Raw genomic sequence first — 115,343 nt, forward strand, 5'->3', positions numbered from 1 at the left:
GCTTCATCCATTTGCTTACGAGTGCCGTGGATCATTTGGTCAGCTTGGTTACGAGTAGTCACTAGCTCTTCGAACTTTTTGTCCGCGTCTTTGTTAGCTTCTGCTTCTTGAACCATTTTTTCGATATCTTCGTCGCTTAGGCCGCCAGAAGCTTGGATAGTGATCTTCTGCTCTTTACCTGTTGACTTGTCTTTCGCTGATACGTGAAGGATACCATCCGCATCTAGGTCGAAAGTTACTTCGATTTGTGGCATACCACGTGGTGCAGCTTGAATGCCTTCTAGGTTAAATTGGCCTAGAGACTTGTTGTAGCTAGCTTGCTTACGCTCACCTTGAAGAACGTGGATAGTTACCGCGTTTTGGTTGTCTTCAGCTGTAGAGAACACTTGGTTCGCTTTAGTAGGAACCGTTGTGTTTTTCTCAACTAGAGCCGTCATTACGCCGCCCATAGTTTCGATACCTAGAGAAAGTGGCGTAACGTCTAGTAGAAGAACGTCTTTCACTTCACCCGCAAGAACACCACCTTGAACGGCCGCGCCCATTGCTACAGCTTCATCAGGGTTAACGTCTTTACGCGCTTCTTTACCGAAGAATTCAGCTACTTTAGCTTGAACCATAGGCATACGTGTTTGACCACCAACTAGGATAACGTCAGTGATTTCGCCAACAGACAGTTCAGAATCCGCTAGAGCAACTTTTAGAGGCTCAAGAGAACGTTGAACTAGGTCTTCAACTAGAGATTCTAGTTTCGCACGTGTCACTTTAACGTTCATGTGCTTAGGACCCGTTGCATCAGCAGTAACGTAAGGTAGGTTTACGTCAGTCTGTTGTGTAGAAGAAAGCTCAATTTTCGCTTTTTCTGCTGCTTCTTTAACACGCTGCATAGCAAGAGGATCATTCTTAAGATTGATGCCTTGCTCTTTTTTAAATTCATCTACTAGGTAGTTGATCATGCGGTTATCAAAGTCTTCACCACCAAGGTGAGTATCACCGTTAGTTGCTAGTACTTCGAACGTTTGCTCGCCATCAACGTTGTCGATTTCGATGATTGAGATATCAAACGTACCACCACCAAGGTCGTATACCGCGATAGTACGGTCGCCTTCTTGCTTGTCTAGGCCGTAAGCCAGAGCAGCAGCAGTTGGTTCGTTGATGATACGCTTAACATCAAGACCTGCGATGCGACCTGCATCTTTAGTCGCTTGACGTTGTGCATCGTTAAAGTAAGCAGGAACAGTAACAACTGCGCCAGTTACTTCTTCGCCTAGGAAATCTTCAGCTGTTTTCTTCATTTTCTTCAGAATTTCAGCTGAAACCTGAGGAGCAGCCATTTTTTGGCCTTTCGCTTCAACCCAAGCATCACCGTTGTCTGCTTTTACAATTTTGTAAGGCATGATTTCGATGTCGCGCTGAACTTCTTCGTCTTCAAAACGACGACCGATAAGACGCTTAATTGCATATAACGTGTTTTCAGGGTTTGTAACCGCTTGACGTTTTGCAGGTTGACCTACTAGCGTTTCGCCATCTGTGTATGCGACTACCGATGCGGTTGTACGCTCGCCTTCAGCATTTTCAATTACACGTGGTGCGTCACCGTCTAGAACAGAAACACAAGAGTTAGTAGTACCTAAATCAATACCAATGATTTTACCCATCAGGCCATCTCCAAAAAATCTAATATTATTTTGCTATACCCCCTAAAGTGGGGGAGGACAAATAGGGATTCAACCCCCTACTCGCAAATATGTTTGCTTCGTGTATGCACCATAAATAAGGGCGACAAGCACCTTTTCAAGGGCAAGGTGAAAAAAAATCGCCTTTTTTTACTACAAAATCGAAAATAATGGCTTGGTAACAATAAAAAGAGGCCACTTAGGCCTCTTTATTGTAAAAATCTTTCCATGTTTGCATCGAAAAACGACGACCTATTCGGCTATTTTGCCTCAACAGGTTCCATTGCTTCTTCTTTGCCAATTTCATTTTCTGATTTTGCAACTATCGTGTTCACTGCAGTATCACCAACAACGTTAGATGAAGTACAGAACATGTCATTGATACGGTCAACTGCGGCAACAATGGCCAAACCTTCTGGTGGTAAGCCTAATTGGTGAAGCAATACGCCTACCATTACAACACCACCGCCAGGTACACCACCAGCGCCAATCGATAGCAACAAGATAGTTAAACCCAGTGTTACGATGTCGGCTGAGTTAATCGGCTGACCAAAGGCGTTAGCTACGAAAATCGTCGCCAATGCAATGTAGATAGAGACACCCGACATATTCATGGTTGCACCAAGTGGTACACCAAAGCCTGCAACAGACTTAGAAACATTCAGTTTGTCAGTCAACGTTCTCATGGTAACGGGAATCGTTGCATTCGAGCTTGCTGTAGAAAGTGAGAACAATACTTGCTCACGAGTAGCACGCATGAACTGCTTTGGTGAAATACCAGTAGTTAAGCCCACAACGGTTGGATAGAAAACGAAAATCCAGAACACCAACATAGCAACAACAAGCGCCACATAACCCGCTACGGAAGCCAAGGTATTCGCATCCAGCGTTGCGCCTAATTGAATCATCAGCGCAAATACACCGTAAGGCGCAAGACTCATCACCAAGCCAACCAGCTTCATCATGATCTCATTGGCCATTTTGAAGGTTTTAATTGCTGGTCCACCACGAGAATCCAAAGCTTGAATCGCAAGGCCTGTCAGTATCGCCATGAAAATGATTTGCAGCATATCGCCGCTAGCAAACGCTTGAATTGGATTGCTAGGAACGATGTTCACAACCAAAGAGAAGATATCCGGCGTTTCTGTTGTCGTTAACGCAACGGTTTCTGAAATGGTTCCAGCCAGGTTTGCCCCCGCTCCTGGTTGAAAGATCATGCCGACCGTTAACGCCGCTGTAATCGCAATGATGGTGTTAAAAATGTACAAAGCAAAAGTTTTGCCACCAAGACGGCCAAAGGCTGAAATGTCTTTTAAATCTACGATGCCACATACGATAGAAACGTAAACCAATGGCACAACCAGTAGTTTGATTAATGAGACAAACATACCGCCCGCCCCTTCCGCAGCACCTAACAAATAGGTGTCCATCACGGTAATACCACTAAACAGATATTGAATTGCAGTACCGATCATCAAGCCGGCAAATAAGCCGATAAAGATTTTTGTTGAGAGCGATTTATCCATCGTCCCACTCCAGGTTATTGTGCTTGTTTATAGTAATTAATTAGTTATTTCTTGCATCAATATGTGCAAGTGGCACGCATAATACACGCCATAACAACAAATGAAAGAATTTATTAACAGAATTATCACAACCAGTTTCACAGTTTTTACACTTAATTTCCCGCGGGTTTAGGAAACAAAAATAGTGTATTTATAAAAATCAAAAACTTGAATGGAATAGTGGTTAGGAAACAGACAATGGAAAAAATAAGATTACGGGGACGGGCCTTGCCCTAAGAATATCGAATGCAAAAAAAACACCCACCGCATACACGGGGGTGTTTTTATCAATCACTAACCTAGAGAGACTGTCTCAATTTCTGTGTAATTGCCTAAACTAAGCCTTAAAGGCTAAGGATAGGCAATATGAACAAGAAAGAGCTTGAAGCTTTCGCCAAGGAAGCAGCAAAAGGAATTAAAACCCCTGAGGACTTAACTGAGTTCAGCCAAATGCTGAAAAAAATTACGGTTGAGGCCGCACTCAATGCGGAAATGGATGAGCATCTTGGCTATGAAAAACACCAACCCTCTAGATCGAATAATAGCCGCAATGGAAAGAGTAGCAAACGCGTAAAAACCGAAGATGGCGAGTTTGAACTCGATACACCTCGGGATCGCCTTGGCTCGTTTGACCCCAAGCTAGTCAAAAAACACCAATCACGATTTACCTCTATGGATGACAAAATCTTGTGGCTCTACGCCCAAGGAATGAGTACGCGCGACATCGTAAACGCTTTCGATGAGTGGTACGGTGCGGAGATATCACCCAGCCTCGTATCGCGCGTCACAAATGCGGTGATAGAAGAAATAGTGGAGTGGCAATCAAGGCCACTCGATGCCATTTATCCTATCGTTTATCTCGATTGTATTGTGGTCAAGATCCGTCAAGACAAGCGTATCATCAATAAGTCGATTTTCCTTGCTTTAGGTATTAACACCGATGGTCAGAAAGAGCTAATGGGCATGTGGATAGCCGAAAACGAGGGGGCTAAGTTTTGGCAGAGTGTTCTAACTGAACTCAATCAACGTGGTGTTGAAGATATCCTTATTGCGTGTGTAGATGGATTGAAGGGCTTTCCTGACGCTATCAATACTGTCTTCCCCCAAACGCATATTCAGCTTTGTATCGTCCATATGGTGCGGAACTCATTGAAGTATGTGTCTTGGAAAGACTATAAGGCGGTGACTGCCGACCTGAAACGAGTGTATCGCTCTACTACAGAAGATGAGGCTCTACTCGAACTGGAGCGCTTTGGCGAAGTCTGGGATGGGCAATATCCGCAAATATCTAAGTCCTGGCGCAATCACTGGCAGAACCTCAACACGCTCTTCAACTACCCAGAAGATATCCGTAGAGCCATCTACACAACCAATGCTATTGAGTCTCTCAATAGCGTGATCCGTAAAGCACTAAAAAAGCGGAAGATCTTCCCTAACGATGAGGCCGCAACCAAAATGGTGTACTTAGCAATCAAAGACGCCAGCAAGAAATGGACGATGCCCATTCAAAACTGGCGTCAGGCTATGAGTCGGTTTATTATCGAGTTCGAGGAACGTCTCGATAAACACGTTAACTAAATGGCAGTTACACAGAATCTGTTACAGCCTCAACCTAGAAGCAGGCTCTGGGCTCTGGGCTCTGGGCTCTGGGCTCTAAACCTTATGCCTTCCGCCTGTAGCCTTCAATCTACTTTATTTAGCAACCATAACCATTGCAGGGCGAACAACGCGGCCGTTAAGCTCGTAGCCTTTCTGCATTACCATCATAACGGTATTTGATTCATGATCAGGGCTCTCTTGAATCGACATCGCTTGATGGAATTCAGGGTTAAACGCCTCACCTTCTGGGTTTAGTTCTTTCAAGCCAAACTTAGCAACCGTGTTAACAAAAGAGCTGTGAGTCATCTCAACACCTTCAAGCAAAGGTTTTACCGCTTCACTTTCTTTGTCAGCCGCTAGAATTGCACGCTCTAGGTTGTCTAGAACTGGCAGTAGCTCTTCAGCAAATTTGTTTAAGGCGTACTTACGCGCTTTATCGACTTCTTGCTCAGAACGACGACGCATGTTGTCTACTTCTGCTTTTGCACGCAATACAGAGTCTTGTTGATCTTTGATTTTCGCTTCACTAGAAAGCAGTGCAGCTTCTAATTGAGCAACTTTAGATTCAACTTCATCTTGTTCTAATTCTTCATTCCAATCGATATCAGCTTCGCCGCCAACAGCTTCTACTTCTTCAGCCATTTCTTGCTGCTTAAGTTCTTCTTCATTAATCTTGTTTTCTTGATCGCTCATGATATCTCCAGAATTCTGAATTCAATTACCTACGCCAGTGTAGTCATACAATAATTTACGACAAAATACTCGCATAGTTCTTCAACTTGCCTTTATTATGGGGACGAAGATTTTTGATTCAAGCACTATAACCCTAACAGAACGGATTTAATCTATGCCAAAGCCTTTTGAAGTGATCGCCATCATAGGTAAACCTCGCGACAAAAAAGCCGTGCAAACCCATAAAGAGCTGTTTCATTGGCTACTCTCTGAAGGGTATCAAGTCGTCATAGATGACCGATTAGAAGACATTCTAACTGATATTGAATCAAAATATTTCAACAGCCTAGTGCATATTGGCGACGAGGCCGATTTAGCCATTGTGGTGGGTGGCGATGGCAATATGTTAGGTGCCGCTCGCGTGTTATCTCGTTTTGATATTTCGGTTATTGGCGTTAACCGTGGCAACCTTGGCTTTCTAACCGACTTAGATCCTGAAGGGTTTGAACAAGCGCTTAGTAAAGTACTTAAAGGCCAATACATTGAAGAAGAACGTTTCTTGCTCGAAACGGAAATTCATCGCCACGATCAAATAAAAAGCCACAACGCAGCATTAAATGAGGCCGTACTGCACCCAGGTCAAGTCGCACGCATGATCGAATTTGAGGTTTACATCGACAATACCTTTGCTTTTTCGCAACGTTCCGATGGATTGATCATTTCGACACCAACCGGATCTACCGCTTACTCTCTTTCTGGTGGCGGCCCTATATTGTCACCAAGCCTAAATGCTATTTCGATTGTGCCTATGTTCCCTCACACCTTGTCTAGCCGCCCATTGGTGGTAGACGGTAACCGCCACATTAAACTGCTCGTGTCTCCAGATAACCGAGGCACACAAGAAATCAGTTGCGATGGCCAAATATCCTTGCCAGTTTCACCGGGCGATGAAATACATATCTATCGCAGTCCAAACTGCTTAAAGCTGATCCACCCAGAAGATTACAGCTACTACCATGTTTTGCGTAATAAACTTGGCTGGTCTAGCAAACTCTTCTAGTGAGTGCTTTCATCATCAGATGAGCAAAGCGTCACGCTAAGTTATGCATTCACTTTCTGAGTAAGTTCACAAAAAAACACCTGTGGAACTTTACTGTATAAAGAAACAGTATATACTGTTTTCTTATACAGTATTGTTCAGTTATACAGGTAAATAAAATGCTGGCTCACTTGAGTGTTAATAATTTTGCTATTGTTAAGTCTTTACAGCTAGAACTCGCTAAAGGCATGACAACCATTACGGGCGAAACTGGCGCAGGTAAATCCATCGCCCTTGATGCTCTCGGCTTATGCTTAGGCGATCGCGCTGAAGCTAACATGGTTCGCCAAGGCGAAGATAAAACCGACATCAGCGCCTCCTTTTTGCTCGATAACAACATCGGCGCAACTCGATGGTTAGAAGACAACGACCTACTTGAAGGCGGTGAATGCATTCTTAGGCGAGTGATCACCAAAGAAGGCCGCTCTCGTGCATTCATTAACGGCAGCCCTGTACCTGCATCTCAACTAAAATCCCTTGGTCAATTACTCATTAATATTCATGGCCAACATGCCCATCATCAATTGATGAAGAGTGATTACCAACTGGCAATGCTCGATCAATACGCCGGACACCTTAGCCTTATCAGTAAAACCAAAGCCAAATATCAAGGTTGGCGTCAGGCAGATAACCATTTAAAGCAACTGATTCAAAATAGCCAAGAAAACCTGGCACAAAAGCAGTTGTTGGAATACCAAATCAAAGAATTAAATGAATTAGCCATTACCGAAGGTGAATTTGCCCAACTCGAACAAGAACATAAACGCCTTGCCAATAGCGGTGAACTGGCGAGTACGTGCCAACAAGCCATTGAATTAATTTACGAAGGTGAAGAAGTTAATGCTCTTGGTATTTTGCAAGCAGCCAATAACTCTCTTATTCAACTTGCCGAAATGGACGAAAGGCTGGCAGAGCTTCCCAACCTGTTAGCAGAAGCCATCATTCAAATTGAAGAAACCAATAACGAGCTCCGTAATTACCTTGATTGCATCGACGTTGATCCTGCTCGCATGGCCTATGTAGAAGAACGTTTTTCTAAAATTATGTCGATGGCACGTAAGCACCATGTTATGCCTGAGGAACTCTACAGCCACCACCAAGATTTACTCAAACAAGTTGAAGCTCTCGATTGTTCAGACGAAAAACTGGGCGCATTAGGCGAAGAAGTCGAACAAAAACGCACAGTCTTCTTAACATCAGCAGACAAGCTTAATAAATCTCGCCTACGTTATGCCAAAGAATTAAATAAGCTCATTACCAATAGCATGCATGAACTGAGCATGGAAAAAGCCAAATTCTGCATCGATGTGATACGCGATGAAAACAACGCATCCCCCCTTGGCATCGATAGCGTCACCTTCTTAGTTTCAACCAACCCAGGGCAGCCCTTACAGGCCATTGCTAAAGTTGCCTCAGGTGGTGAACTGTCTCGTATCTCACTAGCGATTCAAGTGATCACCGCTCAGAAAGTCGATACCCCTAGCTTGATCTTTGATGAGGTCGATGTCGGTATCAGTGGCCCAACCGCTGCCGTAGTCGGTAAAATGTTACGCACGCTTGGCCAGTCAACTCAGGTCATGTGTGTGACTCACTTACCGCAAGTTGCTGGTTGTGGGCACCAACAATTATTCGTTGCTAAGCAAACGAAAGCCGGCAAAACAGAAACTCAAATGCGAAACCTTGACGATTCACAACGCATAGAAGAACTCGCAAGGCTACTTGGCGGCAGCCAGATAACCGACAGCACAATCGCCAACGCCAAAGAATTGCTTATTGCTGCATAGAAAATAGCCGCATAAAACAATCTGCAAAAGTGTTAGCCGACTCACAGCGTAAGCATTGCTTGCGCTGTTTGTCTTTTTAGCATTGCAACTAATCGGTATAACTGTGGTCTCAAAAAGCGGACATCCTAGTAGTAGGGTGAAAACTATTTTTACTTCTTAGCGTGAAGTGATTATTATCATCGTTGAGATTTTTAAATGAACAGTAGAAAGACGTATTTGATATGCAATTAAAGAAGTGGATGGTTGCAATCCCTCTGGCACTGACCATGCTAACCGGCTGTTCAGTCGCAGAGAAATTAGTTTACCGAATTGACATTAACCAAGGTAATTACATCGAGCAAGACTCTGTAAACCAGTTAAAATTCGGCATGAGCAAAGAACAAGTGCGCTACGTACTTGGCTCGCCAATGTTGGTGGAAAACGGCTACCCAAATACGTGGTACTACATTTACCATCACACTAAAGGCCATGATAGCTCGATTCAAAAGAACCTATTTGTTCGATTTGATGACGGAGAAAGACTTGTGAAAGTCGATGGCGATTACACCGCTGGTGACACCTTTTTCGAAAGTATTAACTAGTTTTATCGATTTTTGCTAAATGAAACTTCATTAGCATGACATTAAAAAGCTCGCATACTTCTGCGAGCTTTTTTGTCTTTCATCCAAAACAATTATTCTTTGATCTTTGGTTTACTGGCTTCTCTTGCGGCTTCTTTCTTGGCTTGTTCAGCTCGCTTGCGACGGATCTCTTTTGGATCGGCCAGCAGTGGGCGATAAATTTCGATGCGGTCTTTGTCTTGTATCGTGGTATCTAATTTCACGTTTCGGCTAAAGACGCCCACTTTATTAATGGCTAAGTCTATCTCTGGATACAGGCTCAAAACCCCTGACTGCTCAATGATCTGCTGTACCGTCAGTTCGGCTTCTACTGCCAACTTAAACACACGTTGCTCTGTTGGCAATGCATACACAACTTCAACGTGGATCATATTCGGTTCACTACTCATTACACATACACCTGTCTTGCTCGTTTGGTAAACGCACCAACCATGTTACCAGTCAGCTCATTGAACACCTTACCAAACGCCATTTCAACCAACTTACTGGTAAACTCGAATTCAAGTTTCAATTCCACTTTACAGGCGGAGTCATCCAAAGGCGTGAACTCCCAACCACCCTGTAGGTGCTTAAACGGGCCATCGACCAATTGCATGAAAATTTTACGCCCGACTTCCAGCTGATTCGACGTCGTGAAGGTTTTACTGATACCCGCTTTAGATACGTCAACCGACGCCACCATTGCAGACTCTGACGTTTCTAAAACTCGTGAACCTGAACAACCAGGCAAAAAACTCGGGTAGCTGTCCACGTCATTGACGAGATGAAACATCTGCTCGGCACTAAATGGCACTAATGCGCTTCGTGTTACTTGAGGCATATCACTCACTCTTACATCGTAAAGTCATCACAAACCACGTAATATCGAAGTTTGGTTAGCATAAAAGGATTTCCCTATCTCGGTGCAATCCGTATAATGGCGCTATTATGGCAAAGAAAAAATCAAATTCCAAAGCGGGTAGCAATACCATCGCTCAAAACAAAAAAGCTCGCCACGAATATTTTATTGACGACGAGATCGAAGCTGGCCTAGAACTGCAAGGATGGGAAGTTAAGTCCCTGCGTGAAGGCAAAGCCAACATCGCCGAAAGTTATGTTTATATCCGTGACGGAGAGGCGTTCATTAGTGGTATGTCTATCATTCCACTACAACAGGCTTGCACTCACACAGTAGCGAACCCGACACGTGTTCGTAAACTGCTCATGAGCCGCAAAGAACTCGACAACCTATTCGGTCGTATTAACCGTGAAGGCATGACTTTAGTTGCCACTGCTATGTATTGGTCCCGTTCTTGGGTCAAAATCAAAGTAGGCGTAGCCAAAGGTAAAAAACTGCACGACAAACGTACTGATATGAAAGAAAAAGATTGGGCAAGAGACAAAGCTCGCGTTATGAAGAGCAATCTGCGTTAATCTTAACCACTTAGACTGCATGGCTCTAGACAGGCTAGCCTTTTCTGGTACTATGCAATCAACACTAGGGGCTGATCTAGGATTCGACGGGAATTCTGAAGTCTGAGGTGCATGCCGTGGGGCGGTTGGCCACGTAAAAAGCCGCAAAAAAATAGTCGCAAACGACGAAAACTACGCACTAGCAGCTTAATAACCTGCTCAGAGCCTCTTTGCCCTAGCTTCCGCTTGTAAGACGGGGAATAACAAAGAGTCAAACCCAAACTAGCTAGCGTGGCTTCTCCCGCCTGAGAGGAAAAGCGCGAATTATAATTCAGGATAGCCATTTACTAGCGTGTCGGTTCGCAGGTGGATGGTGAAATTAAAGATCGACTAAGCATGTAGTACCAATGATGAATGATTTTCGGACGCGGGTTCAAATCCCGCCAGCTCCACCAAATTCGTATACGAAGACGTCCTAGGACGTACGAAAGCCCGCTAGACCACTGGTCTAGCGGGCTTTTTTGTGTCTATAATTGTTCGATGTTGTATTACAGCATTCGGAAGTTTTGGTACTAAGTTAAGTACCAAGATCGTTAGTACTCAATTCTCTTGGTACTAACGAGTTATATTGGCTCAAATTGTAAGGTAATTAGATGGCTCGTTCGGTAAAGCCTTTGACTCATACTGAAATCAGTAAAGCTAAATCCAAAGACAAAGAATACTCACTGTCTGATGGTGGTGGACTAATGTTAAGCATTCGCCCTAGCGGAAATAAAACTTGGCTATTAAAGTACTACCGCCCATTCACAAAAAAACGCACAAACCTTACCTTTGGCTCGTACCCTGAAATAAGCCTTGCTCAAGCAAGAGCAATGAGACTTGAGGCACAAACTCTACTAGCTCAAAACATCGACCCTAAAGAACAAAGAGATCAAGAGCTAGTCCGTGGAAAAAAAGAAACCGAAAACACACTCCAAGTAGTCGCATTGCAATGGTTTGACGTAAAGAAAACCCAAGTGACCGAAAACTACGCCACCGATATATGGCGTTCTTTCGAATTGCACCTGTTCCCCTCTCTAGGTAGTTACCCTGTTAGCCAACTCAAAGCCACACAAGCAATCCAAACCCTACGACCGATAGCAGCAAAAGGCTCACTGGAAACAGTTAAACGCCTATGCCAGCGTATTAACGAAGTCATGACCTTCTCCGTTAACATCGGTTTGATCGACAATAATCCACTAGCGAAAATTCACTCGGCTTTTCAGGCTCCCACCAAAAAGCACATGCCAACATTGCCACCAAATGAAATTCCAGAGTTAATGCAAAAACTAAGTCGGGCAAGCATCAAACTAACCACACGCTGCTTAATTGAATGGCAATTGCACACTATGGTTCGCCCTGCGGAAGCTGCTGGGGCTAAATGGGATGAGTTAGATTTTGAACGTGGGCTCTGGATAATTCCGGAGTACCGAATGAAGAAACGCAAAGAACACTCGGTTCCTTTAACTGATCAGACACTCGCATTGCTTGAAATAATGAAACCAATAAGCGCTCATCGAGAGTTTATCTTTCCTGCTGATCGTGACCCGAAAAAACATACCAATGAGCAAACGGCTAACGCAGCTTTAAAGCGAATGGGCTTTTCTGGACGACTTGTTTCTCACGGTCTACGGGCTCTCGCCAGTACTACACTGAATGAGCAAGGCTTCGACTCTGACGTGATTGAAGCGGCACTGTCCCACGTGAACAGCGATGAAGTAAGAAGAGCGTATAACCGAGCTGATTACCTTGAACGTCGTCGTTCACTCATGAGCTGGTGGAGCGAACATATTGAAGCCGCTAGTACAGGTAGCGTGAGCCTTGGGCAAAAGCACTTGAAAATAATAGGTAGTTAACCGTGGCAAACCCAACAGAAATAGATTTACTACAAGCTGAATTTAAAAAAATGAGCCTCTGTGAGATAAATAAACCTCTGATGCATCACTTTGGACAACAGGTAGACTGGAAAGAACCTTGTGATTATGAATTAGCTCTTGCAAGTCAATTCCCAGCATTTAAAACTCTAGAGTTAATTGAAAAGAGAGTTGAAAACAAGCTTCTTTCTGACGCATTAAACAGCATAGAGCTCTTAAGCTTAAAAAACATCCAGCATAACGCCAGCATAGTGAATCAGTCTATTAAACGACTATCAGCTACAGATCGTGACCTTATGCGTTTATTCAGTAATAAAGATATTCAAAATATAATGGTGGCATTAACAAATGTTCACTACCAAACAGCCGCTCATGACATACAGGTTACTTGCTCACGACACGCTTTAAAAAATGCAGCTCGTGCAAAAACAAACAGTAATAACGGTAAAAAAGCAGCCAGCAAGCAGAAGCCAATACATGCATTAATCCAGCATATGTATCAATATCTCATATCAAGCCCTCTGACAGATAACTGCAAGAAAGAATTTATTTACACTTCAATCAATCGACATCTTAATCATTTACTTACTTTAGAGTTATCAAGTGAACATAAAGCATTATTCTCAGCGTACTCAGCCAAAAACGACACCAGCAAAATAGAAGCCCCATCAACAAAGACTATTCAGAAGTGCGTAGCTAACATCAAAATAGATAAGACTATTGGCCGCCCCATCAAGGGAAAAAAAAGTACAGGAATAATTCAAATGGAAAACCACTTAAAAAAAGATTTTCAAAAAAGATAACAAGTGAAATACTATCTAAAAATCAGTAAGTTAACTAAAACAAACCTCCTATAACAAGAGAGAATAGGCAATGCCCTTTCTCTCTAATCACACTACCTTCCACAATAATAACTCCATCAGCTTATCGGACACATTCGAAAACTATGGAGCAACAATGACAGCACAAACTACCCCAATCGACCGCATCGTTCGCGAAGCCGAACGAAAAGAACTCACAGGCCTATCACGTGTACGGGTTTGGGAGCTTGAAAAAGAAGGTCACTTCCCAAAACGAAGAAAGCTAACTCCAAACGGCAATTCCGTTGGCTGGCTGCTATCTGAAATCAATGAATGGATTCAGTCTAGAAGAACAGCTTAACCAACTTATAGCCCCCTATTTGAGTAGCCACATATGAAAACGAACAATTTTGATTACGCCCGAGCTATAACCAAACCTGATGGCATAAAAATCATCAATAAACAAAGTTTGGCTAAGAAGTTAGGTGTGAGTGAATCAACTATCTACCGTATGAACAAGCAGAAAGAATTACCAAAGCCACTGCTATCACCGAAAGGGCGTATTAGAGGTTGGTTGCGCAGTTCCATTGAAGCTTGGATTACGAATAGCCAACGTAACTAAATTGAAATTAGGCTGAACGGAAATGACCTAAATTGAAGTGAAAATTCATCTTTGTTCACTTCCAACAGCCTACTTAACCATCTGATTTACAGAATATAAAGTATGGTTCGAGCCATATGGCTTTGCAGGTTATATATATTGTATGTATCAGATTGCTCTTCACGAATCAAAAAAGCATCTCGCTTATCTGAACTATTGCGGAGAAGAGCAGCTGATTTTCTACCCTCAAGCAGGAGTGATTAAAAAGATATTAGTTAAAAGCTATAAGCAGTTAGACACCATGATGAGCTGCTACTCAAAAGTCAGTGTGGTCTTTCTCCAAATACATCAAAAAGAGTTCACTGAAGACAATAAGCAAATGGCCTTATTTATTAAGAGATTTCAGCAAAGACTTTCAAAGATTTACCCATGCAGATTTGCTTATATTTGGGTAAGAGAACAGGCAAGCGCTCAATCTCAACACTATCACCTTGCCATTATGCTGAGTGGACATCTTTGTCAAAGCACCCGTGGCATTGACCTACTTTGTAAGGATGTATGGGAGCAAATAAACCCATTGAATTTCAGTTTTAAAGTAAGGAACAGAATTTACCGCATTCATCGAACTGATAAACAACACGAATTACGAGCAGCAAGATTAAGGTTGAGCTATCTAGCCAAAATACATTCAAAAACAGATTTTAGCAGCTACACCAAATCATTTGGTACAAGCAGACTAACTTACAACAATGGATATCGTTAAGAGAAAAATATGAAGAATTACACGGAGAATACTCATGCGTAACAAATACAACTGGCCGCTCCTACACAAAGAATTTGGCTGCTATAAAGCGAAAGACCCTGCTCTCTCTATGTCGAGCTTCGCAAGGGCAAAAGGTATACCTGAAAGTACTTTTCGTAAGGGTCTTCTTACCTACTCTCGCAAACTTAAGGCAAGTAACGTAAAAGCACCACGAGTGGCATCGAAGAAAAAAGTAACATTAACGATTACTACGCACTTCGAACTGATCAGCCACTAACATTGCAGAGGTGATCACCGACCAGTGATCACCCGTTTACACCCCATGAACCGAACATTAAACCGAACACAAGGATAACAATGAGCGACTCAACCCACCGCTTTAACCTTTCAACATTGCCCTTATGCGGCGCTAAAACTCGTGCTGGTGGTCGCTGCAAGCGAAGAGGCTCACTCAAGAATGGCAGGTGCAAATTGCATGGTGGTCAGTCTACAGGAGCGAAAACCAAAGAAGGAAAGCTAGCACTTCGTGCGAATGCCATAAAAAGAGATATACCTGAGTGGATGTGGAACGATCACTTTAAGCCAGATGACTTTGTGTTGATAACGCATTCATATAATGCGCTTAGGGATAAACTCACCTCTTCACCAAAAGACTGGAGAGGCGCACTATCACTAATTCAGGAGCATCGAATCCTCTTTGAGTCATTCAAGTACGTCATTACAGAACTCTACGACCATCATGCTCTCTTCTATATTCAAACGGCGCTAGATAGACATTATAAGGCTTCAGAAAGCCAGCACTTGAAATGCCTGCTATATACGAATGCTCCTGAGCTAGGCAGATTCAATGTCCCTATCTCAGACGAAAAAATGGCCTTATTTTTTGAATGTAAACAAACTAAAACAAAGCCTTTCTGGGAATAAATAGCGTGGCTTCCAGTAACTCAAACCACCAGCCCATGCCCGTTAACCTTAAGCCACTCTTTGTGCTCTTGGTAATCGGGCATCACACGTTCGACTTCTTTCCAAAATTGCGGGGAATGATCATGGTGAACCAAATGGCACAGTTCATGGATAACCACGTAGTCCACCACTCGGTTTGGTGCCATCACAATCACCCAGTTGAACTCTAAGTCACCATATGGCGTGCAACTGCCCCAGCGGCTTTTAAACTCTTTAATGCGCACGACGCCCGTTTCTACCCCTACAAGGTTTTCATAGCGGCGAACCTTATCGCGGATTTTCTTTTCAGCGTTGCGCTTATACCAGTTCATCAACGAACGGCGAATGTAGTGGCTTTGGTTACTTGGGTCTGGCACACAGACGGTAATACGTCCGTTCACAAGCTTAGTTGGGCTCAGGTCGCCTTGTAGCACTTTTAGTCGGTAGTTACGGCCAAGATAAGGAAAGGCCTCACCAGAAACGTACTCTTTGTCGCTGCGGGGAGTCGCTTCCAGCTGAATGGCTAACTTTTCAATGATCCACTGGTGTTTGTCTGCCACCAGCTTTTCTATTTTCTCTAACTCTAGCGCTTTAGGCACCACCACTATCACCAGCCCATCTTCAACCTTGATGGTGGCGGATTTACGGCGAGAGGTTCGTGCTACCTCAACATCATAGCCATTGGCTTTGATTCGCTCTGGTGCTTTGCTGGTGGCTTTCATTACTGGTTTACTCATACTGAATAATTCACCGCAGATTACTTATTGCTGAACTTGGTTTTCGCCAAGTCCATAAAGCGTTCTTGGAGAATCGAAACTAAAGCTTTATCACCAAAAGGTTGATCAAGCACCGCTCGCTTAATTTCCTTTTTCATTCGTTTCACTTCATCGGTTTTGTTAAAAAAGTCGATGATTTGGGTTGCTTCATTCAGCATAGCCACCAAGGCTTGAGTAGTGGTTTTGATTGCCTCATGAACCGCTTCCTCTATCACATCACCATCAGTCACATTGGTGACTTCTGCAATCAGGATATTGTAGAAAGCAAACTCGGTTTCCGTTAAGCCGACATCTTGTGCGGCTTGCTGATGGGCATCACCCACATCACCAGTCATCTCCAATAGCAGCTCTAACTGTAGCGCCCATTGGCCTGCTGTTTTCTCGATAATATCGCGTAAGCTCAGTGAACGGTAGTATTCAGGGTCTTCATCTAGGTTGATGTTGATGTGGTGCTTAATGGCGCTTTCAATTTCAGACGCTTTAGACTCGTCGCTTTTATTGGCTTGAAGGCTCTCTTTAAAGTTTGCCGCTAATAAATTTACGGGTTTATTTTTAGGGTCAACACCTGTACTCAATATGTGGTCATCCACCAACTGACGCACCTTTTCACCAATTTCAGACATATCTAAGCCTTCATCACGAAACTTGGTTTTCGCCGCATTGTGAATTTTGCCAAGCTTTCTCATATCAGCAGTAAAAGGTGCAGCCGATTTATCAGGCAAGATGACATTAAGCTGTTTGCCGAACACTTTAAACGCCATGTTGAACTGCGCACGCACGGTTTCATCTTTGAGTGCCAGCACATAATCATCCACATCATCGCTATTAATGCCTTTGAAGAAAGACATCGCACGGGTGTGCATCGCTTTTAGCTTCGGAATTTCATCTTTGAGGTTTTGATATGTACCATCCACATCGTCACTACTGAACATATCTAATGCGTCCGTAAGGTGCGTTGCTAACCCGTGATAATCGACAATGTAACCACACGACTTATTTTTGTAATTACGGTTCACACGTGCAATCGCCTGCATCAATGTATGGTCTTGCAGCTTACGGTCGATATACATCACCTGTGCAATTGGCGCATCGAAACCAGTTAACAGCATGTCTTTGACGATTAAGAAGGCCGTATTATTAAACTTGGCATCTTTAGGGCTAGTACCCGCTTTATCCTGACCAAACGGCTTCTTGAATTGCTCTATGACTGTTTTTTGGTGTTTAGCATCGGTGTATTTAGCAATGTAAGGTTTGTCATTGTGATCACCTGAAATAATCACCTCGGACGGCGGTGCGCCAAGCTCATCCAATGTTTGTTTGAAAATAGTCGCGGCGTGTCGGCTACCCACAACAATCATGGCTTTAAAACCGTCTGGCTGAACCGTTTCTCGGTAGTGCTTGAGTAAATCGATACATACCCAACGAATACGGGCAGGTGCTTCACGTACTGCTCGCTCTACGCCGTATTTCTTTTTGATTTCTCGCTGCTCTTCTTCGCTATAGTCACCGAAGTACTCTTCAAACAACTTGTCGAGAGATTCACCCGCCACTTCCGACTTTACCTCTCGGCCTTGATACAGCAACTTCACCGTTGCGTTATCATCAACCGCTTCATTGATTTTGTATTGGTCGATATAGCCACCAAACGCCTGCCCCATCTTCTGCGTCTTCAATAAAGGCGTACCTGTAAAGCCTACTTTGGGCGCATTCGGTAGTGCAGCTTCAATGGTCATAGCAAGGCCACCAAACTGTGTTCGGTGCGCTTCATCCGCTAATACTATGATTTTTTCACTTGGGTTTAAGTTGGCAAAACCGGCACTGTTGGAATCAACGACAGTCGTTCCATCACTTTTTTCAGCTAGATGTTGAGTTGAGTGACGAGTAGATAACGTTTCTTGTTTGATTTGCTCTTTTTCTAAGTCAGCAAACTTTTGCACCATAGCTGTAACAATATCGGAGCTGTCTTTTTTGAGTAACTCTTTTAATTTGGCGACCGAACCTGCGTTATAAATGGTTTCACTTTGCGCGGCATTGAAGGTATCGGTTAACTGTTTATCTAGCTGAGTTCGGTCGGTAATGAATACTAACTTGTATTGCATTAGCTCAGGATCACGGCGCATCTTCACCGCCAGCATCACCATGGTTAAGGTTTTACCGCTTCCTTGGGTATGCCACACGACACCTGACTTATCTTTCCTGTCTTTACCTGTCTTTAAGCGCTCAATAACCTTATTAACCGCTCGAAACTGCTGGTAACGGGCGACCTTTTTAATGGTGCGGCCATCATCAAGCTCAAATAAGGTGAAGTTCTGCAGAATGTCTAAGAAACTTTGTTTATTGAACATGCCTTGCAGTAAACGCTGCTGCGCTGTCACTTCTGCCAAGCTTTCGTAACTCGGTGCTTGTTCTGCAACTTTGTCTAACTGTTCTTCTAGTGCGTCTTCTGGTTGTTCAATATCCACTTTAGTGCGAAATGCCACCACGTTATTGTGCAGTGATTGCACCGCTAACTGCGCATCGGTAAACGGGTATGCATCTTTCCATTCGCCATAGTATTGGCTAGTGGAGCTAATGGTGCCGACTTTGGCCTGATCGCGACAAGTCGATACCATGAGTTGGTTATACCAAAACAGCTTCTCTGCCCCTTCATCTTCATCTTGATTACGCAAGTTCGCGTAGCGGCGAAGTTGATCAATGCCGTTCTCCATTGGGCTAGAGATATAAGGGGACTTACACTCAATCACAGCCAATGGGATGCCATTAACAAAGCAGACAATATCAGGGATGATATTTTGCGCACCCTCAATTTTGAACTGGTTGGTACACACGAATTCGTTGTTTTCGAGCTGTTCAACGTCAATAAGGGTAACGGTTTGGCCTTTACGGCCAGAGCCAAAGTCTTGCTCTACGGAAATACCATCACCAAACAGTAACCGCCAGAAATACTTATTATATTCCATTAAGCCCGTGCAACTTTGATGCGTGATCGTACGGCAAACACCGCGCAAGTTCTCGTCACTGATCCAAGGGTTGAGTTTTTTCAGCGACTTCTCTAGCCGTTTAATCAGTACCACTTCTCGCAAAGAGGAACGTTCTTGTATAGCAGGATTGCTAGGGTTGGGAGCTAAAGCTTTACCTTGCACATATGTCCACCCTAGTTGTACCAATTGGGCAATCGCTGGCGCTTCTACTTTATCGAATTCGTTGTTTTTCACTTTAGCTACCACCTAATTATGCCTCTGCACCTTCATTCGTCACTGCCTGTGATTGTGCAAAAGCCAAGGCTGCATCAATGTACTCTCTCGTCTTAGAGGCAATGTTCTCGACGGCTTCTTTTTCAAGCAATGCCGACAGTGGCAATTCAAAACCACACGCGACCACAGGGTAGCCCGACTCATCTTTTTTGGGTTTAGGTTCAGCAGAATAAAAAGGATGATCACAGACATTCCATACTTTGTAATACCAATTACAGTCTTGATTCTCAAAAGGCGTGTAGACACTGACTTTTAATACACTTTGTGCATCTTCGACACTGGTAGGTAGAGCGATACCATCAGGCTGATTACCATTTGCCACCTCACTTTGTACGCCTGTATCGGAATCAATCATGATTTCGACTAAATACTCTCCCACTCGGACCTGATTCACATCTTTCACGTTCTTAAATACATAGAAGGTAGACAGGGCTGGCAGCATATCCCATTGCCAACCATCAAATGGGCTCGTTGTGAAACGAGTTGGACGAGCGAACTCTTTAGGCTGCCAAACGTAAAAGTCTAACTCTAAGGCTTTACCCAGTTGCTCTATTGTTGGTAAAAGCCTTTGATAATAAGCTGCAAGCAGTCGGTGGGCAGTTCTTACCTGTGAGAATAGGTCTTCTGTTTTTTGATTATTCATGGGTATTCCTAGGCCAAACCGACAGCGCATCTAAACTGACGGGATTAAAATTATGATGAATGAGCTTTTGATTTGATTGGCTCAGGTTGGCAGGGATAAGTTCTTGATCTAGCTTACTGTCCACTAACCTAGAGTGGTCTAAAGTTAAGCATTCAAAACCGTGATTCACTAAGTCACACCACTTAAAGTTATTGGTTTTGAGCCCATACAAGGCCAAGCCTTCGAGCATGTCGGTTAGCACTCGCCTGTCTGTTTTATTAGCACCTTCACTTGCGAGCTGCTGGATTAACTTATCTGTAACGGCTTGCCACTTGATAGCACCTACAAGCTCAAGTACTGAATTTGGTTTCTTTAGTTGATAAGCCCATTGCTGTGCGTTATGACGATCAATGCGACCAATCGCAAGAAAGTGCAGCGGTAACGCTTTATGCTCATCCGACTGCAAGAATGAATCGACCTCTCTTTGCCATTGGTCGTAATACTGGTCGCCGCCTGCTGGTGGTTTTATTACTTCAACGATCAAATTGCACTTATCGAAACGAATCACTAAATCAGGCTCAACTTGGCGAGATTCACGGCCTTCACCTAGCTCGTACCTCGGCCAATAGTCGATCGATTGAAATGCACCAAACTTCACCTGAAAATCATCAGGCGATAGAGAAAAGCAACTCGCTAGGATTTGAGTTTGAACATCATCAGATAGGTAAGCAAACCGCTCAAAAAAAGTAGACGTGAGCAAATCTTCACGGGCTTTAAACACGCTTGCCCAGCGTACCGAGTCTTGCCCACCGTGCTCAATACGCCCTGCTTTACCGTGAAGAATGGCTTTTAGCATTAGCTGTCTACCTTGACTCGTTTTTTGCCTGTAAGGAGATCTTGCATAAGGGCTTTCTTCAAAGACTTCTTACTGTCTAATACTTTTAACTTCAACGTAATGTTCTCATCTAGCATCTCTAGTATTCTTACTACTTGATTTTGCTCATCGAAAGGCGGTAAAGCTAAAATTATCGACATTACATCTGAACCAGGAAGGTTTGCCACCGTTCCTTTTCGAACAAAAGAATCGACTTGTGATAGCGCTTCATCTGTTTGCATAAAATAGTTGATGTACTTGGAGTTCAGTCCTTTCTTTGGGGTCAATTTAATCGCATATGCACTGGCTATATAAGGAATAGACTGAGACTCAAAAACAGCAGTGGCTCCACAATCAGCTGTTGTGATCATTACCAAGTCACCATGATTTAAAGCGTTTTGAGTAACAAGCTTACTATCTAGCTTTGCAACAGGAACCTGCGAATATTTAATAACCCCATTACTAGATAGGTCTGTTCCCCTAATAGTTTTTACATTCCCAAGTTCATCGTAGTCTTTGGAACTAAAGCGAGGACCATACTTATAGGTATGAAAAATATCTTTAAATTTCACAACCTCCCACTCCTTCGGAATCCTACCCACTGGCGAGTCTTTAAACTCGGCATGCGGCTTACCATCCACACCGACACCACGAGTAAGTAACTCTTGCATCATGCCTGTTTTCAGGTCTTTGAGCTTGTCGATTTGCGCCTGTGTTTTTTCAAGCACCTCATCGACTGAGGTGAGAATTTTGGCGATTTTCTTTTGTTCTGGGAGTGGTGGGAGTAACAGTCGAATTTGGTTTAACGCCCCTTGCGTTATCTTAGGTTGAGCTGAACCACTAGCAATAATGCTATAGTCAATTGACTCTAATGCTTCACACAAATACCCAATATCAACACCCTCTTTTGGCTGTAATACATGTGCGTGATTATTAACCCAAAACTTCCCATTAACTCTGAATGCAAGAGGGAGATTACGTGACAGTACATTTTCACCATCTTCTCCAAGTAGAATATATTCACCATCAAAAATATAATCATCTACATAATCAATAACGCTAGATGCACCGTAATAACGATAGGCACCCTGTCGATTCGCTCTATCTGTAGATTTCAAAGGTATACGTTTTCCATCTAAGTTATTTGCGGCCTCAGATACTAATTTTATACACCATCCTTCAGGAACCAAGTTACTCATAACCCAGCTCCTTCAAGTACCCTTGCATCACCTGCTCGGCATCCGTTACTTGTTCATCAAGTTCATGCAACGACACTTGGTACTTGTCCCACCAGCGTTCTAGTTGAGTGATTACCTTAGCTTCTGCATCCACAGCTACTTCACGAATCTGCTCTTTGCTCTCAATGCTTGGCTTGAATACGTAGTAGTCGTTGTCTTTTTTATCGAATACAAGTGATACATCAAAGTCTTGAATGATCTCTTCTTGAATGTATTCGTCTTCCACTTCACGCACTGGCACACCACCATGCAGAATCGCACGTACATCAAAGATTTCTGCTGGTGGCGAGGTATCGGCATAACGGCGAATATTAAGGTTAAAATCGTTCTCGGCAATTTCTGAAAAGTTCACCACTTTTGCGTAGCGTTTAATATCGCATTTGCTTTCAAATGAATGGCTTTCGAAGGTTTCGACAATCTTGGTGATGTCTTGCTCGCGCAGTTTGTTCTGATTTTTGCCCTCTTCAAACTCAAGCTCTGAGTTGATGAACAGCACTTTGCCTTTACGAGCTGCAACTTTGTTCTTGTTGATGATAAGCAGGAATGCCTGTGCCATAGAACAAACCCGATGGCAGGCCAACCACTGCTTCAAGCAAATCATCTTCTAAGATGCCTTGGCGAATCGCTTTTTCACTAGAACCACGGAATAGCACACCATGTGGCATAACTACACCCACCATACCTTCAGCGTTAGTGCTGGCGATCATGTGTTGGACAAAGGCCAAATCACCTGCATCTTTTGGTGGTGTACCGTAAGGGAAACGACCAAAACCATCGCTGTCACACTCATCTTTACCCCACTTCTTCAGGGAGAAAGGCGGGTTAGCGATGACTCGATCAAAGGTCATTAGCTCACCGCTTTGCGTGTGCTGAGGGTCACGTAGGGTGTCACCCTTGCGAATATCGGCACTTTGCACGCCATGTAAGAACATGTTCATCTTACAAATTGCCCACGTATTCAGGTTCATTTCCTGCCCGTACAGCGATAAGTTAGCGGCGTTTTCTTTGTTTGCTGTAAGGTGATTACGGGTTTGTACCAACATACCGCCCGAACCTGTTGTCGGATCGTAAATACGCATTCCCGCATGTGGTTTTAGTAATGCCACCAGCAATTGCACCACTTCACTTGGGGTATAGAATTCACCGCCCTTTTTGCCTGCACTGTCGGCAAACATTTTGATCAGGTATTCGTAAGCCGTACCCAGCATATCTGGGCGCTCGAAGTCTTCATTACGTAAGCGGTGCTGGCTAAAGTGAGACAATAAATCACGCAGCTTGGCATCTGAGAGTTTGTTTTTGATGTTGAAGTCTATCGTCACCAATACGCCTTCTAGCGCAGGGTTAAACTCTTCAATCGCTTCTGTTGCTTTGTTTAGGCTTTCGCCAATGTTGTGCTTCAAATCTTTAAGTGCAGACCAACGAGCAATTTCTGGCATGAAGAAGGTATCGTCGTACTCATCTTCATCGTCTGCCAGCTCAGTCGCTTGCTCTTCGGTTTTCCCTTTGTCTCGGTAGTACTGAATGACCTTTTCTTGCTCTTCTTCAAAGGCATCAGACATGCGCTTTAAGAACATCATGCCAAAGATATAGTCTTTAAATTCAGAGGCATCCATATTGCCACGAAGGATGTCAGCCGTTTCCCACAGGAAAGACTCAAGCGTTTGCAGAGAGAGTTTGTTGGTCATTGATGTTACCTACAGAATATTAGCTAATCTCGTACATGAGCGTACGTTGTCGTATTGATACGAACAAATATTGGAGCGAATTTTACGTTGAAGTTGCAAGTGGAGCAATCAGAGACCGCAAATAGTGAGTGTACAAATCAACTAAAGTAGAAATTTCATCGTCAAGAGTGATAACATCATTCCGTAACATACTGATTAGCATTTTTATCTTCAATATTTTCATCACCTTGCCAAGGATGTTATCGATGACTGTGAAAGTCTCCCATATCACTCACATCAACAACCTAAACGGGATACTAGCCGCAGATTGTTTATGGTCGGACTCCAAACGTATTGAACTTAACTTAACAAATAAGAATATTGGTTATAACCACATTAAACAGCGACGATTACAGCACCGTGTTGATGCTGCCGCTGGTGGTATGATTGGTGAGTATGTTCCATTTAACTTCTGCCCCCGATCTGTGATGCTTTATGTCATTCATCAAGGTCATGATGATTTCCACGATGGGCAAGAACAGATTGTGCATTTAATCAGTGATACACAAACAATAATGGTCGCTAACCCAAACTGCTTTTTTACTGACATACATGCCGACTTGGCGTTTGCTGAGCAAATCGATGATTTTTCACGATTAAATGAACTCGATTTCAAGAAAATCCATGCTAAATACTGGCAGCAATTTAAAGAAGAAAAGCAAGCTGAATTTCTAGCATACAACTCAGTACCTTGGAATTGTATTCGACAAGTCGGAGTAAAAACGCCAGAATTAGCAGAGAAGGTAAAACTGATTATCGCCAATTCAAAACATCAACCTGAAATTCTGGTTAAGCCAGAATGGTATTATTAGTTGAGTAGCTAACAATGATTTCATACGTTGAAGGAAACATCCTGCACGATCAAGCCGATGCCATTATTAACACCGTTAATACGGTTGGAGTTATGGGAAAAGGCCTTGCTTTGCAGTTTAAAAAAGCCTTTCCTGATAATTTCAAAGCGTACAAATCAGCTTGTGATAGTAAAAAACTCACAACCGGAAAAATGCTGTCTGTTGCTACTCAATCAATCAATGCACCTTTCTACATCATCAACTTTCCAACTAAAGCTCATTGGAAAGGAAAATCTAAAATTGAATACATCCAAGATGGTTTAGGTGCTCTCAAAAAAGAAGTTCGAAGATTAGAGCTAACCTCTGTAGCGATACCAGCTCTAGGTAGTGGGCTCGGTGGTTTGCCTTGGTCTGAAGTAGAGCGTGAAATTCAGGCGGCATTATCCGATATGCCAGATGTTGAGTGGCGTATTTATCCGCCTCAAAATGCACCTAAAGCCGAACAAATGATTAACCGAACACCTAAACCTAGGATGACAATTGGTCGAGCTGCGGTTATCGGGTTAATTAATGAATACCTCACAACTGGATTACACTACAAACTGTCTTTGCTTGAAGTCCAAAAGCTCGTCTATTTCTTGACGGCGGCAGGAGAAAAATTAAATAAAGTCCACTTCCAAAAACATCACTATGGCCCTTATGCTGATGTGCTACGCCATGTATTAGAAAAAATGGAAGGGCATTTTATTTCAGGCTACGCTGATGGTATAAACAAGCCTGACACGTCTATTCAACTAAAAGGTGGCGCAATCAATGATGCTCAATCATTCTTAGCCTCTCACCCTGACACTAAGGAAAACTTTGACCAAGTGACCAAGCTGGTCGATGGTTTTGAGTCACCTTACGGTATGGAGTTACTCTCTACAGTTCATTGGGTTGTGACACAAGAATGCCCTCACAAGGAAGTGGAACTAGAAGATGTAATCAAAAAAGTTCATGGGTGGAGTGAACGTAAAGCGCAAATGAAGCCAGCCCATATCAAAGCTGCTCTAGCACGGTTACAAGAACAGCAATGGTTGGATAGAACGCCTACGACTTACTAAATGAGTTCCCAGTAATTTAGTAAGCACAAAGGCTTCCAATGGGAAGCCTTTCTCGAGAATTAACTATCGATTTAAAAACATCCCTTGATTGACCTTTACATCCAGAGCAATTCTTTTATCCCTCAACAGCATCTCGACGTTTTTCTTAACCTGTTCATTTGGAACAAAAATCTTAAAAAAATCATTAACAGCTACCACGTTTGGCGATAAACATTCGGCCATGCACACACTTTTTGACTCATCATCGTTATAATCTCTACGATTCATTGCTTGCCAATTGATACGATTAAAACCTTCCTCATAATCCAGAACTTCAACCCCTTGGTTTGCTAGAGGATGCCGTGGAATAATACTCCAATTTCTAGCCTGAGCTAGCGTTCTTCTAACTGCAACCAATACAAAATCAGTATCAGGATTATCAGTTTGAACTGCCCCATCAAATGGGTTTCGAGCAAAAAAGTGGAAGGGAACATATCGCTCCAAATTATATGCTTGACGCCCATCCAGAATTTCATGATCTGCAACATCATCAAAATCTTCTAACTCAACTCTTGGTAATAATCCATTATCTAGAATGGATGCTACATTTTCTAAACTAGTAATATGATAAAGCAGTTTTTGGTCTCTAATATCAGCCATGACAAATCCTTAGTACTATCAGTTCAACTTAGTCAGTATGCCGCACCAAAAGAAGGGTTTTAAGGTTTTTACCTATAGTACAAAGGCTCTATATCTCAAAATAGAATTTTATATATTATGAAGTATCAAATTATTTTAGTACCAAGAATGGTACTAAAATCAAAACTCAAACCGAACAGTTACCTTTTAAAACAGAGAGATAGAAGCTTAGTTCAGATGCCGCCAGCACCAAACGTTTGGAAAGGGCCAACTCGCAAGAGTTGGCCCTTTTTTTTGTCTGCTGCTTTTCGTTTTTCACCCAGTGGCCCCCTACTTTCCCTACCTCACGTAATTACTATCTTATTAAAAAACTCATCTCTGTCGATCCAACGCCCTTCTATCATTGCGTTTCAAGGTGCGTAAGACAAAGCTATTTATGTGGTGAAGATACCACCAACAAGAGCTACGTACATCGTCGGGAATGGTTACACCGACTGCATTGATGTGTACCTGTGCCGTAATAAGTAACCACTACAACCTGGCATTGCACATCAAAAAGTGAATGCCATAAAGCTGTTTCTATTTGATGTGGGGCTACTTAATCACATGCTCGCGACAAGTTACCGTGAAATTATGCCTCACCATGTCACCGAATACCCCCACAAGGAGATATCACTTTAAAAATCCCCTTGTGGGTATATGGTGGACTATATCCCCATCAAGGGATATACTTTTATATATCCTTACTAGAGGATAATGAGATATATGAAGTCGCACCTTAACTCTATAGAGGATTGGAATAAATGATATATAGTCCAAAGCAACTCGCTGACATGATGCTCCTAATAAGGCAAAAGAACGGCTGGACTCAATCAGAGTTGGCCAAAAGGGTAGGCATAAAGCAAGCAACTATCTCAAACTTCGAAAATAGTCCTGATAAGACAACACTTTCGACTTTCTTTAAACTTATTCAGGCAATGGAGCTGACACTGAGCATCCAGGAAAAAGCACAAGTAAGTTCACAAGATAGCCAAGATGATGAGAACTGGTAATGCAAAAACTAAACGCATACATGAACGGAGAACTCGTAGGGACTCTCAATAAACAGAAGAATGGTGCTCATACTTTTCAGTATGATAAGACCTGGGTAACCAGTGACAAGTCCCGACCACTATCATTGTCTCTAAAATTACAACTTCCACCTATAACTTCAGACTCAGTCATCAACTACTTCGACAACCTTTTACCTGATAGCCCAAAGGTGAGAGACAGGATCGTAAATCGTTATAAAGCTTCATCTAAGCAGCCATTCGATCTTCTCAAAGAAGTTGGTAAAGATAGCGTCGGAGCTATTGCATTAATTTCTCCTGAACAACCTTACAAAAATGAATCACTCAATTATCAAGTCTTAGATGATAAAAAGTTGGATGCAGTGCTTTCAGCCTACAAATCCGATATCCCCCTCGGAATGGTTGAAGAAGAAGAAGATTTCAGAATATCAGTGGCTGGTGTTCAAGAAAAAACGGCACTTCTATTTCTTGATGAACAGTGGTGTATCCCCAAAGGTAATACTCCAACAACTCATATCATCAAACTACCGATTGGCGAAATACAACAAGCAAACGCAACATTAGATCTTAAAGACAGTGTTGAAAACGAGTACCTTTGCATCGAGTTAGCTAAGGCACTAGGGTTTGCAGTTCCCAATGTCCACATGCTCAAAACTGATAACCTGAAAGCTTTAGCTGTAGAGCGATTCGATAGACGCTGGACTAAAGATAAAGCTAACTTACTCCGTCTACCTCAAGAAGACATGTGCCAAGTATTTGGTATGCCATCATCAATCAAGTACGAACCTCAAGGTGGCCCCGGTATTTCGGAAATCATGAAGCTACTCATGGGTTCAAGTAATGCACTGAAAGATCAGTATAACTTCATGAAGTTTCAAGTTTTTCAGTGGATTATAGGGGCAACTGATGGGCATGCTAAGAACTATTCTATTTATATTGAGAAGGGAGGGAGTTATCGTTTAACTCCATTCTACGATATTTTATCAGCATATCCGCTTCTGGGTGGTCGAGGCCTGAATATTAGAAAAATCAAGCTCGCAATGGGACTCAAAGCGACTAGAGGGAAAAAGTATGAAATTAACAAAATATTACCTCGCCACTTTCTGGATACAGCTAAAGCAGTAAACTTCAGCCAAGATAAGATGCAAAAGATATTGAATGAGCTGAAAGGTGAATTCCCCGAAGCAATCTTACAAGTAAAAGCAAAGCTACCTGAAGATTTCCCTGAGAAGATTTCAGACTCAATTTTTGAAAATGCCACAAAGATACTTTCGAAGATTTAATTTTAATAAAGTATATTTAATACAATTAGTTATATGATCACTCCCGCCAGCCCACCAAACATTTGGAAAGGGCCAACTCGCAAGAGTTGGCCCTTTTTGTTTGTTGCTCTGAATTTAAATGACACTCAGGTACTAGGACTCAGTTATTGAGATAAGGTCTCTTTGATCTCATCAGAGCTAAACCCGTGAGAATACAGGTACGCGTAGGCTTTGCTTTTGTCTTTCGAGCTCTTTAAATCAAAGCGTTTTTTCTCAAGCCTTAGTTGGCAGTTAGCGTAAAAATCGATGCTGCCATCGAGCTCCAGTTTATCCATTTCTTCATCAAATTTTGTCATATCAATCAGTTTTTGCTGTAACTCGCGCTTTATCACTGACTTGCCTTTGAGCTTACGTGCCAGTTTTTCTATCTCTTTTACTAAATCGGCTTTATCAGCTTTGATTTGCATTTTTGATGACAGCGTTGAAGCGACTGGGTGTGCTTTTATGGCTTCTCGTACATCCGACGATTTAAAACCATACTTGATTAGGGTGGCTTGTAGCTTGTCACTTGAAAACGACTCTAGCCTCATACTTGAAAGGCGCTCGTTAATCATGGCTATTTCGCACACTTCATCACGGTCAACGATATGTTGAATCGCTTCCTGAATGGTGGACTCATCCACACCTTTGAGCTTGAGTTGAGTCAAAATAAACTGCCTGCCCTTTTGCGCGTTAAACGCCATTTCGACAAAATTAATCGCAAATTTTTTATCTGACTTTAAATAACCTCGTTCAATCAGATCATTAAGAACGGTATCTATCCACTCTTGATTATCCGTTTTCGCCACCAGCTTTTTTCTTAGCTCATCGATGGTTCTGTCTTTGGCTTCTAAGTGATAAAACGCACTGCCATAAACGTTATCGATTGTTTTTGCTTGTTTAATAGGGCGTTGAAGCTGTAGAATTTCTCGATTTTTCACCGATTTCCCATGTTTTTATCGTCATTAATCCTACTGGCAACGGCGTAAATACTGCTCGATGGTAGCGGCCTTTATCATGGTAAGGAAAGATAGAGCGACAGGATGAGAGTTAATTTGGGTTTTTCGCTGATTTTAGAGGTTTTACCCTCTAGATGATGCAATTCCGTAGCTTTTCCATGTTGTGAAGCATGCTGAACATCGCCCATTGGGCGTTCACTTTCTCTTGTCCTCTTAGCGTAAATCGATTCATCTGTTTGTTGACGGTGATGTTGCCAAAAACAGGTTCAACACACCCAAGCCGTTTACTGTATTGCCGCCTTCCTTCTGGGCTATCAATCTTGTCTTTCATGGCTTGCATGTGGTCAAAGTCTTTGGTGTTTTTGTAGATGAAGAAGACTTGTCGACCGACTTGCTTGCCAGGCGGTTTTCTCATGCACAGCGGTTGATGAACGCATTGTCTGCAGTCGTTTAGGTATCCACAAAACTGAGCACCACGCTCTCCACGGATGACGGCGTTCTTGCTGCTCAGCCGCATCATATTTCCTGCAGGGCATCGGCAAGTCATGTCGTCTTGGTTGAACTCGAACATAGAAATGGAGTAACAGGTTTTACCTGTTTTCGAGCGTTTCTTTCGTTTTTTCGCTTGCTCGGTCTGATAGGTTTCACTGTTTTGAAACAGCGGATTACGGCTGCGAAATCCAGTGTCTGCTATGTAACAATCATAAGGAGTCTCAGACAGGAACTTGAGGTTGGTTTTACTATGAAATCCGCTGTCTGCGGTGAACTTGGTGGTGCGCTTTGAGCTGTTGGGTAGCTTCTCTAATTGTTCTTTCAAAGCGAGCACTGCAGGCTTTAATGTTTGCTGTTCACCAACGCTTCCCCACACTTGGCTGTGTAAAATAATTTGGTGCTTGTCATCCGTGATGGCGATGCCGTTATAACCTTGAATCGTACCTTTTGAGGTGGTCATTTTAGCGCTGTCATTGTCCGTGATGTTGCTTTTTACGGGTTTTTTACTGCTGCCCAATTTGTCTTTAGTGCTCGCCAGAAATGAACCTATTTTATCGGCGCTGCTATCAAGCTTTTGTTTTTGTCTTAGGTCTTGTTCGATAACTTCATTTGGGAGCGAATCTTGGCTTTGATGACGCTCGATAATTCGCTGGCTCGCCCGCTGTAGTTTTTCTTTTTTACGGCGAAGCTCTTCGTGTGTGCCACTCCATTCCTTACTGGCATTGGATGAAATTTTACAGCCATCAATAGCAAACATGTTACGGCCTATTAGGCCTTGTTCATCGCATATCATGAGAACCTGAGTGAACAGTGGTTCGATGGTGTCCTTCATTTGTGCGATGAAAGCCGCGATAGTGGTGAAGTGTGGTCGCTCGTCGCCCGATAAGCACATGAAAGTGACATTGTTGATGCAGGCTCTTTCTATGCGTCGGCTAGTTAACATGCCGAGGGAATAGGCGTAAAAAATAACCTTAAGCATGATGGAGGGTGGATAAGCCGCCGCCCCGTTTTTGTCGTTGTGGTAGTGCGCATCAAAGGGCGAGAGGTCGAGGTGGTTATCGACAATGTGGGAAATCGCATACTCAATAGTTCCGGGGATGAGTTGTTCATCGATGATGATAGGGACGAACATGTTTTGGTTCGAGTAATCGGTTTTGAAGTTGGGCATAACCGTGTCTTGTGGCGAATAATTTAGATTAGATCACAAGGAGTTAGTGCGTTCAAGTTCATATCGTGATGAAATGGCGGCAGGATCAGAATTGAGACGGGCGAGGAGAAATTCTACAGCCTCGTTGGTTGATCATTCTCACCTCGAGTCAAATTCAAAAATAAAGGGGCTTTGGGTTACTCATTACAACATGACTAAACTTGCAGTACCGAGGAAGGCAAAAAAGCCGACCACATCGGTGACAGTCGTTAGTATTACTGACCCTGCTAGAGCTGGATCGAGTTTTAATTTATCCAATACAATAGGGATAATTACACCAAATAACGCAGCGGCGATAATGTTCACAATAATAGCTAATGCAATGGTGGCACCAAGGACAGCAGATTGAAACCAGAGCCCGGCAAGAGCCCCTATGATCACAGCCCAAAGTAGGCCATTAATAGAACCAATACCCAGTTCGTTTTTTAATAACGCCAACCGGTTACCTGGGGCAATTTGGTTTAATGCCATCGCCCGAACCATCAAGGTCAGGGTTTGACTGCCCGCGATGCCTCCCATAGAAGCTACGATAGGCATCAGTACGGCAAGCGCCACCACCTGAGTGATCACATCTTCAAATAACCCGATGGTGACCGATGCCAAAATAGCGGTGAACAAGTTAATACCAAGCCACACACCTCGTTTGCGTGAGCTTTTCAGTACAGGAGCAAACAAGTCGTCTCCCTCATCCATACCCGTACCGGCCATTAAGCGAGTCTCATAAATTTCACGTTGCGTATTGAGTGCAAATTTCCAGTCGATTTCACCGATGAGTGTCTGATCGTCATCGACTACAGGTAAGGCCGATAAGGAACATTGCCCCATCCCTTCAATACCCTCTTGCAAGCTCAATTTACTGCTGAGCGTAGTGACGTGGTCTATCGCTAAGCTATTCAGCTTTACCCCGCTGTCTGCTCTGAGAATTTCGTAATAATTCACCACACCTTTCAGCTGCTTATGCCGATTGATCAAGTAGACTTGCTGTGGCGTATCGTAGCTGTAGCGTTCCATCAAGACTTTGGCTTTGTCTACGGTGATATTGAAAGGCAGGGTAATGACTTTTCTTTCGGCCCAGCGTCCAAGCTCTTCTTCATCGAACTCGTTCGCTTGGTCATACAATTCTAATTCGCTTTTCTCTATTAAGCGTATCGCATCGGCGGTGATCTCTTCAGGTAAAGAATCAGCCCATTCAATCAAGGATAAGTTATCTAACTTGGCTAATGTTAATTTCAATTCAACGTCAGATAGGGACTCGATCACCGATAATCGCACATCTGCACGCATTTCAGTCAGTACGTCGATGTGCAGCTCTAGTGGCAGCAAACGCCAAAGCCTAGCGCGATCTTCAATTGGAAACGCTTCCAAAATTAATGCGACCGATCCGGGCTCCAGCCCCTTTTCAATCAGATCGTTAAGCACCTGACTTTGTGCTGATTCTTCAGTAAGGGAAACCAGTTCAATTTGACGGGATAGTTCTTGAAATTCGCTCACTTAAATACTCTACCTGTAGGACAAAACGCCACGATTAGTTTTGAACAAACAAGCCAACATACTAGCAGCTACAACTTGGATAAACGACTATTCTCTCATCATAACCTAGAGAAAAAACAACGCGCTATGCCTTTAGATTGGGACATACCTTCTAAGCCTCATGCCCTCTAAATTGCTAAGTAGGATTGTGCCGCCGTTCAAGGCGACAAACAGAAAAATAGGCTTCTCCATTTGTCACCTTTACCATCGCGCTATTCTTCGTACCCAGAGAATGTCACACCGGAAAGTCGCGCCATCTCGCGGTGCCATGTGGCCAAATCTTTCCGATTGAATTTGCTTAAGTCATCGTGACCACAAGCCCGAGCCATTACTTGCATTAACTCTGTCGAAGCTTCAAAAAAATTCTTCAATTGATTGGCCGATTTCTCTACATTCAATCTCTGACGAAGATCCGCTTTTTGGGTCGCAATGCCTGCTGGGCAGTTATTGGTGTTGCACATTCTGGCGGCAACGCAGCCAATCGCCTGCATCGCACTGTTTGAAATCGCTACGCCATCCGCCCCTAACGCCAAGGCTTTAACAAAATCCATGGGGACGCGTAATCCGCCAGTAATGATCAGTGTCACTCGCTCACTTGCACCCTGTTGATCCAAATAGCGCCTTGCCCGAGCCAATGCAGGAATGGTAGGTACGCTAATATGATCGCGAAACATTTCTGGCGCAGCCCCCGTACCACCACCGCGCCCATCCAAAATGATGTAATCGGCGCTGGCATCAAGTGCAAACTGAATATCCTCTTCAATGTGGTTGGCACTGAGCTTAAAGCCTATCGGTATCCCTCCCGTTACTTCCCTTACTCGATCTGCGAACTGTTTAAAATCTTCAACCGTAACCAAGTGTGGAAAAGTTGGGGGGGATATTGCAGGTTCGCCTTCAGGGATGCCTCTAACTTGAGAAATTTTTCCGATATTTTTGTTGCCCGGAAGATGCCCACCTGTCCCTGTTTTGGCTCCTTGCCCGCCTTTAAAGTGAAACGCCTGGACCTTGCTCAGTAACGCTTCATCGTAACCAAACTCTGCACTGGCCAACTCATAAAAGTAATGCGAATTTGCTTGTTGTTCCTCAGGTAGCATTCCCCCTTCGCCTGAACATATCCCCGTTCCAGCTCGCTCTGCACCCGTTGCCATCGCAATTTTAGCTTCTTCAGAAAGCGCCCCAAAGCTCATGTCTGACACAAACAAAGGGATGTCTAACGTGAGTGGTTTTTTCGCCTTGGGTCCAATCACTAATTTCGTCGCGACCGGAACATTTTCCAGCAAAGGTTTTCGTGCCATTTGCGCGACCATCACTTGAAGATCGTCCCAGTGTGGTAATAAATGCCGAGGAACCCCCATGGATGTCATTGGTCCGTGATGCCCGAGTTTGCTTAGCCCTTCTCTGGCTAATTGATGAATGAAGGTCACCGTTGGCTCTTCAGCAGTCACTACTGCGACCGGAATATCACCAGCCCCTGCGGTTATGCCGGGGCCAGGTTTTCCCACTTGTTCGGCTGTGAATTGCTTATGACTGCCATCGCAAAACGGGAGGTTCGCGCTATGTTTGCATTGGCAAAGGTAGGCATCACCCGTATCGTCGGCCACGAAATTGATCGGTTTAATGCCGGTTCCTGCATGAGAACCATCACAAAATGGTGGATTTTTTGACTGGCCACAGGCACAAAAATAGTGTTCATCGCCTTTATTTAGGCTGATTTTAATGGGTTTATTGTCCACAACAATCGGTTTGCTCATCACATGCTGTCCTTATAGTTATCAATAACGCATCGTTGTGCGTCTAAGGTAAGCATAGGAAGCAATTGGAAAATGAACATTCGATAAACTGACGGGCTTGTTCAGTTATTTAGAATCCAATAGGCACTGCGGTCTCGCGCTCTTTGATTACATCGCTACAATAGGCCAGTTATCTGGTAATCTATGCCGATATTTATCGGCTCTATCGCACAGCGAATCTTTAAACAGTCAGCACCTACGGATTTATCAATGTATTTAGTTTTGTATTGTCACAACATCGGCATGACCGATTTCTCTTTTTTTGAAACCGAAGATTTTGATAAAGAGGAAGGCTATATTGTTCGAGGCAAGTGGCCAAATGAACAGGCATTTCGAGATTATCTGGTTACAGAGTTTGGCGACTTAGCGAGCTATAAAGTCATTGATTTGATTTGTGATGGGAAGCAAGCTGAAGATTATTCGCAACAAGATCTAACGCTGAAAGCTCAACAAATTTAATCGTCCATATCTTCCGTTTCAAAGCGAGCACGACGCGCTTGTGCTATCGAGCAGTGAGTAACGTCCATCATTTCAGACAGGGTGATGTTTGGGTTTTCGCTAAGTAGGTGCAATAACTGCTCATGCATGCTGAATGTCGGCTTGACCTTAGTCTTTTGATAAATTGAAACCTTATCAATCAGGTAGCCCATCGCTTCTGGATACCCAGCACGCAACGCGATAAGTAATGGCATAATATGCCGGCTTTCCCCTAACAATTGCCAGTTTCGAGAGCGCCTCACTCTTTTTAATACACAGTGATGACTCAACGCTAATTGCTTGGCCTGCTTAACCGTGTCTCCTCCCATACGATGAATCAGCGAGGGTAATGCAATGACGTGTATTTCACTCTTATTGTTGCCTGACATACACCACTCCTCTCTTAAAGGTTTGTCATCTAAATATAACCATCAGGGTTCAATATTTGAGGTAAGATATTAGATACATCCTAATCAATTTCGAATTTATAGAGCATAAAATATGTTAAAGAAACTCATCATTGTCGGTCTCTTACTGGCTGCTACCGGTTGTAGCTTGCAAGCAAGTTCGTCTAACTCAAGACACACGCCGTTCAATGAGCAGTTCTATGTAGAATCTCTGGTCAAAAATAACATTACTGTGGATACAAGTTTAGAGTCAGTCCAATTTCTTTATGGTAAGTATGACCTCAACAACGATGGTAATAACGAATATATTATCCAATTAATCGGCCCTTACTTCTGTGGTTCTGGTGGTTGCTCTACCTATCTATTTGATAACCAGAATAATCAATTAGATTACTTCACGGTTGCCAGTACTCCAATCGCCGCATCTGAAGTCGTCAGTCATGGTTGGCATGATCTTATCATTTGGAGTAATCGCGCCTACCGGAAAATTGAACATACTGGCAAACACTACCCTTCAAACCCATCGGTAGAACCGGAGACAACACTTGAAAACTCAGTGACGATTATTGATACCCATTTACCAATTCAAAAATTAGCATTGCAATAGTACTTTCCCACACGCATGGCTTCACTGACTAAAGGCTCGGTGAAGCCAAGAACGTAACGTCAGCACCTTTTCTTGTTTTAGTTTTTCGACTGGGCAAGCAAAATAAAAACTCTTCTCTGGGTGCAAGACTTCATTACCTATTTGCACCAATAAGCCAGACTCAATATCACTCTTAATAAACTGCTGGTGCGTCACCAACACGCCTAAGCCACTCATGGCCGCTTGAACGGACTGAATCGTGGCATTAAAGCTTAAGTTTTTCTGCCTGTTCGGTATCGGTATTTGATAAGCATCACACCAGTGTTGCCAATCGTCTTGTCTTCTTGGGTTCGTCACATAGATCGCAGCATAACGTTCAAGCATCTCAGCAACAGACAGCTCATCGTCTACCTCTAAAAGTTTAGGGCTGCAAACAAGAACCAAATTATCGTCACCGAGCTTTTCCAAATGATAGTCTTGCCATTCACGCGGGTGGCCATGGATCAGTGCCACATCCACCCCCTCCCGTTCTAAGTCAAATACCATAGGAATATTTGAAATCCGAATATCAATATTGGGGGCTGATCGTTGAAACTCCTCCACTCTTGGTATCCACCAATGCAGTGCTAGCGAGTTGATCATGTTCAGTGTTAATGGGCTGTCGTCATTGCTGCTTGCTAGCTCTTCACTGGCCAACACGATTTGTTCCAACGCAGGGGCGACTTTCTTATAGTATCGACGCCCATCAATGTTAAGTTCAACACGCCTTCCTACACGACGAAATAACGGCCGATTGAGCTGATTTTCTAACGCTTTTATCGCTTGGCTTATCGCAGAATGGCTGACGCTCAACGTGTTGGCCGCCTCCGTCATGCTGCCTAGCTCAGCAACGGCCACAAAGGCATAAATGGACTTTAAAGGAACCAGTTTCTTCATGACCGCCTCAAGATTTAATTGGTAAGTTTTTCTTACACATCATGTCAATATTACTCGCTTTTTTATGTTCTTCAAGCGGTCTAAAATTCAAGCATCATTGAGGAGCTATATTTATGTCGTTATCTGCATCCCACCCAGAGCAAAGCAATCACCAAATGAAGGCCATTACTTTCATGCTTATCTCTACGTTTAACTTGTCACTCACAGGATTGTTAACCAAAAACCTGACGGACATCATCCACTACGACCTACTTATTTTGCTGCGTTTTCTGATACCCGCGCTATTTATGGTCTGGCTGCTCGCCATCACTGAATGGCAGAGTCCGGATAGAGCCACCTTACCCGCGCTCGTTTTGAGGGCGTTATTTATTACCCTCACACAGGTTTGCTTTTTGTATGCACTTGCTCACCTTTCCTTAATGGAATCTGTGGTGCTTTTTAGTACCGGCCCCTTATTTATCCCTTTGTTAGAAAAAATCATCTTTGGTACCCCCCTTAATCACCTCACGATCATCGCATTGCTGATGGCTTTTGTTGGCGTCGCCATTCAATCTGGCATAAAGGGAAATATAGACTGGCGACCAGAGTTGTTGATTGGGGTCGCATCAGGGGTGTTTAATCCAGCAAGCCAAGTGTGTATGTATCGGTCGACGAAAAGCCAGTTATCCTCATTGGCATTAAATACCTGGTGCATGGTGTTCGCCTCGGTCTTCGCTTTTGTGCTATTTGCTGGGTTACAAGGGAACGATATCCTGAACGTACACAATGGTGATTTAAGCCTGTCGACGTTGCTGTTACAAAATGTCGTCTTGGACAATGATTGGATATGGGCGGTCATTGCCGTGCTATTAATGTCGGTCACCACCATTAATACGCAAGTATTTAGGGCGAAGGCTTATCGATTAGTCAGCACAGGTTCAATTTTGGCGCCCTTAATCTTCACTAACCTCGTATTCGCAACGTTATGGCAGGTGATGTTTTTCAACTTCGAATGGCAACCCCATACCATCATGGGCATGATACTGATCGTAAGTGCTACGATGTTGCACAGTTTAGGGCCAAAAGCTCAGCGATTTTGGGTCAATAAAAGCAAAGAAGATCGCCTAAGAAAAGCCGCTTAATCAACAAAATAGCACTGTTGTCCCAGCTTAATGAATTGGACAACAGTGATTCGAGTTACTCTTCGCTCATAAGGTAGGAAATAGCCGAGATCAAGGCTGATACCCCCGCTTCTACTTTACTCCTAGGGCAACCTACATTCAGGCGTAAGTATCCCTCGCCTTCTCTCCCATAGGTATCTCCACGCATGATCGCCACTTTGTGGTTTTCAATGAGACGTTTTTGCAATTCGTCCATATTCACATTCAAACTCGAAAGATCAATCCAAGCTAGGTAGGTACCTTGCGGCACTTGATAGTTAATCGAGGGAAAGGCGTTATTTATCTCGTTAGCCACAAAAGTAAGGTTAGCCTTTAGGTATTGCTTTAGCTCCTCTAACCAAGCTTCGCCATCTTGATAGGCCGTAATGTGCCCAATAACACTTAAAATTGCCGGTGAAGACAAGCCATCAGCGGCTTTAAGTTGTTTGAGGTAAGCATTACGAATCTCCTCATCAGGGATCAAGGCATAAGCGCCAGTCAGCGCTGGAATATTAAATGATTTGGAGCCAGAACTGACCAGTGCCCACTGGTTATCGAGCGCGACTGAAGGCCAAGGTGTGTAACGTTCAAATGCCATATCCATATGAATATCATCAGAAATAACTTTTACGTTATGCGCTAAGCATAACTCGGCCATTTTACTAAGTTCGCGCTCACTCCATACTCTTCCGGTCGGATTTTGCGGAGAACAGAGCAGCAAAACTTTACATTCGGGCTTAGCCAATTGAGACTCAAATTGGCACCAATCAATCTCATAACTGGTGTCGGTCTTTAGCAACGGGCTTGTCAGTAAAGCGCGCTCATTCGCTTCCAGCATATTAGCAAAGGCATCATACGCGGGTGTATGAACCAACACTCCGTCCCCAACACTCGTCCATTGCACAATTAACTTGGCAATGATGTAAATAACCGACGGGCCGTAAACGATACTTTCTGCATCCAGTGTTGCGTCATAACGAGATGCAAACCAATCCAAGATCGCCTGTTTAAAGTCGTCATGATTCCAACGGCTGTAGCCTAATACACCATGTTCTAAACGAGCCTTAAGCGCATTTTGAATGCTCGGCGCCGTCTCAAAATCCATGTCTGAAATAGTAAATGGCAGAAGGTCGGCTTGACCAAAACGATCTTGAACATAGTCCCACTGGGTGCAATAAGTACCGTGCCGATCAACAGTACGAGAAAAATCAAACATGGCAAACTCCAATAAAACGAGATTCAAATACGGAAAATGGGGAGCAAAGCCCCCCAAGGTTATCGCTGTGCTTTGTTATGCTGGCATGAGACTTTGCATCTCATTTTTCACCATATGCACTTGGGGGCCAATCACAACTTGAAGGTTATGATCATCCAGCTTAACAACACCAAGAGCACCGTTCGCTTTTAGCCGAGCATCATCAACCAAAGACATATCTTCAACAGACAAACGTAAACGCGTTATGCAGTTATCAAGCGACACAATATTCGCAGGGCCACCGAGTGCCTCTAAAATGATATCGCCTTTGTAACCGGTCACTTTTTCGCCAGCAGAGGAGATCGCATCTTCAGTATTGTCGATTTCGCGACCCGGAGTTTTTAAGTTGAAGCGTACAATCGCAAAGCGGAACACGCTGTAGTAAACCGCAAACCAAATGGCCGCCACAAGGGGAATTAAGTACCACTTAGTCGCCGTACCTTGCAGTACACCGAAGATAAAGAAGTCGATAATATTGCCATCGGTATTACCAACGGTCACATCGAGCAAGCCCATAACCATAAAGCCAAGACCAGTAAGGACTGCGTGAATAAGGTAAAGTGCCGGAGCAATAAATAGGAACAAGAATTCGAGTGGTTCTGTAATACCACCAACGGTACACGCCACAACGCCAGAAATTAGCAGTGCTTTAATTTTTCCACGATTTTCAGGGCGAGCACAATGGTACATAGCAAGAGCCGCACCCGGTAAACCGCCTAGGAATGTCGGCATTTTACCCTGAGAGAGGAAAGCCGTCGCAGATGGAGAGAAACCATCAACACTACTACACGCGACCTCGGCATAGAAAATATTCAACGCGCCGCTCACGGTATCGCCACACACATCCAGTGTGCCACCCGCTTCGGTAAAGCGGATCAATGCAACCAATATGTGATGCAAACCAACCGGCAGTAGTAAACGCTCACCAGCACCAAACATGAATGGACCAAATGGGCCAGCGTGAGAAATCGCCGTACCGATCGCATTAATACCTGCTGCGAAGAATGGCCATACGAGTGGTACAGCAAGGCCAACAACACCAAGCACGACCGTTGTAATAATAGGAACAAAACGCGCCCCACCAAAGAAAGCGAGTGCATCTGGCATTTTGTAGGTGTAAAAGCGTAAGTGAAGCTTCGCAACAATAATACCGACGATGACGGCACCTAAAATACCCGTATCAATTGAGTCGATACCAATTATGGATTTTACGCCGTAAGCGGCTTCTTGCTCTGCATTACCCAGCACGCCCGCGACGGAAAGATAAAAGTTGATCGATAAGTTCAACGCCGCGTAACCGACAAAGCCAGCAAATGCGGCAACGCCTTTCTCTTCTCGAGCTAAACCAAGAGGAATGGCAACCGCAAACATAACTGGCAAATAAATAAAGGCGACAAGGCCAATTTTCGTCATCCACATGAACAACAATTGCATGGGCATATTGTCTAATAGTGGAATGGTTTCTTTGACTGCGGCGCTTGAAAATGAGCTACCGACGCCGAGTAAAATACCCGAAAATGCGAGCAAAGCGACTGGGAGCATGAAGGTTTTTCCGAGGCTTTGGAAAAACTCCCACAATGTGGTTTTATTCGAAGTTCTAGACATGGTTAACGCCCTCTAAGCGGTACATAGTTTCAGTGATTGACTAGGTAAAACGTTTTATCAAAATCTTGTTAAAAAACGCCATCTCCTCATCCATGTGTCCGCGAGATTTGGCGCTCTAAGTTCTATCTGCCCAAAGAGTAAAACGTTTTATCAGTTTACTAATAGTCCGTAAGTCACAAATTTGAACAAGCAGTTGCTGATATATCTAAGATTAAACTGAGTCTGTGATTAATGATCCATTTTTCAGCCTTGATAAAACGTTTTACTCCATGACGTACTTTATTTTCGATATAGTAGCGACGAGTCGTCAAAAGCATAAGCTGTATAGCCCGCATGAAAAAGAAAGCAGTAAAAATCAATGATGTTGCAAAACATGCCGGTGTATCGGTTTCTACCGTTTCTTTGGTACTAGGCAATAAGGGCCGCATCTCGGAAGCGACCATCAAAAAAGTCAACCAAGCGGTTAACGAACTCGGTTATGTTCGTAATGAAGCCGCAGCCAACCTGAGAACACAGCACTCCAATTTAATTGGCTTGATCTTGCGAGACATCACCGATCCTTTTTACGCTGAGATCACATCCGGTATTAGCAGCGTATTAGAGAAACATGGCTATATGTTATTTCTTGCCCAATACGGCGACGACTCCGACAAACTGACTAAATGCGTAAGATCCATGATCCAGCAAGGTGTTGCCGGTATTGCCTTCAACCCACTCAGAGGCGGGACTTCTCAAGTCATCGAACTGGCAAACAACGCCAGTATTCCCGCCATTTGTTTATCGCGCGCAACAGTGGATGACTCCGTAGACAATGTCTGCCCAGACAATAGCCTTGCCGCAAAACTGGCAACGCAGCATCTCATTGAGCAAGGGCATCGACATATTGCTTATGTGGGGGGGAGCGGCGACTCACTGACGAGAGCAGAGCGGATTGGCGGATACTGTACAACCCTGATGCAATATGGCCTCATGTTCAAAAATGAATGGGTGGTAGAGTGCGATCAAAGCCAGCAAAACGCCGCTGACATCGTCGAAAACTTACTGCATCATCATCCGCAGATAACCGCTTTACTGTGTCACCGTTCAAAAACCGCTATTGGTGCAGTTTATGCCGCCAATAGAGTCAACCGACGGGTTGGTAAAGATCAATACATCGAAAAACAAATTTCTATCATTGGTTTTGATGATGTCCCTGAAGCCCAGTTGTGCACACCTTCTTTAACGTTTACCTCTTCCCCGGCCTATGAGATTGGTAAACAAGCGGGTCAGCGTCTTGTTAACCAACTGAAACATCCACAAACTGGCATTCAAAAGATCATTATTCCACCGACTTTGATTCGAAGAGAATCGGCTTAACAGCGGAACTATCAAACCATCACAATAATGTCAGTAAATCGTTTGCTTACCTTGCCAGCACTGGATTGAGACGGTAAGATCGGCGTGCTTACATTATTAAGCGACACATTAATTATTCTCAGGGCGGGGCGAAATTCCCCACCGGCGGTAAGTCATTAAACGAACGATGATTACATTATTCGTTATCTTGATAAGCCCGCGAGCGCTCGGTACGCCGAGGACAGCAGATCTGGTGAGATTCCAGGGCCGACGGTTAAAGTCCGGATGGGAGAGGATGATAAACACACTGAAGATCTTCAGTGTGCTTGTTTTGGATGCCTATTTTTATGCGTATCCCCCTTCATGTATGCCCTGATTCTGGTATTTATTTATAGAGGTCTACCATGAATCAGAAACAATCATCGTTATTAGAAGAATTCGGCACTCCACTAGAGCGTGTTGAAAAAGCCATTACTGCACTTAAAGCAGGCAAAGGCGTGGTATTGCTAGATGATGAAGATCGTGAAAACGAAGGCGACATCATTTACTCAGCAGAACTGCTAACCAATGCTCAAATGGCACTGATGATCCGCGAATGTAGCGGCATTGTTTGCTTATGCTTAACTGACGAGCAAGCAAACCAACTTGATTTACCACCAATGGTTGTCGATAACAACAGTGCAAACCAAACGGCGTTTACCGTGACCATCGAAGCAAAAGTCGGTGTCACAACGGGCGTCTCTGCTGCTGACCGTGTAACAACGATCAAAACGGCCATCAACCCTCAAGCAAAACCAACAGACTTGGCTCGCCCAGGTCACGTATTCCCATTACGTGCTCGCAAAGGTGGCGTTCTTTCTCGCCGTGGTCATACTGAAGGTACCGTTGATTTGATGCAAATGGCCGGTTTGGCTCCCGCTGGTGTGCTTTGTGAAGTCACCAATGTTGACGGCACTATGGCAAAAACACCTGAACTGGTTGCCTTTAGTAAAATGCACGACATGCCAATTTTAACCATTGAAGACATGGTGAAATACCGCTTAGAAACAGCGGAAAAAAGCGCTTAGTTACACAAAAAGTACTCGTTCTTAAAGCACTTCGCCTACAGTAGGCTAAGTGCTTTTTTTATATTTATTTCAATTAGATATAATTACAACAAGTAAAAGGATCATCATAGGCTAAATACTTAATCATTCGCTACGCTCAACATGTGATTGCAATCAAAGTGATGGCATCCCCAAGGCCGAGTTGTTAAGGTTGTATCAAATCAATATCTTACAGGCCTATTTATGTCCGTTCTTGTCGATGTAAACCAAGTGACGAAAAATTACCAATCCAATAAAGGCAATTCAGATCAAGCCTTACACCCAATCAGCTTTCAGCTACAAGCAGGACAAGTACTTGGCTTACTTGGTCACAACGGCGCGGGAAAATCAACCTTGATTAACGCTTTGCTAGGCAGCCATTTCTGCAATGGGAAGGTCAGTATTTGTGGTTTCGATCCAATCGATGACCACGCTCAAATGATGGAGCATTTGGCCTATATTTCAGATGTGAATGTTCTACCCGAGTGGATGAGTGTAAAACAGCTGATCAACTATACGAATGGCGTCCACCCAAGCTTTAACCGTGAACAGGCAATGCAAGCGCTTGCCAGTACAGACATAAAGCTTACGAGTAAAATCAAACAGCTTTCGAAAGGAATGAAAGTACAACTTCATCTTGCCATCGTCATTGCAACCGATACCAAAGTACTGATTCTTGATGAGCCCACTCTTGGTTTGGACTTATTGTACCGCGATACGTTCTACCAACAATTGCAGCAATGGTTTAAACGCAGTGACAGAGCCCTCATCATTACCAGCCATGAAGTGACGGAAATCGAACATCTGCTTACCGATGTTTTAATCCTCAAGCAAGGCAAAGCCATATATCAAGACAGTATGATCGCGATATCCGAACAATACTTCACACTGCAAGCTCCGCAGCATGTGCACAGTGAAGTAGAAAAGCTATCGCCTTTATCCATTAACGAGCAAGGTGAACAGCTTCATTGCCTGTTCAAGCGAGAGCAAAAACAGCCAGCAGAATCTCTTGGTTCCATTCACCCTGCATCTCTCACTTCACTGTTTATTGCGCTACAAAAGGAGAATCGCTAATGCGCCCTTACCTAGCTATGTTGAACAAAGAACGCATCGAGCATACTTTAATCACTCGCAGCCTATTATTTTTCCTCGTCTGCTCCACCTTGTTATTTGTCAGCTTAATTAGCAGTACGGGTTTGCAAGGTGACGTCTTTATTTCGATGGAATTTCACGGCGATTTCTCCCCAGCCAACATAGACGCTAGCGATGACATCAAGGCCGCGCTTTATCTACTGTATGGCGGCTTATCATTACTGCTATCGGGGCTTTATTTCGCTAAGACGATGCGTAAGGAACGCCAAGAAGGCAGTACGATGTTTTGGCGCAGCATGCCGATATCCCCGCTGCAATTTCACGGTGTAAAACTGTTTTATGGCTTGATCGTTATACCCATGATGTGTGGTGCCTTATTGCTGCTCGCTAACTTGTACCTATACGCCATCAGCATATCAAGTGAGAATCCGCTCGCCTTATTACTTCAATATGACTCTTTGGGCTATGCGCTGATGAGCGGCATAGAGTTCGCGGCTAAAATGTTACTTGGCGTTATTTCGGTGTTTACCCTCGCCAGTATTCTGATGGCGCTTTCTCAACTGACTAATTCGCCTATATTGGTGTTTGTATTTTCAACTTATGTGGCTCAATTTTTTGCGAGCTTGTTACTTGGATTTGATGGTTTAGCCAACTACTTTAGCAGTCTGTACAAAATGCCCTTCTTGATTCTGTTTAATCCAAATCCATGGAGCCCGATTTCAGAAGCTGGCGTGGTGTTTTGGCTTATTTCTATATTGGTGGGCTTACTAGCATTCGCGATTAGCTTATCTCTGAGTCGCACGACTGAGGTGAGTTGGCACAGTTTTAAGCCGAGTAATTTACTGAAATAACCCTCACCTTCCGCGCATTTTTCTCGCGACCTTGGTAAGCAAATTCAATTTGCTTACCAAGGGACGTCCTCGTATCAGCTCACCTTTCTAACATTTTTATAGATTACTTTAAGGATTAGGCAGAAAAGTTGCCATTCCGCTTCTAGTCTTATTAAGTAATTTGTTAGATAGAGAGCTCTCCTATGTCCATTGTTCAGCGCACCATTGCTGGCTTCGCATTAATGTTTGTGTTGTTGATTGCCGTAGCCGCCGTTAACTACAGCAATACCACCAGCATGCACAAGAGATTAAATGCGATTACGCAGCAATCCACCCCTATGGTTATCGCCACTTTTCGTTTACAAACAATTTTACAAGATAGCCACCAAGCATTGTCATATTACGATGCAACTCACGACCTAACCCTGCTTCCTTCTTTGAAGCAAGACTTTCTTGAGACGAAAAATGAGTTTGAAAAAGCCACGCAAACGTTAAAGAATTTTTCTCCCAACACAGACGAACAAAAAAAATTGGATGCCGTTATTAATGCCGCTATTCAGTATTACCAATTTTCAATTCAAGCTATGGGCAGTTACGAGCAAGTTCTCAACAGCAGAGCACAATTAGCTCAACTCAACAGTTCATTTTTGCACTTGGAAGATACCTACTCATGGGCAGCAAATTTACTTTTACAACGCTCGGCCAATAGTCGTTCTTTACAAAATCGTGCAGAACTCATCACCAGTGGTATCAGCCGAGATCTTAAAAACATTCGTCGTATCAACAAAGACACAGATTTAGCCGAACTGAAACAAACCTTAACGGACGATATTAGAGTCGCAAAAGAACGCCTCGCAGGGATCAAGATTGCCGACGATGTAAAAACACGTTTCTTACGTAATGTATCCAAACTAGAGCAATTAGCACTGGCAGAAAATGGACTGCTCAATAGCTCCGCCAACGAAACCTTACACCTAAAACAACAAGCTCAGTATGTTCAACAAGCTGAAAGCCAGATCAATCAAACTCAAGTCATCTTGGGCGAACTGGTTGCGTTAGTGCAAAACTCCGCGTCACAAAGTAGCCTTGCCGCTGAAGAAGCGGCCTCTCAATCAACCGCGACAACCTTGGTGATGGCGTTAATTTCAGCGGTTGTTGCCCTACTTGTTGGCTATACCGTCGCCACCAGTATTCAAAAACCATTAAGAAGGATCAGCCCTGTTCTGCTCAATATGGCCAAAGGTGATATGACGGGCAGAACAGAGTACAAAAGTGCTACTGAGTTTGGTGTCTTGGCTCAAGCCATCGATGAATTGGCGAGCCACACGTCAGGCCTACTGTCAGACATTGGTCAAGGTTCACAGCACTTAGTGAAAGAGGCGGCAAAAACGGCTCAAATCAGTGAACGCACCATGGAACAAGTCGAAGCGCAAAAATCTCAAACTGAAATGGTTGCAACGGCAATATCTCAACTGGAAGTCAGCGCGAGCGAAGTATCTCGCTCGACTGATAACACGCTATCTGAAATCAAACTCGCCAACCAAGCGACTCAAGATGGGCGACAAAAGGTCATCGCCAATCGAGCGACCACCGAGAAACTGGCCGTCGACATTCAAGAAGCGGTTGCTTGCTCAGAGCAACTCGGTCAGTTTTCATCGTCTATCGATAACGTGCTAGATGTAATTCGAAGCATTGCAGAACAAACTAACTTATTGGCGCTCAATGCCGCTATTGAAGCCGCTCGTGCAGGTGAAGCTGGACGCGGATTTGCCGTGGTCGCCGATGAAGTCAGAGCCCTAGCAACACGCTCTCAAGAGTCCACCGAAGAAATTCAAAAAATGATTGAGAACTTACAAACCAGCTCCAAACAGATCATTGAAGTCATGGCTCGTAGCCAAATTCAAACCAATGACTGCGTTGAACAAACCCGACTAACGGAAGAAGCACTTGAAGCCATTACCTCTCGAATGAATGAAATATCTGAAATGTCTTCCCAAATATCTCATGCCACTCAAGAGCAAATCGAAGTGAGTAAAGATGTAGCAAAACACATTAATGGCATTGCTGAAGCCGCGAGGCAAACAGAGCAAGAAGCAAGACAATCTGCGGAAAGTGGCGATGTACTGGCCGATCTTGCTCAACAGCAACAAACACTCATTAATCACTTTAAAGTCTAAGGGGGCATTATGACTATTCGTTCAATTGTTCGCACTATCTTGTCTGCTACCCTACTTTCTGTGGCTAGTGCTAGCTACGCGGTGACATTAACCATTGATACATGGGGAGAAGAAGACACACTTTGGCGTAAATCGTTGATTCCAGCGTTTCAAAAACACCACCCAGACATTGATATAAAACTTAATAAAATCGTTAATTCCAAATATTTTGATACCGTCTCGGACGGATTTAAAAATGGCACCACCGCTGACTTGGTGATCTGTCGTCCTTTTGATATCTCACTCGGTTGGTTCAAGCAAGGCTACCTACTGGAAATTACTGAGATGGAAGGGATGGAGAACTTTCCAAGCTTTGCACAAACACCTTGGCAAACCGACTCCGGTGCCCAAACATTTTGCTTGCCGATGGGTGCGGTCATTCATGGTTTCTTCTACAACAAAACCATCTTCAAACAATTGGGCTTAACCGAACCAAAAACGGAATCAGAATTTTTTGCGTTGCTAGATAAAGTAAAAAACGATGGTCAATATCTACCTCTGGCCTTTAGTACCAAAGACAAGTGGGAATCATCAGAGGTCGGCTACCAAAATATTGGCCCTAACTATTGGCACGGTGAAGACGGACGACTGGGTCTGATTGAAGGCACCGAAAGAATAGACACGCAACCGTACCAACACGCGTTCGCACACCTTGCTCGGTGGTCAGAATATATGGGCGACGATTACAAGCAACGCGGTTATACCGATAGTTGGGATATGTTTAAACAAGGTAAAGCTGCCGTCAGCCCAGCCGGATCTTGGGAAATCGTTAACGTACGAGATAAAGTCGATTTAGGCGTATTTGCTCCACCCGTACCGGATGGCCAAGAGCAATGCTTTTTTAATGATCACACGGATAAAGGCATCGGCATTAATGCCGCTAGTCCGAACAAAGAAGCCGCAATGAAGCTACTAAAATGGATGACGACCAAAGAGTTTGCACAACTGTTTACCGATTCAGAACCCGGCTTTTTCTCACTCTCGAATCACTTCTTTGAGATAACCGATCCAACGGCGATGAAAATGGCAAGCTGGCGTAACCGCTGCGATTCAACCATCCGGAGCTTCGTGCAGATCTTGTCTCGAGGTACGCCTAATTTTGGTGGTGAAATGATGGAAGTCAGTACACAAGTGCTCAACGGTACAATGTCACCACAGCAGGCAACGGAGCGATTGCAACAGGGTCTCGATGCTTGGTATCCCCCACAACAAGAAGCCACCAAGCAGCACAACACTCAACAGCAAGAAAACCAATGTGACTGCTCTGCTCCTCAAGTGGTAGTAAACCATGACCTATATGGCGGCCTAGCCCCAATCGATCCTTCACCAACCTCTAATTAAGCGTTACTCTCCCAACTAAAAAGGCGACCAAACAAGGTCGCCTCTTCTTACTTTCCTACTATCGTTTTTCCTTAAGATCTTACTTTTCGCTTATCGCCTTTTGATTTCTACCTATCGCCTTTAGCTTTTAGCCTCTAACCTATCGAGTCATTTTCTTAACAAAGACCACCACAAACAACGCCATTGTAAAACTGCCCATAAACGCTTCGAATGCCGCGACAAAGCGAGCAAAGCCTATGGGGGAGATATCTCCATATCCTAAGGTCGTGAACGTAACAACGCTGAAATACACCGCATTAAAAAACTCAAAAGCATGAGCATAAAAGTATCCATGCTCTTGCACGGTATAAGTGTTACTCGCGGTAGTACCCAAAAAGAAATACGCTACCGAGCAAATCCAAATCAAAAACATTGAAAATAACACCACTCGCATAGGCGACTCGCCATAACCACAAAACAAATCCACCAGCCGTGAAATAATGCGCTTGGTACTAAATAATGGCATTTGGTAGCGACGAAACTTCATCTCTTTCTTAAAAAAGCTGCCTGCTGTTTCGAACAGACCTTCTTTTTCACACTGTTTTCGAATGGCTCTGGCGACCTCTTCCGCTTCTTGGAAATAGGAAACAGCTTTCTTTTTGTCGCCTTTTTTCAACACTTCTTCTGCTCGCTTTTCTTGCTCTAACTCTTTGCCCCAAACAACATTCTCTAGCCTTGCTCGGGTAAAATCCGTCCCTAAGAGATTACAGCCTTCCATCTGAGCACAATGCAAATTCCCCCCACTTAGGGAAGCTTTCATTAAGGAGGTTCCGCGTAAATCTAAACCAAAAAAATGGGCGTCGGAAAGGTCAGCTCGATAAAAATCTACGTTGCGACATCGGTAACCCGCTTTACTGCCACGGTTAACTAAATTGATATCATTCAACTTCGTACGGGCTAATTGAAATCCATCGAGTGGTTTTCCTGATTTCGCCCATTCTTCCACAGCTTGTTTAACGTCATCACCACTTTTGTCTATGTCGGGATTATGCCAATAACATAACCCTGACTCATCGGAAGGCTGATCACAATGCCAACCATCTTCATTACTGTAACGACAACAGTCTGACGCTGATGTTTTTGCCATAAGTTGCTCCCCTATCCACTTAAGTGTAGGAGGGAATAAACACCTCGCAACGTCATCCTGCGGATAAACGGTCGTTTAAAACAACAAAACCAACAATAGTAAATTTATCTTGTAAGCCCAGATAGAGAACCGAAAGTCATTAACGCGCCAGCAACATACTCTGATAAACACCCTGAATTACAGAGCAATCAACTACCATTTATATAAAATTGAACCGATGAATAAACACCGACCTTTATTGCAATCAGTTACACATAAGCAGCGAAAACCCGACATATATGGCTTTATTTCAGTTTTAAACGTCACCTGATACGACTGAGTCCCCGATCACGCATTTAACTTTTACCAAACATTTAACTTAACAATACTGTTACATCTGGGTTATTGTGTTGCCTGAAAAACATACAATCTTTTTGACCACCTTAGGGACATAATGTTATGCAGTCATTGATCGACGTTCTCAATGGAATTATTTGGAGCCCCGCTCTAATTTACCTCTGCTTAGGCGCTGGATTATTCTATTCAATTCTTACTCGTTTTGTACAAGTGCGACATTTCTCGGAAATGTGGCGTTTGCTACTGTCAGGAAAAAGCTCAACTAAAGGAATATCATCATTTCAAGCACTTGCCGTCTCTCTTTCTGGACGCGTAGGTACGGGTAACATCGCTGGTGTGGCTGCTGCAATCGGTTTTGGTGGCCCTGGTGCGGTATTTTGGATGTGGGTTGTGGCATTTTTTGGCGCGGCGACGGCTTACGCTGAATCAACGCTGGCTCAAATTTACAAAGAAGAAGACGAAGGTCAGTTTCGTGGCGGCCCAGCTTATTACATAGAAAAAGCAATGGGGCAAAAGTGGTATGCATGGATATTTGCGATTGCGACTATTTTTGCTTGTGGCGTACTCTTACCTGGCGTGCAATCAAACAGTATTGGTAATGCTGTTGAAGCGGCATTCGGCCCTGGCGAGATGATTGAAACGGCTATTGGTACTTTTAGCTTTGCCAAAATTTTCACCGGTACTGTTGTTTCTATCATTCTAGGTTTCATCATCTTTGGTGGTGTGAAACGAATCGCTAACTTTACCCAAATTGTCGTGCCTTTCATGGCGCTGGCTTACATCATTATTGCGTTCGTTATCATTTTACTAAATGTTGGCGAAGTACCACGTATCTTCGGCATGATCATCGGTGATGCTTTCACTCCTATGGCAGGCTTTGGTGCTGCGATTGGTTGGGGTGTTAAACGCGGCGTTTATTCTAATGAGGCAGGTCAAGGTACAGGTCCACACGCAGCGGCAGCAGCAAACGTTGATCACCCAGCTCAACAAGGCTTGGTTCAATCGTTCTCTATCTACATTGATACCCTTTTAGTATGTTCTGCAACGGCATTTATGATCCTTATAACGGGCGCATATAACGTACATGGTGGTTCTGAAGGCGTATTCTTGGTGCAGAACCTTTCTGAAAACATTGGTGCCAACGGCCCTGTGTTTACACAAATGGCGATTGAAAGTGCTCTACCGGGTGTCGGTAAGCTGTTCATTGCTTTTGCACTGTTCTTCTTTGCCTTTACGACTATCTTGGCTTACTACTACATCGCAGAAACCAACATCGCTTACATTCGTCGTACATTTAAAGTGAATGGATTAATGTTTGTGCTAAAGCTGGTGTTAATGACAGCAGTATTCTACGGCACCGTTAAAACGGCCAATATGGCATGGGCAATGGGTGACGTTGGTGTGGGCTTAATGGCTTGGTTAAACATCGTTGGTATCATCATTATCTTCTTCATGTCTAAGCCTGCCATCAAGGCACTTAAAGATTACGAGCGTCAGCAAAAAGAAGGCGTCGAAGAATATACCTTTAACCCGGTAGCCCTTGGTATTAAAGGCGCCGATTACTGGGAAGATAAGTACAAACGTAAAACAGGTAAGAATCCAGCAACACAACAAGAAACACCTAACGGGAAGACGGTTGATCAACCTAGTTAGTCATATAACAAGATCTTAAAAAAGATCGTTATAAAAATAAGAAAAAGCGTGGATATAAAAAAGGGTTAGCCAATGGCTAACCCTTTTCTTTCATTCTTAGCTGTTCCCGCAACCTTGAATACTACGCTGCTACTTGTTCCGTAGAAACGCTTGGTGCTTTTTTCTTTTCGCCAATTGGTAGAACCGTACGGCCGTACTCGTTGTTCAACACTTGTGCCATTGCAAAGTAGATTGCGCTTGCGCCACAGAAGATACCTTCGAAACCAGCAATCGTGCCGATAAGCTCACTGCCCGTGAAATCACGAATAGCAAGTAAAGCAAATAGAATGGTCAATGAACCGAATACAACTTGCTTAGCAACAGGGTAGCAAAGTGAACCAAAGAACATGAAGCCTGTGAAGATACCCCAAAGTGTTAGGTACCACCCCATGAAGCCATGTGGGCTTGCAGGAAGACCCATGTAAGGCATAACAATCAGTCCTACAAGAGATAACCAGAATAAGCCATACGAAGTAAATGCTGTTGTACCAAAAGTATCACCACGTTTGAAACACATGATGCCTACGATCACTTGGCTCAAACCACCGTAAAAAATACCCATGGCTAAAATCATAGAATCCATAGGGAAAAAACCCGCATTATGGATATTCAATAGAATAGTAGTCATACCAAAGCCCATCAGGCCAAGTGGTGCAGGGTTTGCGAGTTTCGTAGACATGAAACGATACCTTAGATTAAAAAAAAGCGACAAAATTTGTAAGAAAATTTTAATGGCAATTGAATAATAAAGGGATAGTCACCAGCGTAAAATAAGATTGCAATAATGATCAATACTTACACATGTAACTATAACGTCATGAATGAGATGGGTTTAATATAAAACAAAAGGCCAACTCGAAAGTTGGCCTTTAAAAATTTAATCACATTTTAATATCGGAGTGCTTATTCCCACTCGATAGTTGCTGGTGGTTTACCTGAAATATCATAAACAACACGAGAAATACCTTCTACTTCATTAATAATGCGGTTAGATACCTTACCAAGAAAATCGTACGGCAGGTGAGCCCAATGCGCAGTCATGAAATCAATGGTTTCTACAGCTCGTAGAGAGACAACCCAATCGTATTTACGGCCATCGCCCATTACGCCAACAGAACGTACTGGTAGGAAGACAGTAAATGCTTGAGATACCTTATTGTATAAGTCTGCTGCGTGCAGCTCTTCAATGAAGATAGCATCAGCACGACGTAGCAAGTCACAGTACTCTTTCTTGATTTCACCAAGAACACGAACACCTAGACCAGGACCTGGGAATGGATGGCGGTAAAGCATGTTGTATGGAAGACCTAGCTCCAAGCCAATCTTACGGACTTCATCTTTAAATAGCTCACGTAGTGGCTCAACAAGGCCCATCTCCATATCGTCCGGTAAACCGCCAACATTATGGTGAGATTTAATTACATGCGCTTTACCCGTCTTAGACGCGGCAGATTCGATAACATCTGGGTAGATGGTACCTTGAGCTAACCATTTCGCGTTAGACAGTTTCTTTGATTCTTCATCAAAGATATCAACAAATACGTGACCAATGATTTTACGCTTAGCTTCAGGATCGCTTTCGCCTTCAAGAGCTTCAAGGAAACGTTTTTCAGCTTCAACATGAATGATGTTCAAGCCAAATTTATCACCGAACATATCCATTACTTGCTCAGCTTCGTTTAAACGAAGAAGACCATTATCAACGAATACACATGTTAGTTTGTCGCCAATTGCTCGGTGAGCAAGCATGGCAACAACCGATGAATCAACACCACCAGAAAGACCCAGAATGACTTCATCGTCGCCTACTTGCTCTTTAATGCGAGCAACAGCGTCTTCAATGATAGATTCTGATGTCCACAAACCTTCACAATCACAAGCGTTAAGAACGAAGTTCTCAAGCATTTTTAGGCCGTTTTTAGTGTGGGTTACTTCAGGGTGGAACTGAACACCGTAGTATTTCTTCTCTTCATTTGCCATAGCAGCATACGGACAAGTGTCTGTTTGCGCTGTTTTAACAAAATCAGATGGGATCTCTACCACTTTGTCACCGTGGCTCATCCAAACATCTTGAGTGCTCTCAAGATCTTTAAACAAAGCAGATTCGCCAGTCACTTGTACTGCTGCGTAACCAAATTCACGCTCATTAGAACCAGCAACTTTACCACCAAGCTGTTCAGCCATGGTTTGCATGCCGTAGCAGATACCGAATACAGGTACACCAGAATCAAATACGTACTGAGGAGCACGAGGAGAATTTGCTTCTGTAACGCTTTCAGGGCCACCAGAAAGAATGATACCGTCTGGGTTGAATTCACGGATGTCCGATTCTTCAACGTCCCAGCTCCAAAGTTCACAGTAAACACCGATTTCACGGATACGGCGAGCTACAAGCTGAGTGTACTGTGAGCCAAAATCTAGGATCAAAATACGTTGGTCATGAATGTTCTTAGTCATTGTCTTCTCTTAAGATCAAATAGGTTAAGCGATGGAGATACCGCGGTATCTCCAAGGTTAAGTCTGGGCTAATTACTGACCAGTGCGGTAGTTAGGTGCTTCTTTAGTCATTTGTACGTCGTGTACGTGTGACTCTTTCATGCCAGCACCAGAGATGCGAACAAATTCAGCTTTAGTACGCATGTCTTCGATAGTTGCACTACCGGTTAGACCCATGCTTGAACGTAAACCACCCATTTGTTGGTGAACGATTTCTTTCAAGCGGCCTTTGTATGCGATACGACCTTCGATACCTTCAGGAACAAGCTTGTCTGCTGCGTTATCTGACTGGAAGTAACGGTCAGAAGAACCTTGAGACATTGCACCAAGCGAGCCCATGCCACGGTAAGATTTGTAAGTACGGCCTTGGTAAAGTTCAACTTCACCCGGCGCTTCTTCAGTACCCGCAAACATAGAGCCAACCATCACACAAGATGCGCCCGCTGCGATTGCTTTACAAATGTCACCAGAGTAACGGATGCCGCCATCAGCAATAACAGGAATACCTGCCTTGTTTGCCGCTTCAGCCGCATCAGAGATAGCGGTAATTTGAGGAACACCAACACCCGTAACGATACGAGTAGTACAGATAGAGCCAGGGCCGATGCCCACTTTAACTGCACTTACACCAGCATCGATTAGTGCTTGAGCACCTGATGCTGTCGCAACGTTACCGCCGATGATGTCTAGATCTGGGAATGCCGCACGTGTTTCACGAATGCGGTTAAGTACACCTTCAGAGTGACCGTGTGAAGAATCGATAAGAAGAATGTCAACGCCTGCTTCAACCAATGCTTGAACACGTTCTTCGTTACCAGCGCCAGCACCAACGGCTGCGCCAACACGTAGACGACCTTGCGCATCTTTACATGCGTTTGGTTTACGTTCTGCTTTGTGGAAGTCTTTTGCCGTGATCATACCTTTTAGTTGGAATTCATCATTCACAACCAGGATTTTCTCAACACGGTGCTCTTGCATTAGCTTTTGAACTTCTTCGCGAGAAGTCCCTTCTTTTACGGTTGCAAGGCGAGCTTTCGGTGTCATTACGTCTTCAACTTTTTTCGTTAAATCGGTAACGAAACGAACGTCACGGCCAGTAATGATACCAACCAGTTCGTTATTTGCTGTTACAACAGGGTAACCAGCAAAGCCGTTGTCTTCTGTTAGTGTTTTAACATCAGCAATGGTTGCTTCAGGCTTAATAGTAACGGGCGCTGTAACAACACCAGCTTCAAAGATCTTAACAAGATGCACTTGATGAGCTTGCTGCTCAATAGACATGTTTTTGTGGATAAAGCCGATACCACCTTCTTGCGCCAATGCAATTGCAAGGCGCGCTTCCGTAACTGTATCCATTGATGCTGAGATCATTGGAACGTTCAGCGTGATGTTTTTAGTTAACTGAGTGCGAAGATCAGCTGTGTTCGGAAGAACGGTAGAGTGTGCTGGGACGAGTAGGACGTCATCAAAAGTTAAAGCTTCTTTTGCGATTCGTAGCATTTGCAATATCTCACAACAAAGGTGTTAAAAGGAGTAAACCCAAACTTTATCGTTTCGCATAATAAAGTTGATTTGGATTTGATATTGCAGACGGATTATACGCACAGCGCAATCGCTTGACCACACATTTTTTTAAATTTAATTTGCAATGTACCCCTTGATATGTATTATATTGCCGCTAACTTCCATACTCAGGTCCCCGAGATTAGATTGTGTCTTCTCTGACCAATAATAATATTTTCACTGTTTCTCGTCTTAATGCCGAAGTTCGTCTGTTACTTGAGAACGAGATGGGCATCGTATGGTTAGTTGGTGAGATTTCGAATTTTTCTGCACCGGTTTCAGGCCACTGGTATCTCACTCTTAAAGATAGCCGTGCCCAAGTCAAATGTGCCATGTTCCGTGGCAATAATCGTCGCGTTACCTTTAAACCCCAAAGTGGCAATCAAGTATTAGTGAAAGCACGCCTGTCTCTTTATGAGCCTCGTGGTGACTACCAACTGATCATTGAAAGCATGCAACCTGAGGGTGATGGCCGACTGCAACAGCAATTTGAAGCGTTAAAGATGCAACTTGCCGCTGAAGGGCTTTTTTCCCAAAGCAGCAAACAGCCAATCCCGGAGCATCCGAAATGCGTTGGTGTCATCACGTCAAAAACGGGGGCTGCGTTATACGATATTTTGGATGTACTCAAACGACGCGACCCTAGCCTACCGGTTGTGATTTATCCAACCATGGTTCAAGGTGACAACGCCGCGATCTCTATCGCCCAAGCCATTGGTCGCGCAAACAGTCGCAACGAATGTGATGTTTTGATTGTTGGCCGAGGTGGTGGTTCTCTAGAAGACCTCTGGTGCTTCAATAATGAAATTTTGGCGCGCACCATTGCTTCTAGTCAAATTCCGATCGTTTCTGCGGTTGGCCATGAGGTTGACGTCACGATCGCTGACTTTGTAGCAGACATGCGAGCCCCCACTCCATCAGCGGCGGCTGAGTTGATCAGCCGTGATAACAGCCATAAAGATCAAGCTATCAGTCAAAGAAAGCAACAACTGGCACATGCCATGTCTCGCTACTTGTCTGATTACAAATATCAGTTCAGCCAGCTAGAACGCCAACTTGAAAAACGTCATCCGAATTACCTACTTCAATTGCAGTCTCAGAAGTTAGATGAGTTAGAAGTCCGCCTGCACTCGGCGATACAAAGCAAAGTGCGTAAGGCTTCGAATCGAGTTCAATCCTTGTCGCACCGTTTAGCACTTCAGACACCGGCGCACAAGCTTACCGGACAGCAAAACCACCTCGCTCGCTCTAAACAAAAGCTCATGGATGCTATGGACAGGCAACTATTGATTTCCCGCCACCAGCTTTCAATGGCGGCAGAAAAGCTTGATACGGTTAGCCCTTTAGCAACACTCATGCGTGGCTACAGTATTTCTCAGTCGAGTGACGGCCAAGTCATCACTAAAGCGAACCAAGTTCAATCTGGTGATCGTCTTGTGACTCGACTTGCGGATGGTAAAATTTACTCAACGATCGACTAACATTGCTCTGATTGAATTGTTCAGAATGAGAGCCCTTAATCTGCACTGTGAAATTCAAATCGTACCCGTGATTTGGATTTCAGTTCATTGCAGTGATGACAAAAGTGACTTGCCGACCCACAAGCTTGCAGCTTTTCTAATTCCGCTTCGCAGTCAGGACAAAATCCTATTTTCTTAAAACTCGCAGAACAATCCTCACATTGATAAATCCCTTTATTCCAGACTAATTCGCTCTCACACGCCGGACATTGATTCGCTGACATTATTTTCTTCCTTTCGTTTTCAATTTTGATCGCCTTGACTCAGTCCTGCACATAACAAGATCTAGATCACATTATTTTATATGCTTCCGCAATTTGATCCAGATAGAACGACGACTCTTTGTTCAATTTGTTGAAATCGCGTACAGTGATCTTTATCGGATCATTTGCTTTGACTGTAATGATCAGCGATCTACCCCAAAAAGAATTTTTATATAACCACACCCCGAAAGCATAAGTTACATGTCCTGCTTTTGGATTTCATGCAGTTTAATATATTGCAATATAGCTATATATACCACTCAAACAGAATATTAAATTCGATCAATTGCTTTTACATAAGTCTGCATTTCGATATTTTGTTCTTCTGTCAGTGAAAGTGCGACTTCAACAGCCCCAAAGTCCGATAATTGGTCAATATGTGTGCCACCACAAGGTGTGGAAGCATGTAAATCGACTTCCAACTGACATTCCCAGTATCGAGAGTCCGTTAAATGGCTACCGTCGCAACGCATGGTTACCTTGCCACCAAATTCGAGCCATGATTGCAGCTGTTGGTTTATTTTATATTCAATGTCCGACAACTCCGCTAAAACATTCGCACTGTTTAAGCCGCGTTTACGTAATGTTTTACCTAATCTATAGATGTCTGTGCATTTATCCGGTGTGATGAAACTGGTTTCCTGGGCATAACTATTGAAATCAGGATGACCGAGTGGATCTTTACGGTCTGGATCTTTTCGCCAATAGCTCTGCGCCAATACTTTATTTAACGCTAGATACGCAATATGCCCGGCACTGTGACCACGGCTCAGACTCTGTTGATAAGCTTTATCGACTTGAAGCTCAATCGTGTCACCGACCTTAATGATGTCGTTAAGGTCGGTCTCAGGCATTGGCTCAATTCTGTGAACAACAACAAATACCCACCCCGCAGTATCTCTTTTTACGGGGATGTCTTTATCAACAAACAATGTCCCTGTTTCCAACTCAATAGCGCCAACCAAACAATTTGTCAGTTCAAATTGGTTTCCCGCGACAGATAGGTTGCCCTTATCTGCTGGATGATCAGGCCATATGTGACTGACTGGGTGAAATGGGGTTTGTTCGACAATAATATCCACGCCATTTTCACAAGATTCAACTTTGCTGATTGTAGAAGTCAGTTGCCAGGTCTGGTGACAAAAATGGACTTGGGTTGCTTTGTAAGCAGACATAAAATTTCCTTATAAAAAAAGCGCCGGTTAAGGGCGCTTCTTATTTAAATTGGTGAGTCGTTACTACTTTTTACGACCTTTAACTGCTGACATCAAGCGCTTGCGTTTACGCTCTTGAGAAAGAGTCATTTTGTTTGATTTACCTTCAAACGGGTTTTCACTGTTTTGGAAGCGAATACGGATTGGAGTACCCATAATTTCCAAAGAGCGACGGTAGTAGTTCATCAAGAAGCGCTTGTATGAATCTGGCAGTTCATTCACTTGGTTACCGTGAATCACAACGATTGGTGGGTTATAACCACCCGCATGCGCGTATTTTAGCTTAACACGACGGCCACGAACCATTGGTGGTTGGTGATCATCTTGTGCCATTTTCATGATACGAGTTAGAACGGAAGTACCAACACGTGTCGTTGCTGACTTATACGCTTCTTGAACTGACTCGAATAAGTTACCAACACCCGTACCGTGCAAAGCAGAGATAAAGTGAATGCGAGCGAAATCAACGAAGCCTAAACGGCGATCCAGTTCTTTCTTAACGCGATCTTTCACTTCAGTGTCTAGACCATCCCACTTATTGACTGCGATAACAATTGAACGACCCGCATTCAATGCAAAGCCAAGCAAGCTCAAGTCTTGATCTGAGATGTTCTCGCGAGCATCAATGATAAGCAAAACAACGTTTGCATCTTCAACCGCTTTCAATGTTTTAACAACAGAGAATTTCTCTACTGTTTCATTGATATTTTTACGACGACGAACGCCCGCCGTGTCGATCAGTACGTATTCACGCTCATCACGCTGCATCGGAATGTAGATAGAATCACGAGTTGTCCCTGGCATATCGTATACCACGACTCGTTCTTCACCCAAAATTCGGTTAGTCAGCGTCGATTTACCTACGTTTGGACGACCGATGATTGCAAGCTTGATTGGTTGGTCTTGTAGACGTTGGAATTCAGCTTCTGCTTCTTCTTCAGTGTAATCAAGTTGTTCTTCGTCTTCATCGATAAAGCCCGTTAGGTCTTCAATGCCTTCACGAGATTCCGCTAAAAACTTCTCTGCGAATGGGTCAAGAGCAAGATCAATCAACGCAGTTACGCCACGACCATGCGCCGCTGCGATTTGGTACATGTCATCCACACCAAGCTGCCAGAAATCCGCGCTCGCTGCATCAGCATCAATACCATCAACTTTGTTGACCACAAGCATGGCTGGCTTTTCAAGTTTACGCAGGTGCTGTGAGATTGCGATATCCGATGGAGTCAATCCAGCTCGGCCATCAACCATAAACAATACGACGTCAGCTTCATCAATCGCCGCGAGCGACTGCTCTGCCATTTTGGTTTCAACGCCGTCTTCAGTGCCGTCAATACCGCCAGTATCGATGACAATAAATTCGTGCTCGCCTAGATGTGCGTGACCGTATTTGCGATCCCTAGTTAAACCAGGAAAATCCGCAACTAATGCATCACGTGTGCGAGTCAAACGGTTAAATAACGTCGACTTACCAACGTTAGGGCGCCCAACCAGAGCAACAACAGGAGTCATAATTACCTCTACAATGTCTTTTCTACGATGTAGTTATAGGTAAATTTGAGTTAATTTACCTATAACCACATGGATTAATTATCAATAAAACGGCTCTTGACCTATAAAAGCCAAGAGCCGAATGTGAATTGTATCACGTTATTTACTGAATCTGGAGTTTCTTTACATCACCAGAACGGGTCACTACAAGGTAACCATCGTCCAGCTTAATTGGGCCAACAGCAAATCCACTGCTATCAACCATTTGTTGTGCCAAGAACTCACCCGACTCCGTATCAAGCCAATGCAAATAACCTTCGCTGTCACCCACGACCAACTTGCCGTCAATGATAGCTGGGCCCGTCAGTTGACGATATTCAAGTTCTGCATTGCTCCAAATCTCAGTCCCACTTCGAGCATCAACTGCAACAAGGTGGTCTTTATCTGTAACGAGATAAATTTGATCGCCATCCGTTGCCATATCGGTTGCTGATGAATACGTGCGCTTCCATGTCGGAGAACCTGAACGCAAGTCAATTGCAACCAATTGGCCGTTGATGCCAACGGTATAAAGCATGCCGCCAATAATGAGTGGAGAAGTATCGGAATCTACCAGACGATCAATCTCAGTAGAACCCTTTGGTGTTCCAACCGGTTGTTGCCAAATCAGCTGACCACGTTCCACAATTGCCGCCGCTAAGCGACCATTTGCGGTTCCCCAAAAAATACCACCAGAGATAGCCACTGGAGTACTGTCACCACGTAAAGTTAACGACGGTACTTCAGAGCTAATGGTCCACTTTTCTTCGCCACTTGATTGATCTAAGGCGATCAATGCACCACGTGATGTATGAACCATAACTAAGTTAGCGTCGGTCACGGGTGAGGCTAATACTTCACCTTCAACCGGCACTCGCCATAGCTCTTCGCCCGTTTTCTGATCAAGCGCGATCACTTCACCGTTTTCAGTACCTATGTACAGTTTTCCGTAAGATGCGGTAACACCACCAGAGAGGCGCGAAGTACTGACTTTTTCAAGGTTTTGACTCCAGATAACTTTACCGTTCTCAGGGTCAAATGCCTTTACTTCGCCATTACGGCTTGCAACGAATACCTTTTCGTAAGCGTAAACAGGTTTTAGCTTAGAAAAATAATGCCCAACACCATCTCCAACAGAAGCAGACCAATCGCTTTTAGGGACAAACTGGCTCTCTACGACAGGGAGCGGCGCCATAACAATGGTATCTTCTTCACTAGCACAACCAATGACACCGCCTAAAACAACGGCGCACACCAGCGCTCTACTGAGCATCTTTTTCATTTATCTATCACCTTACTTGGCAAGATCGTCCAATTTTACTTTCAGCATTTGGCTAGCATCAGTTTGCTGCTGAGCTTCTGTATACGCAGTGTAAGCACCTTCTGCATCGCCTTGACGCAATAGAATATCACCACGCAATTCAGCAATACGCCCAGCCCAATCGGCACTCGCAATCGCATCTAACTCAGAAAACGCTTTATCATAGTTTTCTTGTTCAGCAAGAAGGCGAGCAATTCTAAACGTAATGACAGGCAAAATTGCTTCGTCTTTGCTGTTATTTTTTGCCCACTCAAGTTGATTCAATGCGGCGTCAAAGTCTCCGTCGTCGACCTGCGCTTTTGCTAACTGCAAAGCGGCCAATACTGAGTATTGAGAATCGCCATTGGCATCGATAAAGTTTTGAGTCGCTTCAATGCCACCCGCACCTTGAGCCTGAAGTGTTGTTAATGCAGAAGTATAAGCTTGTGAAGCAGCATCTTGCGCGCTTACCTGCATATCTTGATAATAACGCCAGCCGAAAATACCACCCAGACCAACCACTGCGCCTAGAGCAACAGCTTTACCATTTTCTTTCCACCAGTCTTTGATGGCTTCTACTTGTTGTTCTTCAGTATCGTAGAGTTCCACGTCCTGTCCTCTTTAGATCAAATGCTTAAGTTGCGCAGCGACATCGGCTTGAGCAACGGTTGTTTGTTCACCACCAGTTAGGTCTTTAACCACGACCTTGCTTTCCGCGATTTCGTTTTCGCCAAGCACTAGGGCAATTGCTGCGCCGACTTTGTCAGCACGCTTAAATTGTTTCTTAAAGTTACCACCACCGAAGTGAGTCATGATTCGTAAACCAGGAACTTCTTCACGCAGTTGTTCTGCTAATTTCATCGCCGCGATTTGGGTACCTTCACCCGCCGTCACCATGTATACATCTACACTACGACGTACTTCAGCAAGGTCGAGTTCTTCTAGCATTAAGACTAAACGCTCTAGACCCATAGCAAAGCCAACCGCTGGGGTAGCTTTACCACCTAATTGCTCAACCAAACCATCGTAGCGACCACCACCACAAACGGTGCCTTGAGCACCTAGGCTCTCAGTGATCCACTCGAAAACGGTACGGTTGTAGTAATCCAGACCACGAACTAAGCGTTGATTCACTTGGTATTCGATACCTGCAGCGTCAAGAAGTTCACAAAGACCTGCAAAATGCGCTTTTGAGTCTTCGTCTAGGTAATCTGATAGTTGCGGTGCATCAACTAGGATCGCTTGAATATCCGCATTCTTAGTATCCAATACACGCAACGGGTTAGTATGCATGCGACGCTTACAATCGTCATCCAATACATCTAGGTGTTGTTCTAAGAATTCGATCAATGCCACACGGTAATTAGCGCGAGCATCAAGAGAGCCAATAGAGTTAAGCTCTAGGCGCACATGCGACTCGATACCCAGCTCACGCCAAAGACGCGCGGTCATCATAATAAGTTCGGCGTCGACATCAGGGCCATTCAATCCAAACACTTCAACACCACATTGGTGGAATTGACGATAACGGCCTTTTTGAGGACGCTCATGGCGGAACATAGGGCCCATGTACCACAAACGCTGCTCTTGGTTATAAAGCAAACCGTTTTCGATACCAGAACGTACACAACCAGCCGTCCCTTCAGGTCGTAGTGTCAGGCTACTGCCGTTACGGTCTTCAAAGGTATACATTTCTTTTTCTACAACATCGGTTACTTCACCGATAGCGCGACTAAACAAGTTCGTCGTCTCAACGATAGGCATACGAACTTCGTTGTAACCGTATGCGCTGACTACATGTTTAACCGTATTCTCAACTTTTTGCCAAAGTGGAGATTGTGTCGGAAGGCAGTCGTTCATGCCTCGAATTGCTTGAATAGTCTTTGCCACAGTTTTTTCCGTATTTAGTAATTCATTGAGATAAATATATTTGTGCTCTAAAACCCAAGTCCGACTATTTGTCGATCACGTGGGTAACATCGATACGTTGGTTTTCATCCAACATCGACGCTTTTGCTCGAATTTTAGCTTCAAGTTTCGCGACAAGATCGTCATTGTCGAAACGTTCTTTCTGACGTTTACCATCTTCATAGAACGCACTTTTATTGTTACCGCCAGCAATACCCATATGAGAAACTTCTGCTTCACCAGGGCCATTAACGACACAACCAATAATGGATACATCCATTGGTGTGATAATGTCTTCAAGGCGTTCTTCCAGTGCATTCACGGTGTTAATGACGTCGAATTCTTGACGAGAACAACTTGGGCAAGCAATAAAATTAATACCACGAGAACGTATTCTCAGCGATTTCAATATATCAAAGCCTACTTTGATCTCTTCAACAGGGTCGGCGGCCAATGAAATACGTAATGTATCGCCAATACCTTCAGACAACAGCATACCAAGACCAACGGCCGATTTTACAGAGCCTGCGCGAGCACCGCCCGCTTCAGTAATACCTAAATGCAAAGGTTGCTCGATTTCTTTTGCCAGCAGTCGGTATGAATCAACGGCAAGGAAGACATCGGATGCTTTTACACTAACTTTAAATTGATCGAAGTTCATTCGATCTAAAATATCAACGTGACGCATTGCCGATTCAACTAATGCAGCCGCTGTAGGTTCGGTGTACTTAACCTGAATGTCTTTTTCTAATGACCCACCATTCACGCCAATTCGAATCGGAATGTTTTTGTCACGAGCGCAATCAACCACTGAGCGAATACGACTTTCATTGCCAATATTACCCGGATTAATCCGCAAACAATCAACACCGTATTCCGCCACCTTAAGCGCGATACGATAATCAAAATGAATATCGGCAACCAAAGGCACAGAAACTTGCTGTTTGATCAGCTTAAACGCTTCTGCCGCTTCCATGGTAGGAACCGAAACTCGAACGATATCAGCGCCCACTTTGATGAGTGCATTAATCTGCGCGACAGTTGCAGCTACATCTGTCGTACGTGTGTTTGTCATTGACTGCACCGCAATAGGGGCACCGTCACCAATAGGCACGTCACCCACGTAAATACGTGTAGACTTGCGACGTTTAATAGGAGATTCGTGTTGCATAATCGCTTCTAGGGTAATTTGAATCTGGCGACTTTACCTGCACTGTAACCAGAAAGGTCAACAGGTTCGTTCGCATAAGTCATGGTGACACCTTCAGGTGCACCCAAGATAATGTTGTATGGTGCTTGGCCATTCAATGTAATATTGCGACCCGCCTTTTTCACACCAGTCGATAGAGTTTTGCCGCTTGCATCTTTCACTTGGATCCAACAATCTGCTTTAAACTCCATCGTTAATTGATGAGCATTCACTGCCACAATAGTTTTGTCTTCAGCTTTGGCACTCGACTCAGATACGCTTGATTGAAGCGGTTGAGTCGCGGATTCAGAGGTCTGTTTTGATGTACTCTTTTGCGGTAACGCAGGCGCAACAGGTTTTGAACTGGCTGTTGATGCTTTCTGCGTTGCCTCTGGTGTTAAGTCTTGAGCTGTCGCACTTTCGGCTAGGGGCTCTTGCTCGCTTGAGGCAGTATCACCGACGGTGCTTTCCGAGATTTCAGGCGCTAACGTCGCTTCTAACTGTTGTTGCTCTTTAGTGTCAACAAAGGCTTGCAAATCGCTTTCGTTGATATCTTCGATAGGGGCTTGAGCGCTGATTTCAGCAGGAGATAAGGTATCTTGCTGTTGATTTTGCCACCACCAAACCGACGAAATACCCGCTAAAGTAAGCATGATTCCCCATGTCACCATCATTACGCGGTTATTGTGCTTTTCACGATTGGTTTTTCGAGAGAAACTTTGCATGGTTTGTTCTTTGTGTTCTGCATTACCAGATCCATTCAACAACCCAAGTACGTCTTCTTCGTTTAGGCCAACAACTTTAGCGTAAGATCGCAAATAGCCACGGGTAAAGGTGGCTACTTGATCTGATTTAAAGTCGTTACTTTCAATATTTTCAATGACAGAGACTCTAAGGCGTAATCTGTCTGCTATCTCTTGTTGGGACCAACCTAGAGATTCGCGTTTTGTTTTTAATACCGACCCAGGCTGTTGCACTGGCGCTGTATTGTTATTCTCAGTTTGTTCCGTACTCATTCGTGACATACTTCTGATATTGAATCGAGTTTGGATACTTTGTTGTCAGTATGCTTGCATACTGATCTGCCATGGTTTCATTGCCCGCTTTTGTTTCTAATTCAATGAGCAAACCTAAACTGGCTGGTTTGTATCCAAACCGATTATGGAATTTCAACAGTCTAACTCGTGCCGATTGATATTGATCGTTTTGAACTTCTAACTGCGACAGTTGAAGCATGGAAACGACTCGGTACGGGTCGTGAGCCAAAGAAAGGCGGAAATAGTGCTCCGCATTCTCGCGATTGCCACTTTTCAGCGCGCACATAGCGGCGTTTTGGTAACTAGCTGCAATCAGATAATAATACGGTTGCTCAATAGCTTGGTTAAAGAATGCATCGGCTTTCTGATACTGGCCGATTTTACACAAGAATGCACCATAGTTATTAAGCACGTCACCATTCTTTGGAGACTCCCTTAATGCTGTTCGGTAAGCGTCTTCTGCTTTTTGCGTATCCCCTACCGCTTGGTAGAAATGCGCAATTGCAATCAGAGAACGATAATAATCTGGAGCGTAACTAAGGGCCATTTCAAGATTTTCTCTTGCTTTGACCATGTCTTGCGACTCTAGATAGCTTAACCCTAGACTGATTCGAGCTTCCGCAGCTTTGTGTCTATCAAATCCAGCATTTACTGGACTATCAGTAACTGTAACACAGCCTACTAGTAAACAGACTAGAAATATATACACAAACCTAGCAAACATCACACTCCCTTACTGTTAAGGGAGCCAATCATCTAATCAGATTGATTTGACCGGAATTGGTTCCCCATTTTGCTTCATTTTTGTACGCTTCGTGCGATCAATCACATCACCGACCAACTGACCACATGCTGCATCAATATCATCGCCACGAGTCTTACGTACGGTTACCGTAAAGTCATACTCCATCAACGTTTTCATGAAACGGTCGATACGAGAATTACTTGGCTTAAGGTATGGTGAACCAGGATAAGGGTTGAATGGAATCAAATTTATCTTCGCAGGCGTATCTTTTAGAAGTTCTGCGAGTTGTCTTGCATGTTGCATGTCGTCATTAACATGATCAAGCAATACATATTCGACGGTTACTCGGCCACGGTTAGCGTTAGTTGACGCGATGTAGCGACGAACCGATACCAAGAATTCCTCAATATTCCAACGATCATTAATTGGCATGATTTCACTACGTAACTCATCCGTTGGCGCGTGTAATGAAATAGCTAGCGCGACGTCAATCACATCCGTCATCTGGTCAAGGCCAGAAACCACACCAGAAGTTGAGACCGTTACTCGGCGCTTAGATAAGCCAAAACCCAAGTCATCTAGCATAATTTCTAACGCTGGAATTAGGTTTTTCATGTTCAGTAGTGGCTCACCCATACCCATCATTACGATGTTGGTTATTGGGCGACGACCGGTTTCTTTTTGGAGTCCAATTTCACGTGCTGCACGCCAAACCTGACCTATGATTTCAGATACCTTTAGGTTGCGGTTAAAGCCTTGTTGACCTGTAGAACAAAACTTACATTCAAGCGCACAACCAACCTGAGAAGAAACGCATAATGTGGCACGATCTTCATCTGGAATATAAACGGTCTCTACGTCCTGATCGCCAACGCGCATTGCCCATTTAATCGTACCATCGGTAGAGTGCATCGCTTCAGAAACATAAGGTGCACGAATTTCAGCAACACGCTCTAGTTTCTCACGCAGCTTTTTGTTGATGTTGTTCATTTGGCCGAAATCATCACAACCGAAATGATAGATCCACTTCATGATTTGATCAGCGCGAAACGCTTTTTCACCCAGTTCTTCAACAAAGTATTTGCGTAGCCCTTTACGATCAAAATCGAGTAGATTGACTTTAGCTGTGGTCATGGTGCCTCTCAACAACGGAACAAGATTTAAGGGCGCGAATTGTACAGCCTTTACCCAGTAACAACAAGGGGTAGAAACTAAGGGTATTAGTAAGCATTTAATTTGGAAAGGTTAAAAATTACACAGAATAAAATAAGGAGGGCGTGCATGCTGTTAGAGATGAAAAACAAAGCGGCGTAGCCTCTTTTAAAGAGCTCTCGCCGCTTTGTCTATAGCGCTATTCTGATCTTGGACAAATTTCAGATTGCGGAAAGAAGTATTCAATTTCACGCGCTGCCGATTCAGGGCTATCGCTACCATGAACGGAGTTATGGCGCATGCTCAGTGCGTAGTCTGCACGGATTGTGCCCGTTGCTGCTTCTTCTGGGTTGGTTTTACCCATTAGCTCACGGTAGTTTGCAATCGCGTCTTCGCCCTCAAGAACTTGAACCATGATTGGTCCTGAGATCATGAACGCTTGTAGATCTTCAAAAAACGGTTTGCCTTCATGCTCAGCATAAAAGCCCGCCGCTTGTTCTTTAGTTAAATGTAACATTTTGGCAGCAACAATTTTCAGCCCTGTCTTTTCAATACGGTGATAAATTTCTCCGATCAGATCTCGCTTCACTGCGTCTGGTTTTACGATAGAGAAAGTTCTTTCTATAGGCATAAGATGTCCTTTACTTTGTGTAGTTATAATGGGGTGGGTAAATGAAAACATTTCCCACCTTTATTGTTATATGAGGTCTTATTTCGCTTGATCAACCAATACACGAGCTAAAGTGCGCACACCCATACCCGTTGCACCTGCAGACCACTTGTCACTTGCCGCTTTACGGTACGTACCAGCGCAGTCAAAATGCAGCCAACCTTTTTTGTAGTCGTCCACAAAATAAGATAGGAACGCAGCAGCCGTGCTTGCACCCGGAGAATATTGACCACTGCTGATGTTTGACATATCAGCAAAATTAGATGGCAACATACTGCGATGGAAATCTGCCAGTGGCAGTGGCCATAAGCCTTCTGACTCACTGTTTGCAGAAGATAGAGCTTGATGAGCAAGCTCGTCATCAAAACTAAGCAGCGCATGATAATCGTTGCCCAATGCATTCTTTGCCGCTCCCGTTAAGGTAGCGCAATCGATGATCAATTCAGGGTTTTGCTCACTAGCAAATAGAAGACCATCCGCCAGAACCAAACGGCCTTCAGCATCAGTATTCATGATTTCTACTGTTTTGCCGTTTTTATAGGTGATGATGTCGCCCAGTTTAAACGCACGACCTGACACCATATTTTCTGCACAACACAAGATCAATTTAACGCGCTTGTTCAAACCGCGCATGATAGCCAAACCTAGCCCGCCAGTAATGGTACCTGCACCGCCCATATCAGACTTCATTGCGTCCATGAAACCTGATGGCTTCAAGCTGTAGCCACCAGAATCAAAGGTAATGCCTTTACCAACCAAACACGCATATACAGGTGCATTTTCGTCACCTGTTGGGTTGTAATCCAATTGCAGCATGGCTGATGTACGTTCAGAGCCTCGGCCAACGGCATAAATACCCGTCCAGCCTTCGGTAAGTAGATCTTTATCTTTTACAATGCGAAATGTTACGTGCTTAGGTGCCAGTGATTTAATGAACTCACCCGCCATTGTCGCGAGTTGGCGCGGAGCCACTTCTTCAGCACTTTTATTGATAACATCGCGAACCCAATCCCCAGCTTTTATGCGAGCATTTAATTCTAACTGAGCCGCGTCTTCTAGCGGTTGCCATTCGACTTTATGCGAATTTTTTGAGTTACGGAAACCTTGGTAAAATGCCCAAATCGTTTCTAAGTCCCAGTTATCACCTTGAAGTGATACCACTTTGATACCTTGACCATCGAGTTTTCGGCCAGCGCGCTGAACGTTGTCTAACGTGTTTTCTGTCACATGAACTGTTGCGCCTGACTCACCAAAAGACAGCAAGGCTTTTTCGCCCCAATGAGGAAGTGCTGCTTCGTGAGATAAAAATACTGGCATTTGAGTAGACATGCTTTCTCCTTGTACAACAGCGCTAACGTTACGCTGTTGGTTGAATGACGGGTCTAAGTATTTGACTCAATGATGTTAACATTATGTTCATTGGAAAATATCAGTTTGCAAAAAAAAACGAACCAAACGGTTCGTTTTTTCTAAATAGTGTTAACTCAATGCAGAGCACGGATCACCAACAAGCCTTAAGGCTAATCAGCTTCGTCCATCCAGCATAAAATCACGGCTTCCAAGATCTTCTCATTTGAACGATTTGGATCGTCAGCAAAGTCTTCTAGGTTACAAATCCAACTGTGCAAATCCGTAAATCGCACTGTTTTTGGGTCAGTATCTGGGTATAAATCACAAAGCTCTATCGCGATTTCTCGCGAATCTGTCCATGTTAGGCTCATAAAATGTCCTTATTATAATTTAAATAAAGCGAGAGAAAGACGAAGGCAGAAATGGCTTTCTTGAGAATACAGAAGCTAACTGAGTAGCTCTGTATTCTAATGAGCGAAGCAAATTCTGTCTTCTTCGTTACTCTTAATGCTCTTCCGATGCGTGGTTAACTGTGTATTTAGGGATCTCTACAACCAAATCTTCGTTGGCGACTTTTGCTTGGCAACCTAAGCGTGATTCAGGCTCAAGTCCCCACGCTTTATCAAGCATGTCATCTTCAAGCTCATCACTCTCATCAAGCGAGTCAAAACCTTCTCGAATGACAACGTGACAAGTTGTACAAGCACAAACCTTTTCGCACGCATGCTCAATGCCGATACCACTTTTTAACGCCACATCCAGAACAGATTGACCAGGTTCAGCTTCAAGTACCGCACCTTCAGGACACAAGTCTGCGTGTGGTAATACGATAATTTTAGGCATGTTAAATTCTCAATTAATAGTAAATTAAATATTGTCTACAGATTGGCCTGCTAATGCAGCGCGAATCGATTTGTCCATTCGGCGAGAAGCAAAATCTTGGCTTGCCGCGTCGGTTTTTTTGATACCTTGTTCAATGGCATCTGCATCGTCAGCATTACGAAGAACGATGAGTGTCTCAATCGAAGCTAATAGAGTCTGACGCTCGTCATCAGAGAGAAGATCATCTCCATCAACTTGTAATGCAGCTAGCAAACCTTCAATCACACGGTCAGCTTCAACACGTTGCTCTGCAAGCGCACGAGCCAGCATGTCGTCTTTCGCAAACGTCATCGAATCTCTTAGCATATTAGTGACTTCATCATCACTTAAACCGTAAGAAGGCTTCACTTGAATGTCAGCTTGAACTCCGGTGCTTTTTTCCATCGCAGTCACGGATAATAGGCCATCAGCATCCACCTGATAGGTCACACGAATATGTGCCGCGCCAGCCGCCATTGGTGGGATGCCTTTTAACGAAAATTTCGCTAATGATCGGCAGTCGTCGATGAGTTCACGTTCACCTTGAGCGACGTGAACTAGCATGCCCGTCTGACCATCTTTAAATGTGGTGAATTCTTGTGCTTTGGCTACAGGTATTGTGGTGTTTCTTGGGATAATTTTTTCAACTAAACCACCCATAGTCTCAATCCCCAATGAAAGCGGGATCACATCCAACAATAGCATTTCAGAGTCAGGCTTGTTACCCACTAAGATATCAGCTTGAATCGCAGCCCCAATCGCAACAACTTCGTCTGGGTTAATGCTGGTTAATGGCGTTCGACCAAAGAAATCACCGACCATATCTCGTACTAAGAGTGTGCGAGTCGAACCACCAACCATAACCACTTCTTGTACTTCTTCGCTGTCAATTGACGCATCTTTCAGTGCACGACGACAAGCCAATAGGGTTTTCTTAACCAGTGGTTGAATCAAAGACTCAAACGTTTCGCGAGTCAACTCCCCTTGCCAATCCAATACTGAAACGCCCACTTTAGTGTGCTCAGACAATGCTATTTTTGCATCCGTTGCGGCATCAAGTAACGCTCGGTTCTGGCTAGCAGAGAGTGCGTCTTCTAGACCCATCTGCTGCTTAAGATGTTCAGCAATCAAGTGGTCAAAATCATCACCGCCTAAGGCTGAGTCACCCCCTGTCGCCAGTACTTCGAACACACCTTTAGATAAGCGTAGAATGGAAATATCAAACGTACCGCCACCTAAATCGTATACCGCAATCACACCTTCTTGCGCGCTATCTAAGCCGTAGGCAATTGCCGCCGCAGTCGGTTCGTTGAGTAAACGTAAAACTTTTAGCCCGGCTAGCTGAGCAGCATCTTTTGTGCCTGCTCGCTGGGCATCATCAAAATAAGCAGGAACGGTGATCACCACACCACTAAGCTCACCACCTAAGCTCGCTTCAGCTCGAGCCGAAAGTGCTTTTAGGATTTCTGCTGAAACTTGAATCGGGTTTACGTCTCCTTGTTGTGTTTCAATCAAGGGTAACCCGTTATCACTAGCACGTAACTGGTAAGGTAAAGTTGGGTAACGTTGCTGAATATCAGCAAGAGAACGTCCAATTAAACGCTTTGCAGAAATAATGGTTTGAGTCGGTTCACTCTGAGCGTGAAAGCGAGCGGCCGCCCCCACTTTTAACTCACCTTCACCGTAATACACGACAGAAGGTAATATATTGTGACCGCTTTCGTCAGGTAAAGGTTTCGCTTCACCACTGCGTACCGACGCAACCAAAGAGTTTGTTGTACCGAGATCAATACCTACGGCTAGTTTTTGTTCATGCGGTGCAGAGCTTTGGCCTGGTTCTGCTATCTGAAGTAATGCCATGGAAATTCCTTTATTAACCGAGCAAGCGATCTTCGAGCTGCTCAACTTCGTTATTAAGTTTGGCTATAAATTTTAGCTTTCGGATCCCGCTTGCCGCTTGGTCAAGCTGCTTATCTGCTAATGCCTGTTGTAACGCTGCTAAATGCGACTTATACATCTTACCGACGGTCTGCTCAAAATCGAATAACTTCGATTCAGGTTCCGAGCTTGTCTCTATCTGTTCCAACTCTTCACGCAATTCCATCTGTTCCATTAAGAAAGCAGGATCTTGCATAGTATTTTGTTCGTTTCGAATATCAACGCCCAATTCAGATAACAAATACTCTGCTCGAGATATAGGCTGTTTTAATACCTGATAAGCATCATTTATTTGTGCTGCTTTTTGCACCGCTAATAAACGGTCGCGCTCTGACGCCGTTGCGTATTTGTCTGGATGAAAGCGCTTTTGTAGCTCTCGAAACTGAGCAGATAGATGAGCTGCGTCCAGATTAAACTGAGTTGGCAAGCCGAACAATTCGAAATGATTCATTGGTGTATTCTCAACCAGAGTGAGGCGATATTGGAGTGTGATAGTAGCAATGGGAAAGGCGTTCAACAATGACTACAAACTAAACCGTGAGCTAGAAATAAAGAAACGCAGTCAAACTGCGCTTCTCATCGGCTCATATTGGCTATACGTTGAAGCTTTCACCACAACCACATTCGCTCTTCGCGTTAGGGTTGTTGAATTCAAAACCTTCATTAAGCCCTTCTTTTACGAAGTCGAGTTCGGTACCGTCTAGGTAAACCAAGCTTTTCGCATCGATAATGATATTCACACCATCGTGTTCAAACATTTGATCACCTTCGTCCAACTCATCGACAAATTCAAGAACATACGCCATTCCAGAACAGCCCGTCGTTTTCACGCCAAGCCGAAGGCCAAGCCCTTTACCGCGGTTTTCTATGAAAGAGCGAACACGGCCTGCTGCCGCATCTGTCATCGTGATGGCCATCGTACAACCTTTAGCTTATCTTAATGTCTATAAATCATGAGCCAATATAATATTGGCTCAATTTATTATGCTTGATGCTTTTTTTTGTAGTCAGAAACTGCCGCTTTAATTGCGTCTTCTGCCAAAATTGAACAGTGAACCTTAACTGGTGGCAGTTCTAGTTCGTCTGCAATTTCTGAGTTCTTGATCTCAGCCGCTTCATCAATGCTTTTACCTTTAACCCATTCAGTCACTAGCGAGCTTGATGCTATCGCACTGCCGCAACCGTATGTTTTAAACTTAGCGTCTTCAATGATGCCTTCTGGAGATACTTTGATTTGTAGCTTCATTACATCACCACATGCTGGCGCGCCAACCATGCCGCTACCGATTGAAGGATCTTCTTTATCAAAAGAACCAACGTTGCGTGGGTTTTCGTAATGATCGATTACTTTTTCACTATAAGCCATAATTTATACCTCGAATCCTCTACTTTGGGGAATTAGTGATGAGCCCACTCAACCGTGTCCAAATCAACCCCTTCCTTGTACATATCCCATAGAGGAGACATGTCGCGTAATTTATCTACCGCTACGCGAATTTGCTCAACGGCGTAGTCGATTTCTTCTGCTGTCGTAAAGCGACCAAAAGAAAAACGAACAGAACTGTGTGCTAATTCATCATTTAGGCCTAATGCACGAAGTACATATGATGGCTCAAGGCTTGCTGATGTACATGCAGAACCTGATGAAACAGCTAAATCTTTAAGTGCCATAAGCAAAGACTCACCTTCAACAAAAGCAAAGCTGATGTTTAAGTTGGTTGCAGTACGTTGCTCTAAGTCACCATTGATGGTTAGCGCTTCCATACCGTCTAAGCCTTTTAGCATGCGGTCACGTAGTGTTTTCGCATGTTGCTGGTCAAACTGCATTTCTTCTTTAGCAATGCGACAAGCTTCACCCATACCCACGATTTGGTGAGTAGGTAGTGTGCCAGAACGGAAACCACGCTCATGACCGCCACCGTGCATTTGTGCTTCTAAGCGAATACGCGGTTTACGGCGAACATACAATGCACCAATACCTTTCGGTCCGTACATCTTATGTGCTGACATAGAGATAAGATCAATTTTCATCTCTTGTACGTCTACTGGGATTTTACCCGCACTTTGCGCTGCATCCACATGAAAAACGATTTTACGTGAGCGACACAATTCACCGATAGTCGCGACGTCTTGGATAACACCAATTTCGTTATTTACATGCATAATAGAAACTAATACGGTGTCTTCACGCATTGCAGCTTCTAATTTTGCTAAATCAATAATACCGTTGCTTTCTGGCTCTAGGTAAGTTACTTCAAACCCTTCGCGCTCAAGTTGACGGCAAGGATCAAGAACCGCTTTATGCTCTGTTTTACAGGTAATAATGTGCTTACCTTTCTTGCTGTAGAAGCGAGCTGCGCCTTTAATAGCAAGGTTGTCTGACTCTGTTGCGCCAGATGTAAAAACGATTTCTCTTGGGTCTGCGTTAAGCAAATCTGCAATTTGCTCACGTGCCGTGTCTACTGCTTCTTCTGCCTGCCAGCCGTAGCGATGAGATCGCGATGCTGGGTTACCAAAAGTACCATCCATCGTCATATACTGAACCATTTTTTCAGCAACACGCGGATCAACTGGGCAAGTAGCTGAGTAGTCAAAATATATAGGCAGTTTCATTTATTACTCCAATGTACAGACATTGCCGCTAACTATGAGCGAGCATTGGCACCGATGGGAGCGGCGCTTGTAGTTTTTTGTCCAAACCCATGATTGACCGTCAGATCAATGTCCTGACGATCAGAAATTTCAAGCACTTCGTTATCAACCATCAACTCACCGAGAGTGATGTTATTAAGGAAGCCACTAATTCTTGTACTTAAATCGCGCCACAATGTATGCGTTAGGCAACGAGTGCCACCTTGGCAATCGCCCTTACCATGACACTTAGTTGCATCAACGGATTCGTCGACTGCGGCAATCACCATGCCAACAGCAATATCGTGTGGAGCAACACCTAAACGGTAACCACCACCTGGACCACGTACACTTGAAACAAGTCCAGCCTTACGAAGCTTAGAAAAAAGCTGCTCTAAATAAGAAAGAGAGATCCCTTGACGCTCAGAGATATCAGCCAATGGTACTGGGTTTTGTTGCGAATGCAGTGCAACGTCTAACATCGCAGTTACTGCATATCGTCCTTTAGATGTAAGTCTCATATCACACGGTATCCACTTTAAGTATGTGGATTAGATTTTTCCATACCTGACTATTTTAGTCAAGTATTTGTTTGACTAAAATAGTCAGGTATTTACCCCTTCACTAAAAGAGGTTATTTTCTATGCAAATCTTGATTTTCAACCGAGGTCAAAATACCGCGCAAAATGTTCAGTTCTTGTTTTTCAGGTCTCGCACGGCTAAATAAGCGCTTAATCTTATTCATTACCTGGCCGGGATTATCCTGATCTATAAACTGGGTTTTAATGATCACTTTTTCAAGGTGTTCGTAGAACATCTCGAGTTCTTTGTGACGTGGGTAATCCAATTCGGTTTTTTCTGCATACTGGCTTTCAAGTTTTGCCAAATGAGCAACTCGAATTTCATACGATAAGGTTTGCACCGCCATCGCTAAGTTGAGCGAGCTATATTCAGGATTTGCAGGAATGCAGACATGATAGTGACAAGTTTGCAGCTCTTCATTGGTAAGGCCTGTACGCTCACGACCAAACACAAGTGCTACTGGATGCGATTCTCCTTCGATGGCAAATTTCTCACCACACTCTCGAGGTTCTAGCATCGGCCACTCTAGAGTACGTGAACGAGCACTTGAACCGACAACCAAACCGCAATCAGCTACCGCTTCTTCTAACGTGCCTACAATCGTCGCATTCAAGGCGATGTCACTCGCACCAGCCGCTAATGCTACAGTTTGAGCATCAACTTCACATTGCGGATCAACTAATACCATATTGGTTAGCCCCATGACTTTCATTGCACGAGCTGCACTACCAATATTACCTGAATGCGAAGTTCCAACTAGAACGACCTTTACATTGTCTAACATGCTTAACTACACCACCTAATTTCAAACGGCGAAATAGTACCATAGCCAATAGAAAAAGACTGCGCTTGCTTCCTATGTTCTGATTTGAAAGTTCAAAAAATAACCACTTCCCTTTTAGTTAATCTCTGTTATACTCGCGGCCGCTTTATCGTTCTTTAACATCCGTTGGGAAAATTTTATGCATCCTATGCTTAATATTGCTATTCGCGCTGCGCGAAAAGCAGGCAATCACATTGCTAAATCACTAGAAAACACTGATAAAATTGAAACTACTCAAAAAGGTTACAATGAGTTTGTAACTAATGTAGATCAAGAAGCAGAAGCTCTTATCATCGATACAATCAAAAGCTCTTACCCAGAGCACAGTATTGTTGCAAGAGAAAGCGGTCTTATCGAAGGTAAAGATACTGACGTTCAATGGATCATAGACCCTCTGGATGGCACGACTAACTTTGTAAAAGGTATCCCACACTTTTCAGTGTCTATCGCTGTTCGCCTAAAAGGCAAAACAGAAGTAGCGTGTGTTTACGATCCAATGTTAAACGAATTGTTCACTGCTCAACGCGGTGCCGGCGCTCAGCTAAACAATGCTCGCCTTCGTGTTAAACAACTTAAAGATCTAGACGGTACTATTCTAGCGACGGGTTTCCCATTCAAACAAAAGCAGCACTCTGAATCTTACATGAAGATTCTATCTGCTCTATTTGTTACCTGTGCTGATTTCCGTCGTACTGGCTCTACATCTCTGGATTTATGTTACCTTTCTGCTGGCCGCGTTGACGGTTACTTCGAGCTTGGTCTTAAGCCTTGGAGCATGGCAGCTGGTGAGCTTATCGCTCGTGAATCTGGCGCAATCCTAACGGACTTCGCTGGCGGCACTAATTACCTGAAATCAGGTAACGTAGTAGGCTCAAGCCCACGTGGCGTAAAAGCAATTCTTAAGTGCATCCGTGAAAACGGCAACGAAGCAATCATGAAGTAATGTTTGCTTTCGATTAGAAAGAATTAAAAAAAGACCCAGCTCATTGAGCTGGGTCTTTTTGTTTATGGGGAAGAAAAAGATAAGGCGGAAGGCACAAGGCGATAGGCGTGATGCTTTCCTTAGCTTTTAGCCCATAGAAAGCTTTCTTTCGTCCTATCGCTTTTTCTGGCTAGTGCCTTTTATTTACTTCTTTTATTCAGCATATTGCGTAGACGTAAACTGCGTTCAGCAGAACCCTGGTTTGAATCACTCGGGTTATTAGTACGAGTTTTACGATTCTTAAATGCAGGCTTTGAATGCATTTTCTGTAATAGCGCATCACGGTTAGCAGGCTCGTACCCCGTGAGTTCAACACGGTGAATACGGTGACCAATCAAGATCTCAACTTGCTGTACTGTTAACTCTTCTTCACGGCTAACAAATGATACTGCATGGCCTCGTTGACCCGCACGACCTGTACGACCAATTCGGTGTACGTAATCTTCCGCTAAGAATGGCATATCAAAATTCACCACGTGTGGCAGGTTTTGAATATCAAGACCACGAGCTGCAACATCGGTTGCGATCATCACGCGTGCTTTTCCTTCTTTAAACTCATCCAATGCACGACGGCGAGCACTTTGTGCTTTGTCGCCATGACACAACACCGCTTTAATGCCATCTAGTTTGAGTTCTTTTAATAAGGTATTAGCGGTTTCTTTATAGTTAACAAACACCAAAACTTGTTGCCAGTTTTTCTTACCAATCAACTCAGACAACAACTCATGCTTACGCTCTTGATCAACTGGATATACAACATGAGCAACCGTCTCAGCGGTTACGTTTTCGCGGTCAACGGAAATACGTTTAGGCTGACGTAAAATCTGAGTTGCTAATTGATTCATTTGAGCTGAAAAAGTTGCAGAGAACAGCATGGTTTGTGGTTTTGAAGCAACGCCACTCATCAAGGTTTCTATCGACGAGATAAATCCCATATCGAGCATACGGTCGGCTTCATCAAACACGAGAAACTCTAGGTTAACCAAAGAGACGTTATTCGACTCAATGTGTTCGATTAAACGCCCTGGTGTTGCAACCAAAATGTCAGTTCCCGCTTCTAGTTTGCGTTCTTGAGATGACATTTTTACACCACCATAAATAGCAGCAACACTGACTTCTGCGTATTTAGTGTAGTCTTCGATATTTTGCGCAATTTGAGCAACTAATTCACGAGTTGGAGCCAAAATCAGCGCACGAGCTTGGTGGCGTTTACTTGTTTGAGGTTTATCCAAGATTTGCTGGATGATCGGCAGTGCAAACGCGGCGGTTTTACCCGTACCTGTTTGTGCATTAGCCAGGATATCATGGCCACGACGAGCGTGTGGGATAGCCTGCTGTTGGATTGGCGTTAACTTTTCGTAGCCACATTCAGTAAGAGCTTGGACAATTTCTGATGAAAAGTGTTGAGATGAAAATGACATGTGTGTTCCTAAAGCTAGCGGCGAATACCATCAACAGTATTACCAAAAATAAGGTCGCAGATTATAGAGTAATATCTGCACTAATACCATTGTAGCTAATTAACAATAAGTAACTAACGATGGCTTCTCGCGTAATAACCTTCCGCCCATAAAAAAACCGCTGACTCGTCAGCGGTTTTTTTTGAGTCAATGGCATAAAACCATTACGGCGTCTCTTCGAACTCTTCGCCTTCTTTTTCAACTTGCGTTGGCATCAAGTGTTCACGCTCGATACCCAGTTTCAGCGCGAGTGCTGACGCTACGTAAATTGAAGAATAAGTACCAACGGTAATACCCAATAGTAATGCAGTTGCAAAACCGTGGATCATTGCGCCGCCCTGTGTGAACAGAGAGATAACAACGAATAATGTGGTACCAGAAGTGATCAACGTACGACTAAGCGTTTGAGTGATGGAGTTGTTCATCACTTCACTTGGTTCACCTTTGCGCATCTTACGGAAGTTTTCACGGATCCGGTCAAAGACTACAATGGTATCGTTGAGCGAGTAACCCACAACCGTCAGCAATGCAGCAACGATGGTCAGGTCAACTTCAATCTCTAGCAATGAGAAGATACCAAGAGTAATGATGACATCATGGGCCAATGCCATTACAGCACCTGCCGCCAAACGCCATTCAAAACGTACCGACACATACAACAAGATACACAGCAGTGAAACGATGATGGCTAGGCCACCCGCTTCTGTGAGTTCGTCACCTACGTTAGGACCAACAAACTCGATACGGCGCATCTCAATGCTTTCGCCCGTTCCCTCTTTTAATGCATTCAGGATCTGGTTACCCAGTTGCTCACCTTTCATGTCATCACGAGGACGTAAGCGAACTAATACATCACGAGAAGAACCAAAGTTCTGTACCGTTGCATCACCGAAACCTCTCGCATCGAGAGACTCACGTACCAGCTCTAGATCAGCAGGGCGATCAAAGCCCACTTCAATCAATGTTCCGCCAGTAAAGTCTAGACCCCAGTTCAACCATTTTGTTGAAAGAGTGAAGACAGCAGCACCGACCATAATCAAAGAAAGTAAGAAGGCACCTTTTGACCAACGCATGAAGTCGATCGTGTTGTGTGTTTTCAATATCTGAAACATCTGATTTCCTTAGATCGACAATTTATCAATGCGTTTACCACCGTAAAGCAGGTTCACGACACAACGTGTACCAATGATGGCTGTAAACATAGACGTTAAGATACCGATAGACAGTGTAACGGCGAAGCCTTTAATCGCACCCGTACCAACCGCAAACAAGATGATTGCAGTGATAAGTGTGGTGATATTGGCATCGGCAATGGTGCTGAATGCATTCGCGTAACCTTGGTGAATAGCCTGCTGTGGATTTCGTCCATCGCGGAGCTCTTCACGGATACGCTCGAATATCAATACGTTGGCATCTACCGCCATACCGACCGTCAATACGATACCTGCGATACCAGGAAGCGTCATTGTCGCACCAGGGATCATCGACATAACACCGATAATCATGATGATATTCGCAAACAGTGCCATGTTGGCAAAGATACCGAATTTACGGTAGTAAACCAGACAGAACAACATAACCGCGGCGAGGCCAAACAAACATGCTTGGATACCCATATCGATATTCTGTTGCCCCATTGATGGGCCAATCGTACGTTCTTCAACGATAGAAATCGGAGCGATCAAGGCACCAGCACGCAGTAATAGTGCTAGGTTGTGCGCTTCTGAAACAGAATCGATACCTGTAATACGGAAGCTACGACCAAGAGCTGACTGAATCGTCGCTTGGTTGATGACTTCTTCGTGTTTATTCAGGATAACCTTGCCTTCAGGAGTACGACGACCGCTGTCTTTGTACTCGGCAAATACCGTAGCCATTAACTTGCCAATGTTCTTTCTAGAGAACGCTGACATCTTCGAGCCACCTTCGCTATCAAGCGAGATATTTACTTGAGGTCGACCGTATTCATCAACACTTGAACTTGCATCCGTAATGCTTGAACCGCCTAAAATAACGCGCTTCTTCAATACAACAGGACGATCATTACGATCTTTTTTAACTTCACTACCCGCAGGTACACGACCTTGCGCAGCAGCCGCTAAATCGGCTTTATCGTCAACTTCACGGAATTCTAACGTTGCGGTTGCACCAAGAATTTCTTTAGCACGTGCCGTGTCTTGAACACCTGGAAGCTCAACCACAATGCGGCTTGCACCTTGACGTTGTACTAGAGGTTCTGCAACACCCAATTCGTTTACACGGTTACGCAAAATAGTAATATTTTGCTCAACAGCGTAGTTGCGAATTTCTTGTAAGCGAGCTTCTGTAAATACGGCTTTAACCACGAAACGGCCATTAGCATTTTCTTCGCTAAAGATCATATCGGGATGATTAGTCGATAGCGTTTTCACCGCTTGTGCTAGTTGTTCTTCATCACGAAGCACAACTTCGACACCTTCAGTGCCTGACTTGCGGATAGAACGGTAACGAATTCGCTCTTCACGCAGTTCCGTACGGAAGGCTTCTTCTTGCTGACCGACTAGCTTGTCCATCGCCGAGTCCATGTCAACTTCCATTAAGAAGTGAACACCACCACGCAAATCCAAACCAAGTTTCATTGGTGCAGCACCAATGGCTTCTAACCAGCTAGGTGTCGCAGCAGCGAGGTTTAAAGCAACGATTGCATCACTACCTAAAGAGTCATTGATAATGTCTCGGGCAGTAAGTTGGGTATCGGTTTCGCTAAAGCGAACAAGGACGGAGCCATCTTCAAGCGCGATGGATTTATAAGAGAGTTGCTCTTTTTCGAGAGCGGCAGTGACAGTATCCAGCGTTGACATATCAACTGAGGCACCACGTGCCCCAGTAATTTGAATAGCCGGATCTTCACCGTAGATATTCGGAAGCGCATACAATGCACTGATGGCAATGGCAAACACCACCATTAGGTACTTCCATAATGGGTAACGGTTTAGCACAGCGAGGATCCTTTTGCTGTCTTATAGAGACTTCAGCGTACCTTTAGGCAGCACTGCAGTAACGAAATCTTTCTTGATAACTACTTCGTTGTTTGGGTTCAGCTCGATAGATACGTAATCATTCTCTTCAGAAATCTTAACGATCTTACCAACTAGACCACCGTTAGTCAGAACTTCATCACCTTTAGCCATTCCTGCCATTAGGTTTTTATGATCTTTTGCACGCTTAGCTTGCGGGCGGTAAATCATGAAGTAAAAGATTACAGCAAACATACCTAGCATGATGATCATTTCGAAACCGCCACCTGGTGCTGCGCCTTCACCTGCTGCGTGCGCTACAGAAATTAAACTCATTGAGAATTGTCCTCTAATTTTATTGTATTAATAGTTAACTTATTGGGCTGAGCCACCTAAATTTCAAGGCTAAGGTGACTCATCTTCCTGAGCAGCAGCGAAAACATTGCTACTTTGGAAAAATTACTTACTCAGTGGCGGTACTTCTCTATCGCGAAGTGCGTAGAACTCTTCCACATATTCATCAAAGCGATCTTCATCAATCGCCGTACGAATACCTTCCATAACACGTTGGTAATAACGTAGGTTATGAATAGTGTTCAAGCGAGCTCCTAAGATTTCATTACAACGGTCTAAGTGATGTAAATACGACTTTGAGTAATTTTGACAAGTGTAACAGTCACAATGCGGATCTAGTGGCGTTGTATCCATTTTATGTTTCGCATTACGGATCTTGATCACACCGCCAGTCACAAATAGGTGACCATTACGGGCATTTCGAGTTGGCATTACGCAATCGAACATATCAATTCCACGTCGAACACCTTCAACCAAGTCTTCTGGTTTGCCTACGCCCATTAGGTAACGAGGCTTATCTTCAGGTATTTGTGGGCACGTATGCTCAAGGATTCTGTGCATGTCTTCTTTAGGTTCGCCTACTGCCAAACCACCAACTGCGTATCCATCAAAGCCGATATCGGTCAGACCTTTTACAGACACATCACGCAAGTCTTCGTACACACCGCCTTGGATAATACCAAACAAAGAATTTTGGTTCTCTTGGCGATCAAATTCGTCACGGCTACGTTGAGCCCAACGAAGCGACATTTCCATCGATTTTTTAGCTTCATCGTGTGTCGCTGGGTATGGCGTACACTCGTCGAAGATCATAACAACGTCTGAACCTAAGTCGTATTGGATCTGCATTGATTTTTCAGCATCCATGAAGACTTTATCGCCATTCACTGGGTTACGGAAATGCACACCTTCTTCGGTGATTTTACGCGTAGCACCTAAGCTAAATACTTGGAAACCACCTGAATCGGTCAGGATTGGGCCTTTCCAGTTCATGAAGTCGTGCAAGTCACCGTGCAATTTCATGATTTCTTGGCCAGGACGTAACCATAGGTGGAAAGTGTTACCAAGCAGAATTTCTGCACCAGTACCTTTCACTTCTTCTGGCGTCATGCCTTTTACTGTACCGTACGTACCCACTGGCATAAATGCTGGTGTTTGTACTGTACCGCGTTCAAATGTAAGTTGACCACGACGAGCGTTGCCATTTTTTTTCTTAAGTTCGTATTTTAACTTCACGAAGCCTCCAAGCGGCCAGAGAAACAATCTGACCATTATTTTGATTCGCACTAATAAGCCACTGCTTATCGCGCACCGCTATCCCCATAAAACAAGGAATAGTTGGGTTATCCTTACCCGAAATTTCACTGGCTCCTTGAGTGAAAAGTAAATTTTAGAGTTCTAGGAACTAGGCTCTGGGCTCTGGGCTCTGGGCTTTGGGCTTTGGGCTTTGGGCTTTGGGCTTTAGAGCCTACACCCTTTCGCCTTCTGCCTTTAGCCTTTTAAACCTTTTTCGTAATAAACATCGCATCGCCATAACTAAAGAAGCGATATTGATTGTCTACTGCGTGTTGATACGCGGCCATCACACTATCATACCCAGCAAATGCGCTGACGAGCATGATCAATGTTGACTCAGGAAGGTGGAAATTAGTAATTAAGCAATCCACCAACTGGTATTCGTAACCCGGAAAAATAAAGATCTCGGTATCGCCGAAGAAAGGGACTAACTCAGTGCCTTTTTTAAGCGCGTCTTGAGCAGCACTTTCTAGCGATCGAACCGAAGTTGTGCCAACAGCAATAATGCGTCCACCGCGTGCGCGAGTAGCTGCAATCGCGTCAACCACTTCTTGTGGTACTTCGACGTATTCTGCATGCATGTGGTGATCGTTAATGTTGTCTACTTTTACAGGCTGAAATGTGCCTGCGCCAACATGCAAAGTAACGTAAGCGAATTCAACGCCTTTGGCTTTGATTTGCTCAAGCAACGCTTCATCAAAGTGCAAACCCGCCGTGGGAGCGGCAACCGCACCTGGCTTTTGGTTATATACCGTTTGGTAGCGCTCTTTGTCGGCGTCTTCGTCTGGGCGATCGATATAAGGAGGAAGTGGCATGTGGCCTACTTCATTTAATATCTCTAATACCGTTTTATCCGACACAAATTTAATTTCAAAAAGTGCATCGTGCCTAGCAACCATAACGGCTTTATATTCGTCATTTTCGCCAAGAAAAAGTTCCGTACCCGGCTTCGGGGACTTAGAACAACGAACATGAGCTAGAATCGACTCTTCATCCAGCATTCGCTCCACCAGCACTTCTAGCTTACCGCCTGAGGCTTTACGACCAAACATACGAGCAGGAATAACTCGGGTGTTGTTAAATACCAATAAGTCGCCTTGCTGGACTTGATCCAGTACGTCTGTGAAGTGACCATCCGTTATTTGGCCTGTTGGGCCTTCTAACTGTAAAAGGCGACTCGCAGTACGCTCAGGTTGCGGATAACGAGCTATCAACTCGTTCGGTAGTTCAAAATGGAAATCGGATACTTGCATGCTCATGATCTTTAAAAAGTGACTTAGAAATACGCAGCTCGCTAGTATAAAACTCCCCCAAGCAATAGCAAGGGTTGAGCAAGAGTTTATTGTAAACAGATCTTCATGATTTTAGGGGGCAATAAATCAGTGCGTTTTAATGTCATGTTATGTAACACAAACCTAGAAAAATTAATGACAAAGACGCGCTATCTCTCAGATAAAAACAGAATATAAAACTATAGTTAAACGAGAACTTCACAACACTTGATAGATGGCTATCAATGGAGGTCGAGATGATCAAAATCAAAGACATGATGACTCGCAACCCTCGTACACTTTTGCGGTCAAACTCACTACAAGATGCTAAAAATTTGATGTCTGAACACGACATTCGCCACGTTCCTGTGGTCGATACCGATAACAAGCTATTGGGCTTAGTCACTCAGCGAGATATTCTAGCAATTCAAGAATCTATCCTAGAAAAGGATGCCACTTCCTCTTCCTATACTCTGACAACTCCGCTTGAAAAAGTGATGGCGCAAGGAATCATGACGGCCTCGCCAAAAGCAGGGCTAAAGGAAAGCGCCGTCTACATGCAAAAACACAAAGTAGGCTGTTTACCCGTTCTTGATCACGGGCTATTAGTCGGCATCATCACGGATACAGACTTCGTCTCAATTGCAATTAACTTGCTTGAGTTACAAGAAGAAGTCGAGCCCGACGAAATCACTGATTTTGACTGACGTTTAGACTTAATCGTCGCGCTTAGGCTCTCATGCGATGTGTATATCGGCCACTACAAAAGTTCCGATACCACATCTGCCAATTTATGGAAGGTTTCAAGACGAGATGAGCTTGGTCGCCATACTAACCCGATTTCTCGATATGCATTTTGCCCGGGAGGATCAATCACAACCAGGTTTTGATTGTCTAAAATCCCGTGCTCAATGGCCATTTGTGGGATAAAGGTCGTACCCAAACCATTGGCTACCATCTGCACGAGTGTATGAAGACTGGTTGCTGTAAATGGATTGATTTTTTCTTTTTTCGTCAGTTTACAAGCCGATACCGCATGTTCAGTTAAGCAATGCTCATTTTCTAATAAGAATACATACTCGTCGGGTAATTCATCGTAACGGATCGGTACGCGTATATTGTTCGTTTCACTTTGACTTATGACCATTCTAAATGGGTCTGAACCAACGACCAGACTTTCCATATTGCCTATATCAACAGGCAAAGCCAATATCAATACGTCCAAATCACCATGGCGTAATGCTTGAAGTAAATTAGTGGTCGTGTCTTCTCGTAACAAGAGATTAAGGTTTGGGAATCGTTGATTCACTTCTTGTACCAAGTCACATAATAAGAACGGCGCTATGGTAGGAATACACCCCACACGCAACTGTCCTTGCATCACTTCACCTTGAAATAGTGAACCTAATTCAACTAGATCTTGCCCTTTTGCAAGTAGCTCTCGGCCTTGTTCTACTACTTTTTCACCCAAAAGAGTAAACACCAACGGGCTCTTCTTATCTTTCTTTTCATAGAGTGGGCTGCCGATCATCTCTTCTAGATTTTGAATGCCTTTGCTGAGTGTCGATTGACTGACAAAGCAGCGCTGAGCTGCATCACTGAAATGACGAGTTTCATGTAAAGTAACCAGATAGTGCAGCTGTTTTAGGCTTGGCCATTTATTCATAATAATTATCAATATTTATTAATGATTTAATCATTAGCCCATCAAAACGATTCATCGTTTTTTTCGATAGACTTAATCTATTTATTTCGCTTTTTTTCATACTACGATATGTACTATAGTTTGTCTCGTTGAAACACGGAACAAACCAAAAAGGTTTGTAACAACTCGATTTTTAGGAGCGAAAAAATGGTACTAGTAGGTCGTCAAGCCCCAGATTTCACTGCAGCAGCAGTTCTTGGTAACGGTGAGATCGTTGATAGCTTTAACTTTGCTGAATACACTAAAGGCAAGAAAGCAGTTGTATTCTTCTACCCTCTAGACTTCACATTCGTTTGCCCGTCAGAGCTTATTGCTTTTGACAAGCGTTTCGAAGATTTCCAAGCGAAAGGCGTTGAAGTAATCGGTGTTTCTATCGATTCACAATTCTCGCACAACGCATGGCGTAACACTGCTGTTGAAGACGGCGGTATCGGCCAAGTTAAATACCCTCTAATCGCTGACGTTAAGCACGAAATCTGCAAAGCGTACGATGTAGAGCACCCAGAAGCAGGCGTTGCTTTCCGTGGTTCTTTCCTAATTGATGCTGACGGCCTTGTACGTCACCAAGTAGTAAACGACCTTCCACTAGGCCGTAACATTGATGAAATGCTACGTATGGTTGACGCACTAAACTTCCACGAGAAGAATGGTGAAGTTTGTCCTGCACAGTGGGAAGAAGGCAAGTCAGGTATGGACGCGTCACCAACAGGTGTTTCTGCTTACCTTTCTGAGCACACTGCAGACCTAGATAAATAATTGCCACTACTCCATACCAAGCTCAACGGTATGTGTGGCTGGAATTAAAAATATAGCGAAAAATCGCAATCAGCCAAATAGATAGTCGTAGTTAGCCAAATTGAAAAGCCCACAACTCAGGTTGTGGGCTTTTTTTGTACCTCGTTAACCGCAACATCCTTGACTTAACACTTGCACAACGTCCATAAACTGTTGCTATGATAAACCACTGTTCCCCTCCCTAAGGAAATATAATGGCTATTCAACTAGAAGTTTGTATCGATAATCTTGAGTCTCTCGCTCTTGCGATTGAGGGTGGCGCGACTCGCATTGAACTGTGTTCGTCATTAGCATTAGGTGGCTTAACACCAAGCTATGGCTTAATGCGCCAAGCTGCGAAATTTTCCTCTGTTCCTGTCTATGCCATGATTCGTCCACGCCAAGGTGACTTCCTGTTTAATGATCTTGATATTGAATGCATGCTAGATGACGTTCGAGCGGCAAAACAAGCGGGATTAAATGGCATTGTTATTGGGGTGCTAACCGAAACGGGTGAAGTCGATGTGGCATTAAGCCAAAGGCTAATCGCAGAAGCAGAGGGTATGGGGGTGACATTTCACCGAGCGATAGATCAGTCAGCGGATCCTATCGCTGCACTCAATGCAATCATGTCACTTGGTTGTGAGCGGGTACTCACATCAGGTCTACAAGCAAATGCCCTTGATGGTATTCAAACATTGAAAGACATGGTTCAACATTGCCAAGGTAAGCTCAGCATAATGGCTGGTGCGGGTGTCACTGCAGAAAACGTAACAACAATTCTAACCAACACCGGCGTTACCGAAGTGCACCTTTCAGGTAAGTCCACACGTCTCAGTGGCATGAAAAATAAAGCTAATGGCACACACATGGGTAACGCTGATATAGATGACTATGCTATTCCGGTGACGAGCAGTGACAAAATTCGTGCGGTCGCTAATCAACTAGCAAAGTAATCACATTGAACTGGCGATGTAGTCTAATCGGGTTATTTGATTACGTCGTCGATGTCTTGTTCACTGCTTAAATGCCGTACATCTCTGCCTTTTACAAAATAGATAATATACTCACAGATATTCTGACAACGATCTCCAACACGCTCAATGGCTCTTGCTGCCCACATGACCTGAAGTACATTAGGAATACAACGTGGGTCTTCCATCATGTACGTCATCAATTGGCGAATAACCGCTTCGTACTCAGCATCAAGTTTATCATCTTGCTTGTATACCACAGCGGCCGCATCGACATCCATACGAGCAAAAGCATCCAACACTTGATGAAGCATGTTGATAGCTTGGCGACTTAATGGCTCCAAAGAAACCTGCCATGCTCTGTCTTTAGACAAGTCAGACTCTATCGCGACTCGAGCAATTCGAGTGGCAACATCCCCAATTCTTTCAAGGTCGGTAATGGTTTTTATGATCGCCATGATTAGGCGTAGATCTTTTGCCGTTGGCTGTCGTTTAGCGATGATTCTCGTGCACGCCTCATCAATGAATACTTCCATGCCATTTACTTTGTGGTCGTCTTTGATCACCTTGTTGGCTAGGTCTTCGTCTTGCTTGCTCAGCGCTTGCATTGCAAACGACAGTTGTTGCTCCACCAGCCCACCCATGGTTAAGACATGAGTACGAATAGTTTCTAGCTCGACATTGAATTGACCTGATATGTGACGACCAAATTGCATGAAGGGTTTCCTTATTTTACTGACGCTTTAATTATAGGAGATGATAGCTGGTATATATTTATCCTCAGCTTTTAGCCGTATCGGCCAGTAATGTAATCTTCGGTTTGCTTTTTTAAAGGCGAAGTGAATATGGAATCTGTATCGCTGTATTCAACCAAACGCCCCAAGTGAATAAAGGCAGTATGATCACTCACTCGAGCGGCTTGTTGCATATTATGAGTAACAATAACAACGGTGTATTGCGTTTTAAGCTCACTGATCAATTCTTCAATCGTCAATGTTGAAATAGGATCCAATGCCGATGTCGGCTCATCCAATAACAACACCTCAGGCTCAATAGCAATGGCTCGAGCGATCACTAAGCGTTGCTGCTGCCCACCCGATAAACCAAACGCATTTTCATGTAAGCGGTCTTTAACTTCATCCCACAATGCGGCTGAACGCAGCGCTTGTTCTGCTGCATCATCTAAATCTCGACTGTTAGTAATGCCTTGCAGCCTTAATCCGTAAATCGTGTTTTCGTAAATAGACTTTGGAAATGGATTGGGTCGTTGGAACACCATACCCACCCGACGCCTTAAAGTAGGCACATCCACTTTTGACGCGTAAATGTTTTGCTCATGCAGTTTAACTTCACCGGAAATAGAACACCCTTCCACCAAATCATTCATTCGATTCATACAGCGTAAAAGCGTCGACTTGCCGCAACCGGATGGTCCGATGAAGGCCGTAACCTGTCCTTTGGGTATACGCATCGATATATCAAACAGCGCTTGAGTCTCTTGGTAATGTAAATTCAAACCATTTATCTCAAATGCTGTTTGTTTTTTCGTTAGGTTATGTACATCTAACGGTGCTTCAAAACCCAAAGTAGAATTAATCGAAAACATACTTAATCTTGCCCCAACGTTCGGTATTTTTCTCGTAAGTTATTTCGGATACCAATAGCGGTTAAATTCAATCCAACAATCACCGTAACCAACAAAAACGAGGTCGCATAAACCAACGGTCTCGCGGCTTCAATGTTGGGGGTTTGAAAGCCCACATCATAGATATGAAAACCCAAGTGCATAAATTTTCTATCCAAGTGCACAAATGGAAATTGGCTATCAATCGGCAGTGTTGGTGCTAATTTTACCACGCCGACCAACATCAGTGGAGCGACCTCTCCCGCCGCCCTAGCAACCGCTAAGATCAACCCCGTCATAATGGCAGGGCTTGCCATAGGAATGACAATTCGTAATAAGGTTTCAAGCTGAGTTGCACCCAATGCGAGAGATCCCTGACGAACAGAACTTGGGATTCGAGTTAACCCCTCCTCTGTCGCAACTATCACCACAGGCAGAGTTAGCAAGGCTAAGGTCAATGCAGACCACAATAGTCCCGGTGTACCAAATGTAGGTGTTGGCAAACTTTCTGAATAGAACAACGAATCCAGCGTCCCACCGATAGTATAAACAAAGAACCCTAAACCAAACACGCCGTATACAATGGATGGAACCCCTGCTAAGTTAATTACCGCGATTCTAATCATGCGCGTTAATGCATTATTCTTTGCGTATTCGTTAAGGTAAATCGCAGCTACAACGCCCAATGGCATGACGACTATCGACATAACCATGACCAGAAAGACCGTACCAAAAATTGCAGGAAATACGCCGCCTTCGGAATTTCCTTCTCGTGGGGAGTCTGACAAGAACTTACCTAACTGAACCACCCAATGACCGAGTTTTTCCAACGTGTTCATTCGGTTTGGATACCACACATCGAGTACTTCGCTCATTGGCAGTTCAATGAGGTCACCGTGCATGTCTTTCACTATCAGGATTTCTTCTCTAAGCTCCCGGCGCAATAACGACAGGTTTTCTTCCGCCATCTCAGATAATGCAATAATCCGCGCAGTTTGGCTTTCATAGGCGCTTTGTCGCTCCTCAGTTAATGTGTCGTTGAGCACATGCTTGCGACGCTCTAAACGGAGCGCTTCAACTGAAGCACTGTAGCCTCGTAACTGGTTCTCACTGATGTTATCGATTTCTTTACGTATTAACTCAACCCGCTCAGTTCCAGCTCTCAATAAAGGCTGAAGTTGATGATATGACAACTGGGTATCGATGCCATAACCCATTGGCTGACCGAAAAAATCACCATTATGTTCTCGCTCTATGACCGCCCAATCTATCGGTTGGGTCGGATCAGAAAGTCCGTCCGCTAATAAAGAGATAAAATCGGCTTGGTTTCGTTCTCGATTGGCGATCTTTATATTCAGTCGTTCAACTTCACCGGCATCTAATGCGGATTTAGAAAGCGGAATATCCCTGGCTAACAGGCGCTCAACCGACACCGTTTCCGCTTGGTACAATTGACCAACAATGATGCTATTAGCGCTACCGTGCTCACTACCTTGCCATTGATATAGTGGCGCAGGCCAAAAGTAAGCGAGTCCCTTCCAACCGATTAAAAGTAGAATCCCAAGCACCGAAATTAAGCTAATGCTTACTGCACCGGAAGTCAGCCATATCCATGGAGCCCCGGATTTAAACCATCTAGTCACTTACCCACACCCACTAACTCAAAGCGCACTGTATTTATCTCTCAATCGTTGTCTAACCCATTCAGCCACAGAGTTCACCAAAAACGTAAATACGAACAAAATTAACGCCGCCAAAAAAAGCAAACGGTAATGCGTGCTCGCCACTTCCGATTCTGGCATTTCAATGGCAATGGTTGCGGCTAAACTGCGCATACCTTCGAATATATTCCAGTCCATAACCGGTGTATTGCCTGTTGCCATCAAAACGATCATCGTTTCACCGACGGCTCGACCTAGCCCCATCATAATGGCTGAAAATATACCTGGGCTCGCGGTCAGTAGTACTACGTATATCAAGGTTTGCCATTGTGTAGCTCCTAAGGCCAATGAACCATCGGATAAGTGCTTTGGCACCGAAAAGATCGCATCTTCTGAAATAGTGAAAATAGTTGGGATCACAGCAAAGCCCATCGCTAAACCAACCACCAGTGCATTGCGCTGATCATAATCAATACCAATCTCCGCAAGAAATACCCGCATATCGCCACCAAACCAAGCAATTTCAATCGCAGAGCTATAATGAATGGCAAGCCAGCTAACTAATATTAAGACGGGAATCAGAATAATACCGTGCCAGCCGTTAGGCATCTTACTCAGCCATTGTTCTGGCATTAAATGCCAAAACCACGCGGTTAAAATGGTCGATGCCGGGAGCAGTACAAGCAGTGCCATGATCGCGGGCAAGTGATTTTCTACTATCGGGGCAAACCATAAACCCGCTAAAAATCCGATGATAACCGTCGGTAACGCTTCCATTATTTCAATAGCCGGCTTCACGACCCGACGCATAGGGGGCGACATAAAATACGCGGTATATATGGCGGCAAGCACCGCAACAGGAACAGCAAATACCATCGCGAAAAAGGCCGCTTTAATCGTACCAAAAGCTATCGGTACCAAACTTAACTTAGCCTCAAAATCATCATTTGCAGAGGTTGATTGCCAAACAAATTGAGGTTCTGGATAGCCTTCGTACCAAACTCGATTCCATAATGAAGAAAACGAAACTTCTGGATGTGAGTTATCAACCTGAAAGCGGTCAATTCGTCCATCACGATAAGACAATAAGACATTTTCATTGCTTGAGATTGCGACGACACTTGGCGCTGAAGTCGATATGAACTGCGAAAAAGATCGTTCTTTACTGGTCGTTTGATAATTAGTGATCTCTCCTTCGGCGGAGAAGGCATAAAAGCCTTTCCGATAATAATCAGAGGTAATCAACTTACTTGGCTGTTCAAATTCAAAATCACGGATAAAAGTAAGTTGCCTAACTTTGTTTTCTAATACATCAAACCACTGAGACACCGCACCATCTTGATGCTGAATCAGCAGTGATTGTGCCCCTGCCAATAATGTCATTCCGATAGCGTCAGATCTCGACTCGCCAAGCGACACATCTACCGCTTCCCTAATCGAAAATGTCCCTTGCTGATTTTTTGCGACCAGTAGTTCCGTCGACGTTAAGATATAGAGAAACCGACCATCCGGCGTCATCTGCATCGTAATTACATCGGTAATGGGCTGCTCAAATGCTTGCGTAGTGACCTTTGTTTCCGCATTACTCGGTGTTTTTGTTTCGGTATGAATGAATAGCTTGTGATCAGTATTAAGACCAGCAAATACAGCCCTTCGAGCATCAATAGTGACAGCCAGCTGAGTGATTGCTTTTCCTTCTGGTTCCAGCAAAATAGGTTGAGAACGGTAATGTCGGATCTTGGCTGCCACACTCTTCCCTTGTGAAGAAAAGTCGACAGAAAACTCAGGCTGAAGCGCCGTCACACGACCTAAGGCATCAGCATAAGCTAACCAGCCACTGCTCGCTGGCATTTTATAGAAGGAGGTCGGCGTGCTTGGCAATTGAAATTGGAGTTGTGGAGATGGCGCAGTCCCTTTGGTAACTTCGTTTGTACCATCGACTAAATCGAGAAAATAGATCTGACCATTTTGAGTGGCGATAAACGCGTGCTGACCGTAGTTATCAACACTAATAGCGTAAGGGTCGCTAGCTAAAGTAACCGCTTGCCCACCGCTTTGTTCAATTTTTGCTCCTGAAAAAATCGGCAGAACCATCATCACTAGATAGAAAAAAATAAGAGCCAGTGCAAACAAAACTCCAACGCCGCCAATCGTCACAGCATAACGAGCCAGACTGTCTTTCATCTGCCTAACTCTATCGCGTTGTTGTAATGTAAATTCCACTTGGGACATCCCACCTAAATCCTATTTTTAGTCGCTGCCATATTATGTCAGTTAGGTGACATAAATATTACAACGATACGCTAAATAACTGAAATTTACTTAATCTTCCCCTTAAGACCAAGAACTGAAATATACTGTGATTAGAACTCTGGGCTCTCCAAGTAATTGGAAAATCGTACTCATTAATGGATATTGTATGAACGCAGACAAGCTATCTTCGGAAAAGCTCTTTACAGAAAAAGAACTCAGCTGGCTATCATTTAACGAGCGAGTGTTGCAAGAAGCCGCTGATAAAAATGTGCCTCTCATAGAGCGCATTCGTTTTCTGGGCATCTTTTCTAATAACTTGGATGAGTTTTATAAAGTTCGCTTTTCAGATATTAAACGTCGCATTGTTATCAATCAGGAGCAAGGCACCGTCGATGACTCAGAACAACTGCTTGCCAAAATGCAAGAGAAAGCCCTAACTCTCAATCACGCCTTCGATGAACTCTACAGTGACCTATTACTAGAGATGGCTCGCAGAGGCATATTCCTAGTCAACGAAACTCAACTCAATGACAAGCAGAAAAAATGGGTTCGCAAATTTTTCCATCACGAAGTTCTGCCTCATATCGCACCACAATTGATGAATGATGATATTGATGTTCTGCAGTTTCTAAAAGATGAATGTGCCTACCTAAGTGTTGAATTGTCTAGCGACGCCTTAGAAAAAGAGCAACACACTCAATACGCTTTGGTCGAGATCCCTACAGAGCATTTACCACGATTCATCATCATGCCGGAGCAAAAAGGAGAAAAACGTAAGACCATAATCCTGCTCGATAATATTATTCGGTATTGCCTAGATGACCTATTCCGAGGCTTCTTCGAATATCAATCACTGCATTGCTATGCGATGAAAGTAACCCGAGATGCCGAGTACGATTTAAATACCGAAGATGAGCACGGCATTCTCGAACAAATGTCGGAAGGCTTGAATCAACGTTTAACGGCCATGCCAGTGCGCTTTGTTTATGAAAGGGAAATGCCTCAGGCTATGCTCTCATTCTTAAGTAAAAAGCTACAACTCTCCAATTACGACAGTTTGATACCCGGTGGCCGTTACCACAACTTTAAAGACTTCATTCACTTCCCTAACGTGGGCCGCGGATATTTGGAAAACAAACCTCTGACACCAATCAGAAATGCAGACTTTGATCACTTCATCAATTCCTTTGATGCCATCAGTTACCAAGACATCCTGCTCCATTACCCTTACCACGCCTTTGATCACACAACAGAGTTTGTCCGCCAAGCGTCATTTGACCCAAAAGTCGTAGCCATCAAGATCAACGTTTATCGTGTGGCTAAAAACTCAAAACTGCTCAATTCTTTGATTGATGCTGTGAACAATGGCAAACAAGTCACCGTAGTCATTGAGCTACAGGCGCGTTTTGATGAAGAAGCCAATATTGAATGGTCACGAGTGCTAACCGATGCTGGAGTAAAGGTTATTTTCGGTGCCACTGGTTTAAAAATTCATGCCAAGTTATTGTTAGTTACCCGGCGAGAGGCGGATAAAATTGTCCGTTACGCTCATATTGGTACTGGCAATTTCCATGAGAAAACCGCAAGAATCTACACCGATTTGTCTTTGTTTACCTCCAACGCCGATCTAACCAAAGAAGTACAAGATGTATTTGGGTACATTGAACATCCTTACCGCCCAGTGAAATTTCATCACCTTATCGTGTCTCCAAGAAATACTCGGCAACAGCTATATCGTTTGGTCGACAATGAAATCGCTAACATTAAGCTGGGCAAAAAAGCAGGTATCAGCCTCAAGCTTAATAATTTAGTCGACAAAAAAATCATCAATAAACTCTATGAAGCAAGCAGCGCTGGCGTAAATGTACGCATCATTGTTCGCGGTATGTGCGCGCTAATACCCGAAATTAAGGGGGTTAGTGAAAACATCCAAGTGATCAGTATTGTCGACCGTTTTTTGGAACATTCACGCGTGTTGATCACAGAGAATGGGGGCAAGCCACTGGTCTACATATCCTCCGCCGATTGGATGAGCCGAAACCTAGATCATAGAATCGAAGTCGGAACGCCTATTCTTGATCCAAATATCAAACAGCAAATCATAGACATCGTTGACATTCACTTTACCGATACCGTTAAAGCAAAAAAAATTGATGCGATGCTGAGTAATGACTATGTTTCTAGAGGGAATCGGAAAAAAATCCGTTCGCAACTACAAATTTATAACTACATCAAACAAAAAGAAAAGCTGACTAAAAAATCATACACACAGGAAGAGTCATGAGCAGCAGTTGTCGAAATATTGCCGCGATAGATCTAGGTTCTAACAGCTTCCATATGGTTGTGGCCAAAATCGTTGGATCTGACCTGCAAATGGTCAGCCGCCACAAGCAAAGAGTTCGCCTTGCCGCAGGTCTTGATCCGCAGAACAATTTATCAAATGAAGCGATACAAAGAGGACTTGATTGCCTTAAGGTGTTTGCAGAGCGACTAGAAGACTTTGAATTAGATAACGTTCGCATTGTCGCCACTCACACATTACGTCAAGCCAACAATGCCCATTTATTTATCAAACGAGCGGCCAAAATTCTTCCTTTCCCTATTGAGATCATTTCAGGTATCGAAGAAGGTCGTCTGATATTTCTCGGTGTTGCGCATACTCAAATCGAATCAAAAAGTAAACTGGTCATCGATATTGGCGGTGGCAGTACTGAAATGATCATCGGTCAGAATTTTGATAGCCATATTATCAATAGCAAAAGAATGGGCTGTGTCAGTTTCACTAACCAGTTCTTCGGCGATGGTCAACTCAATCAAGACCACTTCTTAAGGGCGAGTGTTGCCGTTGCTCAAAAGCTTGAGCCAATCGCTTTAAAATATAAACAGCTCGGCTGGGATGCTGCTTTGGGCTCATCTGGCACCGTCAAGGCGATTCGAGAAGTCCTGATTGGCTTAGGCTTTGATGATGGGCGAATAACACAAACTCGATTAAACAAGCTGATTAATCAACTATGTGATTTTAAAACAATAAGCAACATTAACCTAACGGGACTAACTCCCGAAAGGAAGCCAGTATTTGCAGCGGGAATCGCAATCCTTAACAGCATAATGCACGAGCTAAACATTGATCATCTTCACCATTCCAATGCCGCGTTACGTGAAGGCGTTTTGTATGAGATGGAAGCGCGCTTTAAGCGTAGTGACATTCGTATGCGAACGGCAGAAAGCCTCGCTAGCAAGCATCATGTTGACTTGAATCATGCTAATAAAGTTAAAGCTCAAGCCGTCACATTTCTTTCTCAAATCGCACCAGAGTTGGAGATAAACAAAAACAACGAGCTGTTTAACCTGTTAGGTTGGGCCGCAATGTTACATGAGGTAGGCTTGAGTATCAGCTTCAAGAGTTTTCACAAACATTCGCAGTACATACTTCAACATACCAACATGCCAGGCTTCAACCAAGAGCAGCAATTAGTGCTAGCGACTCTAACTCGGTTCCAACGTAAATCACTAAAACTACAAGACATTCCACAACTAAGTTTATTTGAAGCCAAACACATTTTATCCGCTATTTGCGTCTTAAGGTTGTCCATATTACTCCACGGTCAACGCAGAGAAACACCGCTGCCTGAATTAAAGTTATTAGCTAATGAGGAGCATTGGCAATTGAGTTGTTCTGAGGAAGGGTGGCTCGACGACAATCGCCTATTGTATGAAGACTTACTCACCGAGCAAAAACATTGGCACAGTGTGAAATGGGAACTAACGTTCAACTAACCCTAGTTTGGCTAATTCACTATCGACCAGTTGAACAGAAACGGGCACGTACCCTTCTTTCTCAACCAAGTATTGACCTTGCTTAGAAAAAATAAAACGTACAAATTGTTCTTCTAACGGGCTAAGTTTCTGACCAGGGTGCTTATTAATGTATACGTAGAGAAAGCGAGACAAGGGATACTCGCCAGATAATACGTTACCTCGGTTAGCTTCTACGTACTCAGTACCTTGTTTCGAGATGGGCAGTAATTTAGCCCCAGAAACTTGATAGCCGATACCAGAGTACCCAATTGAGTTAATAGACGAAGCAACGGATTGCACAACTGAGGCAGAGCCCGGCTGTTCGTTTACGTTTCGACGAAAATCTCCACCGCATAGAGCATTTTGTTTAAAATAACCATAGGTTCCTGAGACAGAGTTGCGTCCAAACAATTGCAAACGGCGTTTTGCCCATGCTTGCTCGATCCCTATCTGTTGCCAGTTTTCTATTGGTGATGTTGCACCGCATCTCAGCGTGCTAGAAAAAATGCTGTCAATTTGCTTAAAGTCTAACCCCTTTATAGGATTATCCCTATGAACAAAAATACCAATGGCATCTATTGCTACCCGTAAGGCGATGGGTTTATAACCATATTTTCTTTCAAATGCTTCAACTTCTTTCGCTCGCATAGGACGACTCATCGGGCCAAATTGCGCCGTGCCTTCTGCAAGTGCTGGTGCCGCTGTAGAGGAACCTAACGCTTGAACTTGAACATTGATGTTTGGATAAATATCTTGAAATTGATCCGCCCACATGGTCATCATTGACCCAAGAGTGTCCGATCCCGTTGAGGTCAAATTGCCAGAAATACCTGACACTTTTTTATAGTCTATCAGACCTAATTCTTCTGAAATACGACTGTTTGCCTGAACAAACGTTGAAAAAGCCAAGAGGAGCAGAAAGCTACTCCCCTTAAAATTGCTGGCTACGAAACGACGAAAAGTCATCTTCATTTAACCACAACCAAACGACTAGGCAATGTGAAAGTGAATCGACTGCCCCTGCCAACTTCACTGTAAATCTCTAAGTGAGAATCATGGTGTGTTAGCGCATGTTTCACAATCGCGAGGCCTAAACCACTACCGCCAGTTTCTCTTGAGCGAGCTCTATCAACTCGATAAAACCTTTCAGTTAAGCGATGTAAGTGCTGCGCTTCAATACCATCTCCTGTATCGGCTACCTCAAGCTTCGCTCCATTTGCGGTGTTCTTCCATGTTACTTTGATTTTCGCACCTGCTGGCGTGTATTTCACCGCGTTATAAACGAGATTTGAAATGGCACTTCGTAGCTGATCTTCATCGCCATAAACGTGTAAGCTAGTATCTATCTCAAATTGAAGCTGGTGATCATTCTCACCACTTAACGCAACGGCTTCTTTTTCTAATACATCTAACATCGCGGGTACATGCACGATATCTTCAAGCTCATGCATTGGCGCCGCTTCAATTTTAGATAGGGTCAGCAACTGGTTAACTAAGCTGTTCATACGATTGAGTTGCTCAGTCATGACACCATGGGCTTTCCCCCACATAGGGCCAACCAGCATTTCAGGGTCTTGCGTCATCTCTAAGTACCCCTGCAATACGGTCATTGGTGTGCGTAATTCATGGGAAACATTAGCAAAGAAGTTACGACGCATTCCTTCTAGCTGCTTAAGCTGAGTAACATCGCGGACAACCATTAAGTGCTCGCCTTCGGTATAGGGTACTATACGCAGCTCTAGCATACGCTCTACATTAAGCGGAGAGTGCATTTCTAACGGTTCAGAAAAATCTTGCTTCGCCAGATACTTGATAAAATCAGGTGTGCGGATCAAGTTAGAGATAGGCTGACCAGAATCATCGGGCCATCGGAAACCCAGTAAATGTTGAGCCAGTTTATTACACCAAACAATATTACCTTCACTGCGGAATACCACGACAGCATCCGGCAAAGATTCAGCACCATTGCGGAAACGACGAATTAAATTAGTCAGCTCTTTGCGTTTCTTACGCTGACGTTGTTGAATTCGATAAATACCATTAAACAACGGTTCCCACTGGCTGGTTCCAGCTGGCGGTGTTAAGCGTTTGTCGTCCCAAAGCCAAGTCGATAAGCGAACTTGGTTATGCAGTTGCCAAACAAGCTGCAAAACCGTCGCTATTAGCAATAGCCACGGCATATAGCCAAAGATCCAGCCGACTATCACCCAAGGGGCATAAAAGAAAGCCAACGACCAGACTAGCTTCTTCCAAGTTAACCTTTCAACCATCGAATGCTCCGGGAGCCTCCATCGTTATGCGCGAGTAGAGAAGCGATAACCCGCTCCACGTACCGTTTGTACTAATTTGTCATGACCTGCACCTTCTAATGCTTTACGTAAACGTCGAATATGCACATCTACGGTGCGATCTTCTACATACACGTTGGTGCCCCAAACGTTGTTCAATAGCTGCTCTCGGCTATAAACACGCTCTTGGTGCGTCATAAAAAAATGCAGCATTTTAAATTCAGTCGGACCCATATCAAGCGCTTCTTCGTTCGCCGTTACTCGGTGAGAAACAGGATCAAGCTTCAAGCCTTGAACATCAATTACATCTTCCAAAGCGGTTGGCGTTACCCGACGAATTACCGCTTTAAGCCGTGCTACTAACTCTTTTGGTGAAAACGGCTTAGTGATGTAGTCATCAGCTCCCGCTTCCAACCCACGAACTTTATCTTCTTCTTCACCGCGGGCCGTTAACATGACTACAGGGATATTCCGTGTCAGCTCCTCGCGCTTCAAGTGCTTGATAAAGTTGATACCTGTACCACCAGGAAGCATCCAATCTAGCAAAATAAGGTCTGGAAATGGTTCACACAGTTTTTCTACAGCAGTATCGTAGTCTTCGGCTTCGACTGCTTGGTAACCTTTTTGTTCAAGTATAAAACACAGCATCTCGCGAATAGGAGCTTCGTCCTCAACAACCAGAATCCTTCTAGACATAATTTAATTACCTTTAGTATTAATCAACGTCATGCATTATCAGCAACAATTATGACACTTTTGTGACCCTTGCAAAGAATTTTTCACATAACTTTCTTTAGAATTTCATTCACTTTTTTCTAAATTGCTTTAGGACAAGAGACGAAAAATCCCCTATCATTTGCCGTTCAAACACAGAATATGAGTAAAACGTATGTGGTTTAAAAACTGTTTAGTGTATCGCTTTAACCGTGATATCGAATTCAACGCCGAACAACTTGAAACGCAACTGCAAGAGTTTCGTTTTACACCGTGTGGTAGCCAAGACAAACAAAAATTTGGCTGGACAACAGCTATGGGCAGACACGGCGATATGATGACTCATGTGTCTGAAAACCGCATTCTAATCTGTGCCAAGAAAGAAGAAAAAATGTTGCCAGCGTCGGTCATCAAAGATTCGCTAGCAGCAAAGATTGACATGATGGAAGCCCAAGAAGGCCGCCCTTTAAAGAAAAAAGAAAAAGACAATTTAAAAGACGACATCATTATCGACCTGCTTCCACGCGCATTTAGCCGTAGCAACCACACGTTCGTACTGATTTTACCTGAACAAGGTTTCATCTTGGTTGATGCTAGTAGCTACAAAAAAGCAGAAGATGTATTAGCTCTATTACGTAAAACCATGGGTAGCTTACCTGTTGTTCCGGCTATTCCAGAACAAGCAATTGAAACCACGCTCACTGAGTGGGTTAAGACTGGTAATACTCCATCAGGCATTACCATGCTTGATGAAGCTGAACTCAAATCTTTACTAGAAGATGGCGGCATCATCCACTGTAAGAAACAAGAATTGAGCGCAGATGAAATTCAGTCGCATATTGAAGCTAATAAGGTGGTAACTAAACTAGCCATCAATTGGCAAGATCGTATTGAATTTGTTTTAGCTGACGATTGCAGTGTGAAGCGCCTTAAGTTTAGCGATGAACTAAAAGACCAAAATGAAGATATCCCACGAGAAGATCAAGCCGCTCGCTTTGATGCAGATTTCTCTCTAATGTGTAGTGAACTTGGCGCATTTTTGCCAAACCTGTTTGACACGCTAGGTGGTCTGCCAAAGGCTGAGTAGAGCCCGAAGCTAAATGGCTTCGCTACTCGATACGATAAAGCCGGAACAAGGACATCTTGCTCTGGCTTTTTTCTTTTTTAGTTTCTACCGACAAAGTACTCTTTCTACTTCTTCTCTTTCCTCTTTTACACATTTAGCGTAAAATTTTCGCCCCACTAATACCACGTATTGGTATTGGACTGACTTGAGATCAGAAGAGAATTGAGCAATGTTTAAACCAGAACTTTTATCCCCAGCGGGTAGCCTTAAAAACATGCGCTACGCATTTGCCTACGGTGCAGACGCAGTTTATGCCGGCCAGCCTCGCTACAGCCTACGTGTACGTAATAACGAGTTTAACCACGACAACCTAAAAATTGGTATCGATGAAGCCCATGCTCAAGGTAAAAAGCTGTACGTTGTTTGTAATATTCAACCACACAACTCTAAGCTAAAAACCTTCATTCGCGATTTAAAGCCAATTGTTGAAATGGGACCAGATGCGTTGATTATGTCTGATCCTGGTTTGATCATGTTGGTTCGCGAATCTTTTCCTGATGTGGCAATTCACCTATCGGTTCAAGCGAATGCTGTAAACTGGGCGACGGTTAAGTTTTGGTCTAGTCAAGGTATCGAACGTGTCATCTTATCTCGTGAGCTTTCACTCGAAGAGATTGAAGAAGTTCGTGAGCATTGCCCTGAGACTGAATTAGAGATCTTCGTTCACGGTGCACTTTGCATGGCATACTCTGGCCGCTGCTTACTCTCTGGTTACATTAACAAGCGCGATCCAAACCAAGGTACTTGTACTAACGCATGCCGTTGGGAATACAAAGTAGAAGAAGCAAAAGAAGACGAAGCCGGTCAAATTGTTGAAGTTCAAGATGCTTCAGTTCAAATCCAAGAAGCAGAAGAGCGCCCAGACAATACACTAGGTCTAGGCAAGCCAACTGACGAAGTGGTGCTGCTTTCTGAGAGCCACCGCCCTGAAGAAAAAATGGCTGCGTTCGAAGACGAACACGGCACCTACATCATGAACTCTAAAGATCTACGTGCGATACAACACGTAGAACGTTTGACTAAGATGGGTGTTCATTCACTTAAAATCGAAGGCCGTACTAAGTCATTCTATTACTGCGCTCGTACTGCTCAGGTATATCGTAAAGCCATTGATGATGCGGTAGCAGGCAAGCCATTTGATGAGAGCCTAATGGGTACGCTAGAGAGCCTAGCTCATCGTGGATACACTGAGGGCTTCTTACGCCGTCATACCCATGATACTTATCAAAACTACGATTATGGCTACTCAGTATCTGATGCTCAGCAATTTGTTGGTGAGTTTACAGGTAAGCGTCGTGGCGACCTTGCTGAAGTGGAAGTAAAAAACAAATTCCTTGTTGGTGACAGCTTAGAGCTAATGACGCCAAACGGAAACGTTGTATTTACGTTAGAGCGAATGGAAAACCGCAAGTCTGAAGTGATTGACGATGCAAAAGGCAATGGCCACTTTGTGTTCATTCCAATGCCTGAAGATATGGACTTAGAATTCGGGCTGCTTATGCGTAACCTAAATTCTGGCCAAGATACTCGTAACCCTACCGGTAAATAAGCTAAGCTTCTCTATAACCTATAATAAAGCCTGCTCATCAGCAGGCTTTGCTTTTTGCAACGCAAATTGGTAATTACTCCCATTCAGCGAGCGTTAGATCTCAACTTTGCCTCTTTAAACCCGCCTCTATTTGTACCAGATCGCATTTGTATTTCTAATTAATTGTTTTATCAGTCATTTACGATCAAGATTATTATTCAATGATTTTGGCATCTTGTGTGCATGTATTTATATGCAATCAGATACCTTGCCGATATTCAGAGTTATACAACAGCTCTAACCCGATGTACTTATTAAAGATGGGGTAGCACTATGAGTGATATCTATAAAATTGAAACCTACAGCGAGACTTGTGCTCAGATCATTTTAGAATCTGTCGAGCGTTCTGGTGGCCGTGCGGTTATTCGAGGATGGGCTGTATTGACCAATCATGAATTCACGGCTTCTCAAGCCCAGCACATTCTTTCATTAGTATCGCGAACTAGCGATGATATCAGCGCCGATGACTTTGCCGCGTGGATACAAATAAAACTCGCAGCCTAGTTAATTGCACATACATTAACCAGACTGTCATTAGCTATAACCTCATTTGGCTAACTCCCCTTTTATGGTACACTTCGCCGCTTGAAAAATAACAAAGCCAACAACGCGCTTTGTGTGTTTGTTGTATGGACGAGTACCAACAAGCATTTATCGGTTTAGCTGTGTGAGTGTTCATCGAAATACCAGTGATTTCAATGAACATTGGACGTATGCAGGATGTATTAATACACGCGAAGCCATTATTACGACTTTAATAGGTAAGTTAACTATGGCCCTACTAATACAAAAATCATGTATTAACTGTGATATGTGCGATCCTGAGTGCCCTAATGGCGCGATTACTATGGGTGATAGCATCTATGAAATCGACCCATTGTTGTGTACTGAGTGCAAAGGCCACTACGATAAACCGACCTGCCAGTCTGTATGCCCTATTACTAAGTGCATTATCACCGATCCAAAGCACGTAGAAACAGAAGAAGAATTACTTGAAAAGTTTGTCATTATTCAAGGTTTAGCTTAAACACCCCAAACAAGTGAAAAAGCCCGCTAGTAAAAAACTAGCGGGCTTTTTTGTGCCTCAGTCTCATGACAGAACCATCAAATTTATTCTTCACAGAATGCAAAAAGGCTCTAATCTTTCGACTAGAGCCTTCTTTAATATGGCAGGGGTGGAGAGATTCGAACTCCCAACACGCGCTGCTTTTGTGAATTAGGGGAATCCGCTGCTTTGCCAAAATGGTTTACACGATATTTTACTTCAAGAATGCAAAAAGGCTCTAGTCTTTCGACTAGAGCCTTTTTAAATATGGCAGGGGTGGAGAGATTCGAACTCCCAACACGCGGATTTGGAATCCGCTGCTCTGCCAATTGGAGCTACACCCCTATCTTCAGTTTTAAAGAGCTGAAACTCTTGAATAAGTGGCGGAGTGGACGGGACTCGAACCCGCGACCCCCGGCGTGACAGGCCAGTATTCTAACCAACTGAACTACCACTCCGCAGTGGAATACTCACAAAGTGAGTGTTCATATCTTTAGATTGGTCAATCTAAAGATTAAATTTAAAGCCTGGCGATGTCCTACTCTCACATGGGGAAACCCCACACTACCATCGGCGCTACTGCGTTTCACTTCTGAGTTCGGCATGGAATCAGGTGGGTCCGCAACGCTATGGTCGCCAAGCAAATTCTTCAAGTTCGAAGTGCTAAGTTCTAAAAGCTAAGTGCTTAAAGACAAGACTTCGGACTTATAATCTGGAAAGCTGTTTTTTGCTCCATACTTCGCTTTTAGCATTTAGTACTTCGCATTTAATCGTTCTCTACACATTCAATTATGTTCTTGCTTTGAGTCCAATCAAAACCCCTTGGGTGTTGTATGGTTAAGCCTCACGGGCAATTAGTACAGGTTAGCTCAATGCCTCGCAGCACTTACACACCCTGCCTATCAACGTTCTAGTCTTGAACAACCCTTTAGGGCACTTAAAGTGCCAGGGAAAACTCATCTCAAGGCTCGCTTCGCGCTTAGATGCTTTCAGCGCTTATCGATTCCGAACTTAGCTACCGGGCAATGCCATTGGCATGACAACCCGAACACCAGAGGTTCGTCCACTCCGGTCCTCTCGTACTAGGAGCAGCCCCTTTCAATTTTCCAACGCCCACGGCAGATAGGGACCGAACTGTCTCACGACGTTCTAAACCCAGCTCGCGTACCACTTTAAATGGCGAACAGCCATACCCTTGGGACCGACTTCAGCCCCAGGATGTGATGAGCCGACATCGAGGTGCCAAACACCGCCGTCGATATGAACTCTTGGGCGGTATCAGCCTGTTATCCCCGGAGTACCTTTTATCCGTTGAGCGATGGCCCTTCCATTCAGAACCACCGGATCACTATGACCTGCTTTCGCACCTGCTCGAATTGTCATTCTCGCAGTCAAGCGGGCTTATGCCATTGCACTAACCACACGATGTCCAACCGTGTTTAGCCCACCTTCGTGCTCCTCCGTTACTCTTTGGGAGGAGACCGCCCCAGTCAAACTACCCACCAGGCACTGTCCGCAATCCCGATAAGGGACCGACGTTAGAACATCAAGCATACAAGGGTGGTATTTCAAGATTGCCTCCACTCCATCTAGCGACGAAGTTTCAAAGGCTCCCACCTATCCTACACATGTAGGGTCAATGTTCAGTGCCAAGCTGTAGTAAAGGTTCACGGGGTCTTTCCGTCTAGCCGCGGGTACACTGCATCTTCACAGCGATTTCAATTTCACTGAGTCTCGGGTGGAGACAGCGTGGCCATCATTACGCCATTCGTGCAGGTCGGAACTTACCCGACAAGGAATTTCGCTACCTTAGGACCGTTATAGTTACGGCCGCCGTTTACCGGGGCTTCGATCAAGAGCTTCGACCGAAGTCTAACCCCATCAATTAACCTTCCGGCACCGGGCAGGCGTCACACCGTATACGTCATCTTACGATTTTGCACAGTGCTGTGTTTTTAATAAACAGTTGCAGCCACCTGGTATCTGCGACTCCTAGTAGCTCCATCCGCAAGGGACTTCACCGCCAAGAGCGTACCTTCTCCCGAAGTTACGGTACCATTTTGCCTAGTTCCTTCACCCGAGTTCTCTCAAGCGCCTTGGTATTCTCTACCCGACCACCTGTGTCGGTTTGGGGTACGATTTCTTATAATCTGAAGCTTAGAGGCTTTTCCTGGAAGCATGGCATCAATGACTTCACAACCGTAGTTGCTCGACATCGTGTCTCAGCGTTAATGACGGTCCGGATTTACCTAAACCATCCGCCTACGCACTTGAACCTGGATAACCATCACCAGGCCCACCTAGCCTTCTCCGTCCCCCCATCGCAATTATAAGAAGTACGGGAATATTAACCCGTTTCCCATCGACTACGCCTTTCGGCCTCGCCTTAGGGGTCGACTTACCCTGCCCCGATTAACGTTGGACAGGAACCCTTGGTCTTCCGGCGAGGGAGTTTTTCACTCCCTTTATCGTTACTCATGTCAGCATTCGCACTTCTGATACGTCCAGCAGCCCTTACAGACCACCTTCAACCGCTTACAGAACGCTCCCCTACCCCGCACACTAAAAGTGTGCAGCCGCAGCTTCGGTTTACTACTTAGCCCCGTTACATCTTCCGCGCAGGCCGACTCGACCAGTGAGCTATTACGCTTTCTTTAAATGATGGCTGCTTCTAAGCCAACATCCTGGCTGTCTGAGCCTTCCCACATCGTTTCCCACTTAGTAGTAATTTGGGACCTTAGCTGGCGGTCTGGGTTGTTTCCCTCTCCACGACGGACGTTAGCACCCGCCGTGTGTCTCCCGGATATTACTTATTGGTATTCGGAGTTTGCAAAGGGTTGGTAAGTCGGGATGACCCCCTAGCCTTAACAGTACTCTACCCCCAATAGTATTCGTCCGAGGCGCTACCTAAATAGCTTTCGGGGAGAACCAGCTATCTCCAGGTTTGATTGGCCTTTCACCCCTAGCCACAAGTCATCCGCTAATTTTTCAACATTAGCCGGTTCGGTCCTCCAATTGATGTTACTCAATCTTCAACCTGCCCATGGGTAGATCACCTGGTTTCGGGTCTAATTCTAGAAACTGAGCGCCCAGTTAAGACTCGGTTTCCCTACGGCTCCCCTAAACGGTTAACCTTGCTACTAAAATTAAGTCGCTGACCCATTATACAAAAGGTACGCAGTCACCCAACAAGTGGGCTCCTACTGCTTGTACGTACACGGTTTCAGGTTCTATTTCACTCCCCTCACAGGGGTTCTTTTCGCCTTTCCCTCACGGTACTGGTTCACTATCGGTCAGTCAGTAGTATTTAGCCTTGGAGGATGGTCCCCCCATATTCAAACAGGATATCACGTGTCCCGCCTTACTCGTTTTCACTGATTATGATGCGTCGACTACGGGGCTATCACCCTTTACTGCGACACTTTCCAGAGTCTTCGTCTGCATCATTAAAAGCTTAAGGGCTAATCCAATTTCGCTCGCCGCTACTTTCGGAATCTCGGTTGATTTCTCTTCCTTCGGGTACTTAGATGTTTCAGTTCCCCGAGTTCGCTTCACTTAGCTATGTATTCACTAAGAGATGACCGCTTATGCGGCCGGGTTTCCCCATTCGGAAATCGTAGACTCAAGTGGCTTTTACTGCCTTATCTACGCTTATCGCAAGTTAATACGTCCTTCATCGCCTCTGACTGCCAAGGCATCCACCGTGTACGCTTAGTCACTTAACCATACAACCCCAAGAGGTCTTATGTATGGATTGTTTGCTTTCACTTTTTAAAGTGAAGACAAACCAGCAACCAAGGTTGTCTCTCTATTTTATGAGTGAGAGACGTTCGATTTTGCCGGACTCAAATATGTTTTCATTTACATGAAAACCCAAGAACACTTGAATGTGTGTTGGTACCTATCACTCTTAAAGAGTCATAGGATTTGAGAACTTTTAAATTTGAATAACAACTAATCACAGTCGTTATTCGTCAGCTTTCCAAATTGTTAAAGAGCAAAAGTTTGTTTCTATTGAAACGAAACCATTTTTAAAAACACTATCGCTAATGCGTTTAAAGATGGTGGAGCTATGCGGGATCGAACCGCAGACCTCCTGCGTGCAAGGCAGGCGCTCTCCCAGCTGAGCTATAGCCCCAGATGTTTAATGTTATTGCCAATTTCTTTTGGGAAAGAAATTGGTGGGTCTGAGTGGACTCGAACCACCGACCTCCCGCTTATCAGGCGAGCGCTCTAACCAGCTGAGCTACAGACCCAACATTAAAACTCTTTTGCTTTTTCAAACCATATCAATCTGTGTGGGTACTCATCGTGAAAATCTTCGTATAAGGAGGTGATCCAGCCCCAGGTTCCCCTAGGGCTACCTTGTTACGACTTCACCCCAGTCATGAACCACAAAGTGGTAAGCGTCCTCCCCGAAGGGTTAAACTACCTACTTCTTTTGCAGCCCACTCCCATGGTGTGACGGGCGGTGTGTACAAGGCCCGGGAACGTATTCACCGTGACATTCTGATTCACGATTACTAGCGATTCCGACTTCATGGAGTCGAGTTGCAGACTCCAATCCGGACTACGACGCACTTTTTGGGATTCGCTCACCATCGCTGGTTGGCTGCCCTCTGTATGCGCCATTGTAGCACGTGTGTAGCCCTACTCGTAAGGGCCATGATGACTTGACGTCGTCCCCACCTTCCTCCGGTTTATCACCGGCAGTCTCCCTGGAGTTCCCGACATTACTCGCTGGCAAACAAGGATAAGGGTTGCGCTCGTTGCGGGACTTAACCCAACATTTCACAACACGAGCTGACGACAGCCATGCAGCACCTGTCTCAGAGTTCCCGAAGGCACACCTGCGTCTCCGCTGGCTTCTCTGGATGTCAATAGTAGGTAAGGTTCTTCGCGTTGCATCGAATTAAACCACATGCTCCACCGCTTGTGCGGGCCCCCGTCAATTCATTTGAGTTTTAATCTTGCGACCGTACTCCCCAGGCGGTCTACTTAACGCGTTAGCTCCGAAAGCCACGGCTCAAGGCCACAACCTCCAAGTAGACATCGTTTACGGCGTGGACTACCAGGGTATCTAATCCTGTTTGCTCCCCACGCTTTCGCATCTGAGTGTCAGTATCTGTCCAGGGGGCCGCCTTCGCCACTGGTATTCCTTCAGATCTCTACGCATTTCACCGCTACACCTGAAATTCTACCCCCCTCTACAGTACTCTAGCCCGCCAGTTTCAAATGCAGTTCCGAGGTTGAGCCCCGGGCTTTCACATCTGACTTAACGAACCACCTGCATGCGCTTTACGCCCAGTAATTCCGATTAACGCTCGCACCCTCCGTATTACCGCGGCTGCTGGCACGGAGTTAGCCGGTGCTTCTTCTGCAGCTAACGTCAAAGATGCACGCTATTAACGTACACCCCTTCCTCACTGCTGAAAGTACTTTACAACCCGAAGGCCTTCTTCATACACGCGGCATGGCTGCATCAGGCTTGCGCCCATTGTGCAATATTCCCCACTGCTGCCTCCCGTAGGAGTCTGGACCGTGTCTCAGTTCCAGTGTGGCTGATCATCCTCTCAGACCAGCTAGGGATCGTCGCCTTGGTGAGCCATTACCTCACCAACTAGCTAATCCCACCTAGGCATATCCTGACGCGAGAGGCCCGAAGGTCCCCCTCTTTGGCCCGAAGGCATTATGCGGTATTAGCCATCGTTTCCAATGGTTATCCCCCACATCAGGGCAATTTCCTAGGCATTACTCACCCGTCCGCCGCTCGACGCTGAAGTAGCAAGCTACTTCTCGTTTCCGCTCGACTTGCATGTGTTAGGCCTGCCGCCAGCGTTCAATCTGAGCCATGATCAAACTCTTCAATTTAAGATTTTGTCGGCTCAATGAATACTGACTTCAAAACTAATATTTACCGCTCTTTCGAAAAAGAACAGAAACATGTAATTCTAAAGCTATTACCATTCCAACAGAATGGTAATGAATTGACTGTGCCAAAATTAAGTAAACTTAATTTCGTATTGGTCACTCAGTTCATTGAAACCAAAGTTGTTTCCGAAGAAACTGTTTTTACCGAGGTAAAAACTTTTTTGATTATCATCAACGAGTGCCCACACAGATTGATAGGTTTAAATTGTTAAAGAGCTTTCCGATTTAAGCTACGCTCTGATGAATCCCCTAATGATTTTGGTAAAAATCATTAAGTTAAGGTGGATACACATCTTGTCATATGATCAAATGGTTTCGCGAAAAATCAATAATCAGACAACAAGATGTGCGAACTCGATATTTTACACGACTCTCTTTACCAATTCTGCCCCGAATTACACTTAAAACGACTCAACAGCTTAACGTTGGCTTGCCACGCATTACTTGACTGTAAAACTCTCACTCTTACCGAACTTGGCCGTAACCTGCCAACCAAAGCGAGAACAAAACATAACATCAAACGAATCGACCGATTGTTAGGTAATCGTCACCTCCACAAAGAGCGACTCGCTGTATACCGTTGGCATGCTAGCTTTATCTGTTCGGGCAATACGATGCCCATTGTACTTGTTGACTGGTCTGATATTCGTGAGCAAAAACGACTTATGGTATTGCGAGCTTCAGTCGCACTACACGGTCGTTCTGTTACTCTTTATGAGAAAGCGTTCCCGCTTTCAGAGCAATGTTCAAAGAAAGCTCATGACCAATTTCTAGCCGACCTTGCGAGCATTCTACCGAGTAACACCACACCGCTCATTGTCAGTGATGCTGGCTTTAAAGTGCCATGGTATAAATCCGTTGAGAAGCTGGGTTGGTACTGGTTAAGTCGAGTAAGAGGAAAAGTACAATATGCAGACCTAGGAGCGGAAAACTGGAAACCTATCAGCAACTTACATGATATGTCATCTAGTCACTCAAAGACTTTAGGCTATAAGAGGCTGACTAAAAGCAATCCAATCTCATGCCAAATTCTATTGTATAAATCTCGCTCTAAAGGCCGAAAAAATCAGCGCTCGACACGGACTCATTGTCACCACCCGTCACCTAAAATCTACTCAGCGTCGGCAAAGGAGCCATGGGTTCTAGCAACTAACTTACCTGTTGAAATTCGAACACCCAAACAACTTGTTAATATCTATTCGAAGCGAATGCAGATTGAAGAAACCTTCCGAGACTTGAAAAGTCCTGCCTACGGACTAGGCCTACGCCATAGCCGAACGAGCAGCTCAGAGCGTTTTGATATCATGCTGCTAATCGCCCTGATGCTTCAACTAACATGTTGGCTTGCGGGCGTTCATGCTCAGAAACAAGGTTGGGACAAGCACTTCCAGGCTAACACAGTCAGAAATCGAAACGTACTCTCAACAGTTCGCTTAGGCATGGAAGTTTTGCGGCATTCTGGCTACACAATAACAAGGGAAGACTTACTCGTGGCTGCAACCCTACTAGCTCAAAATTTATTCACACATGGTTACGCTTTGGGGAAATTATGAGGGGATCTCTCAGAGCTACGCTTGAATCGGACGGTTATTCTATCGATATAAGAGTCAGTGTCAAACACTTTCTTTCATCTTAATAACCTGTTGCCTCAATTGCTTAAAAGCTTGTTTGTGACAACGAGAGCGGATTATAGGGACTTTAATTTGAAGCGCAACCGCTAAAACAAAAAAACATGATTTCACCATGTCGTTCGATTACAAATCAACCAAAACGTACAAAAGCACTGCAATTATCGTCCTTGACTCAAGGTAAAATAAACAAAGAGCCCTTAGGCTCTTTGTTGTTCTCGTTATTGGTGCGCGATAATTCGATCATTTTTTACTAATAACTGTACTTTTTTATCTGGATCGACTTTCCCAGCTAAGATTGCCTTGGCTAATGGATTTTCAACGCTCTGTTGAATAGCTCGCTTCAAAGGTCTTGCTCCATAGACAGGATCAAACCCTACCTGTGCGATCAAACTTAACGCTGGCTCAGACACCTCCAGTTCATATCCTCTATCAGCCATGCGCTGCGCTAATCGCTGCAACTGAATTGCCGCTATTGATTTGATATGATTTTGACCTAACGGATGAAAAACAACGCTTTCATCAACTCGGTTTAAAAACTCAGGGCGAAAGTGCTTACCTACCACATCCATGACTTCTCTTTTTATGCCTTCGTAATCTAAGGTCGCAAAGTTTTCCTGGATACGTGAAGACCCAAGATTAGAGGTCATGATGACAACGGTATTTCTAAAATCGACGGTTCGACCTTGGCCATCCGTTAGGCGGCCATCATCTAAAACCTGCAACAGAATATTAAATACATCTGGATGCGCTTTTTCTATTTCATCAAGCAAGATCACTGAATAAGGTTTGCGACGAACCGCTTCTGTTAAATAGCCACCTTCTTCATAGCCAACATAACCTGGAGGTGCACCGACCAAACGCGCAACAGAGTGCTTTTCCATAAATTCAGACATATCGATACGAACCATCGAATCTTCGCTATCAAATAGAAAATGCGCTAATGTTTTGCATAGCTCTGTTTTACCAACACCAGTAGGACCAAGAAATAAAAATGAACCAATAGGCTTGTTCGGATCTGAAAGCCCTGCTCGACTTCTTCTAATTGCATTGGAAACGACTTCAACCGCTTCTTGCTGGCCGATCACTCGGTTATGAAGCACTTGCTCCATTTGCAATAATTTCTCTTTTTCAGCTTCAAGCATTTTAGATACAGGAATACCGGTCGCTTTTGATAATACTTCTGCGATTTCTGCATCGGTAACTTTGTTCTTCAACAAGGTCATCTCTTGCATCTCTGCTTGAGCTGCCAAGTCGAGTTGTTTTTCAAGTTCAGGAATTCGACCATATTGCAATTCTGACATTCGGTTTAAATCACCCGCTCGTCTTGCAATATCCATGTCCATTCTGGATTGCTCAAGCTCTGCTTTAATATGCTGCGTGCCAGACAGTGCCGCTTTTTCTGCTTTCCAAATTTCTTCAAGCTCAGCGTAATCGCGCTCTTTTTCACTCAACTCAACATTGATGGTACTCAATCGCTTATAACTGGCATCATCTTGTTCATTAACCAAAGCTTGCTGTTCGATTTTTAATTGGATGATTTTTCGCTCTAACTTATCGAGTGATTCTGGCTTAGAGTCTATTTGCATACGAATACTCGATGCGGCTTCATCAATGAGATCGATGGCTTTATCCGGTAATTGTCGGTCAGAAACATAACGATGAGATAACGTTGCTGCCGCGACGATTGCAGGATCGGTAATTTCGACATGGTGATGCAGTTCGTAGCGCTCTTTCAAACCACGAAGAATTGCAACGGTATCTTCAACGGTTGGTTCATCCACAATGACTTTTTGGAAACGTCGCTCAAGTGCGGGATCTTTTTCAAGATGTTGTCGATATTCGTCAAGTGTCGTTGCGCCAACACAATGCAGCTCACCTCTAGCCAAAGCTGGTTTAAGCATATTGCCCGCATCCATAGACCCTTCGCCTTTTCCGGCGCCGACCATAGTATGCAGTTCATCAATAAAGAGAATGACATTGCCTTCCTCTTTAGATAATTCATTAAGAACCGACTTCAAGCGCTCTTCAAATTCACCACGATACTTGGCGCCAGCAACTAAAGAGCCCATATCTAATGATAAAACGCGTCTGCCGCGTAAACCTTCAGGCACTTCATTATTGATGATTCGCTGCGCCAACCCCTCAACAATCGCGGTTTTACCAACACCTGGTTCACCGATAATAACTGGGTTATTTTTAGTACGACGCTGCAAAACTTGGATCGTGCGGCGAATCTCATCATCACGACCAATAACAGGATCAAGCCGACCTTGCTCTGCACGTTCGGTCAGATCAATGGTGAACTTATCTAAAGCTTGTCTTTTGTCTTCAGCATTAGGGTCATCGACTTTTTGACCACCGCGGATCTGCTCGATAGCTTGAGTGACTTTCTTTTCGGTTAGCCCCATCTCTTTAAACAGCTGGCCTAAAGCACCTTTGTCTTCCACGGCCGCAAGCAAGAAAATTTCTGATGAGATATAGCTGTCTTGTCGTTTCTGTGCGACCTTATCGCACATGTTGAACACTGTTCCCATTGCACTAGATAGTTGAACATCGCCCCCAATGCCGCTTACCTTCGGTAGCCTATCCAGCATTTCACTCAGCTTTGAGCGAAGTTGCATTACATCAACATCTAACATAGTTAAAAGTGGACGCACTGTGCCGCTATCTTGATTAAGTAGAGACACCATCAAGTGCACAGGTTCAATATATTGATGATCTCGACCCAATGCCAAGGATTGAGCATCGGATATAGCTACTTGAAACTTACTGGTAAATCGGTCAAGGCGCATGTCAGCCTCCGTTACAATTGATCTTTACGATATGCATGTAAGATGGTAGCTGAAAAGGGAAATTTCAAGGGGGGAAAG

Annotated in this window: 97 protein-coding genes, 4 tRNA genes, 3 rRNA genes, 1 other RNA gene, 1 pseudogene and 1 riboswitch (1 of these 107 only partly in view); of the genes and pseudogenes, 39 read left to right on the forward strand and 67 right to left on the reverse strand. The window is 44.1% G+C overall.

Features of this window, described 5'->3' with window-relative positions; all coding sequences use genetic code 11:
* A protein-coding gene (gene dnaK / locus VTAP4600_RS11290) for a molecular chaperone DnaK (protein ID WP_102522887.1) crosses the window boundary here: on the reverse strand, positions 1–1,655 show its 5' portion. Its footprint begins 256 nt before the window's first position; 1,655 of the gene's 1,911 nt are visible here — the first part of the coding sequence; the start codon lies at positions 1,653–1,655; its stop codon lies off the left edge, out of view.
* A 278-nt stretch (positions 1,656–1,933) separates the two neighbouring features.
* Positions 1,934–3,199: a dicarboxylate/amino acid:cation symporter gene (locus VTAP4600_RS11295; protein WP_102522888.1), complete on the reverse strand. Its 1,266-nt coding sequence runs from the start codon at positions 3,197–3,199 to the stop codon at positions 1,934–1,936.
* A 405-nt stretch (positions 3,200–3,604) separates the two neighbouring features.
* Here VTAP4600_RS11295 and VTAP4600_RS11300 point away from each other — a divergent pair, with 405 nt between their 5' ends.
* Positions 3,605–4,816 carry an IS256 family transposase gene (locus VTAP4600_RS11300; RefSeq protein WP_102522889.1) on the forward strand — a complete coding sequence of 404 codons (1,212 nt, stop codon included), beginning with the start codon at positions 3,605–3,607 and terminating at the stop codon, positions 4,814–4,816.
* 114 nt (positions 4,817–4,930) lie between these two features.
* On the opposite strand, the gene grpE is transcribed toward VTAP4600_RS11300, so the two are convergent.
* On the reverse strand, positions 4,931–5,530 hold the full coding sequence (gene grpE / locus VTAP4600_RS11305; RefSeq protein WP_102522890.1) for a nucleotide exchange factor GrpE: 600 nt from the start codon (positions 5,528–5,530) through the stop codon (positions 4,931–4,933).
* Between the two features lie 154 nt (positions 5,531–5,684).
* Between grpE and nadK the strand changes: the two genes are divergently transcribed.
* The 3 genes from nadK to bamE all read left to right on the forward strand — a co-directional run bounded on the left by nadK (position 5,685) and on the right by bamE (position 8,973).
* Positions 5,685–6,569 (forward strand): NAD(+) kinase, encoded by an 885-nt coding sequence (gene nadK, locus VTAP4600_RS11310; RefSeq protein ID WP_102522891.1) that lies wholly within the window; start codon positions 5,685–5,687, stop codon positions 6,567–6,569.
* 158 nt (positions 6,570–6,727) lie between these two features.
* On the forward strand, positions 6,728–8,392 hold the full coding sequence (gene recN / locus VTAP4600_RS11315) for a DNA repair protein RecN (RefSeq protein WP_102522892.1): 1,665 nt from the start codon (positions 6,728–6,730) through the stop codon (positions 8,390–8,392).
* A 221-nt stretch (positions 8,393–8,613) separates the two neighbouring features.
* Positions 8,614–8,973 carry an outer membrane protein assembly factor BamE gene (bamE, locus tag VTAP4600_RS11320; protein ID WP_102522893.1) on the forward strand — a complete coding sequence of 120 codons (360 nt, stop codon included), beginning with the start codon at positions 8,614–8,616 and terminating at the stop codon, positions 8,971–8,973.
* A 92-nt stretch (positions 8,974–9,065) separates the two neighbouring features.
* Here the strand turns inward: bamE and VTAP4600_RS11325 are convergent, their stop codons facing one another.
* On the reverse strand, positions 9,066–9,401 hold the full coding sequence (locus VTAP4600_RS11325; RefSeq protein ID WP_102522894.1) for an RnfH family protein: 336 nt from the start codon (positions 9,399–9,401) through the stop codon (positions 9,066–9,068).
* Complete coding sequence (locus tag VTAP4600_RS11330) at positions 9,401–9,832, reverse strand: SRPBCC family protein (protein ID WP_102522895.1); 432 nt, start codon at positions 9,830–9,832, stop codon at positions 9,401–9,403. The genes VTAP4600_RS11325 and VTAP4600_RS11330 overlap by 1 nt, the downstream gene beginning before the upstream one ends.
* Before the next feature lie 107 nt (positions 9,833–9,939).
* Here VTAP4600_RS11330 and smpB point away from each other — a divergent pair, with 107 nt between their 5' ends.
* From smpB to VTAP4600_RS25950, 9 genes are all read left to right on the forward strand, one after another.
* Positions 9,940–10,425: an SsrA-binding protein SmpB gene (smpB, locus tag VTAP4600_RS11335; protein WP_102522896.1), complete on the forward strand. Its 486-nt coding sequence runs from the start codon at positions 9,940–9,942 to the stop codon at positions 10,423–10,425.
* Between the two features lie 67 nt (positions 10,426–10,492).
* Positions 10,493–10,859: a transfer-messenger RNA gene (gene ssrA, locus VTAP4600_RS11340) on the forward strand.
* Positions 10,860–11,057: 198 nt separating this feature from the next.
* Entirely contained in the window at positions 11,058–12,299 is a 1,242-nt protein-coding gene (locus tag VTAP4600_RS11345) for an integrase domain-containing protein (protein ID WP_102522897.1), read from the forward strand.
* A gap of 2 nt (positions 12,300–12,301) precedes the next feature.
* Positions 12,302–13,120: a hypothetical protein gene (locus VTAP4600_RS11350; RefSeq protein ID WP_102522898.1), complete on the forward strand. Its 819-nt coding sequence runs from the start codon at positions 12,302–12,304 to the stop codon at positions 13,118–13,120.
* A gap of 154 nt (positions 13,121–13,274) precedes the next feature.
* Positions 13,275–13,478 carry a helix-turn-helix transcriptional regulator gene (locus VTAP4600_RS11355; RefSeq protein ID WP_102522899.1) on the forward strand — a complete coding sequence of 68 codons (204 nt, stop codon included), beginning with the start codon at positions 13,275–13,277 and terminating at the stop codon, positions 13,476–13,478.
* Positions 13,479–13,511: 33 nt separating this feature from the next.
* Entirely contained in the window at positions 13,512–13,739 is a 228-nt protein-coding gene (locus VTAP4600_RS11360) for a helix-turn-helix transcriptional regulator (protein WP_102522900.1), read from the forward strand.
* A 142-nt stretch (positions 13,740–13,881) separates the two neighbouring features.
* Complete coding sequence (locus VTAP4600_RS11365) at positions 13,882–14,481, forward strand: YagK/YfjJ domain-containing protein (RefSeq protein WP_102522901.1); 600 nt, start codon at positions 13,882–13,884, stop codon at positions 14,479–14,481.
* 34 nt (positions 14,482–14,515) lie between these two features.
* Complete coding sequence (locus VTAP4600_RS11370; protein WP_102522902.1) at positions 14,516–14,758, forward strand: hypothetical protein; 243 nt, start codon at positions 14,516–14,518, stop codon at positions 14,756–14,758.
* Positions 14,759–14,838: 80 nt separating this feature from the next.
* Positions 14,839–15,405, forward strand: a complete 567-nt coding sequence (locus VTAP4600_RS25950) for an HGGxSTG domain-containing protein (RefSeq protein ID WP_172443040.1) — start codon at positions 14,839–14,841, stop codon at positions 15,403–15,405.
* Between the two features lie 20 nt (positions 15,406–15,425).
* Here the strand turns inward: VTAP4600_RS25950 and VTAP4600_RS11380 are convergent, their stop codons facing one another.
* From VTAP4600_RS11380 to VTAP4600_RS11405, 6 genes and pseudogenes are all read right to left on the reverse strand, one after another.
* Entirely contained in the window at positions 15,426–16,160 is a 735-nt protein-coding gene (locus tag VTAP4600_RS11380; protein ID WP_102522903.1) for a M48 family metallopeptidase, read from the reverse strand.
* Positions 16,161–16,180: 20 nt separating this feature from the next.
* The gene (locus VTAP4600_RS11385) at positions 16,181–19,414 is read right to left on the reverse strand and encodes a type I restriction endonuclease subunit R (RefSeq protein WP_102523971.1); all 3,234 of its coding nucleotides are present in this window, start codon (positions 19,412–19,414) and stop codon (positions 16,181–16,183) included.
* Positions 19,415–19,430: 16 nt separating this feature from the next.
* On the reverse strand, positions 19,431–20,096 hold the full coding sequence (locus VTAP4600_RS11390; RefSeq protein WP_102522904.1) for a PM0109 family protein: 666 nt from the start codon (positions 20,094–20,096) through the stop codon (positions 19,431–19,433).
* The gene (locus VTAP4600_RS11395) at positions 20,089–20,931 is read right to left on the reverse strand and encodes a hypothetical protein (RefSeq protein ID WP_102522905.1); all 843 of its coding nucleotides are present in this window, start codon (positions 20,929–20,931) and stop codon (positions 20,089–20,091) included. Before VTAP4600_RS11395 ends, VTAP4600_RS11390 begins: the two co-directional genes overlap by 8 nt.
* Positions 20,931–22,148, reverse strand: a complete 1,218-nt coding sequence (locus VTAP4600_RS11400) for a restriction endonuclease subunit S (protein WP_102522906.1) — start codon at positions 22,146–22,148, stop codon at positions 20,931–20,933. Before VTAP4600_RS11400 ends, VTAP4600_RS11395 begins: the two co-directional genes overlap by 1 nt.
* Positions 22,141–23,872: pseudogene (locus tag VTAP4600_RS11405) on the reverse strand (type I restriction-modification system subunit M). The gene VTAP4600_RS11400 and the pseudogene VTAP4600_RS11405 overlap by 8 nt, the downstream one beginning before the upstream one ends.
* Before the next feature lie 245 nt (positions 23,873–24,117).
* Here VTAP4600_RS11405 and darT point away from each other — a divergent pair.
* Together darT and darG are read left to right on the forward strand one after the other, a co-directional pair.
* The gene (gene darT, locus VTAP4600_RS11410; protein ID WP_102522907.1) at positions 24,118–24,723 is read left to right on the forward strand and encodes a type II toxin-antitoxin system toxin DNA ADP-ribosyl transferase DarT; all 606 of its coding nucleotides are present in this window, start codon (positions 24,118–24,120) and stop codon (positions 24,721–24,723) included.
* A gap of 14 nt (positions 24,724–24,737) precedes the next feature.
* A complete protein-coding gene (gene darG, locus VTAP4600_RS11415) occupies positions 24,738–25,805 on the forward strand; it encodes a type II toxin-antitoxin system antitoxin DNA ADP-ribosyl glycohydrolase DarG (protein ID WP_102522908.1) in 1,068 nt (355 codons plus the stop codon).
* Positions 25,806–25,868: 63 nt separating this feature from the next.
* Here the strand turns inward: darG and VTAP4600_RS11420 are convergent, their stop codons facing one another.
* Positions 25,869–26,444 (reverse strand): DarT ssDNA thymidine ADP-ribosyltransferase family protein, encoded by a 576-nt coding sequence (locus VTAP4600_RS11420; RefSeq protein ID WP_102522909.1) that lies wholly within the window; start codon positions 26,442–26,444, stop codon positions 25,869–25,871.
* Positions 26,445–27,226: 782 nt separating this feature from the next.
* Here VTAP4600_RS11420 and hipB point away from each other — a divergent pair.
* Both hipB and VTAP4600_RS11435 read left to right on the forward strand, forming a co-directional pair.
* The gene (gene hipB / locus VTAP4600_RS11430; protein ID WP_017034177.1) at positions 27,227–27,475 is read left to right on the forward strand and encodes a type II toxin-antitoxin system antitoxin HipB; all 249 of its coding nucleotides are present in this window, start codon (positions 27,227–27,229) and stop codon (positions 27,473–27,475) included.
* Positions 27,475–28,776, forward strand: a complete 1,302-nt coding sequence (locus VTAP4600_RS11435) for a type II toxin-antitoxin system HipA family toxin (protein WP_102522911.1) — start codon at positions 27,475–27,477, stop codon at positions 28,774–28,776. The genes hipB and VTAP4600_RS11435 overlap by 1 nt, the downstream gene beginning before the upstream one ends.
* A gap of 143 nt (positions 28,777–28,919) precedes the next feature.
* Here the strand turns inward: VTAP4600_RS11435 and VTAP4600_RS11440 are convergent, their stop codons facing one another.
* The 4 genes from VTAP4600_RS11440 to VTAP4600_RS11455 all read right to left on the reverse strand — a co-directional run bounded on the left by VTAP4600_RS11440 (position 28,920) and on the right by VTAP4600_RS11455 (position 34,733).
* A complete protein-coding gene (locus VTAP4600_RS11440; protein WP_231897797.1) occupies positions 28,920–29,735 on the reverse strand; it encodes a RecX family transcriptional regulator in 816 nt (271 codons plus the stop codon).
* A 148-nt stretch (positions 29,736–29,883) separates the two neighbouring features.
* On the reverse strand, positions 29,884–31,413 hold the full coding sequence (locus tag VTAP4600_RS11445; protein WP_102521342.1) for a transposase: 1,530 nt from the start codon (positions 31,411–31,413) through the stop codon (positions 29,884–29,886).
* A gap of 183 nt (positions 31,414–31,596) precedes the next feature.
* Positions 31,597–32,943 (reverse strand): magnesium transporter, encoded by a 1,347-nt coding sequence (locus tag VTAP4600_RS11450; protein ID WP_102522912.1) that lies wholly within the window; start codon positions 32,941–32,943, stop codon positions 31,597–31,599.
* Between the two features lie 251 nt (positions 32,944–33,194).
* Positions 33,195–34,733, reverse strand: a complete 1,539-nt coding sequence (locus VTAP4600_RS11455; protein ID WP_102522913.1) for a glutamate synthase-related protein — start codon at positions 34,731–34,733, stop codon at positions 33,195–33,197.
* 249 nt (positions 34,734–34,982) lie between these two features.
* Here VTAP4600_RS11455 and VTAP4600_RS11460 point away from each other — a divergent pair, with 249 nt between their 5' ends.
* Positions 34,983–35,231, forward strand: coding sequence for a hypothetical protein (locus VTAP4600_RS11460; RefSeq protein WP_102522914.1), 249 nt, complete (start codon positions 34,983–34,985; stop codon positions 35,229–35,231).
* Here VTAP4600_RS11460 and VTAP4600_RS11465 read toward each other — a convergent pair.
* Positions 35,228–35,638: a ribosome recycling factor family protein gene (locus VTAP4600_RS11465; protein ID WP_102522915.1), complete on the reverse strand. Its 411-nt coding sequence runs from the start codon at positions 35,636–35,638 to the stop codon at positions 35,228–35,230. The two genes, VTAP4600_RS11460 and VTAP4600_RS11465, sit on opposite strands and share 4 nt — an antisense overlap.
* Positions 35,639–35,750: 112 nt before the next feature.
* Between VTAP4600_RS11465 and VTAP4600_RS11470 the strand changes: the two genes are divergently transcribed.
* A complete protein-coding gene (locus tag VTAP4600_RS11470) occupies positions 35,751–36,263 on the forward strand; it encodes a COG3650 family protein (RefSeq protein ID WP_102522916.1) in 513 nt (170 codons plus the stop codon).
* Between the two features lie 21 nt (positions 36,264–36,284).
* Here the strand turns inward: VTAP4600_RS11470 and VTAP4600_RS11475 are convergent, their stop codons facing one another.
* Complete coding sequence (locus VTAP4600_RS11475) at positions 36,285–37,178, reverse strand: LysR substrate-binding domain-containing protein (protein WP_102522917.1); 894 nt, start codon at positions 37,176–37,178, stop codon at positions 36,285–36,287.
* A gap of 113 nt (positions 37,179–37,291) precedes the next feature.
* On the opposite strand from VTAP4600_RS11475, the gene VTAP4600_RS11480 reads away from it, so the two are divergent.
* Complete coding sequence (locus VTAP4600_RS11480) at positions 37,292–38,299, forward strand: DMT family transporter (RefSeq protein WP_102522918.1); 1,008 nt, start codon at positions 37,292–37,294, stop codon at positions 38,297–38,299.
* Positions 38,300–38,354: 55 nt separating this feature from the next.
* Here the strand turns inward: VTAP4600_RS11480 and VTAP4600_RS11485 are convergent, their stop codons facing one another.
* Both VTAP4600_RS11485 and malX read right to left on the reverse strand, forming a co-directional pair.
* Positions 38,355–39,533, reverse strand: coding sequence for a MalY/PatB family protein (locus tag VTAP4600_RS11485; protein ID WP_102522919.1), 1,179 nt, complete (start codon positions 39,531–39,533; stop codon positions 38,355–38,357).
* Between the two features lie 75 nt (positions 39,534–39,608).
* Positions 39,609–41,177 carry a maltose/glucose-specific PTS transporter subunit IIBC gene (malX, locus tag VTAP4600_RS11490; RefSeq protein WP_102522920.1) on the reverse strand — a complete coding sequence of 523 codons (1,569 nt, stop codon included), beginning with the start codon at positions 41,175–41,177 and terminating at the stop codon, positions 39,609–39,611.
* A 333-nt stretch (positions 41,178–41,510) separates the two neighbouring features.
* Between malX and malI the strand changes: the two genes are divergently transcribed.
* From malI to VTAP4600_RS11520, 6 genes are all read left to right on the forward strand, one after another.
* Positions 41,511–42,533 (forward strand): Mal regulon transcriptional regulator MalI, encoded by a 1,023-nt coding sequence (gene malI, locus VTAP4600_RS11495; RefSeq protein WP_102522921.1) that lies wholly within the window; start codon positions 41,511–41,513, stop codon positions 42,531–42,533.
* A gap of 110 nt (positions 42,534–42,643) precedes the next feature.
* Positions 42,644–42,813: riboswitch (FMN riboswitch) on the forward strand.
* Positions 42,814–42,916: 103 nt separating this feature from the next.
* Positions 42,917–43,579 carry a 3,4-dihydroxy-2-butanone-4-phosphate synthase gene (gene ribB / locus VTAP4600_RS11500; RefSeq protein WP_102522922.1) on the forward strand — a complete coding sequence of 221 codons (663 nt, stop codon included), beginning with the start codon at positions 42,917–42,919 and terminating at the stop codon, positions 43,577–43,579.
* A gap of 222 nt (positions 43,580–43,801) precedes the next feature.
* Positions 43,802–44,671, forward strand: a complete 870-nt coding sequence (locus tag VTAP4600_RS11505) for an ABC transporter ATP-binding protein (protein WP_102522923.1) — start codon at positions 43,802–43,804, stop codon at positions 44,669–44,671.
* Positions 44,671–45,540: a hypothetical protein gene (locus VTAP4600_RS11510; protein WP_102522924.1), complete on the forward strand. Its 870-nt coding sequence runs from the start codon at positions 44,671–44,673 to the stop codon at positions 45,538–45,540. Before VTAP4600_RS11505 ends, VTAP4600_RS11510 begins: the two co-directional genes overlap by 1 nt.
* 182 nt (positions 45,541–45,722) lie before the next feature.
* Positions 45,723–47,696 (forward strand): HAMP domain-containing methyl-accepting chemotaxis protein, encoded by a 1,974-nt coding sequence (locus VTAP4600_RS11515; protein ID WP_102522925.1) that lies wholly within the window; start codon positions 45,723–45,725, stop codon positions 47,694–47,696.
* 9 nt (positions 47,697–47,705) lie between these two features.
* Positions 47,706–49,076, forward strand: coding sequence for an ABC transporter substrate-binding protein (locus VTAP4600_RS11520; RefSeq protein WP_102522926.1), 1,371 nt, complete (start codon positions 47,706–47,708; stop codon positions 49,074–49,076).
* A 139-nt stretch (positions 49,077–49,215) separates the two neighbouring features.
* Here VTAP4600_RS11520 and VTAP4600_RS11525 read toward each other — a convergent pair whose 3' ends face one another.
* On the reverse strand, positions 49,216–50,202 hold the full coding sequence (locus VTAP4600_RS11525; protein ID WP_102522927.1) for an ion channel: 987 nt from the start codon (positions 50,200–50,202) through the stop codon (positions 49,216–49,218).
* 438 nt (positions 50,203–50,640) lie between these two features.
* Between VTAP4600_RS11525 and VTAP4600_RS11530 the strand changes: the two genes are divergently transcribed.
* Positions 50,641–52,191 carry an alanine/glycine:cation symporter family protein gene (locus VTAP4600_RS11530; protein WP_102522928.1) on the forward strand — a complete coding sequence of 517 codons (1,551 nt, stop codon included), beginning with the start codon at positions 50,641–50,643 and terminating at the stop codon, positions 52,189–52,191.
* Positions 52,192–52,312: 121 nt separating this feature from the next.
* Here VTAP4600_RS11530 and VTAP4600_RS11535 read toward each other — a convergent pair whose 3' ends face one another.
* From VTAP4600_RS11535 to guaB, 3 genes are all read right to left on the reverse strand, one after another.
* Entirely contained in the window at positions 52,313–52,909 is a 597-nt protein-coding gene (locus tag VTAP4600_RS11535) for an acetate uptake transporter (protein WP_102522929.1), read from the reverse strand.
* A 224-nt stretch (positions 52,910–53,133) separates the two neighbouring features.
* On the reverse strand, positions 53,134–54,687 hold the full coding sequence (gene guaA / locus VTAP4600_RS11540) for a glutamine-hydrolyzing GMP synthase (RefSeq protein ID WP_102522930.1): 1,554 nt from the start codon (positions 54,685–54,687) through the stop codon (positions 53,134–53,136).
* A 72-nt stretch (positions 54,688–54,759) separates the two neighbouring features.
* Entirely contained in the window at positions 54,760–56,226 is a 1,467-nt protein-coding gene (gene guaB / locus VTAP4600_RS11545) for an IMP dehydrogenase (protein ID WP_102522931.1), read from the reverse strand.
* Positions 56,227–56,438: 212 nt separating this feature from the next.
* Here guaB and xseA point away from each other — a divergent pair, with 212 nt between their 5' ends.
* The gene (gene xseA / locus VTAP4600_RS11550) at positions 56,439–57,770 is read left to right on the forward strand and encodes an exodeoxyribonuclease VII large subunit (protein WP_102522932.1); all 1,332 of its coding nucleotides are present in this window, start codon (positions 56,439–56,441) and stop codon (positions 57,768–57,770) included.
* Between the two features lie 35 nt (positions 57,771–57,805).
* Here the strand turns inward: xseA and VTAP4600_RS11555 are convergent, their stop codons facing one another.
* The 21 genes from VTAP4600_RS11555 to trmJ all read right to left on the reverse strand — a co-directional run bounded on the left by VTAP4600_RS11555 (position 57,806) and on the right by trmJ (position 76,963).
* Positions 57,806–58,033 (reverse strand): zinc ribbon domain-containing protein, encoded by a 228-nt coding sequence (locus VTAP4600_RS11555; protein WP_102522933.1) that lies wholly within the window; start codon positions 58,031–58,033, stop codon positions 57,806–57,808.
* A 311-nt stretch (positions 58,034–58,344) separates the two neighbouring features.
* Positions 58,345–59,247, reverse strand: a complete 903-nt coding sequence (locus VTAP4600_RS11560; protein ID WP_102522934.1) for a metal-dependent hydrolase — start codon at positions 59,245–59,247, stop codon at positions 58,345–58,347.
* 63 nt (positions 59,248–59,310) lie between these two features.
* Positions 59,311–60,798, reverse strand: a complete 1,488-nt coding sequence (gene der, locus VTAP4600_RS11565) for a ribosome biogenesis GTPase Der (protein WP_102522935.1) — start codon at positions 60,796–60,798, stop codon at positions 59,311–59,313.
* Positions 60,799–60,940: 142 nt separating this feature from the next.
* Positions 60,941–62,098, reverse strand: coding sequence for an outer membrane protein assembly factor BamB (gene bamB / locus VTAP4600_RS11570; RefSeq protein WP_102522936.1), 1,158 nt, complete (start codon positions 62,096–62,098; stop codon positions 60,941–60,943).
* 12 nt (positions 62,099–62,110) lie between these two features.
* Positions 62,111–62,725, reverse strand: coding sequence for a YfgM family protein (locus tag VTAP4600_RS11575; protein ID WP_102522937.1), 615 nt, complete (start codon positions 62,723–62,725; stop codon positions 62,111–62,113).
* Between the two features lie 12 nt (positions 62,726–62,737).
* Positions 62,738–64,006 carry a histidine--tRNA ligase gene (gene hisS, locus VTAP4600_RS11580; protein ID WP_102522938.1) on the reverse strand — a complete coding sequence of 423 codons (1,269 nt, stop codon included), beginning with the start codon at positions 64,004–64,006 and terminating at the stop codon, positions 62,738–62,740.
* A gap of 64 nt (positions 64,007–64,070) precedes the next feature.
* Positions 64,071–65,195, reverse strand: coding sequence for a flavodoxin-dependent (E)-4-hydroxy-3-methylbut-2-enyl-diphosphate synthase (ispG, locus tag VTAP4600_RS11585; protein ID WP_102522939.1), 1,125 nt, complete (start codon positions 65,193–65,195; stop codon positions 64,071–64,073).
* An 8-nt stretch (positions 65,196–65,203) separates the two neighbouring features.
* A complete protein-coding gene (gene rodZ, locus VTAP4600_RS11590) occupies positions 65,204–66,229 on the reverse strand; it encodes a cytoskeleton protein RodZ (protein ID WP_102522940.1) in 1,026 nt (341 codons plus the stop codon).
* On the reverse strand, positions 66,210–66,974 hold the full coding sequence (gene pilW, locus VTAP4600_RS11595; protein ID WP_102522941.1) for a type IV pilus biogenesis/stability protein PilW: 765 nt from the start codon (positions 66,972–66,974) through the stop codon (positions 66,210–66,212). Before pilW ends, rodZ begins: the two co-directional genes overlap by 20 nt.
* A 36-nt stretch (positions 66,975–67,010) precedes the next feature.
* Positions 67,011–68,129 carry a dual-specificity RNA methyltransferase RlmN gene (gene rlmN, locus VTAP4600_RS11600; protein ID WP_102522942.1) on the reverse strand — a complete coding sequence of 373 codons (1,119 nt, stop codon included), beginning with the start codon at positions 68,127–68,129 and terminating at the stop codon, positions 67,011–67,013.
* 217 nt (positions 68,130–68,346) lie between these two features.
* Positions 68,347–68,778 carry a nucleoside-diphosphate kinase gene (gene ndk / locus VTAP4600_RS11605; protein WP_102522943.1) on the reverse strand — a complete coding sequence of 144 codons (432 nt, stop codon included), beginning with the start codon at positions 68,776–68,778 and terminating at the stop codon, positions 68,347–68,349.
* Positions 68,779–68,856: 78 nt separating this feature from the next.
* The gene (gene pepB / locus VTAP4600_RS11610; RefSeq protein ID WP_102522944.1) at positions 68,857–70,146 is read right to left on the reverse strand and encodes an aminopeptidase PepB; all 1,290 of its coding nucleotides are present in this window, start codon (positions 70,144–70,146) and stop codon (positions 68,857–68,859) included.
* A 191-nt stretch (positions 70,147–70,337) separates the two neighbouring features.
* Complete coding sequence (gene iscX / locus VTAP4600_RS11615) at positions 70,338–70,538, reverse strand: Fe-S cluster assembly protein IscX (RefSeq protein WP_102522945.1); 201 nt, start codon at positions 70,536–70,538, stop codon at positions 70,338–70,340.
* A gap of 133 nt (positions 70,539–70,671) precedes the next feature.
* Positions 70,672–71,010, reverse strand: a complete 339-nt coding sequence (gene fdx / locus VTAP4600_RS11620) for an ISC system 2Fe-2S type ferredoxin (RefSeq protein ID WP_102522946.1) — start codon at positions 71,008–71,010, stop codon at positions 70,672–70,674.
* A 24-nt stretch (positions 71,011–71,034) separates the two neighbouring features.
* The gene (gene hscA / locus VTAP4600_RS11625; protein ID WP_102522947.1) at positions 71,035–72,888 is read right to left on the reverse strand and encodes a Fe-S protein assembly chaperone HscA; all 1,854 of its coding nucleotides are present in this window, start codon (positions 72,886–72,888) and stop codon (positions 71,035–71,037) included.
* A 13-nt stretch (positions 72,889–72,901) separates the two neighbouring features.
* Positions 72,902–73,417 (reverse strand): co-chaperone HscB, encoded by a 516-nt coding sequence (gene hscB, locus VTAP4600_RS11630; protein WP_102522948.1) that lies wholly within the window; start codon positions 73,415–73,417, stop codon positions 72,902–72,904.
* Positions 73,418–73,559: 142 nt separating this feature from the next.
* Entirely contained in the window at positions 73,560–73,883 is a 324-nt protein-coding gene (iscA, locus tag VTAP4600_RS11635; protein WP_102522949.1) for an iron-sulfur cluster assembly protein IscA, read from the reverse strand.
* A gap of 65 nt (positions 73,884–73,948) precedes the next feature.
* Positions 73,949–74,332, reverse strand: a complete 384-nt coding sequence (gene iscU / locus VTAP4600_RS11640) for a Fe-S cluster assembly scaffold IscU (RefSeq protein WP_102522950.1) — start codon at positions 74,330–74,332, stop codon at positions 73,949–73,951.
* 32 nt (positions 74,333–74,364) lie between these two features.
* Positions 74,365–75,579 (reverse strand): IscS subfamily cysteine desulfurase, encoded by a 1,215-nt coding sequence (locus VTAP4600_RS11645; protein ID WP_102522951.1) that lies wholly within the window; start codon positions 75,577–75,579, stop codon positions 74,365–74,367.
* A gap of 32 nt (positions 75,580–75,611) precedes the next feature.
* Positions 75,612–76,118 carry a Fe-S cluster assembly transcriptional regulator IscR gene (gene iscR / locus VTAP4600_RS11650; protein WP_102522952.1) on the reverse strand — a complete coding sequence of 169 codons (507 nt, stop codon included), beginning with the start codon at positions 76,116–76,118 and terminating at the stop codon, positions 75,612–75,614.
* Between the two features lie 113 nt (positions 76,119–76,231).
* Positions 76,232–76,963, reverse strand: coding sequence for a tRNA (cytosine(32)/uridine(32)-2'-O)-methyltransferase TrmJ (trmJ, locus tag VTAP4600_RS11655; RefSeq protein WP_102522953.1), 732 nt, complete (start codon positions 76,961–76,963; stop codon positions 76,232–76,234).
* A gap of 178 nt (positions 76,964–77,141) precedes the next feature.
* Between trmJ and suhB the strand changes: the two genes are divergently transcribed.
* The gene (gene suhB, locus VTAP4600_RS11660; RefSeq protein WP_102522954.1) at positions 77,142–77,945 is read left to right on the forward strand and encodes an inositol-1-monophosphatase; all 804 of its coding nucleotides are present in this window, start codon (positions 77,142–77,144) and stop codon (positions 77,943–77,945) included.
* A gap of 179 nt (positions 77,946–78,124) precedes the next feature.
* On the opposite strand, the gene VTAP4600_RS11665 is transcribed toward suhB, so the two are convergent.
* The 6 genes from VTAP4600_RS11665 to queA all read right to left on the reverse strand — a co-directional run bounded on the left by VTAP4600_RS11665 (position 78,125) and on the right by queA (position 85,343).
* Complete coding sequence (locus VTAP4600_RS11665) at positions 78,125–79,405, reverse strand: DEAD/DEAH box helicase (RefSeq protein ID WP_102522955.1); 1,281 nt, start codon at positions 79,403–79,405, stop codon at positions 78,125–78,127.
* A 203-nt stretch (positions 79,406–79,608) separates the two neighbouring features.
* The gene (secF, locus tag VTAP4600_RS11670; protein WP_102522956.1) at positions 79,609–80,556 is read right to left on the reverse strand and encodes a protein translocase subunit SecF; all 948 of its coding nucleotides are present in this window, start codon (positions 80,554–80,556) and stop codon (positions 79,609–79,611) included.
* A gap of 9 nt (positions 80,557–80,565) precedes the next feature.
* Positions 80,566–82,422 (reverse strand): protein translocase subunit SecD, encoded by a 1,857-nt coding sequence (gene secD, locus VTAP4600_RS11675; RefSeq protein ID WP_102522957.1) that lies wholly within the window; start codon positions 82,420–82,422, stop codon positions 80,566–80,568.
* A 21-nt stretch (positions 82,423–82,443) separates the two neighbouring features.
* The gene (yajC, locus tag VTAP4600_RS11680; protein WP_102522958.1) at positions 82,444–82,776 is read right to left on the reverse strand and encodes a preprotein translocase subunit YajC; all 333 of its coding nucleotides are present in this window, start codon (positions 82,774–82,776) and stop codon (positions 82,444–82,446) included.
* Positions 82,777–82,899: 123 nt separating this feature from the next.
* Positions 82,900–84,030, reverse strand: a complete 1,131-nt coding sequence (tgt, locus tag VTAP4600_RS11685) for a tRNA guanosine(34) transglycosylase Tgt (protein WP_102522959.1) — start codon at positions 84,028–84,030, stop codon at positions 82,900–82,902.
* 263 nt (positions 84,031–84,293) lie between these two features.
* Positions 84,294–85,343, reverse strand: a complete 1,050-nt coding sequence (gene queA / locus VTAP4600_RS11690) for a tRNA preQ1(34) S-adenosylmethionine ribosyltransferase-isomerase QueA (protein WP_102522960.1) — start codon at positions 85,341–85,343, stop codon at positions 84,294–84,296.
* A gap of 275 nt (positions 85,344–85,618) precedes the next feature.
* Between queA and VTAP4600_RS11695 the strand changes: the two genes are divergently transcribed.
* Positions 85,619–86,068: a CBS domain-containing protein gene (locus VTAP4600_RS11695; RefSeq protein ID WP_102522961.1), complete on the forward strand. Its 450-nt coding sequence runs from the start codon at positions 85,619–85,621 to the stop codon at positions 86,066–86,068.
* A gap of 53 nt (positions 86,069–86,121) precedes the next feature.
* Here VTAP4600_RS11695 and VTAP4600_RS11700 read toward each other — a convergent pair whose 3' ends face one another.
* Positions 86,122–87,027 carry a hydrogen peroxide-inducible genes activator gene (locus VTAP4600_RS11700; protein WP_102522962.1) on the reverse strand — a complete coding sequence of 302 codons (906 nt, stop codon included), beginning with the start codon at positions 87,025–87,027 and terminating at the stop codon, positions 86,122–86,124.
* A 186-nt stretch (positions 87,028–87,213) separates the two neighbouring features.
* Between VTAP4600_RS11700 and VTAP4600_RS11705 the strand changes: the two genes are divergently transcribed.
* Together VTAP4600_RS11705 and VTAP4600_RS11710 are read left to right on the forward strand one after the other, a co-directional pair.
* Entirely contained in the window at positions 87,214–87,822 is a 609-nt protein-coding gene (locus VTAP4600_RS11705; RefSeq protein ID WP_102522963.1) for a peroxiredoxin C, read from the forward strand.
* 233 nt (positions 87,823–88,055) lie between these two features.
* Complete coding sequence (locus tag VTAP4600_RS11710) at positions 88,056–88,796, forward strand: copper homeostasis protein CutC (protein WP_102522964.1); 741 nt, start codon at positions 88,056–88,058, stop codon at positions 88,794–88,796.
* 32 nt (positions 88,797–88,828) lie between these two features.
* Here the strand turns inward: VTAP4600_RS11710 and phoU are convergent, their stop codons facing one another.
* The 4 genes from phoU to VTAP4600_RS11730 all read right to left on the reverse strand — a co-directional run bounded on the left by phoU (position 88,829) and on the right by VTAP4600_RS11730 (position 94,331).
* Entirely contained in the window at positions 88,829–89,530 is a 702-nt protein-coding gene (gene phoU, locus VTAP4600_RS11715; protein ID WP_102522965.1) for a phosphate signaling complex protein PhoU, read from the reverse strand.
* A gap of 71 nt (positions 89,531–89,601) precedes the next feature.
* Complete coding sequence (pstB, locus tag VTAP4600_RS11720; protein ID WP_102522966.1) at positions 89,602–90,420, reverse strand: phosphate ABC transporter ATP-binding protein PstB; 819 nt, start codon at positions 90,418–90,420, stop codon at positions 89,602–89,604.
* Between the two features lie 2 nt (positions 90,421–90,422).
* Positions 90,423–92,081, reverse strand: a complete 1,659-nt coding sequence (pstA, locus tag VTAP4600_RS11725) for a phosphate ABC transporter permease PstA (RefSeq protein ID WP_102522967.1) — start codon at positions 92,079–92,081, stop codon at positions 90,423–90,425.
* An 18-nt stretch (positions 92,082–92,099) separates the two neighbouring features.
* Positions 92,100–94,331 carry an ABC transporter permease subunit gene (locus VTAP4600_RS11730; protein WP_102522968.1) on the reverse strand — a complete coding sequence of 744 codons (2,232 nt, stop codon included), beginning with the start codon at positions 94,329–94,331 and terminating at the stop codon, positions 92,100–92,102.
* Positions 94,332–94,518: 187 nt separating this feature from the next.
* Here VTAP4600_RS11730 and ppk1 point away from each other — a divergent pair, with 187 nt between their 5' ends.
* Positions 94,519–96,636 (forward strand): polyphosphate kinase 1, encoded by a 2,118-nt coding sequence (gene ppk1 / locus VTAP4600_RS11735; protein WP_102522969.1) that lies wholly within the window; start codon positions 94,519–94,521, stop codon positions 96,634–96,636.
* Complete coding sequence (ppx, locus tag VTAP4600_RS11740; protein WP_102522970.1) at positions 96,633–98,129, forward strand: exopolyphosphatase; 1,497 nt, start codon at positions 96,633–96,635, stop codon at positions 98,127–98,129. The genes ppk1 and ppx overlap by 4 nt, the downstream gene beginning before the upstream one ends.
* Here the strand turns inward: ppx and VTAP4600_RS11745 are convergent.
* From VTAP4600_RS11745 to phoB, 3 genes are read right to left on the reverse strand one after another with little or no spacing between them, the layout of a single operon-like run.
* Complete coding sequence (locus VTAP4600_RS11745; protein ID WP_102523973.1) at positions 98,115–99,116, reverse strand: PstS family phosphate ABC transporter substrate-binding protein; 1,002 nt, start codon at positions 99,114–99,116, stop codon at positions 98,115–98,117. The genes ppx and VTAP4600_RS11745 overlap by 15 nt on opposite strands.
* 2 nt (positions 99,117–99,118) lie before the next feature.
* A complete protein-coding gene (gene phoR, locus VTAP4600_RS11750; RefSeq protein WP_102522971.1) occupies positions 99,119–100,420 on the reverse strand; it encodes a phosphate regulon sensor histidine kinase PhoR in 1,302 nt (433 codons plus the stop codon).
* Positions 100,421–100,444: 24 nt separating this feature from the next.
* Positions 100,445–101,134, reverse strand: coding sequence for a phosphate regulon transcriptional regulator PhoB (gene phoB / locus VTAP4600_RS11755; RefSeq protein WP_102522972.1), 690 nt, complete (start codon positions 101,132–101,134; stop codon positions 100,445–100,447).
* A 193-nt stretch (positions 101,135–101,327) separates the two neighbouring features.
* On the opposite strand from phoB, the gene rdgC reads away from it, so the two are divergent.
* The 4 genes from rdgC to VTAP4600_RS11775 all read left to right on the forward strand — a co-directional run bounded on the left by rdgC (position 101,328) and on the right by VTAP4600_RS11775 (position 104,893).
* Positions 101,328–102,239 carry a recombination-associated protein RdgC gene (gene rdgC / locus VTAP4600_RS11760; RefSeq protein ID WP_102522973.1) on the forward strand — a complete coding sequence of 304 codons (912 nt, stop codon included), beginning with the start codon at positions 101,328–101,330 and terminating at the stop codon, positions 102,237–102,239.
* Positions 102,240–102,447: 208 nt separating this feature from the next.
* Positions 102,448–103,827, forward strand: a complete 1,380-nt coding sequence (gene trhP, locus VTAP4600_RS11765) for a prephenate-dependent tRNA uridine(34) hydroxylase TrhP (RefSeq protein WP_102522974.1) — start codon at positions 102,448–102,450, stop codon at positions 103,825–103,827.
* Positions 103,828–104,139: 312 nt separating this feature from the next.
* Complete coding sequence (locus tag VTAP4600_RS11770) at positions 104,140–104,370, forward strand: hypothetical protein (RefSeq protein WP_102522975.1); 231 nt, start codon at positions 104,140–104,142, stop codon at positions 104,368–104,370.
* A 268-nt stretch (positions 104,371–104,638) separates the two neighbouring features.
* Positions 104,639–104,893, forward strand: a complete 255-nt coding sequence (locus VTAP4600_RS11775; protein ID WP_102522976.1) for a YfhL family 4Fe-4S dicluster ferredoxin — start codon at positions 104,639–104,641, stop codon at positions 104,891–104,893.
* Positions 104,894–105,179: 286 nt separating this feature from the next.
* On the opposite strand, the gene VTAP4600_RS11780 is transcribed toward VTAP4600_RS11775, so the two are convergent.
* The 7 genes from VTAP4600_RS11780 to VTAP4600_RS11810 form a co-directional block, all read right to left on the reverse strand.
* A tRNA-Trp gene (locus VTAP4600_RS11780) sits at positions 105,180–105,256 on the reverse strand.
* Positions 105,257–105,292: 36 nt separating this feature from the next.
* Positions 105,293–105,369, reverse strand: a tRNA-Asp gene (locus VTAP4600_RS11785).
* Positions 105,370–105,436: 67 nt separating this feature from the next.
* Positions 105,437–105,552: ribosomal RNA gene (gene rrf / locus VTAP4600_RS11790) — 5S ribosomal RNA — on the reverse strand.
* A 192-nt stretch (positions 105,553–105,744) separates the two neighbouring features.
* A 23S ribosomal RNA gene (locus tag VTAP4600_RS11795) occupies positions 105,745–108,636 on the reverse strand.
* A gap of 337 nt (positions 108,637–108,973) precedes the next feature.
* Positions 108,974–109,049, reverse strand: a tRNA-Ala gene (locus VTAP4600_RS11800).
* Positions 109,050–109,090: 41 nt separating this feature from the next.
* Positions 109,091–109,167 (reverse strand) — tRNA-Ile (locus tag VTAP4600_RS11805).
* Between the two features lie 70 nt (positions 109,168–109,237).
* A 16S ribosomal RNA gene (locus VTAP4600_RS11810) occupies positions 109,238–110,782 on the reverse strand.
* The 16S, 23S and 5S rRNA genes sit together here with 4 tRNA genes alongside, the layout of an rRNA operon.
* 404 nt (positions 110,783–111,186) lie before the next feature.
* Here VTAP4600_RS11810 and VTAP4600_RS11820 point away from each other — a divergent pair.
* Positions 111,187–112,395 (forward strand): IS4-like element ISVsa5 family transposase, encoded by a 1,209-nt coding sequence (locus VTAP4600_RS11820; RefSeq protein ID WP_001339197.1) that lies wholly within the window; start codon positions 111,187–111,189, stop codon positions 112,393–112,395.
* A 296-nt stretch (positions 112,396–112,691) separates the two neighbouring features.
* Here the strand turns inward: VTAP4600_RS11820 and clpB are convergent, their stop codons facing one another.
* Positions 112,692–115,265 carry an ATP-dependent chaperone ClpB gene (gene clpB, locus VTAP4600_RS11825; RefSeq protein WP_102522977.1) on the reverse strand — a complete coding sequence of 858 codons (2,574 nt, stop codon included), beginning with the start codon at positions 115,263–115,265 and terminating at the stop codon, positions 112,692–112,694.
* Between the last annotated feature and the right edge of the window lie 78 nt (positions 115,266–115,343).

The sequence above is a fragment of the Vibrio tapetis subsp. tapetis genome, from assembly GCF_900233005.1.
Taxonomy (GTDB): domain Bacteria; phylum Pseudomonadota; class Gammaproteobacteria; order Enterobacterales; family Vibrionaceae; genus Vibrio; species Vibrio tapetis.

Bases quoted from the DNA above. Each gene is read 5' to 3' on its own strand.
- pstB (WP_102522966.1), bottom strand. From the start codon at position 90,420: ATGTTTTCGATTAATTCTACTTTGGGTTTTGAAGCACCGTTAGATGTA.
- VTAP4600_RS11445 (WP_102521342.1), bottom strand. From the start codon at position 31,413: ATGCCCAACTTCAAAACCGATTACTCGAACCAAAACATGTTCGTCCCT.
- trhP (WP_102522974.1), top strand. From the start codon at position 102,448: ATGTTTAAACCAGAACTTTTATCCCCAGCGGGTAGCCTTAAAAACATG.
- VTAP4600_RS11345 (WP_102522897.1), top strand. From the start codon at position 11,058: ATGGCTCGTTCGGTAAAGCCTTTGACTCATACTGAAATCAGTAAAGCT.
- phoR (WP_102522971.1), bottom strand. From the start codon at position 100,420: ATGGTTGAAAGGTTAACTTGGAAGAAGCTAGTCTGGTCGTTGGCTTTC.
- VTAP4600_RS11325 (WP_102522894.1), bottom strand. From the start codon at position 9,401: ATGAGTAGTGAACCGAATATGATCCACGTTGAAGTTGTGTATGCATTG.
- VTAP4600_RS11820 (WP_001339197.1), top strand. From the start codon at position 111,187: ATGTGCGAACTCGATATTTTACACGACTCTCTTTACCAATTCTGCCCC.
- pepB (WP_102522944.1), bottom strand. From the start codon at position 70,146: ATGTCTACTCAAATGCCAGTATTTTTATCTCACGAAGCAGCACTTCCT.
- rodZ (WP_102522940.1), bottom strand. From the start codon at position 66,229: ATGAGTACGGAACAAACTGAGAATAACAATACAGCGCCAGTGCAACAG.
- VTAP4600_RS11745 (WP_102523973.1), bottom strand. From the start codon at position 99,116: ATGACTTTTCGTCGTTTCGTAGCCAGCAATTTTAAGGGGAGTAGCTTT.
- VTAP4600_RS11485 (WP_102522919.1), bottom strand. From the start codon at position 39,533: ATGTTTGATTTTTCTCGTACTGTTGATCGGCACGGTACTTATTGCACC.
- fdx (WP_102522946.1), bottom strand. From the start codon at position 71,010: ATGCCTAAAATTATCGTATTACCACACGCAGACTTGTGTCCTGAAGGT.
- recN (WP_102522892.1), top strand. From the start codon at position 6,728: ATGCTGGCTCACTTGAGTGTTAATAATTTTGCTATTGTTAAGTCTTTA.
- VTAP4600_RS11470 (WP_102522916.1), top strand. From the start codon at position 35,751: ATGTTAAAGAAACTCATCATTGTCGGTCTCTTACTGGCTGCTACCGGT.
- VTAP4600_RS11665 (WP_102522955.1), bottom strand. From the start codon at position 79,405: ATGTCATTTTCATCTCAACACTTTTCATCAGAAATTGTCCAAGCTCTT.
- hscA (WP_102522947.1), bottom strand. From the start codon at position 72,888: ATGGCATTACTTCAGATAGCAGAACCAGGCCAAAGCTCTGCACCGCAT.
- smpB (WP_102522896.1), top strand. From the start codon at position 9,940: ATGGCAAAGAAAAAATCAAATTCCAAAGCGGGTAGCAATACCATCGCT.
- iscX (WP_102522945.1), bottom strand. From the start codon at position 70,538: ATGAGCCTAACATGGACAGATTCGCGAGAAATCGCGATAGAGCTTTGT.
- suhB (WP_102522954.1), top strand. From the start codon at position 77,142: ATGCATCCTATGCTTAATATTGCTATTCGCGCTGCGCGAAAAGCAGGC.
- yajC (WP_102522958.1), bottom strand. From the start codon at position 82,776: ATGAGTTTAATTTCTGTAGCGCACGCAGCAGGTGAAGGCGCAGCACCA.
- VTAP4600_RS11775 (WP_102522976.1), top strand. From the start codon at position 104,639: ATGGCCCTACTAATACAAAAATCATGTATTAACTGTGATATGTGCGAT.
- VTAP4600_RS11695 (WP_102522961.1), top strand. From the start codon at position 85,619: ATGATCAAAATCAAAGACATGATGACTCGCAACCCTCGTACACTTTTG.
- VTAP4600_RS11475 (WP_102522917.1), bottom strand. From the start codon at position 37,178: ATGAAGAAACTGGTTCCTTTAAAGTCCATTTATGCCTTTGTGGCCGTT.
- VTAP4600_RS11400 (WP_102522906.1), bottom strand. From the start codon at position 22,148: ATGAGTAACTTGGTTCCTGAAGGATGGTGTATAAAATTAGTATCTGAG.
- VTAP4600_RS11420 (WP_102522909.1), bottom strand. From the start codon at position 26,444: ATGGCTGATATTAGAGACCAAAAACTGCTTTATCATATTACTAGTTTA.
- VTAP4600_RS11360 (WP_102522900.1), top strand. From the start codon at position 13,512: ATGAAAACGAACAATTTTGATTACGCCCGAGCTATAACCAAACCTGAT.
- grpE (WP_102522890.1), bottom strand. From the start codon at position 5,530: ATGAGCGATCAAGAAAACAAGATTAATGAAGAAGAACTTAAGCAGCAA.
- ppk1 (WP_102522969.1), top strand. From the start codon at position 94,519: ATGAACGCAGACAAGCTATCTTCGGAAAAGCTCTTTACAGAAAAAGAA.
- VTAP4600_RS11555 (WP_102522933.1), bottom strand. From the start codon at position 58,033: ATGTCAGCGAATCAATGTCCGGCGTGTGAGAGCGAATTAGTCTGGAAT.
- VTAP4600_RS11525 (WP_102522927.1), bottom strand. From the start codon at position 50,202: ATGGCAAAAACATCAGCGTCAGACTGTTGTCGTTACAGTAATGAAGAT.
- VTAP4600_RS11535 (WP_102522929.1), bottom strand. From the start codon at position 52,909: ATGTCTACGAAACTCGCAAACCCTGCACCACTTGGCCTGATGGGCTTT.
- iscR (WP_102522952.1), bottom strand. From the start codon at position 76,118: ATGAGACTTACATCTAAAGGACGATATGCAGTAACTGCGATGTTAGAC.
- VTAP4600_RS11365 (WP_102522901.1), top strand. From the start codon at position 13,882: ATGTATCAGATTGCTCTTCACGAATCAAAAAAGCATCTCGCTTATCTG.
- pilW (WP_102522941.1), bottom strand. From the start codon at position 66,974: ATGTTTGCTAGGTTTGTGTATATATTTCTAGTCTGTTTACTAGTAGGC.
- rlmN (WP_102522942.1), bottom strand. From the start codon at position 68,129: ATGACCACAGCTAAAGTCAATCTACTCGATTTTGATCGTAAAGGGCTA.
- VTAP4600_RS11380 (WP_102522903.1), bottom strand. From the start codon at position 16,160: ATGAGTAAACCAGTAATGAAAGCCACCAGCAAAGCACCAGAGCGAATC.
- nadK (WP_102522891.1), top strand. From the start codon at position 5,685: ATGCCAAAGCCTTTTGAAGTGATCGCCATCATAGGTAAACCTCGCGAC.
- VTAP4600_RS11460 (WP_102522914.1), top strand. From the start codon at position 34,983: ATGTATTTAGTTTTGTATTGTCACAACATCGGCATGACCGATTTCTCT.
- VTAP4600_RS11515 (WP_102522925.1), top strand. From the start codon at position 45,723: ATGTCCATTGTTCAGCGCACCATTGCTGGCTTCGCATTAATGTTTGTG.
- iscA (WP_102522949.1), bottom strand. From the start codon at position 73,883: ATGGCCATCACGATGACAGATGCGGCAGCAGGCCGTGTTCGCTCTTTC.
- ribB (WP_102522922.1), top strand. From the start codon at position 42,917: ATGAATCAGAAACAATCATCGTTATTAGAAGAATTCGGCACTCCACTA.
- clpB (WP_102522977.1), bottom strand. From the start codon at position 115,265: ATGCGCCTTGACCGATTTACCAGTAAGTTTCAAGTAGCTATATCCGAT.
- phoB (WP_102522972.1), bottom strand. From the start codon at position 101,134: ATGTCTAGAAGGATTCTGGTTGTTGAGGACGAAGCTCCTATTCGCGAG.
- malX (WP_102522920.1), bottom strand. From the start codon at position 41,177: ATGTCTAGAACTTCGAATAAAACCACATTGTGGGAGTTTTTCCAAAGC.
- VTAP4600_RS11710 (WP_102522964.1), top strand. From the start codon at position 88,056: ATGGCTATTCAACTAGAAGTTTGTATCGATAATCTTGAGTCTCTCGCT.
- guaA (WP_102522930.1), bottom strand. From the start codon at position 54,687: ATGACTAAGAACATTCATGACCAACGTATTTTGATCCTAGATTTTGGC.
- VTAP4600_RS11520 (WP_102522926.1), top strand. From the start codon at position 47,706: ATGACTATTCGTTCAATTGTTCGCACTATCTTGTCTGCTACCCTACTT.
- hscB (WP_102522948.1), bottom strand. From the start codon at position 73,417: ATGAATCATTTCGAATTGTTCGGCTTGCCAACTCAGTTTAATCTGGAC.
- VTAP4600_RS11505 (WP_102522923.1), top strand. From the start codon at position 43,802: ATGTCCGTTCTTGTCGATGTAAACCAAGTGACGAAAAATTACCAATCC.
- VTAP4600_RS11465 (WP_102522915.1), bottom strand. From the start codon at position 35,638: ATGTCAGGCAACAATAAGAGTGAAATACACGTCATTGCATTACCCTCG.
- iscU (WP_102522950.1), bottom strand. From the start codon at position 74,332: ATGGCTTATAGTGAAAAAGTAATCGATCATTACGAAAACCCACGCAAC.
- VTAP4600_RS11730 (WP_102522968.1), bottom strand. From the start codon at position 94,331: ATGTCCCAAGTGGAATTTACATTACAACAACGCGATAGAGTTAGGCAG.
- VTAP4600_RS11510 (WP_102522924.1), top strand. From the start codon at position 44,671: ATGCGCCCTTACCTAGCTATGTTGAACAAAGAACGCATCGAGCATACT.
- trmJ (WP_102522953.1), bottom strand. From the start codon at position 76,963: ATGTTAGACAATGTAAAGGTCGTTCTAGTTGGAACTTCGCATTCAGGT.
- VTAP4600_RS11435 (WP_102522911.1), top strand. From the start codon at position 27,475: ATGCAAAAACTAAACGCATACATGAACGGAGAACTCGTAGGGACTCTC.
- ppx (WP_102522970.1), top strand. From the start codon at position 96,633: ATGAGCAGCAGTTGTCGAAATATTGCCGCGATAGATCTAGGTTCTAAC.
- VTAP4600_RS11705 (WP_102522963.1), top strand. From the start codon at position 87,214: ATGGTACTAGTAGGTCGTCAAGCCCCAGATTTCACTGCAGCAGCAGTT.
- guaB (WP_102522931.1), bottom strand. From the start codon at position 56,226: ATGCTACGAATCGCAAAAGAAGCTTTAACTTTTGATGACGTCCTACTC.
- ndk (WP_102522943.1), bottom strand. From the start codon at position 68,778: ATGCCTATAGAAAGAACTTTCTCTATCGTAAAACCAGACGCAGTGAAG.
- bamE (WP_102522893.1), top strand. From the start codon at position 8,614: ATGCAATTAAAGAAGTGGATGGTTGCAATCCCTCTGGCACTGACCATG.
- VTAP4600_RS11455 (WP_102522913.1), bottom strand. From the start codon at position 34,733: ATGAGCAAACCGATTGTTGTGGACAATAAACCCATTAAAATCAGCCTA.
- VTAP4600_RS11330 (WP_102522895.1), bottom strand. From the start codon at position 9,832: ATGCCTCAAGTAACACGAAGCGCATTAGTGCCATTTAGTGCCGAGCAG.
- rdgC (WP_102522973.1), top strand. From the start codon at position 101,328: ATGTGGTTTAAAAACTGTTTAGTGTATCGCTTTAACCGTGATATCGAA.
- VTAP4600_RS11295 (WP_102522888.1), bottom strand. From the start codon at position 3,199: ATGGATAAATCGCTCTCAACAAAAATCTTTATCGGCTTATTTGCCGGC.
- darG (WP_102522908.1), top strand. From the start codon at position 24,738: ATGATTTCATACGTTGAAGGAAACATCCTGCACGATCAAGCCGATGCC.
- secF (WP_102522956.1), bottom strand. From the start codon at position 80,556: ATGTTTCAGATATTGAAAACACACAACACGATCGACTTCATGCGTTGG.
- VTAP4600_RS11370 (WP_102522902.1), top strand. From the start codon at position 14,516: ATGCGTAACAAATACAACTGGCCGCTCCTACACAAAGAATTTGGCTGC.
- darT (WP_102522907.1), top strand. From the start codon at position 24,118: ATGACTGTGAAAGTCTCCCATATCACTCACATCAACAACCTAAACGGG.
- der (WP_102522935.1), bottom strand. From the start codon at position 60,798: ATGACTCCTGTTGTTGCTCTGGTTGGGCGCCCTAACGTTGGTAAGTCG.
- VTAP4600_RS11560 (WP_102522934.1), bottom strand. From the start codon at position 59,247: ATGTCTGCTTACAAAGCAACCCAAGTCCATTTTTGTCACCAGACCTGG.
- ispG (WP_102522939.1), bottom strand. From the start codon at position 65,195: ATGCAACACGAATCTCCTATTAAACGTCGCAAGTCTACACGTATTTAC.
- VTAP4600_RS11355 (WP_102522899.1), top strand. From the start codon at position 13,275: ATGACAGCACAAACTACCCCAATCGACCGCATCGTTCGCGAAGCCGAA.
- VTAP4600_RS11480 (WP_102522918.1), top strand. From the start codon at position 37,292: ATGTCGTTATCTGCATCCCACCCAGAGCAAAGCAATCACCAAATGAAG.
- VTAP4600_RS11770 (WP_102522975.1), top strand. From the start codon at position 104,140: ATGAGTGATATCTATAAAATTGAAACCTACAGCGAGACTTGTGCTCAG.
- malI (WP_102522921.1), top strand. From the start codon at position 41,511: ATGAAAAAGAAAGCAGTAAAAATCAATGATGTTGCAAAACATGCCGGT.
- VTAP4600_RS11530 (WP_102522928.1), top strand. From the start codon at position 50,641: ATGCAGTCATTGATCGACGTTCTCAATGGAATTATTTGGAGCCCCGCT.
- phoU (WP_102522965.1), bottom strand. From the start codon at position 89,530: ATGCAATTTGGTCGTCACATATCAGGTCAATTCAATGTCGAGCTAGAA.
- bamB (WP_102522936.1), bottom strand. From the start codon at position 62,098: ATGAAAAAGATGCTCAGTAGAGCGCTGGTGTGCGCCGTTGTTTTAGGC.
- VTAP4600_RS11390 (WP_102522904.1), bottom strand. From the start codon at position 20,096: ATGAATAATCAAAAAACAGAAGACCTATTCTCACAGGTAAGAACTGCC.
- VTAP4600_RS25950 (WP_172443040.1), top strand. From the start codon at position 14,839: ATGAGCGACTCAACCCACCGCTTTAACCTTTCAACATTGCCCTTATGC.
- VTAP4600_RS11395 (WP_102522905.1), bottom strand. From the start codon at position 20,931: ATGCTAAAAGCCATTCTTCACGGTAAAGCAGGGCGTATTGAGCACGGT.
- VTAP4600_RS11700 (WP_102522962.1), bottom strand. From the start codon at position 87,027: ATGAATAAATGGCCAAGCCTAAAACAGCTGCACTATCTGGTTACTTTA.
- VTAP4600_RS11645 (WP_102522951.1), bottom strand. From the start codon at position 75,579: ATGAAACTGCCTATATATTTTGACTACTCAGCTACTTGCCCAGTTGAT.
- queA (WP_102522960.1), bottom strand. From the start codon at position 85,343: ATGCAAGTATCCGATTTCCATTTTGAACTACCGAACGAGTTGATAGCT.
- VTAP4600_RS11300 (WP_102522889.1), top strand. From the start codon at position 3,605: ATGAACAAGAAAGAGCTTGAAGCTTTCGCCAAGGAAGCAGCAAAAGGA.
- hipB (WP_017034177.1), top strand. From the start codon at position 27,227: ATGATATATAGTCCAAAGCAACTCGCTGACATGATGCTCCTAATAAGG.